Source organism: Nonomuraea mangrovi (assembly GCF_042681425.1).
GTDB classification, from domain to species: domain Bacteria; phylum Actinomycetota; class Actinomycetes; order Streptosporangiales; family Streptosporangiaceae; genus Nonomuraea; species Nonomuraea mangrovi.
This window is the reverse complement of the sequence record NZ_JBHUFV010000003.1, coordinates 584,862-698,841: the sequence shown is the minus strand read 5'-3', so window position 1 is coordinate 698,841 and position 113,980 is coordinate 584,862. Positions and strand designations below refer to the sequence as shown.

Sequence of the window (113,980 nt, the reverse complement as noted above, 5' to 3'; positions counted from 1 at the left end):
GGTCGACGACTGCCGCTGCGTCAGCCTGTCCGCCGACGGCTCGGCGCTGTTCACCGTCGCGCAGGGACGGGCCGAGGTCCGCGAGCACGAGGGCCCTCCGGTCTGGTCGGCGCCCGTCCACGCGCCAGGCGAGCTGCCCGTGGAGGCGGCGTGGACACCCGACTCCGACCAGGTGTTCCTGGTGTGCGGGGCGCGCCTGCTCGCCTTCGCCGCCGACTCGGGCGAGCCCTTCGCGCTGCCGGCCGAGGTGGCCGAACGCGCCGACGTGACGGCGCTGGCGCTCAGCGGCGACGGCATGACCGCCGCCATCGGCACGAGAGAGGGAACGATCCTCCTGCTCGACAGGGGCACCTCGGCCGTCGTCCGCTGGCCTGGCCGCTCCGATCCGGTCAGGGCGCTGGCCTTCGACCCCTCGGGCGCCGAACTGTGCGTGGCCAGGTCGCGGGCGATCCAGTTCTGGCGCAGGGCCGACCGCACGATGGTCGCCTCGGTCGGCGTCGGCGACCTGTTCCCCTCACGCCTGGCCTGGTCGAGGGAGGGCGCGCTGGTCGCCGTCGTGGGCACGCGCGACGTCCGCACGGTCGACGTGCGCACGAGGAAGGAGGCGGCCACCCCGTGGCGGCCGGAGGGCGGTCCCGTCACGCTCGGCTTCAGCAGGGACGGCACCCGCATCCTCGTCGGCACCGGACAGGGCGCCGTCCACCTGCTCGACAGGCAGCTCGCCGAGGACGAACCACCGGCCCCCGCCGTTCCCGCGCAGCTGACCGAGCCCGCCACCATGCACCTCGGCGCGTACGGCCTGCTCGCGGCGCGCACCGACGCCTCGACCGTCACCCTGTGGCGGCTGGCCGACACCCGCCTGCCCACCGACGCCCAGCGCGCCGACGGCTCCCTGCTGCGCTGGGCCGCCAAGAACGCCCGCACCGTCGGCAGGGCGCCGAGGACCACCGCCCGCACCGCGGCCCGGATGACGGTGCTGGCCCCCCGCGACGCCGCCCGCCCCGACCCCGGCTTCTGCTGGACCCCCGACGGCTCAGGCTGGTACGCCGAGACCTCGCCAGGCGTCCTCACCCGGTCGGGCGCCCCCCTCGCGGGGGCCCTGCCCGCGCCCGCGCACGAGATCGACACGGCGGGCCCGCTGGTGGCGGTCGGCGGCACGAACCCCGACCGGGTCACCGTGCTCGACGCGGGCTCCGGCGAGCAGGTCGCCGACCTCGCGGGCGGCACCCCCGCCTGGTCGCCTGCCGCGCCGAGGACGCTCGCCGTCGCCCGCCCCTCCCTGCTGCACGTCCACCGCGACCTCGACGCCCGGCCCCTGACGATCCCGGTCAGAGTCGGCACCGGCAGGCCCGCGTGGTCACCCGACGGGCGGCTGCTGGCCGCCCCCGCGGGAGAGGAGGTCGGCGTCTGGTCACTCGAGGGGACCACCCCCCTCGGCCTGGTACGGCTGGCCGACCCCGCCTTCGGCGGGCTGCGCGTCGGCCCCCTCGCCTGGTCTCCCGACGGCAGGTACCTGGCAGCCACCACGACGGGCGGCAGGGCCCCCGTCACCGTGTGGTCCACCGAGGACTGGCGGCGGCGCTGGCGACTCGGCCGATCGGACGGGGCGGGACGGGGACCCTGCCTCACCTGGTCACCCGACTCGCGCGTGCTGGCCTTCCCCTCGCCCGCCACTCCGGGAGCGGTGGAGCTGTGGGAGCCGGGCGCCGGCCTGGCGCACACCCTCCAGCCCCCCGACCCGTCGGTACGGCACGCGTGGGCCGTCCGCTGGTCGCCCGACGGCCACCGCCTCGCCGTGACCTACGACGCCGGCCAGATCGTGCTGTGGGACCTGCCGGGGGAGGTCCTGCCGAGGCGGGAGCAGGGGCGGCTGCCGTACGAGGCCGAGACCATGGCCAGGCTCGGCGCCGCGGCGGCCGCGGCGGGCGCGCAGGTGCCGCTGTCGACGCTGGCCGACCTGCTCACCCTGGTCGTGAGCAGGGCACCAGAGGCGCTGGAGGCGGTCGACGCCCACCGCGCCGTCGTGGCGCTGCGCGCCCTGCACTGGCCCGTGGCCGCGGCGCTCGGCCTGGCCGTCCTGCTGGCCGCCGATCTGCCGCCCGATCCGGCTCACGCGGCGCCCGCGGCCGTGCCGCCGGAACGGCTGGAGGCCGCGCTGACCCGTGCGCTGACCGGCGTGCCCGTGCCCGCCGCGCCCGCCGCCGTGCCGATGACCGAGCTGGTCGAGGCGCTCAACCGCGTCGACGACGGCGTGCTCACCCTGCTGACCCTGCTTAGCCCCGAAGCCGTGGCGGCCGAGCCCGAACTGCCCGTCAGGCTGCGTAGGCAGGGCATGACGCTGTGGCCGCTGTCCGAGCGGCAGCGCAGGCTGCTCGGCGTGCGGGCCTCGGTGTGGAACGAGGGCGCCACCCAGGGGCGCGGGCTCGGAGAGGCGCGCGCGGGCGTCACCAGGCACGGCGAGCCGAGCGCGCTGCTGCCCTCGCAGTTCGCGCTGCCGCCGCAGGTGCTGACCGCCAGGCACGTCCGCGACGAACTGCTCTACCGCACCAGGCAGGGCGCGGTGCCCGCCGTGAGCGAGTCGATGATCGTGGTCCTGGACGACACCCCCGCCGCGCACGGCGCGGTGGGCGCGACCCTGCGCGTCGTGGCCCACCTGCTGTGCGCCAACGTCCTGGCCAGGCACAGGCGCTGCGCGCTGATCCTGCTCGCGGCACCGGCGAGGGCGCGGCTGCTGTCCACCATGAACGACCTCGTGCACCTGTGGGGGGAGGCGTCGCTCACCCCGCCCGCAGTGGGCGAGGCCGCCCGCATGGTCAGGTCGGCCGCCGCGCAGCTCGGGCAGGGCGCGGCCGAGCCCCGCACGGTCGTGCTCACCCACCCGCACCTGGCCTTCCCCGGCGGCAGGGAGGTCACCATGGTGCGCGCGCACTATCCGGGACACCCGGTCGAGCAGCGCGCCCCCAGGACGTTCTCGCTGTCACCGGGCGCGGGCCCCGACGAGGTCTACGAGGTGATCGCGGGAATCCTCGCGGGTCAGCCGCAGAGCATCTGATCGATCGGGTCCTGGCCGAGAGAGCGGAGCACGCGCTCGATCACCTCGGGCCGCATCGCGTCGCCGAGCACCTCCACGCCATCGTCGGTGACCCTGATGCGGACGCGGACCAGGCGGCCCTCCGGATGGTCCTGGTACTCCTCCGGCTGGATCAGGTCGGGAAGGTTCTCCACGAAGCGGTGAGCCATCACCATCTCCCTCCGATGTTCGTCCCGCAGGCGGGGCAGCCGCCCGCGACGAGACGGCTGGCCTCCAGCGACCATATGCCGCGTTCGATCACGATGTCCCCGCATCCAGGACATCTGGTCGCGCGGCCCTGCGGGCCCAGGGCGCGTTCCACGTACACGTGACGCAGGCCCGCGGCCCGGCCGATCGCCACGGCGGCGGCCAGCGCCTCAGGTCCTGTGGGGTCGGTATCGCCCATGCGGAAGGCGGGGGTGAAGCGCAGCAGGTGCCAGGGGATGCCGGGGTCGATGCCGGCGATCGCCGCGGCGATCTCGCGCAGGTCCTCCTCCGAGCTGCTCACGCCGGGGACGAGCGGTGTGGAGACCTCCACCCACACGCCCGCCTCGTGGAAGGCCCTGATGGCCGCGAGCACGGGCGCGACGGGGGCACCGGTCAGTCTCCTGTGCCGCGCGTCGTCCATGCCCTTGAGGTCGATGTTGACGGCGGCCAGCGCGGGCGCGACGACCTCGATCGCCTCGGCGGTGAGGAATCCGTTGCTCTTCCACACCACCTCGACCTCCTGCTCCCGGCCCCGTTCGGCCAACGCCAGCGTCAGCTCGACGGCGAGCGAGGGTTCGGAGTACGACAGCGCCACGCAGCCGCCGACGGCCGCCGCCCGTGCCACGACGTCGTCCACGTCGACGGGCGTCGCCTCCCACGGCAGGTCAGGCTCGCGGCCGTACTGCGACAGCAGATGGTTGACGCAGTAGTCGCAGCGGAACGAGCAGCCGGGGGCGGCCAGCGTGAGGGCGGGCGTGCCGGGGCGGTAGTGGAAGAACGGCTTGCGCTCGACCGCGTCGGTGTGAGCCACGGACGTGGCGAACGTCGCCGTCTCCAGGCCGCCTTCGGCGCCGCGCCGTACCTTGCAGGCGCCCAGCTGGCCCGGGACGAGCGCGCACCTGTGCGGGCACAGGTCGCATCTGACCCGCTCGCCCGCCGGGGAGTGGAGTATCGCGGGGGTCCACTGCATGCCGAGACAGTAGCCCTAGGACAGGGCGCGGGCGGCGTGGATGAGGGGAACGTGGGAGAAGGCCTGGGGGAAGTTGCCGACCAGGCGGCCGTAGCGGGGGTCGTACTCCTCGGCCAGCAGGCCCACGTCGTTGCGCAGCGTCAGCAGCCGGTCGAACAGCTCGCGAGCCTCCTCGGTCCTGCCCTGCATGGCCATCACCTCCACCAGCCAGAAGCTGCAGGCCAGGAACGCGCCCTCACCGCCCGGCAGGCCGTCGACGTCGTTGTCCTCGGCGACCGGGTAGCGCAGCACGAACCCGTCCGACAGCAACTCCCGCTCGATGGCGGTCACCGTGCCCGTCACCCTGGGGTCGTCGATCGGCAGGAAACCGACGATCGGCAGCAGCAGCAGCGCCGCGTCGACCTCGGAGGAGCCGTAGGACTGGGTGAAGGTGTTGCGGGTCTCGTCGTAGCCCTTCGAACAGATCTCGGCGTGGATCCTGTCGCGCACCTCGGCCCATCTCTCGACGGGCCCCGTACGGCCGAAGTTCTCGACCTGCTTGATGGCGCGGTCCATGGCCACCCAGCACATCACCTTGGAGTGCGTGAAGTGCCTGCGGGGGCCGCGTACCTCCCACAGTCCCTCGTCGGGCTCGTCCCAGTGCTCCTCCACGTAGTCGAGCAGCTCCCGCTGGATCGACCACGCCCTGTCGTCGGGGGCCAGGCCGGAGGTGCGCGACAGGTAGAGGCAGTTGAGCACCTCGCCGTAGACGTCGAGCTGCAGCTGGTTGACCGCGCCGTTGCCGATGCGCACGGGCCGGGAGTCCTCGTAGCCGTCGAGCCAGCCGAGCTCCATCTCGGGCAGGCGGCGCTCGCCTGCCACGCCGTACATGATCTGCAGGTCCTGCGGCCTGCCCGCGATGGCCCGCAGCAGCCACGCGCGCCACGAGGCGGCCTCGTCGAGATATCCGGAGCCGATGAGGGCGTCGAGCGTCATGGTGGCGTCGCGCAGCCAGCAGAAGCGGTAGTCCCAGTTGCGCACGCCGCCCAGGTCCTCGGGCAGCGACGTGGTGGGCGCGGCCACGATGCCGCCGGTGGGGGCGTAGGTGAGCGCCTTCAGCGTGATCAGCGAGCGGACCACCGCGTCCCGCCACGGGCCCTTGTAGGTGCACTGGCCCACCCACTCGGCCCACAGTTCCTCGGTCTGCACGAGGTGGTCCTCGGCGGAGACCAGCCGCGGCATCGGCTCGTGGGAGGGATGCCAGGTGAAGACGAAGGACAGGCGCTCGCCCTCCTTGACGTGGAAGGTGGCGCGGTGGGCGTAGTCACCGCCCTTGAGCGGCACGGGGGAGTGCAACCAGATCGAGTCGGGGCCGCCGACCGCCTGCAGGTTGCCGTCGCTGCGGCGCACCCACGGGACGATCCTCCCGTAGTCGAAGCGGATCCTGATCTGGGTGGACATCTCCACCGTGCCCGACACGCCCTCGACGATGCGCACCACGTCGGGGTTGCGGTCACGGGGCGGCATGAAGTCGATCACCCTGACGGTGCCCGTCGGCGTGTCGTACTCGGTCTCCAGGATCAGCGTCTCGTCCCTGTAGCGGCGCCGGTCGGCGACCGGCCGGCCGGCGGGGCCGAGCCACCAGTGTCCGTTGCTCTCCTTGCCGAGCAGCGCCGCGAAACATGAAGGCGAGTCGAACCGCGGCAGGCAGAGCCAGTCGATCGAACCGTCGCGGGCCACCAGCGCCGCCGACTGCATGTCCCCGATGAGGGCGTAGTCCTCGATCCGCATGGACCTGACGGTACAGGGACCTTGGACGGCAGGCAGGAGGTGTCGTGTGGATTTCGTCGTGTTGGCCGGGCTTGCGCACTCAGGAAGGGAGCGGGAAGCGACGGGCGAACAGCTGCGTGATCGGTCCGATCGCCACGGCGAACAGCAGGGTGCCGATGCCGACGGTCCCACCGAGCAGCCAGCCGACGGCCACGACGGTGATCTCGATGAGGAAGCGGGCCAGCCGCACCGACAACCCGAGCCTGATCAGGCCCGTCATGATGCCGTCCCGCGGCCCTGGGCCCATCCCCGCGCCGATGTACAGCACGGTCGCCAGGGCCACGGCCACGATCGCGGTCAGCAGGTAGACCCAGGCCAGCGCCCAGTGCCCCGGGGTCGGCAGCACGAACATCGCCGCGTCGGCGAACAGGCCGAGGAACACGATGTTGCTGATCGTGCCGATGCCGGGCTTCTGCCGCAGCGGGATCCACAGCACCATGACCAGCGCGCCGACCAGGATGATCCAGGTGCCGATCGACAGGCCGGTCCTGACGGCCAGGCCCTGGTGGAAGGCGTCCCACGGGTCGTTGCCGAGATTCGACTCGACCTGGAGGCCGATGCCGGTGCCGTACAGGGCCAGGCCGCCGTAGAGGCGGACCAGCCGGGAAGGGAGGGAACCAACGGACGGAACAGAAACTTCGCTCATAATGGCCTTAATCATCCAGGCCAATGCCTTGCACCAAAAGGGCCAATCAGCGAAAGTGGCCTTATGCCGGAACGTCACCTGTCCGCTCAGCAGCTCGGCCGCCTCCTCGACGCCGACCGATCGGCCCGGCCGTTCTACCGGGCGCTGGCGCAGGCGGTGCGCGGGCTCGTACGCGACGGCAGGGTGCCCGTGCGCATGCGCATGCCGGCCGAGCGGCATCTGGCCGAGGAGCTCGGCGTCAGCCGTACGACGGTGACGGCCGCCTACGACCTGCTGCGCGAGCAGGGCTACCTGGACAGCCGCCAGGGCGCCGGCAGCTGGACGGCGCTGCCCGACCCCTCGTTGTCCGCCGACAACCCGTGGCTGTCGGTGGACGACGACGGGCTGCTGCAGATGCAGTGCGCCGCGCCTCCGGCCACCGCGATGCTGACCGAGGCGGTCAACGAGGCCACCGGGGATCTGCCCAGGTACGGCATGGGCTCAGGCTACGACCCGATGGGCCTGCCCGAGCTGCGCGAGCGCATCGCCGCCCACTACACCGCCAGGGGCCTGGCCACCCGCCCCGAGCAGATCCTGGTGACCACGGGCTCCCAGCACGCCCTTCAGCTCGTCATGGGCCTGATCGTCAGCCCGGGTGACCCCGTCATCGTCGAGTCGCCCACCTACCCGCACGCCATCGACGCCGCGCGCAACAGGACGGCCCGCATCGTGCCCGTCGGCGTCACGGCCGAGGGCTGGCAGGTGGACCTGCTGGCCAGCGCGATGCGCCAGTCCGCCGCGCGCCTGGCCTACCTGATGCCGGACTTCCACAACCCGACGGGCGCCCTCATGGACGACGCGGACCGGGCCGCCGTCGTCGGCCACGCCAGGCGGCTGGACACCACACTGCTGATCGACGAGACGTGGTCGGAGCTGGCGATCGACGAGGTGCCCAGAGCCGCGCCGATGGCCGCCTTCGACACCGACAGCAGGGTGATCACCATCGGCTCGGCCTCCAAGCTGTGGTGGGGCGGGCTGCGCATCGGCTGGATCCGCACCACCGCGGCGATGGCCCGCGCCCTGGCCGTGCACCGCGCGGCCGTCGACATCGCGAGCCCCGTGCTCGACCAGCTCGTCGTCGCAAGGCTGTTCGACCGCATCGAGGAGACCCGCGCCGAGCGCCGCCGCACCATGTCCGCCTCCCGCTCGGCGCTGGTGACAGCGCTGCGCGAGCGCCTGCCCGAGTGGAGCTTCACCGTGCCGCGCGGCGGCGGCACCCTGTGGGTACGGCTGGCAGGCGAGGGCGCGACCCCGCTCGCGGAGAGCGCCGCCTGCCACGGTGTGCGGCTCGCCCCCGGTCCCTGGTTCGGCGTGAGCGGCACCCTCGAGGGCTACCTGCGCCTGCCCTTCACCCAGCCGCCGCAGGTCATCACCGAGGCGATCGCCAGGCTGGCCATGGCCAGGGACAGGGGGCCCGTCGGCTCCCGTCCAGCCGACCCGCTCATTCGGATGGTTTGACGCCGCTGGCCAGCGGGGCTCGCCAGCCGTACTTCATGGCCAGGATGCGCAGTCCGAAGGCCAGCACGGCGGCGGCGAGCACGGCGGGCCAGCCGTGCAGGTCCAGCTCGAACAGCGCGGCCATCGCGCCCGAGCCGAGCATCGCGGGCACGGCGTAGAGCTGGCGGTCGTAGAGCAGGGTGGGGATCTCCCCCGCCAGCATGTCGCGCAGCACGCCGCCGCCGACCGCGGTGGTGACGCCGAGCAGGGCCGCGTGCAGCGGGGACAGGTCGTAGAGAAGAGCCTTCTCCGTGCCGACAGCGCAGAACAGGCCCAGTCCTGCCGCGTCCAGCACCAGCAGGAGCGGCATGATGCGGGCGACCTGCGGATGCCAGAAGAAGACGATCACGGTCGCGGCGATGGGTACCAGCACGTACCCGAGGCTCTGGAAGGCGGCGGGAGGCACGTTGAGAATCAGGTCGCGCATGATCCCGCCGCCCAGCGCCGTCATCGACGCCAGCACCGCCATGCCGACGACGTCGAGACGCTTGCGAACACCCATGAGGGCGCCGGACAGGGCGAACACGAGGATTCCGGCGAGGTCGAGCAGTTCAGACACGACGATTAGTGTGTCAGGGCCTGACCGGGCGCCACGTCCTCGTCTCCCATGAGCGCCTTGAGCCTGCGCACGAACATCAGCAGGAACAGGCCCGCGACGAGCGCGATCCCCGCCAGCACCAGGTAGTACTGGGTCAGCGAGAGGAAGTGCGTCAGCCGGAAGGTCTGGCCGCCGACGGCGTCGCCGAGCGCCGCGGCCAGGAACCACACGCCCAGGATCTGGCCCTTGAAGGCCGCGGGGGCGAGCTTGGTGGAGACCGACAGGCCCACGGGGCTGAGCGTCAGCTCGCCGATCGTCTGCAGGAGGTACATCACGACCAGCCACAGGATGGACACCTTGACCCCTGCGGAGGCCACGTCGGCGGCCATGGCCAGCACGACGAAGCTCAGGGCCGCCATGAACAGGGCGAAGGTGAACTTCATGGGGCTGCTCACCCTGCTGCCCCACCTGGTCAGCCACAGCGCCGCGAAGATCGGCGAGAAGACGATGACGAACAGCGAGTTGAGGTTCTGGGTCCAGCCCGGCGGGATCGTGAGACCGAAGAAGGTCAGGTCCACGCTCTTGGTGGCGAAGTCCGTCACAGGACCAGGGGCCAGGTCGAAGATCATCCAGAAGATGACGGCGGCGAAGAACAGCCAGATGTAGGCGCCGAACCTGCGTCGCTCCACCGGCGTGATGCCGTGGCCGCCGTGCATGATGTACGACAGGTAGAAGATCGTGATCAGCGCGATGATCGCGGTCACCGTCCAGGTCACGCCGTCCTCGGTGAACAGGCCCGTCACGGCCAGGAGCACGGTGAGGGCGGCGAGCGCGGCCAGACCGGCGAGCACCCATCTGACGGCCACCCGCCGCTCGTGCGGGGTCAGCGGCTGCGGCACCCGCTCGCCCGCGCCGTGCAGGCTCCGCCTGCCCATGACGTACCAGATGAGGCCGAGCGCCATGCCCACCGCCGCCGCGCCGAAGGCCAGGTGCCAGTGGGAGTCGCGGGCGAGCACGGGGGTCACGCTGATGCCGGCGAGGGCGCCGATGTTGATGCCCATGTAGAACAGCGAGAAGCCGGAGTCGCGCCTGGCGTCCTCGTCGTCCCTGTAGAGGTAGCCGACCATGCCGGAGACGTTGGGCTTGAGCAGGCCGGTGCCGCAGACGATGAGCAGCAGGCCGAGATAGACGAACAGGGGACCCCGCACCGGGACGGCCATGCTGATGTGTCCGAACATGATGATGAAGCCGCCCAGCAGGACGGCTCTGCGCGCGCCGAGCAGCCGGTCGGCCACCCAGCCGCCCGGCAGCGCCGTCAGGTAGACCATGCCCTGGTAGACGCCCACGATCGCGAAGGCCGTGGTTCCCGGCAGACCGAGACCGCTGCGGACGGCGGGGGCCATGAGGAAGGCGGCCAGGATCGCACGCATGCCGTAGAAGCTGAAGCGCTCCCACATCTCGGTGCCGAACAGCGTGGCCAAGCCCCACGGATGTCCGAAAAAGGTCTTGTCTGTCGTCCTCACACGGCCCCCCGACGACACTCTTCGCATATGGTCGACAACTGTACGTCATGGCGCGTTCTTGTCCCCTGCCCAGGTCTTGTCCGGGCTTAACGCCTTGTGGTGCGATGCATGCCACTCGTGCAAGTGAGCACTGACCAGGAGGGCGCGCGTCGTGGCCGATGTCCTTGGAGTACAGGCCGAGATCCTGCGGGAGATCGCCGGCCGTACGGTATGTGAGCAGCTCAAGCAGATCGCGGAGCGGTACCCGGACTCGCCCGCCTACTCCGACCCCGTCGACGGCGGCTGGAGCACCCTGACCTACGGCCAGGCGAGGCGGCGCGTCCTGGAGATCGCGGCCGGGTTCCTCGCCCTCGGTATGGAACCGGGCGACGCGGTGGCGCTGATGATGATCAACCGCAGCGAGCACGTGCTGGCCGACCTCGGCGCCGTCCACGCCGGCGGCACGCCCTGCTCGATCTACTCCACCTTCGCCCCCGACCAGATCGCCTTCGTCGCGGGCGACGTGGGCGCCAAGTACGCCGTCCTGGGCGGCCCGGCGGACGTGGCCCGCTGGGACCCGGTGCTCGACCGGCTGCCTGACCTCCGCAAGATCATCCTGCTCGACGGCGCGCCGGCCTCCGACCGCTTCATGAGCTGGGCCGACTTCCTCGAACTCGGCAGGGCCAGGCTCGCCGAGGATCCCGCAGCCGTCGAGGCCCGCTGGCAGGCGGTCACCGCCGACGACGTCCTCACCGTCCTGTACACCTCGGGAACCACCGGAATGCCCAAGGGGGTGCCGCTCACCCACGTCAACGTCTTCTACGAGTGCGCCGCCACCGACCGCATGACCGCCCTGCCCACCCAGGGCACCCAGATCTCCTACCTCACCTACGCCCACATCGCCGAGCGCGTCCTCAGCCTCTACCTGCCGCTGACCAAGGTCTCCCATGTGCACTTCTGCACCGACCTGGCCAACCTCGGCGCCACGCTCGGCCAGGTGCGTCCGATGATGTTCTTCGGCGTCCCGCGCGTGTGGGAGAAGATGATGGCCAAACTCCAGGCGTTACTGGCCGGTCAGCCCGAGGAGCAGCAGGAGAAGGTGCGGCAGGCCATGGCCGCAGGCCGCGCCTACATCGAGGCGGGCCAGTACGGCCACGGCGTGACGCCCGAGATCCAGGCCGCCTACGAGGCGGCCGACGCCGCGCTGCTGTCGGTCGTGCGCGGCATGATCGGCTTCGACCGTGCCGAATGGACCGCCACGGGCGCGGCTCCGCTCCCCGACGAGGTCCAGGGCTTCTTCGCCGGCCTCGGCCTGCGTGTCATCGACGTCTACGGCATGACCGAGACGACCGGCGCCTTCACCGCCAACAGTCCCGCCTGCTACAAGCTCGGCTCGGTCGGCAGGCCCGAGCCCGGCGTCGAGGTGCGCATCGCCGAGGACGGCGAGATCCTCACCCGCAGCCCGCTCAACACCCGCGGCTACCTCGGCAGGGCGGCGGAGGAGCTCATCGACGAGGACGGCTGGCTGCACACCGGCGACATCGGCACCGTCGACGACGACGGCTTCTTCAGGGTCGTCGACCGCAAGAAGGAGCTCATCATCACCGCGGGAGGGGAGAACATCTCACCCGCGGCGATCGAGAACCATCTCAAGGAGCACCCGCTCATCGGCCAGGCCCTCGCCTACGGCGACAACAGGCCCTTCCCCGTGGCCATCCTCACCCTCGACGGCGAGGTCGCCCCCGGCTGGGCGAAGGCGCAGGGCATCGCGTTCACCTCGATGGCCGAACTGGTCGAGCATCCCGACGTCGTCAAGGCCGTCGAAGCGGCCGTCGAGGCGGCCAACGCGAAGCTGGCCAGGGTGCAGCAGGTCAAGAAATGGGCGCTGCTGCCGGTGGAGTGGACGGCCGAGACCACCGAGCTCACTCCGAGCCTGAAGCTCAAGCGCCGGGTCATCCACGCGAAGTACGCCGAAGTGATCGAGGGCCTCTACACCGGGTAACACCTTTGCCAACAGGGGCGTGTGTCGCGACCCTGGTCATTGCCGGATGGTTCCTACCGTCCAAGTCATGACCAAAGCAGTCCTGCTCACATCGCTGGTGGCGGGGGCACTGACCGGTCCCGCGCTGGTCCAGGCACCCGCCACACTCGCGATCAAGGAAATCACGATCCGTCCCGGCGCCCCCGTGGTGGGGGCCCACGGCTCGGTGAAGCTGGTGATCGACGTCGTGGCCAGTGGCGCCGAGGAGAACGGCGTGACCATCAAGGTCGAGCCCGGCTCCCCTCCAGGTCCGGTACTCGGCCGCAAGCCGATCGGAAGCGGCAAGATCCTCGGTCCCGTTCCCGAGGCGCCGCCCGCGAGGGTGGCGCTGGTGCCCGTGGAGGCCGTGCCGCCGCCGGAGGACCTACCTCCCGCGTTCGCTGCGCCCAGGCCCGCCATACCCGCCCCTCCAGACGGCTGGGGTCAGCCCTCCGCGGCGGGCGGCGACGCGATGGTCGAGGACTGGCCCGCGCCCGTCGAACCGTCGTTCCCCGCCGCGCAGCCCCCGCCTCCTGGCTGGCCCGAGGAGACGACCACCCCGGCGCCCGAGCCGACGCCCAGCGCCACGCCCTCGGGCCCGGACGGGCAGCCCATCGGGCGCGACGGCGTGTGGGAGACCTGGCGCTTCCTTCCCGCCCAGGGCCTGAACCGCTTCTATCCAGCCGGCCCCTGGACCATCACGGCCACCGCCAGAGCGGAGGACGGCACCAGCGTCACCGCCTACGCCTCCTTCAACCTGCGCCGCGACACCAAGCTGAGCCCGGTGCTGATCAAGGGGATGCGCGGAGGCAGGGGTGTGCGGCTGTCCGGGTCGCTGCACAGGATCGACCCGAGCGGGACCACCGACTACGCCCCCTTCGCCAAGCAGCGCCTCGAGATCTTCTACCGGCGTGGCACGAACGGCTCGTGGCAGCGGGTGGGGACGGTGACGACCGGCGACAGAGGGCAGTTCGAGCGGCGCCTGGCGGGGAGGACGCAGGGCACGTGGCGGGTCCGCTTCCCCGGAACCGACTCGTACGCCGCCGAGCAGGCCTCAACCCTGCGCCGGGTCGTCCGTAACTAGATCGTTATCTTCTTTACTGCAACTTTTCTTTACCCTTACGCGTCATTGGCGTTGACGCACTCTGTCCCGAGCGCGTCTTCAACGGGGAGAGGAAGTTCCAGATGATGCGACGACTCGCCGCCGGCGCAGTGGCCGCCGCACTCGGCGCCTCGGTGCTCGCCATCGCAGGCCCGGCACTCGCCGATCCCGGCTACGACCGGGACCCCGACTGGGACGGCGGCCACACCAGGCTGTCGCTCGACGTCGGTCCCGAACCCGCGTGGAAGGGCCGTGGCATCTCGATCGAGGGCAAGCTCTCGGTCGAGTGCGAGGAGGACTACATCGACGGCTTCGTCTCGGTCCACCACGCGGACTACTGCAGGACCGAAGGCGGCTGGAAGCGGCTGGGCGGCAAGGGCATCGTGATCCTGTTCAGGCCGGACGGGTCCGGCCGCTGGGAGCACGTCGACACGGTCAGGACCGGCCGTGACGGCTACTTCTCCACGCGTGAGCGCGCCTGGACCTCGGGCACGTGGCGCGCGGTGTTCGAGGGCGCCTGGTACCTCCAGCCGGCCGAGGCCACCGACTGGGTGAAGGTCGTCGGCCACTAACCCGTCATCGATGAAGCCCCGGCCCCCGCATGGGCCGGGGCTCCGTCCTTTTCATCCGGCTCGCCCGGCCGCGCGGTCCCCGCGGGCCGTCAGGCGGTCAACTCGTCCAGGGCCTCCAGCAGACGCTCGACCTCCGCGCGGTCGTTGTAGTGGACCAGGCCCGCCCGCACCGCCGACCCCGTGTCCCTGATGCCCAGCGCCTTCGTGGGCTCCCAGGCGTAGCAGTGCCCGTCCCACACGTTGATCCTCCGCGTGGCCAGGTGCTCGGCGACCCGCCGGGGCGTGTGGCCCTCCACGGTGAAGTAGGCGGTGGCCGTGCGCCGCAGGGGCGAGCCGACCAGCCGTACCGGACCGAGCGCGGCCAGCCCCTTGAGCAGGTGGGCCAGCTCTGCCTGCTCGTATGCGGCGACGGCGGACATCGAGGCAAGGATCCGCGCCCTGCGCGAGCCGGTCGCCTCCGGGTCGAGGGCGGCCAGGTGCTCCACGGCCGCGGCCACGCCCGCGAGGTCGGCGAAGGGCAGTGTGCCGGTCTCGAACCTGTCGGGCACCTCGTCGGGGGAGGAGGCCAGCTTGTCGGGGCGCAGTGAGGCGAGCAGGTCCGGCGCGGCGATCACCGCGCCGATGTGCGGGCCGCTCCACTTGTAGGCGCTGGTGGCGTAGAAGTCGGCGCCGAGCGCTGCCATGTCGACGGGGCCGTGCGGGGTGGCGTGGACGCCGTCCACGTACACGAGCGCGCCCGCCTCGTGGGCGATCGCGGCGATGCCGGCGACGTCGGGGATGGTGCCGAGCACGTTGCTGGCCGCCGTCACCGCCACCAGCCTGGTCCGTTCGGTGACCAGCCGCCGGTACTGCTCGGCGGGCAGCTCGCCCGACGGCACCACGATGTCCGCATATTTCACGACAGCGCCGGCGTGTTCGGCGGCCTGGACCCACGGACGGACATTGGCGTCGTGATCCAGCCTGGACACGACGACCTCGTCACCCTCCGCCCAGGTCCCGGCCAGCGTGGCGGCGAAGCGGTACGTCAGCGTGGTCATGTTCGGGCCGAACACCACGCCCGCCGCCTCGCCGCCCACCAGGTCGGCCACCGCGGCCCGGGCCTCGGCCACGATCGCGTCGGATCGGGCGCTGGCGGCGAACGCGCCGTGCGTGTTGCCGATGCCGTAGCGGTAGGCGCCGGCGATGGCGTCGATCACGGTCTGCGGCACCTGGGTGCCCGCCGCCGCGTCCAGCCAGGCGTGTCCATCGGAGAGAGCGGGGTACAGCGCGCGTACGCGAGTGACATCGAAGCCCATGAACCACCATCTTGCAGTTGCCCTGGAGCGAACTCCAGCCAGGAGGATGTGCCCATGAAGAACCGATCCATCGCCAACGTCACCGTCAGCGCCATCGGCCTCGGCGCCATGCCGATGTCCGTGGCCGAGCACATGCCCGACGAGGCGCAGTCCATCAGGACGATCCACGCCGCCCTCGACGCGGGGATCACCCTGATCGACACCGCCGACGCCTACACGCCCACCAGCGACGAGGTCGGCCACAACGAGCGCCTGGTCGCCAAGGCGCTGGCGCTGTGGGGCGGCGACCGCGACGCCGTCCTCGTGGCCACCAAGGGCGGTCACACCAGGACGCCCGGCGACGGCTGGGGCCTGGACGGCAGCCCCGCCTACCTGCGCGGGGCATGCGAGCGGTCGTTGAAGGCGCTGGGCGTGGAGGCCATCGGGCTCTACCAGCACCACAGGCCCGACCCGGCCGTGCCGTACGAGGAGAGCATCGGGGCGCTGCGCGACCTGCTCGACGAGGGCAAGATCCTGCTGGCGGGCATCTCCAACGCCGACCCCGCGCAGATCAGGCAGGCCCACGACATCCTCGGCGGGCGGCTGGCCGGCGTGCAGAACGAGTACTCGCCCCGCTTCCGCAGCAGCGAGCCCGAGATCGACGTGTGCGCCGAGCTTGGCGTCGCGTTCCTGCCCTGGTCGCCCCTCGGCGGCATCAAGTCGGCCGCCGGGCTCGGTGACGCCCACGCGGCCTTCAACGAGGTCGCCGCCGAACGCGGGGTCTCGCCGCAACGGGTGTGCCTGGCGTGGGAACTGGCCCGCAGCCCCGTCGTCATCCCCATCCCCGGCTCCAGCCGTCCGGAGAGCATCCTCGACTCGGCCGCCGCCGTCGACCTCACCCTCACCGACGCCGAACTCGCCCGCCTGGGCTAGCTCGTCGCTAGGGTTACGTGGTGTGATTCACAGGCGACCCTTAGTGCGGGTGGTCCACGCGGACGTCATGACCTTCCCCACTGACCTGCTGGTCTTGAAGCACGCCCAGGCACTTCACGGCCTCGACAGGCACGTCGTCGAGGCCATGGCGGCCGACCACGTCCGGCTGCCGAAGGAGGGCGCGCACCTGCTGGTGGAGCCGGCGAACGGGCTGCCCGCGCGGGCCGTTCTCCTGCTCGGCGTCGTGCCGTTGTTCGAATTCGAGTACCGAGAGATCCGCCAGTTCGCCCGCAGGGCGCTCGCCGTCGCCGCGCACGTCCGGCCGGAGACCAGCGACCTCGCCCTCACGCTGCACGGGCCCGGCTACGGGCTCGACGAGATCGAGGCGTTCCAGTCGGAACTGCGCGGCCTCGCGGACTCCTTCGCCGAAGGCGCCTTCCCGCCAGGGCTGCGGACCGTGACCTTCGTCGAGCGTGACGGCCGCAGAGCGGACCGCATGAAGGTGCAGCTCGCCACGCCCCGCTCGGAGGACGCCGACAAGGCACGGGTCTTCGTCGCGATGCCATTCGCGGCTGCTTTCGAAGACCTCTTCCACTACGGCATCTCGCGGGCCATCAGGAAGGCCGGCTTCGTCTGCGAGCGCATGGACACGTTGGCCTTCACCGGTGACGTGGTCGCCAAGATGAAGGAGCGGATCGGCCGCGCCAGGCTCGTCGTCGCCGACCTCACCGACGCCAATCCGAATGTGTACCTCGAGGTGGGGTACGCGTGGGGCCAGGGCGTCCCCACCGTGCTGATCTGCCGCAAGGACACCAAACCGGCCTTCGACCTGCAGGGCCACCGCTATCTGGCCTACAACAGCATCCAGCACCTGGAGGAGAGCCTCACCGCGGAGCTGCGGGCACTGGGTGGTGAGCTGCACGCTCCTCAGGCTCACGCGACATGGGCGGGAACCGGCTCACGGTGACCTCAGCCAGGTCGGCGGGAATCCTCAGCACGGACAGGCGGGACGATGGAGCGACCCGACGTGGGAGGATCGCCCTCGCCGCGCCATGGGGGCGAGGGCACCGCCGCATGATCCCGTTCGGGAACGTCAGCCCTTGTAGTTGAAGATCTGGCGCAGCGTGTGCTGCACCTCCACCAGGTCCTTCTGGTCCGCCATCACCTGGTCGATGGACTTGTACGCCTCAGGGTGCTCGTCCACCAGGGCGGCGGCTCGGTCGGCGTTCCAGGTGCGGCCGCTCATCGCCTGGGTCAGGGAGGCCGCGGACAGCTCCCGCTTCGCCCTGGTGCGCGACATGCGGCGGCCCGCCCCATGGGAGCAGGAGTTGTACGACTCGGGGTTCCCACGGCCGCGCACGATGTACGAGCGCGTCCCCATCGAGCCAGGGATCACCCCTTCGTCGCCCGTGTCGGCCTTGATGGCGCCCTTGCGGGTGATCCAGAGCGACTTGCCGTAGTGGGTCTCCTGCTGGGTGAAGTTGTGGTGGCAGTTGATCGTGCGGACCCGCTGTCCCTTGCCGACGACCCGGAACAGGGCGTTGATCAGCACCTTGTCCATCCGGGCGCGCGAGGCCATGGCGTAGCGCTGGGCCCACAGCATGTCCTCGATGTACGCGGTGAACTCCGGGGTGTTCTGGACCAGGTAGGCGAGGTCCGGGTCCTCGAGGCTGACGGCCTGCTTCTTCATCAGATTCTTGGCGTCGACGATGTGCATCGTCGCGAGCTGGTTGCCGACGCCGCGCGAACCGGAGTGCAGCACCGTCCAGACCCGGTCACGCTCGTCGAGGCAGACCTCCACGAAGTGGTTGCCGGAGCCGAGGGTGCCGAACTGGTCGGAGACCTTCTTCGTCAGCCTGGGGTTCAGGTCGGTGTGCGGAAGCCCGAGCTCGCCCAGGGCGCGGTCCATCGACGGGTCGGCGTGGCCCTTGCCGACGCCGGCCGGGATGCGGTGCTCCACCATGGGCATCAACGCGGCCAGGGTGTCGGGCAGGTCGGCGGCGGTGAGGCTGGTCTCGGTCGCGACCATGCCGCAGCCGATGTCGACGCCCACGGCGGCAGGGATGATCGCGCCTTCGGTCGGGATGACGGAGCCCACCGTTGCGCCGATGCCGACATGCGCGTCGGGCATGAGGGCGACGTGGCCGGAGACGAACGGCAGGCGGGCGGCACGGGCGGCCTGCATGATCGCGCCATCGTCGATCTCGCTGGCCCACGACAGCAGGTTCGGTGCGGGCTGGTTCGGCATCAGGTGAATCTCCTCACTGGTTCTTGATCAGTCTGGCGTGACCAGAAAGGAAATCCCACCCATTTTACCGCTCAGGGGGATTGACAGGGCGATTCCCAATTGCCGCGCATTCGCGTCGAGGCCCGTTTCCGCGTCCCCTGCACCGCCTGCGCGCGTGTCATCCGGCCGGGGTGATCCCGTCCGCAGGCCGCCCGGAAGAGTGAAGATCAATCGACCTTCCGAACCAGCATCGTCCCAGCTCACAGCCCTCGCAAAGAAGCCTTCAGCTTCCCCCATGCTCACTGGTCCCACCACTTACGCTGGTCACCGTAATCCCCCGAATCGCGTCCGTGATCTCGGGTCACAGTCTTGTGGACCACCCCCTGCACAGGTTCTGCGGAACCGGCACACGGATGCGCGAAACGAAGCACACAAGGGGAGGCCATGAACACTCAGACAGTTTCCGGGACGGTGACCTGCATGGGGCGGACGGCGGACGCAGAGAATTCGCGAGGCGTCGCCAGGAGGATCGCCGGCCGGGCCATGACGGCCGTGGGGACGGCGGTGGCCGCGGCCGCGGTGCTGACGGTCATGGGCGTGCCCACGCTGCCGGCCGGAGCTGTGGTCCCCGGCGCCCTCACCCACGACCGCGAGCCCGGCGGCGAAGCCGCCCCGCCCATCGCCTGCACGATCACCGGAACCGCGGGGAACGACCTGCTGGTCGGCACTCCCGGCAACGATGTGATCTGTGGCCTGGAGGGCGACGACGTCCTGAACGGCGGCAGCGGCGACGACGTTCTCATCGGTGGTCCAGGCAACGACATCCTGAACGGCGGCAACGGCGACGACACGCTCGACGGCGGCCCGGGATCGGACTCCCTGGTCGGCGGCAACGGAAACGACCGTCTCAGCGGTGGTCTCGGCGACGACATCCTGAACGGCGGCAACGGCGACGACACGCTCGACGGCGGCCCTGGCACCAACATCAACAACGGCGGGATGGGGGTCGACTCCTGCACCGGCCCCACCACCGGCGTCGGTTGCTCCTGACGCCACCGATCGAGGGGCCGCGTGCGCGGACGCCTCGACCTCGTGCCACCGGCATCCGTCTGGGGCACGAGGTCGAGGCGCAACGCCGGGCGAAGGGCGTGATGGCGGGCGATCTCCAGCCCTGCCGTGCAATCCCCTTCGAGGTGGAGGCGCCGGTGTGCAGACCTGATAGGAGGATTATGGTGGGCTCCATCCATCCCGGGGAGATGGAATAGGCTGAACACGTGTTCCCCTCGATGAGCTAGGAGGTGACCGCCCTGTGCTGAAGGACGCGTTCGGCCGGGTGGCGACCGACCTTCGGGTGTCCCTCACGGACAAGTGCAACCTGCGGTGTACCTACTGCATGCCGCCCGAAGGCCTCGACTGGCTGCCCAACGCCCAGTTGCTGACCGCCGACGAGATCGTCCGCCTGGTCACCATCGGCGTCGAACGCCTGGGCATCACCGAGGTGCGCTACACGGGAGGCGAGCCGCTGCTGCGCCGCGAGCTGGTCGACATCGTCGCCCGCACCGCGGAGTTGCGCCCCAGGCCACAGGTCTCCCTCACCACGAACGGCATCGGCCTGGCCAAGCTCGCCACGTCGCTGGCGGGGGCGGGGCTCGACAGGGTCAACGTCTCCCTCGACACCCTCGACCGCGAGACGTTCAAGCGTCTGGCCCACCGCGACAGGTTCGAGGACGTCATCGCGGGCCTGGAGGCCGCCGACCAGGCGGGCCTGCGGCCGGTCAAGGTCAACACCGTGCTCATGCGCGGCGTCAACGAGCACGAGGCGGTGCCGTTGCTGCGCTTCTGCCTGGACCGCGGATACGAGCTGCGCTTCATCGAGCAGATGCCGCTCGACGCCCAGCACGGGTGGAGCCGCGCCGACATGGTGACGGCCGACGAGATCCTCGCCCTGCTCACCGGGGCCTTCGAGCTGTGCCCCGACGACCTGGAGGAGCGCGGCAGCGCCCCCGCCGAGCGTTTCCTCGTCGACGGCGGGCCGTCCAGGGTCGGTGTGATCGGCTCGGTGACGCGCCCGTTCTGCGGGGCCTGCGACAGGGTGCGGCTGACCGCCGACGGGCAGATCCGCAACTGCCTGTTCGCCAGGGAGGAGTCCGACCTCAAGGTCGCGCTGCGCGACGGCGCCACCGACGAGGAACTGGCCGAGCGCTGGATCGCCGCCGTGCGCGGCAAGCGTCCCGGCCACGGCATCGACGACCCGTCGTTCCTGCAGCCCGTCAGGCCGATGTCGGCCATCGGAGGCTGATCAGCCTCCGGTAGGAGTCGAGGCGCCGGTCGAGATCGTAGGTGTTCATCGTCACCAGCACCTCGTCGGCTCCGGTCCTGTGGACGAGGTCGCGCAGCCGGTGGGCGACCTGCTCCTCGGTGCCGTGGATCTGGCCTTTCAGTGCGTCGTCGAGGTGGCCGCGCTCGCGTTCGGTGAGCGTCATCGCCTGGATCTCCGCCACCGGGCGCAGCGGGGGGAAGACGCCGCGCGTGCGGGAGTAGGCGGTCGCCCACGCCTCGGGCAGCTGCAGCAGGTGCGCGTCGTCGCCGACGGCGATGTTGGCCGCCACGATCACGTACGGTGTGCCCTTCACGTTCTCCCTGTAGCGCCTGACACCCTCCTCCACGCGCCCGCCGCCGATCACCAGCGGCAGCCCGAGCTCGGCGGCGACGTCGGCCCCTGACCCGATCGCCAGCACGAACGCGGGCACCTTCCTGCCCTCGGACGGCATGGCGTGCACCCCATGCCTGCCGGAGGTGAAGTAGTCCAGCAGTTCCTCGATCTGGGCGCGGAAGTCGTCGGCGTCCTCCTTGCCGTGGCCGAGAGCCCGCCTGATCCCGCCGGTGAACCCGACCGACCTGCCCAGGCCCATGTCGATCCGCCCGGGGTACAGCGCGTCCAGCACGCCGAACTGCTCGGCGACCACGAGCGGCTGATGGTTGGGCAGCATCACCCCGCCGGTCCCGACCCTGATGCGCGAGGTGGCCGCGGCGACGGCGGAGGCCAGCACGGTCGGCGCCGAGCCCGCGACGCCGGGCACCGCGTGGTGCTCCGAGACCCAGAACCGGTGGTAGCCGAGCTCTTCGGCCTGCCGGGCGAAGGCGACGGTGTCGCGGAGCGCCTGCGCGGGGTCCTGGCCGTGCCGGACGAGGGACCGGTCGAGAATCGACAACTTTGTCACCTTCGGTGAAACACCTCCGGTCCGGGAGGATTCCCGTCTGTACGGCGTACCCGGTTGTGGAGGCCATCCATGCGGACCCGAACGGCCGGTCGAGGCGCCCGAGCAGCCCGCGCAGGGGGACCGGCTGAACGCGCCGCCCCGGCGGAGGGTCAGCCGTCGAGGACCGTGGACAGGGCCGTCACCGCGTGCGCACGGTGCTCGTCGAGTCTGAGCACCGCCGCGTCGGCGTCCCCTGCCCGCAGCGCGTCGAGCACCCCGCGATGCTCGGTCACGACCCGCTCCCTGTTGCCGCCGTCGCCGTAGTACATCGACCGGTAGGCGTCGGTCGCGTCCCACAGCGTCCTGATCAGCCTGACCAGCCGCGGCATCCCCGAGCACTCGAAGAGCGTCAGGTGGAACACCCTGTTGGCGGCCGCCATCTCCTGCACCTCGCCCGCCGTGGCCGCCCGCTCCACCTCCTCCTGCGCCCGCTCGAGCCGCGCCAGGTCCTCCGCCTCCAGGCGCGGTACGGCCTGCCGTACCGCCTCCTCCTCCAGCAGTTCCCTGATCCGGTAGACCTCGCGCAGATCGTCGAGCGACAGGGTCTCCACGAAGTAGCCGCGATGCGCCTGGTAGGTGACCAGGCCCTCGCCGTGGAGCGTCTTCAGCGCCTCCCGCAGCGGCACCCTGCTGACGTCGAACTCCTCGGCCAGCGCGTCCTGCCTGATCGGGCTGCCGGGGCGCAGCCGCCCCGTGGTGATGGCCCTGCGGAGCTCGCCGAGCACGAACTGCTGGGCCGTGGGCGGCCTGCGCCGTTCCTCAAGCGGGCTCATCGCCCCAATATCTCACGGACCCACGCCGAGTCCCGCCCGAGCTCGGGAGGGGCGAGCCGGTAGGAGGCGGGCGTCGAGCCGAGAGCGACGGGGTTGGCCACCTGACCGTCCACGACCGGCTCGAACCCGAGCGAGGAGGCCAGCGCGAAGGCTCCGGCCACGTCGTTGATCGGCCCGCACGGCACGCCCGCCGCGGTGAGCGCCTCGAACCACTCGTCGGCGGTCCGCGCGGCCAGCGCCGACGACAGCTCGGGCACCAGCACCTCCCGCGCGTCCACTCTGGCCGCGTTGGAGGCGTAGCGGGCGTCGGAGGCCAGGTCGTCGCGTCCGAGCACCGCGCACAGCGCGCGGAACTGCCTGTCGTTGCCCGCGGCGATGACGATCGGCCGGTCGGCCGCCTCGAACACCTCGTACGGGACGATGCTGGGGTGCCGGTTGCCCATCGCGCGCGGCACCACCCCCGCCGCGGCGTAGGCGGAGGCGTGGTTGGCCAGCGCCGACAGCAGCGAGGTCAGCAGCGAGACCTCCACGCGCTGTCCTTGCCCCGTCGTGTCCCTGTGGCGCAGCGCGGCCAGCACCCCGAACGCCGCGTGCAGCCCGGTGATCACGTCGACCAGCGCCACGCCTGTCTTGGTGCCCGGACCCTCGGGCTCGCCCGTCACGCTCATCAGCCCGCCGACCGCCTGCACGACCAGGTCGTAGCCTGGCAGGTCCGCTCCCTTGCCGGCGCCGAACCCGGTCACCGAGCAGTAGACGAGGCCGGGGTTGAGCTCGCGGACCGCCTCGTAGCCCAGTCCGAGGCGTTCCATCGTGCCGGGCTTGAAGTTCTCCACCAGCACGTCCGCCCTGGCCGCCAGCGCCCGCGCCACCTCCAGGTCGGCGGGGTCGCGCAGGTCGAGGGCGATCGACCGTTTGTTGCGGTTGACGCCGAGGAAGTAGGTCGCCTGCCCGTCGGCGTACGGCGGGCCCCATGCCCGCGTGTCGTCGCCGCCTTCGGGCCGTTCCACCTTCACCACGTCGGCGCCCAGGTCACCCAGCAGCATCGTGGCGTAGGGGCCGGCCAGCACCCTGCTGAAGTCGGCCACCAGCAGTCCCGACAGCGCTCCTGAAGTCTCCATAGGCAAAGCACCCTATGCTGTGCCATGTTGGATATTCAATATTGGATCCAATTCTTCGGAAGGCTGAACCATGCACCCCACCGCCCTGTTCGCCGTCGACGGCCTGCTGACCGAGGAGGAGCGCGAGATCAGGAGCACCGTCAGGCGCCTGTGCGACCGCGAGCTGCGCCCCAACCTGACCCAGTGGTTCGAGGAGGGCAGGATCCCCGCGCGGGAGCTGGCCCGCACGTTCGGCGAACTCGGCGTCCTCGGCATGCACCTGGAGGGCTACGGCTGCCCCGGCCTCGGCGCGGTCTCCTACGGGCTGGCCTGCCTGGAGCTCGAGGCCGCCGACTCGGGGCTGCGCAGCCTCGTCTCCGTCCAGGGCTCCCTCGCCATGTACGCCATCTGGCGCTACGGCAGCGAGGAGCAGAAGAACGAGTGGCTGCCTGCCATGGCCGCCGGCGAGCGCATCGGCTGCTTCGGCCTCACCGAGCCCGACTTCGGCTCCGACCCCGCCAGGATGCGCGCCAACGCCAAGCGCGACGGCGGCGACTGGGTGCTGAACGGCACCAAGATGTGGATCACCAACGGATCGGTCTCCGACGTGGCCGTCGTGTGGGCGCAGACCGAGGACGGCATCCGCGGCTTCCTCGTCCCCGCGGGCACGCCCGGCTTCACCACCAGGGACCTCAAGCACAAGATCTCCCTGCGCGCGAGCGTCACCAGCGAGCTGGTCCTCGACGGCGTACGGCTGCCGCAGGAGGCCATGCTGCCCGGCGCCAGAGGACTGTCGGGGCCGCTGCGCTGCCTGAACGAGGCCAGGTTCGGCATCGTGTTCGGCGCGATGGGCGCGGCCCTCGACTGCCTGGAGACGGCGATCGCCTACGCGGGCGAGCGCGAGGTGTTCGCCAGGCCGCTGGCCTCCTTCCAGCTCACCCAGGGCAAACTCGCCGACATGGCGCTCGAGCTGGGCAAGGGGCTGCTGCTGGCCGTCCACCTCGGGCGGCTGAAGGAGGCGGGCACGCTCACGCCCGAGCAGGTGAGCGCGGGCAAGCTCAACAACGTGCGCGAGGCGCTGGAGATCGCCAGGACGTGCAGGACCATCCTGGGCGCCAGCGGGATCACCCTGGAGTATCCGGTGATCAGGCACGCGGTGAACCTGGAGTCGGTGCTCACCTACGAGGGCACCTCCGAGATCCACGCCCTGGTGCTCGGCAAGGCGCTGACCGGCCACGCGGCCTTCGCCTGACCGGCGGTCGGTGCCGGGCGGTCCGGACGGCCTTCGCCTGACGGGCGGTCCGTGCCCGAAGGCGCGGGCGGCCGTCGTCGTGCCCGCGCAGCCGTGGTGCACGACGGCGGCCACCTGCGCCGTCGTCGTGCACCACGACGGCGGCCACCCGGCCGGGCAGCTGCCGCCTGCCGAAGCCCGCCCGCACCGGCGGTGCGCCTGCGTCCGGGGACGCCACCGACTCGGCCCGGTGCGGGCGTTCGGCCGACGTCAGGAGCTCGTGAGGATGACCAGTTGCTGGGTCGCTCGGGTCATCGCGACATAGCGGTCGACCGCTCCTTCGATACCCTCGCCGAACGCCTCCGGATCGATGAGGACGACCAGGTCGAACTCGAGCCCCTTCGACAGCTCCGGGGTCAGCGACCGGACGCGGGACGTCCCAGGGAACGTGGGATCGCCGATGACGCAGGCGATCCCGTCGGCGTGCGCGGCGAGCCAGGTGTCGAGGATCGAGTCGAGCTCCGAGGCGGATCCGTGGACGACGGGCACGTCGCCGGCGCGGATGGAGGTCGGCACGTTGGCGTCCGGGAGCACGGCCCTGATGACCGGCTCGGCTTCCGCCATGATCGCTTCCGGCGTGCGGTAGTTGACGCTCAGGGAGGCCAGGTTGATCCGGTCGAGCCCGACCCGCTCCAGCCGTTCCTGCCACGACTCCGTGAACCCGTGCCTGGCCTGGGCACGATCCCCCACGATGGTGAAGCTCCGTGACGGGCACCGCAGCAGCAACATCTGCCACTCCGCGTCGGTCAGCTCCTGGGCCTCGTCCACGACGATGTGCGCGAACGGGCCGGCGAGCAGGTCCGAGTCGATGGTGGGCAGCTCGGACTCGTCGACCAGATTTCGCTGGAAGTCTGCTCGGCGCAGCTGCGTCACGAGGCCTTCGCCGTCGTCGTCGGCCTCGATCAGGTTGTCGACGACCTCGGCCATGCGCTCGCGCTGGGCGGCGAGAGCGGCTTCCTGTCGGCGCTTGCGTCGTGACGCCTCGGGATCGCCGAGCCGTTGCCGCGCCGCGTCCAGCAGCGGCAGGTCGGAGACCGTCCAGGCCTGGGCGTCCTCGCGCTGCAGCTTGCGAATCTCGTCGGGGCTGAGCCAGGGAGCGCACATCCGCAGGTAGGCGGGCACCGACCACAGGTCTCCGACGAGGTCGGCCGCCTCGATCAGCGGCCACGCGCGGTTGAACGTCGTCAGCAGCTCCCTGTTCTGCAGCAGCGACTTGCGCAGCAGGTTCTCCGGCGCGTCGCCGTCGTGCTTGTCCGCCAGGATCGTGAGCAGCTCCTCCCAGATCTGGTCGCGTGCCTCGTTGTGCGGAGTACCGGGTTCCGCTGCTTCGAACGCCTCGGCCCAGTCGTCGGCGCTCAGCCAGATGTCGGACCAGTGGGTCGTGACCGTCATCCCCTTGGTGGGCGGGTTCTCGTAGAACCTGACGGCCGGCTCGATCGCCTTCACCAGGTTCGCGGACGACTTCAGGCGGGCCACGTCCGGGTCGGTCTCGATCGCCGCCGCGGCTCCTTCGGCGACGAGGTCCCGCAGGGTGCAGGTCTGCACCCCCTCCTCCCCGAGGCTGGGCAGGACGTCGGCGACGTAGGCCAGGTACGGCTGGTGCGGGCCGACGAACAGCACGCCGCCCCGGCGGTGACCGAGGCGAGGGTCGGAGTAGAGGAGGTAAGCGGAGCGGTGCAGGGCGACGACGGTCTTGCCCGTTCCAGGACCGCCGTCGACGACGAGAGCGCCGCGGGATCCCGCGCGGATGATGGCGTCCTGGTCGGCCTGGATGGTGCCCAGCACGTCTCGCATCCGGGGTGACCGATGGGTGCCCAGGCTGGCGATGAAGGCGGACTGGTCGTCGAGCGCGGCGTGCCCTTCGAACCCGTCCGAGGTGAACACCTCGTCCCAGTAGTCGCTGATCCGGCCGCGGGTCCAGCGATACCTGCGGCGGCTTGCCAGGCCCATCGGGTTGGCGTGGGTGGCTCCGAAGAACGGCTCGGCAGCGGGGGAGCGCCAGTCGAGCAGCAGCCGACGACCCGTGCTGTCGGTGAGGCCGAGTCGTCCGATGTACACGGGCTCGGGGTCGTCGGCGCTGACGATGTGCCCGAGGCACAGGTCCAAACCGAAGCGACGCAGGGCGCGCAGGCGACCGGTCAGCCGGTGGACCTCCAGGTCCCGGTCCATCGCCTGCCTGCCTTTGCCGCCCGGGGCCCTGCGCTCGGCGTCGAGGCGGTCGGACAGCTCGGCGATCGACTGCTCGAGGCTCGCCGCGATGGCCGCGAAGTGCTGCTCGTCGCCGGCGATCAGCGCCGGGTCGGCCTTGGGCGCGAGGTTGTCGGGAAGGTCGAACGCGCTGGTGGTCAAGGGGTTCACGTCATTGGCTCCGATCTGCGGTCGCTTGCGACCATGACGCGCGCGGCAAGGCGCCTGGACCGGCGTGACGAACCTGGGAGCCATGACGAGACATGGACCCCGTGGCCGTCGCCGGTTCAGGTCGCCAGAGCTTGCACGTACTCGTGTTCTGGGTCCTGGCTCGACTGTCCCGCGTGGTTCACGCGGACACGGGCGGCCTTTCTCGGCTGATCGCGTCGACCAGCAGCGTCGCGGCCACCGTGGCTCCGTCGACGCGGATCGTGCCGGCCACGGCGGCCGCTCGTGCGCGGGTCTCGGGGGTCAGGGCCGTCCTGAGCGCGCCCGACAGGGACTCGGCGCTCGGAGTCGGACCGTCGTGTGCCGCGCCGATGCCCAGTTCGGCCACCCGGCAGGCCCAGTACGGCTGGTCCGCCATCTGGGGGACCACGACCTGCGGCGCGCCGGCCAGGGCGGCCGTCGTCGTGGTGCCCGCGCCGCCGTGGTGGACGACGGCGGCCACCCTGCGGAACAGCGCCTGCTGGTTGACCTCGCCGACGGTGAAGCAGTCGTCCCTGTCGTCGATCAGGGCCAGGTCGGCCCAGCCGCTGGACAGGAGCGCGCGGCGGCCCTGCGCGCGGACCGCCTCGACGGCCGCCCTGGCGACGTCCTGCGAGTCGCGCATGGGCATGCTGCCGAAGCCCACGTACACCGGTGGTTCGCCGGCGTCCAGGAACGCCTCCAGATCGGCAGGGAGCGGGCGATCGTCCGGCCGGACCCACGCGCCGGTCTGCACCACGTCGAGGTCCGCCGGCTGTCGCCACGGGCCCAGGGTCGGGTCCGCCGCCAGCCACGGGTGGTCGGTGAAGACGTGGTCGCGGACGTCGTCCACCGGGGGCAGCCCGATCGACGCCCGGTGGGTGTTGATCGCCTCGCCGTACAGCGCGTTCATGTTCTCGGTGTTCAGCTCCCACAGCACCCGGTTGTCGGTCACGTCCGGTGGGAGCGGCCGGCCCGGCCACGCGAGCGGCGGGTGGTGCGGCGACGGCAGGTAGGTGGGAAAGTAGGCCGCGAACACGTAGGGGATGCCCAGCTTCTCGGCCACCGACCGCGAGGCGGCCGCGGCCGGGATCAAGCCGGTCGCCACCACCGCATCACATCCCTCGGCCACCTCGGCGACCGCTTCGTACGTCGCCGCGACCATCTGGGCCGCCCGCTGGGGCAGGCTCGCCGCCGGCCGCGGCTTCGTCCCGGTCACCGCCCCGGTCGTCATCTCGCGCACCGACCGGCCGAGCGGCGCCAGCGGGAGGCCGAAACCGTCCAACAGCTCCGCGAAGTCAGGCGGCGCGCACATCCGCACCTCCGCGCCCAGCGCCCGCAACCGCATCGCGAGACCCACCATGGGTTCGACGTCCCCGCGCGACCCGTACGACACCAACAACACGCGCACTTCGCATCCCCGTTTCCGCAGCTTCTGGCCTTCGGCCGACGATTCTGCGGCATGACCCGGGTCTTGCCGCAAGCCCCCCGGTGCGCTATACGTTGAGAGTGGAAAGGAGCGGGCACTCCCCTTTCCCTCATCGTCGGCTGTGGACGGCCAGCCCTTCACGAGGCGGCGGCGCGCCACACGCGCCGGTACCGTCGGCGCAACCGCGAAACGAGAAGCTCTCCACCCTCCCCAGCGAGGCCGGCTCGAACGTCGTCGAGAGCGCCGCCACGCCGACGGAGTTCGTCGCCGCGCCGCACGCGCGCTGGGCGGAGCCCGCCGAACGCGTGCACGCTACCGTGCGATCACCAGTCGCCGCCGGCCGGGAGGGTCGGCTCGACCCGCCCCGCCGGGACCCGCCGCCAGGGACGGGCCGCCGTGGACCCGTGTGATCATCCCGGTGAACACCGTACGGTGTGACACATGGGGCATGACGCGATCATTCTCGCGGGCGGCGCGGCCAGCAGGATGGGTGGCAGGGACAAGCCGGGGCTTCGCCTCGGCGGCAGGACTCTTTTGGAGCGGGTCGCCGCCGCCGTGCCGGACGCCGGCCGCCTGGTCGTGGTGGGCCCCCCGCGTGATCTTCCCCGCGCGGTCTTCACCCGTGAGGAACCGGTGGGCGGCGGACCCGTCCCCGCGCTGCGGGCGGGCCTGGCGCTGGTGCGGGCCCCGTGGGTGGCGCTGCTCGCGGGCGACCTGCCGCTCATGGCGCCCGAACACGTGAAGGCCCTGCTGGAGGCCGCCGCCCGGGAGGAACGCGGGCAGCGGGCCGGCGCGGTGCTGCTCGACGACGGCGGGCGTGAGCAGTGGCTGGCCGGGGTCTGGCGCGCCGCCCCGCTGCGCGCGGCGCTCGACGGGTACGAGGGCCGTTCCCTGCACGGCCTGCTCGCCCCCCTCGACCCTGTACGGCTGCGCCTGCCGGGCACTCCCTGGCTCGACTGCGACACTATGGACGATCTCAGAAAGGTGGCACAGATGAACGTGTTGGCCGAGTGGACCGCGCTGGCCTGCAAGGAACTGGGTGTCGACCCCGCCAGGGTCGACAGGGACCTCATCCTGGAGTTGACGAAGGAGGTCGCCCACGGCGTCGCCCGGCCCGCCGCCCCCCTCACCGCCTATCTGCTCGGCCTCGCACAGGGCGCGGGAACGGCGCCCGGCGACGCCGTCGAACGCCTCACAAGACTGGCCCGTAACTGGGAACGTGCCACGACAGAGACCTTGACCGACGACTGAAGATCAGGGTCAAGCTGAAGATTTCCTGTGAACCCGCCGGCAAACGATTTTGGGAAAGCACGCCTATCCGACCGGCGGGCCGGAACGAAATTAAGGGAGAAAAGGGCGATGCCGGGTGGTTACGGGGGCAAACCACCCGGCATCGCTTCATCGGCGTTCCGACGGGGGCCCGGAACGCCGGCACCAGCACTCCGACGGGGGACCGGAGCGCTTGGCTAAAGCGTACACCTACAACCCGTGGGATGCGTCAAGACTTAGTCACGACCCGATCTCGCGTCGGTGATGCGGTATCTCGTCTTGGTCAGGAGCAGGGGTGGAAAAGGTCGGAGGCGGGGCATCTCTTCCTCGCTCATTGGCGCCGATAACGGCTATGTATGGCAAAAAGATCGCGCCCGCGATGAACAGCAGCCGGTACGGCCACGGCACCGGCACCACGACCGCCAGGATCAGGCAGATCGTGCGGATGCCCATCTGGATGAGATAGATCTTCTCCCGGCGGTTGATGTCCGCGCTGAGGGACGGCCGGGCGTCGGTCACCCGGTGCACGTCCTTCTTGCGCCGCCAACCCCTCACGTCTTCCACCGTAGACCTCGGACGGCGCGGGCGCGATGAGCCCCATGGACGGTACGGCCGGTCATGCGATCATGGCTTTCAGGTAAGGGAGGAGCAGCTATGTCGGATCGAACGTACCGGGTGACCGAGATAGTCGGCACTTCGGGGGAGAGCCTCGACCACGCCATCCGCAACGGCATCCGCAGGGCCTCGGAGACGCTGCGTCACCTCGACTGGTTCGAGGTCACGGAGATCCGCGGGCACATCGACCAAGGGGAGATCGCCCACTACCAGGTGGGCATGAAGGTCGGCTTCAGGCTGGAGGACGCCTGATCTCTGTCGCCGTTCCGTGCGGGACGTGACTTCGCCGGGCCCTCGGGGCATACTCCGGTACCAACGGGGCTCGGCGAAGGGATCATGTGATGACACCGCTCCTCGGCGCCCGGCCGCGGGCGTTACGCAGAGCGCTGGCCGCTCTGGCGCTGGCCGTACCGCTGGTGGCCGCGTGTTCAGGCGGGCAGGAGCCGGCCGCGCAGGACCCGGCCGCCAGGGCGGACACCGAGACCGCGCCGGCCGAGCCCGTGCAGGCCGCTTCCAGGCCCGTCCTGCGGCAGACGGCCGACGAGGTCGCCCGCACCAGCGCCGGCATCAGGCAGCTCGACGACCTGCCGATGTACGAGATGACCTTCTACGGCGGCTACGACGCCGAGGCGCCGCTCACCGAGGACGAGCTCGCCCGCAAGGCCGAGGGCTGGGCGTGCTCGCTGTACCACCGCGGCACGGAGTTCGGCCGCAACTTCGACTGGGACCCCGACCCGGCGATCGTCGTGCGCGCCGACCCGCCGGACGGCTACGCGTCGCTGTCGGTCGTCGACGCCGTCTACCTGCTCGGCAAGACGGGTCCCGCGAACCTGAGCGATCCCGGCCAGCGGCGCAGGCTCGGCCACGCCGTGCTCGCCCCCTTCGACGGCATGAACGAGAAGGGGCTGGCGGTCGGCATGGCGTCGACGCCCAACGCCGACCTGCCGGCCCCCATGAAGGGCAAACCCACGCTCTCCAGCGTGCGCATCATGCGGGTGCTGCTCGACAGGGCGGCCACCGTGGACGAGGCGGTGGCGCTGATGCGCGGCTACAACATCGACTTCAGCGGCGGGCCCCAGGTGCACTACCTGATCGCCGACAGGAGCGGCGCCTCCGCCGTGGTCGAGTTCGGCAAGGGCAGGATGAACGTCAGCAAGGACCGCGTGCTGACCAACTGGAGCGTCGTCAGCGGCACGCCCGACGACCGGTACAAGATCCTCTCCAGGACCATCGACTCCCCGGCCGACGGCCTCGACCTGCTGAAGAGCGTCGCCCAGAGCCACACCCGCTGGTCGGTGGTCTACGACCTGAAGGCCGGTACGGCCAGGCTGGTCACGGCCAAGCGCTGGGGGAAGGTGCACACGCTGTCGATCGCCCGCCCGCAGGGCTGAGCCCCGCGGGCGGACCGAAGGCCGGGCGAACGGTCAGTTCGCCTGGCTGACCGTCGACATGTTGAAGTCCGGCACCCTGACCGGCGGCATGATCGTGCGGCTGAAGTAGTCGTTCCACTCACGCGGCAGCGTCTGCCGGCTCTCGCCGACCTCGGTCAGCCGGCCGAGCAGGTCGACGGGGCTCTCGTTGAACCTGAAGTTGTTCACCTCGCCGACCACTTCGCCGTGCTCGACCAGGTAGACGCCGTCACGGGTCAGGCCGGTCAGCAGCAGTGTCTGCGGGTCGACCTCGCGGATGTACCACAGGCAGGTCACCAGCAGCCCACGCTCGGTCGAGGCGATCATCTCCTCCAGCGACCTGCCACCCTCGCCACCCCGCATGATCAGGTTGTCGATCGCGGGGGTCACGGGCAGGCCGCTCAGCTCCGCCGAGTACCGGGTCTGCAGCAGAGCCGACAGCGTGCCGTCCCTCACCCAGTCGGTCGCCGCGAGCGGCAGTCCGTTGTCGAAGACCGAACTGCGGCGGCTGGCCGCGTGCGCGGTCACGAACGGCGCGCACTGCACGCCGGGGGCGGCGGGGTCGCTGCTCAGCGTGATGGGCAGCTGGGACAGCCGCTCGCCGACGCGGGTGCCGCCGCCGGCCTTGGAGAAGACCGTGCGGCCGTCGAGCGCGTCGCGGGCGCCCGCCGACCAGAACATGTAGATCATCAGGTCGGCGACCGCGCTCGGCGGCAGCAACGTCTCGTACCGGCCCGCGGGCAGGTCGATCCGGTTCTTCGCCCACTCGAGGCGCTGGGCGAGCGTGGAGTCGAGCGCGGCCACGTCGACGTCGGAGAAGTCGCGGGTGGCCACGCCCGTCCAGGCCGAGCGCTTGAGGTCGGCCGACTTGGCGTTCAGCTCCAGGCGGCCCGTCGGCTGGTCGTGGCGCAGCCGCAGGCCCTTCGACGAGCCGACGAACGACGTCGTCAGCGTGTGCTCGGCGAAGCCGTACAGCTTCCTGCCGCCCGCCTCGGCCGCGGCGAACGTCTCGCCGAGCGCCGGCGCGAAGTCGCCGAACACGCCGATCGAGGTGGGCAGCACGGGCTCGGCCCAGGCGGCGCTCGACCCCGCGCCCTCGAGCAGCGGCCTGGCGTCCTCGGCCGGCTGGGCCTCGCGCGCCGCCTCGTCGGCCGCGGCGACCACCTCGGCGAGCTGCTCGGGCCGTACCGCGGCGCGGGAGACCACGCCGACGCCCGCGCCCACGATCGAGATCACGGTCAGCTGCGACGACCTGGCGACGCCGTTGGTGGTCAGCGTGTTGCCCGCGAAGCGCAGGTTGGCCGTCGAGCCCTCGTCCGCGATCACGACGCAGTCGTCGGCCTGTGAGAGCTCCAGCGCCCTCTCGACCATTTCCTGAGGAGACGTCACTTTCCACCCTCCTGGACGGTGTTGAGGATCCTGACGCCGCGGAACAGCGCCGAGGGGCAGCCGTGGCTGACCGGGGCGACCTGGCCGGGCTGGCCCTTGCCGCAGTTGAAGGCGCCGCCGAGCACGTAGGTCTGCGGCCCGCCCACGGCCTCCATCGAGCCCCAGAAGTCCGTCGTGGTCGCCTGGTAGGCGAAGTCGCGCACCTGGCCCGCGAGGGCGCCGTTCTCGATGCGGAAGGCCCGCTGCCCGGTGAACTGGAAGTTGTAGCGCTGCATGTCGATCGACCAGCTCTTGTCGCCGACGATGTACAGGCCGCGCTCGACGCGGCCGATCAGCTCCTCGGTCGAGGGGCCCGCGGGATCCGGCTTGAGCGAGACGTTGGCCATGCGCTGGATCGGCATGTGGCCGGGCGCGTCGGCGAAGGCGCAGCCGTTGCTCGCGCCCAGGCCCTTCATCAGCGCCATCCTGCGGTCGAGCTGGTAGCCGACCAGGATGCCGTCCTTGACGATGTCGAACTCTCGCGTGGCCACGCCCTCGTCGTCGTAGCCGATCGTCGACAGGCCGTGCTCGACCGTGCGGTCGCCGGTGACGTTCATGACCGGCGAGCCGTAGACGAGCGAGCCGAGCTGGTCGAAGGTGGCGAAGCTGGTGCCGGCGTAGGCCGCCTCGTAGCCGAGGGCGCGGTCGAGCTCGGTGGCGTGGCCGATCGACTCGTGGATCGTCAGCCACAGGTTGGACGGGTGGATCACCAGATCGTGGTCGCCCGCCTCGACCGAGGGCGCGGCCAGCTTCTCGGCCAGCAGCTCGGGAAGCGCGGCCAGCTCGGACTGCCAGTCGTAGGAGCCGTCGGTGAGGTACTCGTAGCCGCGGCCGACGGGCGGCGCGATCGTCGACATGTCGTCGAACCCGCCCGCGGAGGCCTTCATCGCGTTGAGCTCGGGATGCAGCCGCACGCGCTGCTGGGTGGTGACCGTGCCGGCGGTGTCGGCGTAGAACTTCTGCTCCTTCACCTGCAGGAGCCTGGCGCTGACGTGGTCGGCGCCCTTCAGCAGTCCCGCCGACCAGTCGGCCAGCAGCGCCACCTTCTCCTTCTGCGGCACCGCGAACGGGTCGATCTCGTAGGCGGAGACCCAGGTGATCTCGCCGTGGACCGGCTCGGGCGCCAGCTCGATGGGCTCCCTGTTGATCGGGGCGCTCACCTCCGCGACCTTGACGGCCTGCGCCGCGACGTCCGCGGCCGCCTCGGGGGTGAGAATCAGGCCCGCGGCGAAGCCCCACGTGCCGTTCTTGACCACCCGTACGGCGTAGCCGAGATCGTCGGCGTCCACGGCCCCCTCGAGCCGCGCGTCGTAGAGGGAGAGGGACTCGGCTCGCACGCGCTCCAGCCTGAAGTCGGCGTGGGAGGCGCCGAGGTCGCGGGCGCGCTGAAGTGCGGCGTCCGCGAGCTGCCTGAGCGGCAGGGCGAGGAAATCGGCATCGATCTGGCGCATGTCAACGATCCTAGCCCTGTGATCTTGTGCCTCCCGGACAACGGGATACCGGCCGGTAAGAGATAGCGTCAGGTCTCATGGCACGCTCTGTACTCGTCACCGGAGGCAATCGCGGCATCGGCCTCGCGATCGCCCGCGAACTGGCCGCGGCAGGCGACAACGTCGCCGTCACCTACCGATCAGGGGAGCCGCCCGAGGGGCTGTTCGGCGTCCGCTGCGACGTGACCAGCTCGGAGGACGTCGAGGCCGCCTTCGCCAAGGTGGAGGCCGAGCAGGGCCCCGTCGAGGTGCTCGTCTCGAACGCGGGCATCACCAAGGACACCCTGCTGGCGATGATGAAGGAGGACACCTTCACCGACGTCATCGACGCCAACCTCACCGGCGCCTACCGGGTCGCCAAGCGCGCGATCAGGCCCATGATGAAGCTCAAGCGCGGCCGCATCATCCTCATCTCCTCCGTCGTCGCGATGTCCGGCCAGGCGGGACAGGCCAACTACGCCGCCTCCAAGGCAGGCCTCATCGGCTTCGGCCGCTCCCTGGCCCGCGAGTACGGCTCGCGCGGCATCACGGTCAACGTCGTCGCCCCCGGCTTCGTCGAGACCGACATGACCGCCGACCTCGACCACGAGGCGATCGTCAAGAACATCCCGCTGGGCCGCCAGGCGGCGCCCGCGGAGATCGCGCGCGTCGTCCGCTTCCTGGCCGGCGACGACGCCTCCTACATCACCGGGGCAGTGATCCCCGTCGACGGCGGACTCGGAATGGGGCACTGATCATGGGCATCCTCGAAGGCAAGCGCATCCTCGTCACCGGCGTCCTCACCGACGCCTCCATCGCCTTCTCCGTGGCCAAGCTGGCCCAGGAGCAGGGCGCCACGGTCGTGCTGACCGGGTTCGGCCGCCTGTCGCTGGTCGAGCGCATCGCCAAGCGGCTCCCGCAGACGCCGCCGGTGATCGAGCTCGACGTCCAGAACGACGAGCACCTCGACACCCTGGCGGCCCGCGTCGGCGAGCACGTCGACGGCCTCGACGGCGTCGTCCACTCCATCGGCTTCGCCCCGCAGACCGCGCTCGGCGGCAACTTCCTCAACACCACGTGGGAGGACGTCGCCACCGCGCTGCACATCTCCACCTACTCCTACAAGTCGCTCGCGGTGGCCTGCCTGCCGCTGATGAAGGAGGGCGGCTCCGTCGTCGGCCTCGACTTCGACGCCAGCAAGGCGTGGCCGGTCTACGACTGGATGGGCGTGGCCAAGGCGGGCCTGGAGTCGGCGAACCGCTACCTGGCCCGCGACCTCGGCAAGCAGGGCATCAGGGTGAACCTGGTGGCCGCGGGGCCGCTGCGCACGATGGCCGCCAAGTCCATCCCCGGCTTCAAGGAGTTCGAGGACAGCTGGCCGGAGAAGGCGCCGCTCGGCTGGGACCTGGCCGACACCGAGGTGGCCGCCAAGGCGTGTGTGGCGCTGATGTCCGACTGGTTCCCCGCCACCACCGGCGAGATCGTCCACGTCGACGGCGGCGTCCACGCCATGGGCGTCTAGGTTCCCGCGCGTAGTCTCCGGCGTGTGGTCCCGTCCGTCACGGCGGGCGTGGCGGCCACCGGATCATCGGTGGCCGCCGCCTCGCGCGGTCAGGCCAGGCGGTGGCGGCCGCCGCTCACGCGCACCGGCTCGAACGGGATCGACTCGCCGCGGTCGTCACGGCCGCGGCGCGACTGCATCACCCTGGCCGCCAGCACCGCCGAGGCCAGCAGCACGGCCGTCAGCGCCGTTCCGAGCACGTCGGAGTCGGGCTCGGTCGGCCGTACGACCCGGCCGCCGATGTGGTCGGACAGCTTCTCGGAGAACGGGCCTGGCCACAGCAGTTCCACCCGGGGATCGTCGGGGTCGACGGGCGCGGGCTCGGGCTCGGCCGTGACGACCTCGTCGGTGCTCTGCATGAGCTGGGGCCTGCTCATGGGCGGGGTTGCCGGCTCGACGGGCAGCGTCTTGGAGTCCTTGCGCCGCTTGGCGGGCGGGGCGCTCGGCGAGGGCGAGGGGCCGGAGGTGGCCTTCGGCGCGGCCGAGGGCCGGGGCGCCGGCTCGCCGACCGGGCTCAGCACGCCCTCGCCTTCGCAGGCCAGGGCCGGCAGGCAGACGTCCTCCAGCGTGCTCGACACCAGGCCGCCGTCGCCGGCCGGTGGCCGCTCGTCACGCTGGCCGCCGGGGGAGCGGGTGGAGGCGGGCGCGGGCTTGTCGGTGGGCGCGACCTCGCCCACGGGGGCCAGGACGGTGCCCGCGGCCTTGTCCACGCCCTCGGTCACCGGGCTGAGCGCGTTGCCCGTGACGCCGTCGACCGCGTCGGTGACGCCGTCGACCAGGTCGCACACCCCGTTGGTCACGCCGGACAGCAGCCCGCCGCCGCGCTCGCAGTCGCGCGCCTGCGCCGCGGCGGACCCCGCACTCATCGGGAGCGCGGCCAGCGCCAGCGCGAGGAGGCCGGCCGAGACCGCGGTTCTGCGGCGTCCTACGCCCATCTACCCCTCCTGTGTTGTTCGCCCGATGGATAGCTTTGTGGAGTCGGAGCCGATTTCCACGCAAAGTTACGATTCGATATCGACTAGTGATACGCGAGGGTGACTCTCGTTCTGTCGGCCCCCGATGCGCTATGGAGACGATCAGCCTACTCACGTTGATCGTCTCGGCGCACGCCCGTATTACCGGGCCCGCGCGGCGCTCAGTCGACGGAGGAGACGTCGTCGAGCGCCTCGCGGATCTCGCGCGGCAGCACCACGTCCTCCGACAGCAGGATGCCGCTCAGCTGAGCGTGGGTGCGGGCGCCGACGATCGCCGAGGAGACTCCCGGCTGGTCGCGCACCCACGACAGGGCGACCGACAGCGGGGAGACGCCCAGCCCCTCCGCGGCCGTCGTGACCGACTCCACCACCCTGCGGCAGCGCTCGTCCAGGTAGGGGCGGACGAAGTCGGCGAAGTGCGGCGTGGCCGCTCGAGAGTCGGCCGGGACGCCGGTGCGGTACTTGCCCGTCAGCACGCCCCTGCCGAGCGGCGACCAGGCCAGCACTCCCGCGCCCACGTGGTCGGCCGCGGGCAGCACCTCGCGCTCGGGGTCGCGGGCCAGCAGCGAGTACTCCACCTGCGCCGCGGTGATCGGGATCCGGCCGGGGGTGGCGCGCTGCGTCACGGCGGCGGCGGCCAGCTGCCAGCCGGCGTAGTCGCACACGCCCGCGTAGACCGCCCTGCCGGAGGCGACGATCGCGTCGAGGGCCGCCAGCGTCTCGTCCAGCGGGACCTCGGGGTCGTAGGTGTGCAACTGCCATAGGTCGACGTAGTCGACGCCGAGCCGGGCGAGGGAGGCGTCGATGGCGGCGATGAGATGGCGCCGCGAGGCGTCGCGCGGACGCCGCGCGGCCGGCGTGAGCACGGCCTTGGTGGAGATGACCAGTTCCGAACGCGGCACCGCGTCCCTGAGCAGCCGCCCGAGCAGCCGCTCGGCGTCGCCGCCCGTGTAGACGTCGGCCGTGTCGATCAGGTTGCCGCCGACCTCGGCGAAGGTGCGCAGCTGAGCGGCCGCGTCCTCGGCGTCGGTGTCCCTGCCCCACGTCATCGTGCCGAGGCCGAGACGGGACACCGAAAGGCCGCTCCGACCGACATAGCGTTGTTCCATGAAGCTCTGGCGCTCCCATCTGTCGATCTCGGCCAGGAATTCGGCCAGGCTACCGTCAGCCCAGGCAAAGAAACGTGATCGACGCCTGCAAGACTTGTCTCATGGCGACCGTCCTCCTGGCCAGACACGGCCTCACCGCTCTGACCGGTCCCGTCCTCGCCGGCTGGACCCCTGACGTTCATCTCAGCGACGCCGGAGGCGCGCAGGCCAAGGCGCTGGCCGAGCGGCTGGCCGCGGTACGGTTGGACGCCATCGTCTCGAGCCCGCTCGATCGCTGCCAGGAGACCGCCCAGGCCGTGGCGGACGCGAGGGACCTGGAGATCCAGACCGACGACAGGTTCGGCGAGTGCGGCTACGGCGAATGGACGGGACGCCCGCTGAAGGAGCTGGCCAAGGAGCCCCTGTGGCAGGTCGTCCAGTCCCACCCGAGCGCGGCGGTCTTCCCCGGGGGAGAGGCGCTGGCCGACGTGCAGCACCGCGCGGTGGCCGCGGTGCGTGACTGGAACGAGCGGGTCGGGGAGAAAGGCGTCTACCTGGCCTGCACGCACGGTGACGTCATCAAGGCGATCGTGGCCGACGCTCTCGGGCTCCACCTCGATCAGTTTCAGCGCATAACTGCTGATCCGGCCTCCGTAACGATCATTCGTTATACCCCCTTGCGTCCCTTTGTTCTCAGGCTTAACGATGTGGGGGAATTGCGGCTTCCTGAGGGTTCGGAGGAGAAAGACGGGGGAGAAAACATCACCGGGAGCGATGCCGCCGTCGGCGGCGGACCAGGAACCACGTAAGGTCGGGCTATGCCGGTCTTCGACTACGACCCACCAGAGAGGTTCGTGGCGGGTGCCTTGGGGCAGCCGGGGGCACGGATCTTCTTCCTGCAGGCCAGGGCCGAGGGCAGACTGACCACGGTCGCCCTCGAGAAGCTGCAGGTCGCCGCCCTCGCCGGCAAGCTCGAGGAGCTGCTCGACGAGGTGCTCAGACGCAGTGGGGGCACCGCCCACGTGCCGGCCGTCGCGCCCGCCGATCTCGCCGACAACGCGCCGCTCGACCAGCCGATCACCGAGGACTTCAGGGTCGGCACGATGGCGCTGGCATGGGATCCCGACAGGGACCAGGTCGTGATCGAGGCCCAGGAGATCATCGACGAGGAAGACCTGGAAGCGCCGGAGCCCTGCATGTTGAGGGTCCACATCAGCGCGGGCGCCGCCAGGGCCTTCTCCCAGCGAGCGTTGAAGATCGTGGCGCAGGGCCGCCCGCCCTGCCCGCTGTGTGGTCAGCCACTCGACGCCGAAGGCCACATCTGCGTGCGCCTGAACGGCTACCGCGGAGGTGAGGTCGCTACGTGAGCGTGCCCGAGCGCGAGCTTGAAGATCTCCGCTACGACGAGGAGGCCGCCCTCAGCCTCCTCAGAGAAGGCAGGCTGGAGGTGGCGGGCCGGCTGGTCGAGGCGACCAACATGACGCTCTACTGCGGTATCACGCTCGGGGGACGCTCGGCGGCCTGCGTCTACAAGCCGGTGCGCGGCGAGCGCCCGCTGTGGGACTTTCCCGACGGCACCCTGGCCGCCCGCGAGGTGGCCGCCTACGAGGTGTCCAGGGCGACGGGCTGGCAGATCGTGCCGCCCACGGTCTACCGCGAGGGGCCCTTCGGCCCCGGCATGTGCCAGCTGTGGATCGACACCGACCAGGAGACGGACCTGATGAGCCTGATCCGCAGCCGCCACCCCGCGCTGCGGAAGATGGCCGTCTTCGACGCGGTCGTCAACAACGCCGACCGCAAGGGCGGTCACCTGCTGCCCCTGCCGGACGGCGAGACCATCTACGGCGTCGACCACGGCGTCTGCTTCTCCGCCGAGGACAAGCTCCGCACCGTGCTGTGGCAGTGGCGCGGCAAGACGCTCCCGCGTGAGGTCGTCGGCGTGCTGGCCAAGCTGGAGCGCGACCTCGAGTCCGGCCCGCTGGGCCGCCGCCTGCGCGAGCTGCTCACCCTCGCCGAGGTGGAGGCCACGTGGACCAGGGTCAGGCGGCTGCTCGACACCGGCGTGCACCCCTACCCCTCGGAGGACTGGCCCGCGATTCCCTGGCCGCCCATATAGGTAGTCTGTCCGCGTGTGTACGGTCATCGTGCGGACGGGTGAGCCGCTGACTCTGCTGGGCGTGCGTGACGAGTTCGCCGATCGGCCGTGGGAGGGCCCAGGCGAGCACTGGCCCGAGTATCCGGGCGTCGTCGGCGGGCGCGACCTCAAGGCCGGAGGCACGTGGCTGGCGGCCCTGCCGTCCCGTGACCGCGTCGCCGCGCTGCTCAACGGGCGCGGGCTGCCCGCCGACGAGCGGACCAAGATCTCCAGAGGCGAGCTGCCGCTGCGCGCCGTCGTGGCAGGCGGCATGCCGGAGGTCGACCTGCCCCGCTACGACCCCTTCCACCTGGTGCTCGCCGGCCGGTCAGGCGCCCGCATGTGGTCGTGGGACGGCGAACGCCTGACGGCCGCCGGCCTGCCCGCGGGCACCAGCGTCATCGTCAACAGCGGTCGGGACGACGACCCGAAGGCGGTCGAACTGCGCCCGCTGTTCGCCGCCGCCGCAGACTGGCACGACCTCGTCGAGGCGGCCACCGTACGGCACGAGCTTCCTGACGGCCGCGTCTACGCCTCGCTGTCGGCCACGCTGGTCACCGTGGGCGGCGGAGGGCTCGGCTACGAGTTCTCCGATCTCAGCAGGTGGAATGCGGTGCGGCTGCCTCGCGTTGATCGTGGTGTTTCCCGAGACGGATAAGGTCAAAGCATGCGATCGTGGTCTGCCCCTGATGTTCCCGGCCTGCCCGGCACCGCCGTACCTCTGAGGTTGTATGACACCGCGGCGCGCCAGGTGCGGCTGACCGAGCCGGGCGCCACCGCCAGGATGTACGTGTGCGGCATCACACCCTACGACGCCACGCACCTCGGCCACGCCAACACCTACCTCGCCTTCGACCTGGTGAGCCGGGTGTGGAGGGACGGCGGCCACGAGGTCCACTTCACGCAGAACGCCACCGACGTGGACGACCCGCTGCTGGAGCGGGCCGAGCAGACCGGGCAGGACTGGCGTGAGCTGGCCGAGCGGGAGATCGAGCTGTTCAGGACGGACATGCGGGCGCTGCGCATCCTGCCGCCACGCGAGTACGTCGGCGTGACCGAGGTCGTCGACCAGGTCGCCGACCTGATCGAGCAGCTGGCCGACAAGGGCCTCACCTACACCGTCGACGAAGACGTCTACTTCAGCGTCGCCGACGCCCCCAAGTTCGGCGAGGTGTCGGGCTACGGCCGCGAGGAGATGCTGACGCTGTTCGGCGAGCGCGGCGGCGACCCCGACCGTCAGGGCAAGCGCGACCCGCTCGACTGGCTGCTGTGGCGGGCCGAGCGGCCCGGCGAGCCCTCGTGGCCCTCCCGGTTCGGGCCCGGCCGTCCCGGCTGGCACGTGGAGTGTACGGCGATCGCCCTGGCCAACCTGGGCGCCGGCTTCGACGTCGCGGGCGGAGGGTCCGACCTGATCTTCCCCCACCACGAATGCGGCGCCTCCGAAGGCTACGCCGCCAGCGGCGAGTGGCCGTTCGCCAAGTTCTACACGCACGCGGGCATGGTGGCGCTCGACGGCGAGAAGATGTCGAAGTCGCGTGGCAACCTGGTGTTCGTCTCCAAGCTGAGGGTCGAGCACGACCCGATGGCCGTCAGGCTGGTGCTGCTGGCCCACCACTACCGCGCCGACTGGGAGTACACCGACGACCAGCTGACCGCGGCCGAGACCAGGCTGGAGCGGTGGCGGGCCGCCGTCGCGCTGCCGGCCGCGCCCCCGGCCGACCGGCTGCTGGCCACGGTGCGCGAGCGGATGGCCGACGACCTCGACGCGCCGGGCGCGCTGGCCGCCCTCGACGCGTGGGCCGCCACGGCCCTGGCCGAGGGCGGCACCGACACCGCCGCGCCCCGCCTGGTGCGCGACCTGGCCGACGCGCTGCTCGGCGTGGAGCTCTAAAGGGCCTCGCCCGCCGTCACGAGGGCGGCCGACATGTTGCGCTCCATCATGCGCAGCGCGGCCGCCCCCAGGTCCTCGTGGATGGCGGCCACGCAGTCGGTCGGCACCGTGATGGCGAAGTGCCTGACGTAGGCGTCGAGCGCGCTGTAGAGGACGCACTGCTCGGTCACCTGGCCCGTCAGCACCACCGACCCCACCCCGTGGCGCAGCAGGTAGTACTCCAGCGACGTGCCGTAGAACACGCTGTGCCGCACCTTGGGCAGGAACGCGCAGTCGCGTGGCGGCAACACCGGTTCGACAAGGTCGGGCCGCCGCCCCTTGAGCGCCCGTTCCTCCAGGTCCCCCCGCCCGGCGGTGAAGTCGCCGTAGTTGTCGTTGACGTAGACGAGATCGATGTCGGAGCGGTCGTGCGCGGCGCTCACCAGCCGCGACAGCGGGCGCACGATCGCCTCCACGCCTTGTGCCAGCGGCTCGGCGTCCTCGTGCTCGTAGGGATTGAGCATGTCGATCACGATCACCGCGGTGCCCGCCATCTCAACCTCCTCGCTTCGGCCCCGCCCCTACGGGCGGGCCGCCGTCGGGCCGTTCGAAGGGGCCGAGCCGGGCGAACCACTCGACCGTACGGCGCAGCCCCTCCTCGGTCCCGACCTGAGGCCGCCAGCCCAGCACGGCGGCGGCCAGGCGGGTGTCGGGCCTGCGGACCCTCGGGTCGTCGACGGGCCGGTCGATGAACGCGATCGGCGACGACGAGCCCGCCAGGTCGCGGATCAGCTCGGCCAGCTCGACCATGGTCAGCTCGTCGGGGTTGCCGATGTTCACCGGGCCTGCGAAGTCGCTGCCGGCCATCCGCAGGATGCCCTCCACGGTGTCGTCGACGTAGCAGATGGAACGGGTCTGGCTGCCGTCGCCCGTCACCGTCATCGGCTCGCCCGCCAGCGCCTGCCTGACGAAGGTGGGGATCGCCCTGCCGTCGAAGGGGCGCATGCGGGGGCCGTAGGTGTTGAAGATCCGTACGATGCCCGTGTCGATGCCGTGCGAGTCGCGGTAGGCGGTGGTCAGTGACTCGGCGAAACGCTTGGCCTCGTCGTAGACGCTGCGCGGTCCCACGGGATTGACGTTGCCCCAGTAGGTCTCCCGTTGTGGGTGTTCGAGCGGGTCCCCGTAGACCTCGCTGGTGGAGGCCAGGACGAACCGTGCCGCCTTCTCCTTGGCCAGACCGAGCGCGTGCAGCGTGCCCAGGCTGCCGACCTTGAGCGTCTCGATCGGATGCCTCAGGTAGTCGGCGGGCGAGGCGGCCGAGGCGAAGTGCAGCACCAGGTCCACCCTGCCGGGCACGTGCACGAATCCCGTCAGGTCGCATTCGACGATGTGCAGCTGAGGCCTGTCCAGCAGGTGTTCCAGGTTGCGGGGGGAGCCGGTCAGGAAGCTGTCCATGCAGACGACCTCGCTCCCTCTCTCCAGCAGCTTCTCGCACAGGTAGGAGCCGAGGAACCCGGCCCCTCCCGTCACCACGGCTCTCATCACGACATCGCCTCGATCACTTCGTCGACTTCGATCTCCAGCAGGCCCGGGTCGGGGGAGGATCCGTGCGGATCGCCTGAACGGTTCTTCCACAGAACGGTGTGCGGCCCCCCGGGAGGAGGGCCCCACAGGGCGGGGGAGACGGGGCCGAACAGCAGGACCGAGGGAGTGCGGTAGGCGGTGGCCAGGTGCGCGATCCCCGTGTCGCCGCACACCACCATCCGGGCGTCGCGGACCAGCGCGGCCAGCTCCAGGACGTCCGTCCGCCCGGCCAGCACCCGGGCCCCCGTGCGGCCGGCCACCCGCTCGGCCAGCCCGCGCTCGGCCGCGCTTCCCGTGACGGCCACCTCCTGTCCGCCGGCCCGCAGCGTGGCGACGACCGCGGCGAAGCGGGCGGGAGGCCATCTCCTGGACGGGAAGGCCGCGCCGGGATGGACCACGACGGGGCCGCTCCTGTCGCCCCGCCCGAGGTACAGGTCGGCGGGGTCGGCCCGCACGCCGTACCACTCCAGCAGGTCGCACCAGCGGCACACCTCGTGCACGCCCTCGCGCCACGGTGGGCCGCCGTCTCCGTGGGTCAGCAGCCGCCCCGGGCAGGTCGCCCGCAGCGCCCACGTGCTCTGCGGCCCCCTGCCGTGCAGGTTGACGGCGATCTCCGGCGCCGCGTAGGGCACGGGTCCCGGCCCCTTCACCTCGATCACCTCGTCCACCGGCAGCAGCGGCTCCAGCGCCGAAGGACCGGCCAGCACGAGGCGACGCGCGGGGAAGGCCCGGCGCAGCGCGCGCACAGCCGGTACCGCCGTCAGCAGGTCGCCCAGCCCCAGCCCGCGCAGCACCAGGACCTCTAGGGCCACGAGGTCTCCGTGGAGGGGCAGACCACGAGCTCGCGCACCTCGCACCCGGGCGGCTGCGACAGCGCGAACACCACGGTCCGCGCCACGTCCTCAGGCCGGTTGAGCTTGGCGTCGGGCCCCGGCTTGTACTGCTCGGGCCGGTCGTCGAAGAAGTGCGTCGACATCCCGCCGGGCACCAGCATCGTCACGCCCACCTGGCCCGCCAGCTCCGCGGCCAGCGCCCTGGTGAAGCCGACCACCCCGAACTTGGCCGCGCAGTAGGCCGTCGCGTCGCTGACCGCCCGCAGACCCAGCGTCGAGGCGCAGGTCACCACCCTGCCCGACGACCGCTTCAGGTACGGCAGCGCGGCCCGCACGACCGCCGCCGTCCCCAGGAGATTGACCTTGATCACGCGCTCCCAGTCGTCGGCGGGCACGTCCTCCAGCCGCCCGCACGCGTCGATCCCCGCCGCGGTGACCACCCCGTCGAGGCCCCCGGCCCGTACGGCCAGCTCCCGCACCGCCCGTTCGGCCTGCGCCCGTTCGGCCAGATCGGCGAGCGCCTGCTCGAATCCGTGCGCCGAGCGCACATCCACCACCAGCGGCCTGCCTCCCGCCTTCGCGACCGCCTCGGCGACCGCCAGGCCGAGGCCCGACGCCCCTCCGGTGATCAGGATGTTTCCCAGCATCGCTTCCCCCTCAGGTCTCCTGCACGGCGGCGATGAGCCCGGTCGTGGACCTGCCGGGCACGCTGGCCAGCACGACGGTCTCCGCGCCGATCCGCCGCAGCGATTCGGCCTCGGCAAGCTCGCGCCCTGCGTAGTCGCCGCCCTTGACCCACACGTGCGGCCGCAGCCGCTCGATGACCTGGGCTGGGGTGTCCTCCTCGAACACCATGACGGCGTCCACGCAGGCCAGTGCCCTCAGCACCTCCACGCGGTCGCGCTGTCCCACGACCGGCCTGCCCGGCCCCTTGAGCCGCTTGGCCGAGGCGTCGGAGTTGACGCAGACGATCAGCGCGTCCCCGAGCGCCCTCGCCCTGCGCAGGAGACTCACGTGCCCGGCGTGCAGCAGGTCGAAACACCCTCCGGTGGCGATCAGCCGTCCCCCGCTCGCCCTCACCAGCTCCGCGACCTCCATCGGCGTGCGCGGCCTGTCGCCCATCTCGTGGCTCTGCAACCTGATGGCCGCCGCGCCGCCGCCCTCGACGAACCTGGAGGCCTCGCCGACGCCGACGGCGACCGCGTCCTCCACCGGCAGCCCGTCGCGCAGCGCCAGGGCCGACGCTCCCGCGAACCTGTCACCCGCTCCGCACACGTCGTGGCCGGAGGCGAGCGTGGGAGGCGGAATCCTGCTGTGGTGGCCGCCCGCGTGGGCGAACGCCGCGCCGTGCGAGCCCAGCGTCACGGCGACGGCCTGCGCGTGCAGGGCCTTCGTCAGGTGGCGGGCCGCCAGGTCAGGGCTGGTGTACGGCGGCGGGCACAACCGCCTGGCCTCGAGCTCGCTCGGCGTGACCAGCGCGCATCCCCGCACCGGCATGGAGCCCCTGGGGTGCGGGTCCCACACGATCGGCGCCCTCACCTCGCCGAGCAGTTCGAGGACCGTGCCGGCGACGCCCCTGCCGTAGTCGGAGACGAGCACGGCGCCCGCCCTGCGCACCGCCGCGCGGACGGTGTCGGTCACGCGGGCCAGCGCCCGCCCGTCGCCGGTGTCGATCCGCACCAGCGTCTGCCCCCTGGCCCTGACCCTGGTCTTGCACACGGTCGTGCCGTGCAGCGGCATCCTGACGACCTCCAGATGGCCGTTCAGCAGCGAGCGCAGCGTACGGCCCTGCGGGTCGTCGGCGAGCGCCGTCACCAGCACCACGTCGGCCCCGTCGCGGGCGGTCAGCAGCGCCGCCAGCCCCGCGCCGCCGGGGCGCAGGTGTTCCCCCTCGACGTCGACGACCGGCACGGGGGCGTCGGGCGCGATGCGCTCGGCGGATCCCTCGACGTCGATGTCCAGCAGCGTGTCGCCGATGACGACCAGCGGTCCCTTCTTCACTCGCACGCCTCCTCGATCGAGTCGCAGAGCAGGTGGATCATCGCCAGGTGCACCTCCTGGACGGTCGCCGTGTCGGACGCGGGCACGGCGACGACCTCGTCGCTCAGCTCGGCCAGCGGGTTGGGCGCGATGCCCGTCATGGCCCACGTGACGAGCCCGCAGTCGTGCGCGGCACGCGCCGCGGCCAGCACGTTGCCGCTGCAGCCGCTGGTCGACAGGCAGATCAGCACATCGCCATGGCGGCCGTGGGCGCACACCTGACGGGCGTAGACGACGTCCGAGCCGAAGTCGTTGGCGATCGCCGTCATCGACGAGGTGTCGGCGTGCAGCGCGATCGCCGCGAACGGCCGCCGCTCGCCTTTGAAGCGGCCCACCAGCTCGGCCGTCAGGTGCTGCGCCTCGGCGGCCGAACCGCCGTTGCCGCACACCAGCAGCCTGCCGCCGCCGCCGAGGACCCCCGCGAGTTTGCGGCCCCACGCCTCGACCGTGGGCGCCTGGTCGGCGCTCATCGTCAGCGCGTCGCGCAGCCTGGTCAGGTGCCTGTGCATGTCATCCCCCTCACTCTGTCCCCCAGCACGCTCCGGTAGACCGTCTCCGTCTGCTCGGCCACGTGCGGCCAGCCGTACCGCTCCCTGGCCCTGCGGGCCCCCGCCGCGCCGAGCGCGGCCGCCCTGTCCGGGTGGTCGAGGATGTCGCACAGGGCGCGGGCCAGCGCCTGGGGGCGGCGCGGCGGCACCAGGACGCCGCAGCCCGCGACCGTGTCGAGGTGGCCGCCGACCGCGGAGGCGATCACCGGCACCCCGCACGCCATCGCCTCGAGCGGCACCATGCCGAACGGCTCGTACCAGGGCACCGCGACCACCACGTCCGCCGAGCGCATCAGCGCGGGCACCTCGTCGCGGGGAACGCTGCCGATCACCTTCACCCTGCCGCCCAAACCGTAGGCGGCCGCCAGTTCCGACAGCCTGACCGCCTCCGGGTCGTCGGCCGAGCCGCCCGCGATCACCAGCTCGACCTCGGGCACCTCGCGCAACGCCCGCAGCACGGTGTCGACCCCCTTGCGCGGCACCAGCCTGCCGATGCTCAGCACCCGCTTGACCCCGCCCGTGGGGGTGCGCGGCCCGTCGGGGGTGAAGTGGTGCAGGTCGACCCCGCACGGCACGACCGACACCCGGTGATCGGGGACGCCCATGGCGCGCAGCTCGGTCACCTCGTCGGCGCAGGTCGCCAGGACCGCCGCCGCCCGCCGTCCGATCTGCGTCTCGACCGCGATCCTGCCGGGCGGGCTGGTGTCGGCCCTGCCCTGCCAGCGCCGCTTGACCGTGCCCAGCGCGTGGAAGGTCTGCACCACGGGACGGCCGCGCGCGGCCAGCAGGGCGGCCCTGCCGCTCATCCAGAAGTGAGCGTGCGCCACCTCGGGCGGACGCGCCGCCCACCTCCGCGACAGCGCCTTGGCGAAGTCCGGCATGTACGGCGGCAGCTCGTCCTTGGGCACCGGCGCGGCGGGCCCCGCCGTGACGTACTCGACCCGCACCCCATCCGCCATCGGCACGCTACGCGGCTGGTCGGGAGCGCTTCGCCTGGTGTGCACCGTGACCTCGTGACCGCGTTCCGCCAGCGCGAGGGCCAGAGCGGCGACGTGCACGTTCTGCCCGCCCGCGTCGACGCCGCCCACGCTCGCCAGCGGATCGGCGTGCTCGGAGATGAGATCGATCCTCACGTGACCAGCTCCCTCACTGCTTTGACGACCTGTTCCGCTGTCACTCCCGACAGGCATGGATGGCCTCTGACCGGGCACAGGCGTGCCCTCGTGTCCTTGCACGCCGCTTCCTGGTCGCCCAGCAGCACGGACGGCACGCCGTACGGGGCCCAGCGTTCGGCGGGCACGACAGGAGCGAAGAGGCTGACCACGGGCGTGCCGACGGCGGCGGCGAGATGCGCGGGCCCGGTGTTGCCCGCGACGAGGGCGCAGGCGTCGCCCAGCACCCCCGCCAGCTCGGCCAGGCTTGTCAGGCCGCCCAGGTCGACCCCGTGCCGCCCGGCCACCGCGGCCGTCAGCGCCCGCTCGCCGCCGCCGCCGGTGACCACCACCGTGAAGCCCTCGCAGGCCAGCGCCTCGACCGCCTCCCTGTGCCGTTCGGGCGGCCACGCGCGGGCGGGCGCGTTGGTGCCCGGATGGACGACGACGTAGCCTGGCGGGCCGACGACGCTCGGCGGCGGCGGCCTGACCGCCAGCGCGGCGTCGCCGCCGTCGAAGCCCGCGGCCCTGGCCACGGCGAGCATCCGCTCGGCCTCGGGAAGGTGGCTGCTCTCGTCGACCTGGACCCTGACGTCGAGCAGGGAGCCTGGGTAGTCGTCGCTGATCGCGGTGATCCGCCCCACGCCTCTCAGCCGCAGGAGCAGCGCCAGGGGGAGCGCGGACTGGTGGAAGGAAGTGAGGATGAGCGCCTCGTCGGCGTCGGGCAGCAGCGTCATGAGCCGGTCGACGTGTTCACGGGTGACGGGCGGCGGATCGGCGTCGATCCACGGGGTGCGCCACTCGATCACGCGGTCGACCCCCGGCAGGAGTTCGGCGGCCGCGCGGCCCAGCGGGCCGGCCAGCAGCACCACCCGCCGGCCGTGCGCGCTGACCGCCCGGATGGCGGGGCCGGCGAGCAGGACGTCGCCGGCGCTGTCCGGGCGTGCCACCAGGACGGTCCCCTTCACCGGCGGACCTTCAGCTCGCCGCGCAGGCGGTGCAGGCACGCAGCGGGCGGGATGAAGGCGCTGGTGACCGCCATCCTGGCCACCTCCGCAGGCGTTCTCGGGCCCGGGGCGATGCGCTCCCACGCGAACCTCGCGGTGAGCGCCGCCCATCCGGCCGCTGCGGCCATCGCCCCGCCTCTCCTCCCGGCGAGCGCGAGACCCACGGCACCGAGCCCCAGCGCGGTCGTGGCCGCGTGACGGGGCAGCAGACCGCCCGCCCCGATCCGCGACCGCCAGCCGGGCCCGTGCACCCTGCGCATCAGGGCGTCGTCGGCGTTGCCCCGCTGGAACCGCACGCTGGCCCAGAAACCGTCGTCCCGCACCGGATGCCGGGTCACCCGCTCGCCCTTGACCAGCCGGAAACCGGCCGCCCGCACTCTCAGCGCGAGATCGGCGTCCTCCCTGTAGGCGCGGGGGAAGCGCTCGTCGAACCCGCCGACCTTCTCCAGCGCGGCCCTCCGGTAGGCCATGTCCGCGGTGATCCACTCGGCGCCGGCCAGGCCTGCGGTGTTGCGCTCGGCGTCGGTCGGCCGCCGTCCGGCCGGGAGCGGCACCTCGATCCTGGCCTGGCTGCCGCCGACGTCCTCCGGCAGGTTTGCGAGGTCCCTGGTGACCGCCTCCAGCCACCCCTCGCCCGGGACCACGTCGTCGTCGAGGAACACCACCCACGGCGTCCGCGCCTGCCGCCACCCCCTGTTGCGCGCCGCGGCGGGTCCCCTCCTCCCGGTGTCCTCCACCACGATCACCGGCACCCCCTCGGGGATCGCCCCGGGCAGGGAGGCCCGCCCGATCGTGGGGATGACGACGGTGATCACGCGGCTCTCCGCACGACGAACGGCCCCAGCACGAGCACGTCCACGGGGGAGGAGCCGAAGCACTCCAGCGCGTCCCTCGGCGAGTCGACCATCGGCCTACCCGCCGTGTTCAGGCTGGTGTTGACCACCACGGGCAGCCCCGACAGCCCCTCGAACCGTTCGATCACCTCGGCCATGAGCGGGTCGTGCTCCCGCGACACCGTCTGGATGCGGGCCGTCCCGTCGACGTGCACCACGGCCGGGATCCGTTCCCGCCAGCCGGGTCGCACGTCGTGGACGAACAGCATGTACGGCGAGGGCACCGGCCCCCTGCCGAAGATCTCGTGTGCCCTCGACTCCAGCACCATCGGCGCGATCGGTCGGAACTGCTCGCGACCCTTGACCTCGTTCAGCCGCTCGGCGTTGCGGGCGTGGCCGGGATGGGCCAGCAGGGAGCGGCGGCCGAGCGCGCGCGGGCCGTACTCGCTGCGGCCCTGGAACCAGGCCACGATCCTGTCGTCGGCCAGCGCCCGCGCCACCTCGCCCGCCAGGTTCTCCGGCCGCGTGTACGGCACGCGCGCCACGTCCAGCCACGCGGCCAGCTCGCCCTCCGTCCATCCGCGGCCGAGGTCGGCACCCCGCATGGGCGCCGCGGGCTCGCCGAACTCCTGGGACAGGTGGAGGGCGCCGCCCAGCGCGGTGCCCGAGTCGCCCGCGGCCGGCTGCACCCAGATCTCTTCGAACGGCCCCTCGGCCAGCAGCCTGGTGTTGGCCACGCAGTTGAGCGCCACCCCTCCCGCCATCGCCAGGCAGCGCGCCCCCGTCCTGTCATGCAGCCAGAAGGCCAGCTCCAGCAGGACCTCCTCCAATCGCGTCTGGACGCTGGCGGCCAGGTCGGCGTGGTCGGCGGTCCAGGTCTCGCCCCTGCCGAGCCGCTTGGCGAAGCCGCTCCAGTCGACGCGCTCGACGGTGAAGCCCCCGTCGCCCGTGGTCGTGACGAGCTCGCGCATCGCGTCGAGGTGCCGCGGCGCGCCGTAGGAGGCCAGCGCCATCACCTTGTACTCGTCGCTCGAGCGCATGAAGCCGAGGTGCTCGGTCACCTCCTCGTACATCAGGCCGAGCGAATGCGGCAGCTCCTGCGCGGCCAGCGTGGTCAGCTCGCCGCCGCGGTAGTGTCCCGCCAGGTGCGAGACGGCCTCCCCTCGACCGTCGCACACCAGGACCGCGCAGTCTTCGTACGGCGCGGCCAGCCCCGCCGAGGCGGCGTGCGCCACGTGGTGCGGCACGAACCGCACCTGGGCGGGGTCGAGGCCCGGCAGCGCCGTGGCCAGGAAGCTCGGCGCCCTCGTCGCGTACGTGGTGCGCAGGTCCTCCCACGGAGCCCCCGTCTCCCGCCGGACCAGTGAAGGGTCGTAGGAGTAGGCCACCGCGTCGAGATCCTCGGGCCGCAGCCCCGCCTCGGCGAGACACCACGCGGCGGCCTGCTCGGGCAGCTCCCACGCCGAGAACGGGACGGGGCGCTTGCCGTGCTTGCGGCGGCTGAACCGTTCCTCCTCCGCGGCCGCGACCACCTCGCCGTCGACCACGAGGGCGGCGGCAGGGTCGTGAAAGACCGCGTTGATCCCCAGGAACCTCATGGGAGAAGCGCTACCGAGAGAAGCGCTCGTTAAACACAAGGTAGGCGGGGTAGCCGCCACTCATGTTCACGCGTCGGCCCGCCGCGGCCGTGCTTTTCGACCGCGACGACACCTTGATAAAGGATGTCCCATATAACAACGATCCGGACCTGGTCGAGCCCATGCCGGGCGCGCTGGAGGCGCTGAGGACACTGCGCGCCGCCGGGATCCCTGTGGCGATCGTGACCAACCAGTCCGGCGTGGCCAGAGGGCTCATCACGCCCGACCAGCTCCACCAGGTCAACGAGCGCGTCGAGGAACTGCTCGGGCCGTTCGACGCGTGGGCGATCTGCGTCCACGACGAGGACGACGGCTGCCTCTGCCGTAAGCCGAACCCCGGCCTGGTGCTGAGAGCGGCGGGGACGCTCGGTGTGGAACCGGCGGACTGCGTGGTCATCGGGGACGTCGGCAGGGACATGGAGGCGGCCAGGGCGGCGGGAGCCCGCGCCATCCTGGTGCCCACGCCGAGGACCCGGCCCAGCGAGATCGTCGCCGCTCCCGAGGTCGCCCACGACCTGCGCGAAGCGGTGGACTGGGTGCGTCGATGAACATCCTGCTCTGGCACGTCCACGGATCGTGGACCACCTCGTTCGTCCAGGGCCGCCACTCCTACCTCGTCCCGCTCACGCCGGGACGCGACCCCGACGGGCGGGGGAGGGCGCAGAGCTTCGACTGGCCATCCTCGGTGCGCGAGGTGCCGTGGGACAGGCTCGCGGACGAGCGCGTGGACCTCGTCGTCTACCAGCGCCCCCACGAGATCGAGCTGGCCAGGGACTGGCTCGGCGGGACGGTCCCCGGCGTCTACGTCGAGCACAACACGCCCAGGGGCGACGTGCCCGCCACCCGCCACCCGCTCGCCGGGCAGTCGGCCGTCCCGCTGGTGCACGTCACCCACTTCAACGCGCTCTACTGGGACAACGGCCTCGCCCCGGTCCACGTGATCGAGCACGGCGTGGTCGACCCCGGCCACCTCTATACCGGCGAGCTGCCACGCGCAGGCGTGGTCGTCAACGAGCCGGTCCGAAGAACGCGCGTGGTGGGCACCGACCTGCTGGCCGCCTTCGACGTGCCGCTCGACGTCTTCGGCATGAAGACGTCGGACCTGCCGTACCCGGCCTTCGACCTTCCTCAGGCCCGGCTCCACGCCGCCCTGGCCCGGCGTCGCGCCTACCTGCACCCCTACCGGTGGACCTCGCTCGGCCTCTCGCTCATCGAGGCCATGATGATCGGCCTGCCCGTCGTGGCGCTCGCGGCGACCGAGGCGATCGAGGCCGTCCCGCCCGAGGCCGGCGTCCTGTCCACCAGGCTGCCCGTGCTGGTCGAGGCGCTGTCGGCGTTCGTCGCCGACCCTGCCATGGCGAGCCGGTACGGCAAGGCCGCCCGCACGGCCGCGCTGTCCAGGTATGGGATCGCCAGGTTCCTCGCCGACTGGGACCGTTTGCTCGGCTCATGTCCGGGTAACCGGAATGGGCACATCGCTCGCTGACACGTCTGGAATTCCATGTTCATCCTCGACCGCTCGCGCCGGGCCGCCTGCCTCGACGAGGACCCGGAGACCTTCTTCCCGATCTCGCTCCACGGCGCGGGACACACGCAACTGGAGCGGGCCAAGGCCATCTGCCACGGCTGCCCCGTCAGGCAGCCGTGCCTCGACTACGCGATCGCCACCCGCCAGGCCGACGGCGTCTGGGGCGGCACCGGCCCCGACGAGCGCCGGGCGCTGGTCCTCAGTCCTTGACCAGCCACACTCCGTCGCGCATGAGGTCGCGGTCCTTCAGCTCGTTGACCTCCCTCCACGCCTGCACCCTGTGCGGTGTCACGCGGAAGTAGAGGTAGGGGCTGCGCAGCCGCCGAGGGTCGAAGCCGGTCTTGACGGCGAAGGCGTCGCCGACCTCCTGCGAGATCTCCTCCGAGGCGAGCGTCTCCACGCTGCCCTCGATGAGGACGACGTCCCTGGTGAGCCCGAGGCCGAGCCTGACGGTGCGCGACGCCTCGAGATTGCGCGCGGTCGGGTTGCTCGCGGCCGTCGACAGCAGGAGGCAGGCGCCGTCCCACAGGAACGACAGCGGCATCAGGTACGGGCCGCCCTCCTGGTCGGCGCTCGCCACCCACAGGTCCACATCGTGGTCGAGCCTGTCCAGAGTGTCTTGCTTGCGCTGCTTCGGGGTGCGGGGTTCAGGGAGCATCTCGGGCATCTCCACAGATTGTCACATCGGCGTGGTCGGCGGGCCAGTGGTGTGACAGCCGGTCGAGCGGTGCAGGCCGCGCGCCGCAGGGTGTGCGGGGGCGCCGGAGACACGGCTCCGGCGCCCCCGCCTCACCCGTCCGCCTCAAGCGGGCTCGGACCCGCCCCGGCTCAGGCGAGGGCGATCAGGTCGGCGTACCCGGCGTTCCAGAGGTCCTCCACCCCGTCCGGCAGCAGCAGCACCCTGTCGGGCCGCAGCGCCTCCACCGCGTCCTCGTCGTGCGTGACCATCACCACCGCGCCCTTGTAGGCACCGACGGCGCCGAGCACCTCCGCCCGCGAGGCCGGATCGAGGTTGTTGGTCGGCTCGTCGAGCAGCAGCACGTTCGCTCCCGAGCTGACCAGGCCCGCCAGCGCCAGCCGCGTCTTCTCCCCGCCCGACAGCACCCCCGCCGGCTTGTCGACGTCGTCACCGCCGAACAGGAACGACCCCAGGACGTTGCGCGCCTCACCGTGCGTGAGATGCGGCGCCGCGTCGGCGAGGTTCTGCCCGACCGTGCGGCCGGGATCGAGCGTGTCGTGCTCCTGGGCGAAGTAGCCGAGCCGCAGCCCGTGCCCGTGCACCACCCTGCCCGAGTCGGGCGCCAGCCGTCCCGCCAGGATCTTCAGCAAGGTGGTCTTGCCCGCGCCGTTCAGCCCGAGCACCACCAGCCTGCTGCCACGGTCGACGGCCAGATCCACGCCCGACAGCACCGGCAGCGCGCCGTAGGACTTGGCCAGGCTGACGGCCCCCAGCGGGGTCCGCCCGCTCGGCGCGGGCTCGGGCAGCCTGATCCTGGCCACCTTCTCCGTACGGCGGGCGGGCTCCACCCCCGCCAGCATCCTGTCGGCCCTGCGGGCCATGTCCCTGGCGCGGACGGCCGTCGCCACGTTCGAGCGCATCCTGCCGGCCTGGGCGTGCAGCGCGGCGGCCTTGCGCTCGGCCGCCGCCCGCTGCCTGGCCCTGCGCCGCTCGGCCGCGGCGCTGTCGGCCAGATAGGTGTCCCATCCGGTGTTGTGCGCCTCGATCGAGGCCAGGTCGGCGTCCAGCCGCCACACCCTGTTGACCACCTCTGCCAGCAGCCCGGTGTCATGGCTGATCACCACCAGCCCGCCGGGGTAGCCCGAGAGGAACGACCGCAGCCAGGCGATGGAGTCGCCGTCGAGGTGGTTGGTCGGCTCGTCGAGCAGCAGCGTGCCGCGCTCGGCGAACAGCACCCTGGCCAGTTCCACCCGCCGCCGCTGCCCGCCGGACAGCGTGCCGATCGGCTGGGCCATCACCCTGTCGGGCAGGCCGAGCCCCGCGGCGACCCTGGCGGCCTCCGCCTCGGCCGCGTATCCGCCGCGGGCCTGGAACTCGGCCTCCGCCCGGACGTAACGAGCCATGGCCGCCTCGCCGCCCGCGCCCATGTCGCGCTCGGCGGCGCGCAGCGCGCGCACCGCCTCGTCCAGCCGGCGCGCCGACAGGACGCGGTCGGTGACGGTGAGCTCGGGATCGGCCGCGGCGGGATCCTGCGGGAGGTAGCCGACGGGTCCCGTGCGGGTGACCACGCCTGCCGCGGGGGCGGCCTGGCCCGCGAGGATGCGCATCAGCGTGGTCTTGCCCGCGCCGTTGCGGCCGACCAGGCCGACCCGGTCGCCAGGGCCGACGTGGGCGGTGATGCAGGACAGGAGGAGACGGGCGCCGACGCGCACGTCGACATCGCGAAAAGTAATCATGAGGTAACGCTCCGGATAAGCCAGTGGACACACGGGTGACGCGAAAGCGGGTGTCCTGGCTAAGAGATCCGGGCGGTAGGCATGCGGCCCAGGCTACGCGAGGCACCGGCCGGGCCGCATCGGGTTTTCCACGCCCCCACATCCGCAAATTAACCATCTAAATCAAGTTGACCGGTTAACGGCATTGCGCTAACGTCGTCGACATCAACCGCTGAAACGGCTTTAGCCGGTTAATGGAGACTTGTCATGACCATTCGCCACCACACCGTCCGGATCGACGGGCTCGACGTCTTCTACCGCGAGGCAGGCGACCCCGCCGCCCCCGCGCTCGTCCTGCTCCACGGTTTCCCGACCTCGTCGGTCGCCTACCGCGACCTGATCAAGGAACTCGCCGGTGACTTCCACCTCATCGCCCCCGACTACCCGGGCTTCGGACACAGCTCGGCCCCGTCCGCGGCGGAATGGGACTACACCTTCGACCACCTGGCCGACATCGTCGACCAGTTGCTCGACACGCTCGGGCTGACCACGTACGCGATCTACGTCCACGACTACGGCGCTCCGGTCGGCTTCCGGCTGGCCCTGCGCCACCCCGAGCGGATCACCGGCATCGTCACCCAGAACGGCAACGCCTACGAGGAGGGCCTGACCCCGTTCTGGGACCCGATCCGCGCCTACTGGGCCGACCCGTCCGCCGCCAACGCCGACGCCCTGCGCGGCCTGCTCACCCGCGAGGCGACCCACTGGCAGTACACCCACGGCGTGCCGGACGCCGCCCTCGTCGACCCCGACAACGAGGCCCTCGACCAGGCGCTGCTCGACCGACCCGGCAACCAGGAGATCCAGCTCGCCCTGTTCCTCGACTACGGCGGCAACCTCCCCAGGTACCCCGACTGGCAGGAGTACCTGCGCACCCACCAGCCGCCGCTGCTCGCCGTCTGGGGGAGGAACGACGAGATCTTCGGTCCTGACGGCGCCAGGGCCTACGCCAGGGACCTCAAGGACGCCCGCGTCCACCTTCTCGACGCCGGTCACTTCCCGCTCACCACGCGTCTGAAGCAGAGCGCCGCCCTCATCCGCGACTTCCTGCGCGGACTGTCCGACTGAGGACCGCCAGGCGCGCCGCGCTCCTTGGAACCGGAGCGCGGCCTGACGGGCCTGGCTCGTCCTTCCGAGGATCCGAACCTCGGCCGGACGAGCCCGCTCCACCCGAAGCTTGAACGGAGACATCGATGACCACCTCGACCGGCCGGCCCGTGACCCCGACCGCCCAGCCCGTCACCTCGCCCGCCCGCCCTTCGGCCAGAGCCGTCCTCGTCACCACGACGGCCACCCTGGCGGGGCTGCTCTTACTCGCCATCGTGACCTCGGCGACGCACCTGCCGATCTTCGCCCTCCCGTTCGCGGCGAGCGCGGCCATCGTCGCGGTCGCCCCCGCCGCGCCGTTCGCGCAGCCGCGCAGCATCCTGCTCGGCCACCTCAGCGCCACCGCGCTGGCACTGGTGATCACCGCGCTGGCCGGCCCCTCGATCTGGGCCGCCGCGGTCGCGGCCGGCCTGGCCACCGCCCCCATGCTCGTCCTGCGCGCCCCGCACCCGCCCGCCACGGCCACCGCCGCCCTGATCGGTCTGACCGACCCCGGCCCGATCTTCCTTCTCAACCCCGTCCTGGCCGCGAGCGTCGTCGTGGTCCTGGGCGGCATCGTCCTCGGCCGGGCGCTGCCGGGCCACCGCTACCCGGCCTACTGGCGGTGATCCTCACCCGGCATGTTCCCGACATGCGCGACAGCCCGCCGACACTGTGCCGCCGCGCCGCCTGACGCACGCGCCGGGGCCATCGTGGGAACCCGGAACGAGCGGGCGCCCTGCGGCGGATATTCGGTTGTCCCGTCTGACACCGGTGGGCCACAGTCCTGGCATGCGTGATGTTCTCCTGCTGCCGGGCGCCGGCCGTACCAAGGCGGACTGGCGGCTGGTCCGGCCGATGCTGGAGGCGGCGGGGTTCAGGACCCTCGCGATCGACCTGCCGGAGCTGGGCACGTGGTCGTGGGAGGGGGCGCTCGACGCCGTCGCCGACGCGATCGACGACCACGGCCTGGAGCGGCCGATCGTGGCGGGTCACTCGCTGGGCGGGCTGGTCGCCGCCCTGTGGGCCACCCTCCACCCCGAGTGCCCGCTGGCGGTGAACGTCGACGGGCACACCAACCCGACAGGACCGCTCGACGGCGTCGACCCCCGCGAAGGCGAGCGGATCATGCGCGCGTTCCTGACCGAGCATTCCGCGGACCCCGCGACGGCCCACCTGATCGCCCAGCTCGACGCGCTCGACCTCCCCGCGACCTACCGGGCGGCGCGCTGCCCCCTGCTGGTCATCTCCTCGACCGCCTCGGGGTTCGAGGACCTGCTGCCGCCGGACGTGGCGAAGGTGTTCACCGCCTACGAGCGTGGTTTCGGCCTGGAGCTGGCCTCGATCGCCCGGACGACCCCCCTCGTGTCGATCGCCGACCTGCCGACCGGCCACCACGTTCATCTGGAGGCGCCGCACGAGGTGGCACGCCTGATTCTGGCTCACCTCTGAGGAGCGCGACCCTCAGGGCGGCGGTGCGGGGCGGCGTCGCACGCGAGGTCGCGTTCCAGCGTGCGCGCGTAGGACTCGACACTGGCGACGATGTCGATCGTGCCGGGGTCGAGCAGCCACTGGGTCTGCAGGCCGTCCAGCGTCGCGATGATCTCGGTCGCCTTCGTCACGGGGTCGACGTCCGGCCGGGTGACGCCGGCGGCCTGGGCGGAGCGGATGCTGTCGGCGACGATGGCCCGCATCGCGCGGTACCGCTCGACGAAGTGCCCGTGCCCAGGAGCGTCGGGTTCCAGGCTCTCGGCCACCAGCACGGTGAACAGCTTGGCCAGCCCCGCCCGTTCCCGGTTCCTGCGCGCGAACTCCGGCATGGCCCGCAGCCGTCCCTCGGGTGCCATGCCCAGCAGCTCCATCGCGAACGCCTCGCTGTCCTGGTCCCTGCGCTCGATCACCGCCAGCAGCAGGCCCGCCTTGCTGCCGAAGTGATGCAGCAGCCCCGGCTGGGTGATGCCGGCCGCCGCGGCGACGTCGGCCAGCGAGGTGCCCCGGAAGCCGCCCCGGGCGAACATCTCGCCGGCGACCGCGATGATCTCCTCCCGCCGCCGGAGCGCGCGTTCCTGTCTGCTGGGGGCTTGCCTGTCGCCGGTCACGATGCTAAATCTAACCCATTCACCTACCGAGTACTAGGTAAGTGAAATCGGCTCGACGAGTGGGGAGACGCGACGATGCCACCGAGACGACAGCACGTCCGGCCGTTACTGATCGCCGGGCTCGCCCTGGCGGCCGGGCTGTGCACCGGCCAGCAGGCCCAGGCCGAGCAGCGGGAGCCGGTGATCCTGGTCCACGGCTGGAACGGGACGCCCGCCGTGTTCGACCAGATGAAGGCGGCGCTGGAGCAGGCCGGCCACCCCGCGTACGCCATCGATCTGCCCGGCGAGGAGAACATCGCCAACGCCGAGGCCATCAGGAACCTGGTCGACCAGGTACGGCAGCAGCACAACGGCAGCAAGGTCAGCCTCGTCGGGCACAGCATGGGAGGGCTGTCCGCGCGCCACTACCTGAAGTTCCTCGGCGGCGCGGACAAGACGCTCAGCTACGTCTCGATGGGCACGGCGCAGCTCGGCTACTGGCCCGCCTGCCTTCTGCAGCCCGCGCAGGGTGGGCAGATGTGTCCCACCCGCGCCTTCATCAAGCAGCTCAACAGCGGCGACCCCACGCCGGACCCGGTCCGGTACACGACGCTGGCGAGCTCGCTCGACGAGACCCGCAACGACGTGATCGCGGGCACTTGGTGCAGGGCCGAGTTCCCCGGCGTGCCGCACGCCGACGAACCGAGGACGCAGGTGTTCATCGACGCCGTCCTCGGCGCCCTGGCCGGCCGGTGCCCCTCCTGACCGGGCCCCGCCCCTCCCCGGCCGCGAACCGGTGGACGTCATCAGCCTCTGGAAGTCCCCGCGAGGGCCGGTCAGGAGGAGGCGGCTGATTCGGTGAAGCGGTCGCGGTCGTCGTCGCCCAGACGGTCGACGAACAGCACGCCGTCCAGATGGTCGGCCTCGTGCTGGAGCACCCTGGCCAGCATGCCGATCGCCCGCACCGTCACGGGCTTGCCGTACATGTCCCTGCCCCGCGCGGTCACCCCGAAGGAACGCTCCAGCGGCCACCACGCTCCGGGCGCCGACAGGCATGCCTCGTCGGCCACGATCGTCCGCTCCGACAGCTCGAGGCGCGGGTTGACCAGGTGCCCGGCCTTGCCGTCGTAGTCGAAGACGACCACCCGGGCGCTGACCCCGATCTGCGGTGCGGCCAGCCCCGCTCGCCCTTGGCCCTGGCGCATCGTGAGGGTCAGCGCCTTCACCAGCCCCCGCAGCTCCTTGTCGAACTCCGTCACCGGCTGCGCCACCTCGCGCAGCACGGGATCGTCGAAAGCGCGGATGCGCTGTACGGCCACGGCAACTCCCCGAGAACGTTGTCGTCGTCCAGGAGACGATTCCCTCAGCGGTGCGCGGCGAATCGTCAAATGTCTCCCACGAAGGGGGCCCACCCGTCCACGGTGACCGGCGGAGAGTCCCGGCCCGCACCTCGTCGGTCACCGAGCGGACCCAGTCCAGTTCGGCGGCCGTCATCGCGCGCACCTCCGGCTCGACGGCCGGGGAGTGCACGATCTGTTCCACGACTCTTTCGTCCTGCTCACCGGCAGGCAGGGGGAGGAGTGGGAGCGGCCGCCCGGAACGTGGAGGGCGTGCGCGCCCACCGCGTCCAGCACGACCTCTGACGCGAGCGCTACGACCTGGGAGAGGACGGCGCCGTGCTCGTCAGGCCCGACGGCTACGTGGCCCGGCGGGCGGAGGAGCCGCCCTCCGATCCGGCGGCCGCCCTCCGACACGCCGTTAACGCCGTGTTGCGGCCGTGAAACACATGCATTGCTTGTTACAGCGGTGAGTTACCCGTAACCGGCGCACGGTCACAGAACGTCAAGGTGCGTAACCGGCTCCTCCTACGGTCGAGATCCCCGAACCACAGGAGGAACGATGGCGCGTTGGATCACCGACTGGCACCCGGACGACCCCGCCTTCTGGGAACGCGACGGCAGGCACGTGGCCAGGCGCAACCTGGCCTTCTCCATCCTGGCCGAGCACCTGGGCTTCACCGTCTGGACGCTGTGGAGCATCGTCGCGGCCAAGATGGGCGCCTACGACTTCACCACCGACCAGCTGTTCTGGCTGGTCGCCCTGCCCAACCTGATCGGCTCGGCGCTGCGCGTCCCCTACACGTTCGGCCCCGCCAGGTTCGGCGGGCGCACCTTCACCGTGGCCAGCGCGCTGCTCCTGCTGATCCCCGCGATCCTGCTCGGCGTCGCGGTGAGCGACCCGGGCACGCCGTACTGGCTGTTCCTGGTGATCGCGGCGACGGCGGGCTTCGGCGGCGGCAACTTCGCCTCCAGCATGGCCAACATCACCTACTTCTACCCCCAGCACAAGCAGGGGTCGGCGCTCGGCCTCAACGCCGCCGGCGGCAACATCGGCGTCAGCTCGGTACAGCTGGTCATGCCGCTGGTGATCGGCGCGTTCGGGCTGGCCGCGGCGGGCTGGTTCTGGGTGCCGTTCATCGTCGTCGCCGCGGCCTGCGCCTGGTTCTTCATGGACAACCTGTCCAGCGCCAAGGCCAGGCCGCGCGAGCAGTGGGCGGTCGCCGGCAAGGCGCACACCTGGGTGATGTCCTTCCTCTACATCGGCACGTTCGGCTCGTTCATCGGCTACTCCACGGCCTTTCCGCTGCTGGCCAAGAGCCTGTTCCCCGGCTCGGCGTGGGCCGCGGTCGCCTTCGTGGGGCCGCTGGCCGGCTCGCTGATCAGGCCGGTGGGCGGCTGGCTGTCGGACCGGCTCGGCGGCGCGCCCGTCACCCTCTGGAACTTCGCCGCCATGGGCGCGGGCGTCGTCCTGGTCTGGCTGGCCAGCGCCTCCGGCAGCTTCTGGCTGTTCTTCCTCGCCTTCCAGACGCTGTTCGTCACGGCGGGCATCGGCAACGGCTCCACCTACCGGATGATCCCCGCCATCTTCCAGGCCAAGGCCGCCGAGGAACTCGGCACCGGTGAGCAGGCACTGCTGCACGGCAAGCGCCAGGCCTCCGCCGCGATCGGCATCATCTCGGCGATCGGCGCGTTCGGCGGATTCCTCATCAACCGCGGCTTCGGCATGTCCTTCGCCCAGACCGGCAGCCCCGCCGCGGCCTTCGTCGCCTTCGGCCTCTTCTACGCCGCCTGCTTCGCCCTCACCTGGTGGTGCTACATCCGCACGGTCGGCGTGACCAGGGTGCCCAGCCTCGCTCACGCGCGGGTGTGAGCACCCTCACTTCGGCGGTGAGCCGCTGTTAGCACGCTAGTAACAGAAGGGACCCAGGTGTGAAACGGCCCAAAAGCACCATCGATCACGTGACCGCCCCCACCCTGACCCACTGCCCGTACTGCGCGCTGCAGTGCGGCATGACGCTGACCCCGGGAGAGAGCGTCACCGTCGAGGCCACCGACGCCTTGTGCCAGAAGGGCTGGACCGCGGCCGAACTCCTCTCCAGCCCCGACCGGCTGACCACCCCGCTGCTGTACGGCAGGCCCGCCACGTGGGCGCAGGCGCTCGACCACGTGGCCGCTCGCCTGGAGGAGGTGCGCGCCGCCCACGGCCCCGACGGAGTGGCGGTGTTCGGCGGGGGAGGGCTCACCAACGAGAAGGCCTACCAGCTGGGCAAGTTCGCCCGCGTCGCGCTCGGCACCAGCCAGATCGACTACAACGGCCGATTCTGCATGTCGTCGGCCGCCGCCGCCTCGATCAGGGCGTTCGGCGCGGACAGGGGCATGCCGTTCCCCGTCACCGACCTGGCCGAGGCCGACGTCGTGCTGGTGGCGGGCGGCAACCCCGCCGAGACGATGCCGCCGCTGGTCAGGCAGTTCGCCGCGCCGGCGCTGATCGTCATCGACCCCCGGCGTACGGCGACGGCGAGGCTGGCCGCGCTGCACCTGCAGCCCACGCCCGGCACCGACCTGGCGCTCGCGCTCGGCCTGCTGCACCTGGCGATCGCCGAGGACGCGGTCGACACGGCCTACATCGGGCGCCGGACGACCGGGTTCGACGCGGTTCGAACGTCCGTCTCCTCCTGGTGGCCCGAGAGGGTCGAACGCCTGACGGGGGTGCCGGTCGCCGCCATGCGTCAAGCCGTACAGATGCTGAAAAATGCGGATAAAGCGGTGGTGTTGACGGGGCGCGGGGCCGAGCAGCACGCCAAGGGCACCGACACCGTGACCGCGTTCATCAACCTGGCCCTCGCCTTCGGACTCCCCGGCACCCCCGGCTCCGGCTACGGCTGCGTGACCGGGCAGGGCAACGGGCAGGGCGGCAGGGAACACGGCCAGAAGGCCGACCAGCTTCCCGGCTACCGCAAGATCGACGACCCGGCCGCCCGCGCGCACGTCGCGTCCGTGTGGGGCGTCGACCCGGACTCGCTGCCGGGGCCCGGCCGCTCGGCCTACGAGCTGCTCGACGCGCTCGGCACCGAGGAGGGCCCCAAGGCCATGCTGCTGTTCGGGTCCAACCCCGTCGTCTCCGCCCCCGCCTCCGCGCGCGTCACCGAGCGGCTGAAGGCCCTCGACCTGCTCGTCGTCGTCGACTTCGTGCCGAGCGAGACCGCGCGCATCGCCCACGTCGTGCTGCCGAGCACCCAGTGGGCCGAGGAGAACGGCACCATGACGAACCTGGAGGGCAGGGTCCAGCTGCGCCGCCAGGCCATCGACCCGCCCGAGGGCGTCAAGACCGACCTGGAGATCATTCAGGAGCTCGCGCGGCGGCTCGGCCATGACTGGCCGGCCGAGCCGCGCGAGGTCTTCGACGAGCTGCGCCTCGCCTCGCAGGGCGGCACCGCCGACTACGCGGGCATCACCTACGAGCGTGACGGCGTGTTCTGGCCGTGCCCCGCTCCAGACCACCCCGGCACGCCGCGCATGTTCCTCGACCGCTTCCACACTCCTGACGGGCTCGCCCGCTTCGTCCCCGTCGAGCACAGGGCCGCCGACGAGGAGGCCGACGTCGACTACCCCGTCTACTTCACCACCGGAAGGGTCCTGGCCCACTACCAGTCGGGCGCCCAGACCCGCAGGATCGCGCCGCTCGTCGAAGCCTCGCCCGAGCCGTACGTCGAACTCCACCCCGACCTGGCCGAGCAGCTCGCGATCGCCGCGGGCGACCTGGTGCGGGTCAGCAGCAGGCGCGGCACCGTCGAGGGCGTGGCCAGGATCAGCGACGCGATCAGATCCGACACCGTGTTCATGCCCTTCCACTGGGAGGGGGCCAACCGCCTCACCAACCCCGCGCTCGACCCGACGTCGAGGATGCCCGAGTTCAAGGTGTGCGCAGTGAAGCTGGAGAAGGTGGCATGAGACTCCTGGTCATCGGCAACGGCATGGCGGGCGCCCGCTTGGTCGGCGAGGTGCGGGCCCGCGACAAGGACATCAAGATCACGGTGTTCGGGGCCGAGACCTGGCAGCCCTACAACAGGGTGCTGCTGTCGAACGTCCTGGCCGGGAGCTCGGGGCCCGACCAGGTGCGCCTGCTCGACCCCACCTGGTACGGCGAGCACGACGTCGAGGCCTTCCTCGGCACCCGCGCCGTCCAGATCGACAGGGAGACCAGGACGGTCATCTCCGAGGACGGGCGGCGCACACCGTACGACGTGCTCGTGCTGGCCACCGGCAGCCAGGCCATCGTGCCGCCGATCCCGGGTGTCGACAGGGCGGTGCCGTTCCGCACGCTCGACGACTGCCAGGCGATCCTGGCGGCCAGCCGTACCAGCGCGAGGGCGGTCGTGATCGGCGGAGGGCTGCTCGGCATCGAGGCCGCCCGCGGCCTCGCGGGCCGCGGCCTGCCGGTCACGCTGCTGCACCTGGCCGACCACCTGATGGAGCGTCAACTCGACGCCGAGGCGGGGCTCGTGCTCGGCGAGACGCTCGCGGGCCTCGGCGTGGAGATCCGCACCGGCGTCAGCGCGGCCGAGATCCTGCCCGAGGGCGTACGGCTGGCCGACGGCACCCTCGCCGAGGGCGACCTGGTCGTGCTGGCCTGCGGCGTCAGGCCCGAGACCGAACTGGCCGAGCAGGCGGGCCTGGAGGTGCGGCGCGGCGTCGTCGTCGACGACGAGCTGCGCACCGACGACCCGGCCGTCTTCGCGATCGGCGAGTGCGCCGAGCACGACGGCGTCGTCTACGGCCTGGTCGCGCCGGCGTGGGAGCAGGCCTCCGTCGTGGCGGACGTGATCACCGGCGCCGCCAAGGACGCCCGCTACCGCGGCTCCCGCCTGGTCACCCGATTGAAGGCCAAGAGCGTGGAGCTGGCCGCGATGGGCGAGACGCACCTGACCGAGGAGCACGCCGAGGTGGTGCGCTTCAGCCACAGGGCGAAGGGGACCTACCGCAAGCTCGTCATCCGCGACGGGCGGCTGGTCGGCGCGATCCTGCTGGGCGAGAGCGCCGCCGTCGGCACCCTCACCCAGCTCTTCGACAGGGGAGGCCCGCTGCCCGGCGACCGGGCGGGGCTGCTGTTCCCCGGCCTGTCAGGGGCTCCGGTGGCCGACAGCCCCGTCAGGATGCCCGACTCGGCCAAAGTCTGCCAGTGCAACAACGTGACGAAGGGCCAGATCAGAGCGTGCTGGGAGTCCGGCGCGCGGGACGTGACAGCGGTGGCGGCCGCGACGAGGGCCACGACCGGCTGCGGCACCTGCCGCGACGCCGTCGAGGGCATCGTCGGCTGGCTGTGCGAGCAAGAGGGGGTTTCCGCATGAACAGGGTTGTCGTGGCCGGCTACGGTCCCGCCGCGCACAGGCTCGTCGAGACCCTGCTGAGCAGGGGCTTCGACGGGTCTGTCACGATCTTCGGCGAGGAGTCCCTGCCCGCCTACGACCGGGTCGCGCTCACCTCCTACCTGACGGACACCGACTTCGCCGACCTCAGGCTTCCCGACCTTCCGGGCGTCGTGACGCGACTGTCGGCGCGCGTCACGGGCATCGACAGGGCCGCCAAGGTCGTCACGACCGCGGAGGGGCACGCCGAGCCGTATGACACGCTGGTGCTGGCCACGGGCTCCGCGCCGTTCGTGCCGCCGGTGCCCGGCGCCTCGCACGCCTTCGTCTACCGCACGATCGACGACCTGGAACTGATCAGGGCGGCCGCCTCCCACGCCACCCGCGGCGTGGTCGTCGGCGGCGGGCTGCTCGGCCTCGAGGCGGCCGACGCGCTGCGCGGGCTCGGCCTCGAGACCCACATCGTCGAGCTGAGCCCCTGGCTGATGCCGCGCCAGGTCGACGAGGGCGGCGGCGCGGTGCTCAAGGGCCACATCTCCAGGCTCGGCCTGTCGGTCCACGCGGGCGTCTCGCTGGCCTCCATCGAGCCCGACAGGGTCGTCCTCAGCGACGGCCGGACCATCGACGCCTCCGTGGTCGTCTTCTCCGCCGGCATCAAGCCGCGCGACGAGCTGGCCCGCGACTGCGGCCTCGAGGTGGGCGAGCGCGGCGGCGTCGCCGTCGACGAGGGCATGCGGACCAGCGACCCCTCCATCTACGCGGTGGGGGAGTGCGCCCTGGTCGGCGGCATGGTCTACGGGCTGGTCGGACCCTGTTTCACCCAGGCCGAGGTGGCCGCCGACCGCATGCTCGGCGGTGCCTCCCGCTTCGACGGCGCCGACCTGTCGACCAAGCTGAAGCTTCTCGGCGTCGAGGTGGCCCAGTTCGGCGCGATGGAGGGGGCGCTCGACGTCACCTACATGGACCCCGTCGGCGGCGTCTACAAGCGGCTCTTCGTCTCCGACGACGCCCAGACGCTGCTCGGCGGCATCTGCGTGGGCGACGCGGGGCCGTACACGACGCTGAAGCCGTTCGTCGGCAAGCCGCTGCCGGCGGCGCCCTCCGACCTGCTGTTCACCGGCTCGGCGGTCAGCCTCGACCTGCCCGACGACGCCCAGGTCTGCTCCTGCAACAACGTCACGGCAGGACACCTGCGCACCGCGATCTGCGACGGCGTGACCGACGTGCCCGGGCTGAAGGCGTGCACCAGGGCGGGGACCACCTGCGGGTCGTGCGTGCCGCTGATGAAGCAGCTGCTGGAGAAGTCCGGCGTCGAGCTGTCCAAGGCGCTGTGCGAGCACTTCGACCACAGCAGGGCCGAGCTGTTCGACATCGTCCGCGTGCGGGAGATCACCACCTTCTCCGAGCTGATCGGCCTGTACGGCAGAGGCAGGGGCTGCGACATCTGCAAGCCCGCCGTCGCCTCGATCCTCGCCTCCCTGCACAACGGGCACGTCCTGGACGGCGAGCGGGCCGCGCTGCAGGACACCAACGACCACTTCCTGGCCAACATCCAGAAGAACGGCACCTACTCGGTCGTGCCGCGCATCCCCGGCGGCGAGATCACCCCGGAGAAGCTCATCGTCGTCGGCGAGGTCGCCCGCGACTTCGGCCTCTACACCAAGATCACCGGCGGTCAGCGGATCGACCTGTTCGGCGCCCGCGTCGAGCAGCTTCCGCAGATCTGGAAGCGCCTGGTCGACGCCGGCTTCGAGTCCGGCCACGCCTACGGCAAGGCGCTGCGCACGGTGAAGTCCTGCGTGGGCTCCACCTGGTGCAGGTACGGCGTGCAGGACTCGGTCGGCCTCGCGATCGCCCTCGAGCTGCGCTACCGGGGCCTGCGCTCCCCGCACAAGCTGAAGTCGGCGGTGTCCGGCTGCGCGAGGGAGTGCGCCGAGGCCAGGTCGAAGGACTTCGGGATCATCGCCACCGAGAAGGGCTGGAACCTCTACGTCGGAGGGAACGGCGGCTTCAAGCCCCGCCACGCCGACCTGCTGATCTCCGACGTGTCCACCGAGGAGCTGATCACGGTCATCGACAGGTTCCTGATGTTCTACATCCGCACCGCCGACCGGCTCCAGCGCACGGCGGCGTGGGTGGAATCGCTGGAAGGCGGCCTCGACTACCTGCGGGCGGTGATCGTGGACGACTCGCTCGGGATCTGCGACTCGCTCGACGCGCAGATGGAACGGCACGTGGCGACCTATGTCGACGAGTGGCGGACCACGATCGAGGACCCGGACAAGCTCAGCAGGTTCGTCAGCTTCGTCAACGCCCCGGGAACGCCCGACCCGTCGATCGTCTTCGAGACCGAGCGCGACCAGATCAAGCCCGTCCTCATCCCGCTGGAGCGCCTGAGCTCCTCCCTCGCCACCTGACCGCCCCCACCAAACCGCCGCCCACCCGCCCTGCGTCGCCCACCCGCAACCGACCAGACCCGATCAGGCCACCCGCAACCTCGTCGCCCCCCGAAACGACCGGAAAGGAGCACCACAGTTGACCTCCTCCCCACGGCTGAAGCCGGGGGACTCCAACCCTCGCGGGTCGGGTTTCCTGCTTCACCGCCGGCCGCCCGCCCAGCTTGCGCTGCTCGGGTCTCACGCCGGCTCCACAGGCGTTTCACCTCTCGGCCGGCCCGGCCGCGAGGATGTTCCTGGCCGCGTTCACATCCCGGTCATGGGACGCGCCGCACACGCATTCCCGGCTCCGGACGTTCAGCGGCATCGTGTCGTGCAGAAGGCCGCACGTCGAGCACAGCTTGGAGCAGGGAAACCAGCGGTCGATCACGACCAGCTTCCGCCCACCAGGGTTGACGACCTTCTCTCCGGTCGACAGCGTCACCAGGGCGGTGATACCCGCGTCCACGCCGACCGACCGCGCCACGGGATCGAGCGGCCGGATCGCGTCCTTGCAGAGGACGGACACGAACCAGCGTCCGGCCACGTCCTTCGACACCGTCACCGTGGACGGCTCGACGCCCTCGGGAAGCGGACGCGACCACACGATGTCCAGCGGCCCGTCCATCTTGGCCAGGGTGAGCCGCCCATCACGGAAGGTGAACGCCGAGCGGGTGTACTCCGCCGACAGCCGCGACTTCTTGCGGGACTTGAACGCCGGGTACCTGGCCCGCTTGGCGAAGAAGTCGGCGAAAGCGGCCTGCAGGTGACGCAGCGCCTGCTGGAGCGGGACCGAGGACACCGCGTTCAGGAACGCGAGCTCGTCGGTGCGTTTCCACTCGGTCAGCGCGGCCGACGACTCCACGTAGGAGATACGGCGCCCTTGCGTGTAGGCGCGGGTGCGCTCCTCCGGCGCCTTGTTGTAGACGAGGCGGGCGCAGCCGAACGTCCGGGCGAGCTCAGAGGCTTGCTCGGGCGTCGGGTAGAAGCGGTACTTGAACGCCCGCTTCACGCTCTGCGCCACGACACACGTTCTACCGCACGATCAGCTAAGTATCGCGTGTTTGTTCGAACGGAAGGTGTGGCACCGTGCCGCGTTTCCTCCCCAGGGCTGAAGCCCGGGGTCTCCACGCTTCAGGAGTTCCGATGACCGTCGCCGAACTCCCCACGCGCGTTTGGGTCCCCGTCTGTGCCTACGCCGTCCTGCTGCCGGAGCGGGGGGTGTGCGCCCTCGTCGACGGCCGGCAGGTGGCGCTGTTCCGCACCCACAACGGCCACGTCCACGCCATCGGCAACCTCGACCCCTTCACCGGCGCACACGTTCTGTCCCGCGGCATCGTGGGCTCGAGAGGCGAGGAGCCCACGGTCGCCTCACCCATGCACAAGCAGGTCTTCTCCCTGGTCACAGGGCAGTGCCTGGACGACCCCTCGGTCGCCGTGCCGACCTATCCGACCCGAGTGAACGACGGCAGAGTGGAGGTGGGGCTTTGAGCGCCCTGACCGTGGAAGAGCCGAGATCGCCCGAGACCGCACCCGACGCGCTGGCGGGCTTCACGATCGGCGTGACCGCGACCAGGCGGCGCGAGGAGTTCTGCGCCCTGCTCGAAAGGCGCGGCGCCCGCGTGGTCAGCGCCCCCGCGATCAGGCTCGTCCCGCTCGCCGAGGACACCGACCTGCTCGCGGCCACCCGCCACAGCCTGGAGGCCCCGCTCGACGACGTCGTCGTCACCACCGGCGTCGGATTCCGCGGCTGGATGGCCGCCGCCGAAGGCTGGGGCCTGTCGGCCGAGCTGTCGCGGCACCTCACCCGCGCCAGGCTGCTCACCCGCGGACCCAAGGCCAGGGGAGCGGTGCGCGCCGCGGGACTCAACGACCACTGGACACCCGCCACCGAATCCTGCGAGGAGGTCAAGCAGCACCTGCTCGCCCACGACCTGCGCGGCCGCCGCATCGCCGTCCAGCTCCACGGGGAACCTCTGACGGAGTTCGTCGCCGAACTGCGCGCCGCGGGCGCCGAGGTCATCGAGGTGCCCGTCTACCGCTGGCTGCCCTACCGGGACATCTCGCCGCTGCGCCGCCTGGTCAGCCAGGCCATCTCCGGCGGCGTCGACGCGGTCGCCTTCACCAGCGCGCCCGCCGTCCTGGCGATGCTCGGCTCCGCCCGCGCCGACGGCCTCGACGACGCGCTGCTGTCGGCGTTCAGCGGGAGGGTCGTCGCCGCCTGCGTCGGCCCCGTGACCGCCCAGCCGCTGGTGTCCAAGGGCGTGCCGGTGATCCAGCCGGAGCGCTCCAGGCTCGGCGCGCTCGCCAGGGCCCTGGCCAGGCACCTGCCCGAGCACGGCGTCACCAGGCTGATGGCAGGCGGCCACGGCCTCGAGATCCGCGGCCACGCCGTCGCCGTGGACGGCGAGCTCAAGCCGCTGCCGCCCGCGCCCATGGCCGTGCTCAAGCGGCTGGCCGACAAGCCCGGTCACGTCGTACCCCGCTCAGAGCTGCGCACGGTACTGCCGGGCGGAGCGTCCCGCGACTCGGCCGAGCACGCGGTCGAGATGGCCGTCACGCGGCTGCGCAGAGCCCTCGGACCAGGTGGCATCGTCGAGACGGTGGTCAAGCGCGGCTACCGGCTGGCCACGCACCGCGAGGACGGCCTGTGACCTTCGCCCGGCCGTACGGGAGACGGCAGGGCACGCTCGTCATCGCCGCCCACGGCACGCGCAGCGCGGCGGGAGAGCGGACGCTGGCCAGACTCGCGGACGCCGTGCGCCACCTGCGCGAGGGCAGCCGGGTCGAGCTCGCCTACCTGGAGATCAGCCAGCCGCTCCTCGCGGACGTCCTGCCGGACCTGCCAGGGCCTGTCACCGTCGTCCCGCTGCTGCTCGCGGGCGGCTACCACGTCCACATCGACCTGCCGAACGTCGTCGCCGCGACCAGGCCGGACGCCACCGTCACCGCGCCGCTCGGCCCGCATCCGCTGCTCACCCGCGCGCTGGTCCGCAGGCTCACCAGGGCGGGACTGCGCGCCACCGACGCGGTCGTCCTCGCCGCGGCAGGCTCCTCCGACCCCGCGGCCCTGTCCGACGTCAGATCCGCCGCCCGGCTGCTCGCCGTACGGCTCTCGCGCCCGGTCACCGCCGCCTTCGCGGCCGGAGGCAGCCCCGCAGTGAACGAGGGGCTGGACCGCATGCGGCGCGGCCCCGCCCCTCGCGTCGTCCTCGCCTCTTACCTGATCGCGCCAGGCTTCTTCCACGACAAGCTGGTCAGCGCCGGCGCCGACGTGGTCACCGAACCGATCGGCGCGGACCCCGACCTGGCCGCCCTGGTGTGGGCACGCCACGATCAGGCGGCGGGTTCCAGCCTCAGCTCCTTCACGATCTCCTCGGCGCTGGCGTCCCGCGAGGGGCCCGCGTCCGCGCCGACGAACATCTCGTAGTAGGCGTGCTGGAAGCACCCGGCCAGCAGCAGCCTGGCGCTGCCCACCGGATCGACCGACGGCGCCACCCTGCCGAGCCGCTGCTCGGCCTCCAGGTAGTCGGCCAGCGGCACGATCTCGGCCATCGGGCCCAGGCCGTTGTCGCGGACGGCCTCGCGGAAGCGGACCGTCACCGAAGGCGAGGTGAAGGCGGGCAGCGCCGCCGACTGGACTTCCAGGTAGTAGTCGATGCCCGCTCTCGCGATGGGGAGCAGGTTGTCGCTCACCTGTCCTTTCCCCACGAGGTGGGACAGGTCGTGCAAGATCCGCAGCCAGAGCGGGAGCCGGTCCTGAAGCAGGGCGAGGAAGAGGTCGACAGGGCCTCCGCCCCGCTCCTCCCTCAGCGACAGTGCCATCTCCAGCACGCGGCGCCTGGTGTCCTGACTTCTCTGGTGCGAATCGACATGGGAAGTAGCCATGGTTGCCCTAACGTGCGCAGTCACATGGGTAGGTTCAACGTGGCCGTGCCGGAATGGGGGGACGTTGCAGAGCGTGTTTCTCCTGGTTATTCAATCGTTGCGGGTTGGCGTTCCAACTCCACGCATTCCGGGTCGAAACGCGCGGGGCACCGATTATTGCCCGAAACGGCTGAGAATATCGGTGATTGAATCCTGAAACTTCCCTGGCAGTGTCGTCGCGGCCCGCCCGTTCTGAAGGGTTCGCAGGTGCGCGGACCTGCTGCAAGGCGGATATTTCATGATCTGTCGCTTAACGGCCACCGCGAAAGCCCCTTTGCGGACGGGGACTTCCCGCACTCCACCGAGTTGTCGAATCCCGTTCGGGAGAGCGAAAAGATCAGTCGAAATCGCCCGCCGAACTTCCTCTCGCACCCGACCTCTCCACCGGCCCCCGCGCACCCCGCTCCGTGCGGGCGACAGCATGCGCCCGGGTCAGCCCCAAGCGAGTAAGTGGCGGCAACCAGCACGTGTGACGACGAAGCGCCCCCTCCGCGACACACCGGCACTTGTCGCCCACGCAGGCACCGCGCACCCCCCGGTCTGCCACCACTAACGCGCCCCTCGGCTTAGGGTGGGTGGCCTGGTGTGCGTCTCTCGATTTGGGGTGGGCCACCGCTACGCGTCCCTCGGCTTAGGGTGGGTGGCCTGGTGTCCGTCTCTCGGTTTGGGGCGGGCCGCCTGGCGCGCGTCTCTCGATTTGGGGTGGGCCACCGCTACGCGTCCCTCGGCTTAGGGTGGGTGGCCTGGTGTGCGTCTCTCGATTTGGGGTGGGCCACCGCTACGCGTCCCTCGGCTTAGGGTGGGTGGCCTGGTGTGCGTCTCTCGGTTTGGGGCGGGCCGCCTCTCGTGCGTCTCTCGATTTGGGGTGGGCCACCGCTACGCGTCCCTCGGCTTAGGGCGGGCCGCCTCTCGTGCGTCCCTCGGTTTGGGGCGGGCCGCCTCTCGTGCGTCCCTCGGTTTGGGGCACCCCGCCTCTCACGCACCATCGGTCTGGGGCACGCCACGGCTGGTCGCCCGCCACTCACACCCGTACTGGGTCGAGGCGATGCGGCCGGCTTACAGGGCGTACAAGGCTCACCGCCGCCGCGAGGACGCGTGGACGGCGATCGAGATTCCGCCCATGGGTGACGCCTGGGCCATCAGGACGGCGTGCGCCCGCTGGGCTACTGGTCGCCGGGGTCGGTGTCTCTGCGGCGGAGGTAACGCTCGAACTCGGCCGCGATCGCGTCACCCGACGCCTCGGGCAGTTCGGCCGCGTCCTTGCGCTCCTCCAACTCCTTGACGTACTCCGCCACCTCGCTGTCCTGCGAGGCGAGTTCGTCCACGCCGTTCTCCCAGGCGCGGGCCTCCTCCACGAGGTCGCCCAGCGGCACGGGGATCTCCAGCACGTCCTCCACCCTGCGCAGCAGCGCGAGTGTCGCCTTCGGGTTGGGCGGCTGAGCGACGTAGTGCGGCACCGACGCCCACAGTGAGATGGCCCGCAGCCCCGCAGCGCCGAACGCGTGCTGCAGCACCCCCACGATGCCGGTCGGTCCCTCGTAGCGGCTCAGCTCCAGGTTGACCGAGCGGGCGAGACCCTCCTCGGTCGCCGACCCCACGATCGGCACGGGACGCGTGTGCGGGGAGTCGTTGAGCAGCGCGCCCAGCATGACCGTCATCTCGATGCCCAGCTCGTGGCAGACGCCCACGATCTCGTCGCAGAAGCCGCGCCACCGCATGTTCGGCTCGATGCCGCGCAGCAGCACCACGTCACGCTCCACGCCCGGTGGGCGGGCCAGGGACAACCTGGTCGTCGGCCAGACGATCGAGCGGGTCAGCCCGTCACCCATCTCCACGATGGGGCGCGTGACCTGGAAGTCGTAATAGTCTTCCGGGTCCAGCGCGATCAGCGGCTCGGCCTTCCATTCGCTCTCCAGGTGCGCGATGACGCCACTGGAGGCCTCACCTGCGTCGTTCCACCCTTCGAACGCGGCGATGAGCACCGGATCGACGAGCTCGGGGAGCCCTTCGAGCTCGATCACGCGCCGCCTCCTCTCGCTGTTCTCAACGCCTAAGCCTATGCGGTGAGTGGCGCTTTACGTCACTGATCTCCACCGGCGTAATTCTCGGCGCCTCGGACGGGCGTGAAAGGAGTGCGAAAGGCCCTTGAACGCGGGGGTCGCGACGTCTGGAAGATCGGCCGGAGTCCTGCTGGAGCGGGCGTGAAAGACGGGCGGTCACCGGTGACCGGGGTGGCCTCGACCCTGCTTGCCGTACGGATGGATCGGCGACCTGAGGTGCCGCGGACGTGCGAAGGGATCGGTGGCCCGAGGCGGCGCGGACGTGCGAAGGGATCGGTGGCACGAGGTGGTGGGGACGTGCGGGAGGGGGCGGTGGTCCGAGGCGGGGCTGATGTGCGAGGAGATGTCGGCCGAAGTGGCGCGGACGTGCAGGGGTCAGCGGCCCGAGGTGGTGTGGACGATCAGGACGTCGCACGAGGCGCGGTGGGAGACGTTGGAAGGGACCGAGCCGAGCAGCCGCCCTGCCAGGCTGTTGAGGCCGCGGTTGCCGACCACGAGCAGGTCCGCGCGGTGCCGGTCGGCCATCTTGACCAGCACGTCCACCGCGTCGCCCTCCTCGGCGGCCAGCACGATGTCGGTGGCCCCCGCCGCAACGGCGTGTTCGCGGGCCGCGCGCAGGGCGTCGTCGGCGGGGGTGGATCCGCTGACCTTGTAGGCCAGGTCGCCGAGCGTGTCGGCCGCGGCCGCGCGGGAGCTTTCACGCATGGGCAGGTACGCGCAGGTCAGGACGAGCGTGGCGCGGGTGGCGGCGGCCAGCGAGGCGGCGGCGGACACGGCGCGGAAGGAGGAGGTGGACCCGTCGGTGCCGACGAGCACGGTGCGGTAGGTCATGAGGGCGACCCCCAATTGGACGCAGCGTCAATTGTCGACAGGGTAGCGCCCGTTAAGCTTGACCGCATGAACGTCTCCCCATCTTTCCGCGAAGTCCTCTCCCAGCGCGTGATGGTCGCCGACGGGGCGATGGGGACGATGCTGCAGTCCTACGACCCCACCCTTGACGACTTCGAGGGCTACGAGGGCTGCAACGAGGTGCTCAACGTCACCAGGCCCGACATCGTCAGCGGTGTTCACGACGCGTACTTCGCCGTCGGGGTCGACTGCGTCGAGACCAACACCTTCGGCGCGAACCTCGCGGCGCTGGGTGAGTACGACATCCCCGAGAAGGTCTTCGAGTACTCGGAGGCCGGCGCCCGCCTGGCCCGCGAGCGGGCCGACCACTGGTCGACGCCAGAGCAGCCGCGGTTCGTGCTCGGCTCGATGGGGCCGGGCACCAAGCTGCCCACGCTCGGCCACCTGCCCTTCGCCACCCTGCGCGACGCCTACCGCGACAACGCGGCGGGCCTGATCGCCGGCGGCGCCGACGCGCTGATCATCGAGACCTGCCAGGACCTCCTCCAGGTCAAGGCGGCCATCGTCGGCGCCAAGCGGGCGATCGAGTCCGCGGGCCGCGATGTGCCGATCATCGCCCAGGTCACCATCGAGACCAACGGCGCCATGCTCCTCGGCTCTGAGATCGGCGCCGCGCTGACGGCGATCGAGCCCCTCGGCGTCGACCTGGTCGGCCTCAACTGCGCCACGGGTCCCGCCGAGATGAGCGAGCACCTGCGTTACCTCGCCCGCCACTCGCGGCTGCGCCTTTCCTGCATGCCCAACGCCGGCCTGCCCGTCCTCACCTCCGACGGCGCCTACTACCCGCTGAGCCCCGGTGAGCTGGCCGACGCCCACGAGACCTTCGCCCGCGACTACGGCCTGTCCCTGGTCGGCGGCTGCTGCGGCACCACACCCGAGCACCTGCGCCAGGTCGTCGAGCGGGTCCGCGGCCAGCGGCCCGCCGCGCGCAGGCCGCACCCCGAGCCCGGAGCCTCCTCGCTGTACCAGACCGTCCCGTTCCGGCAGGACACCTCCTACCTGGCCATCGGCGAGCGCTGCAACACCAACGGCTCCAAGGCCTTCCGCGAGGCCATGCTCGAAGGCCGCTGGGACGACTGCGTCGAGACGGCCCGCGACCAGGCCCGCGACGGCGCCCACATGCTCGACCTGTGTGTCGACTACGTCGGCCGCGACGGCGTCGCCGACATGAAGGAGCTGGCCTTCCGCTTCGCCACCGCCTCCACCCTGCCGATCATGCTCGACTCGACCGAGTCCGAGGTGCTCAAGGCCGGTCTGGAGATGCTCGGCGGCCGCGCGGTCGTCAACTCCGTCAACTACGAGGACGGGCGCGGGCCCGAGTCCCGCTTCCACAAGACCATGACCGCTGTACGCGAGCACGGCGCGGCCGTCGTCGTCATGTGCATCGACGAGAACGGCCAGGCCCGCACCGCCGAGGAGAAGGTCCGCATCGCCTCCGAGACGATCGACGACCTGGTCGCCAACTGGGGCATGCAGGTCTCCGACATCATCGTCGACTGCCTGACCTTCACCATCGCCACCGGCATGGAGGAGTCGCGCAAGGACGGCCTGGAGACCATCGAGGGCATCCGCCGGCTGAAGCAGCGCTACCCCGAGGTGCAGACGACCCTGGGCCTGTCGAACATCTCCTTCGGCATCAACCCGGCTGCCCGCATGGTGCTCAACTCGGTCTTCCTCAACGAGTGCGTCAACGCCGGCCTCGACTCGGCCATCGTGCACGCATCCAAGATCCTGCCGATGTCGCGCATCCCCGACGAGCAGCGCCAGGTCGCGCTCGACATGGTCTACGACCGCCGCCGCGAGGGCTACGACCCGCTGCAGCGGTTCATCGCGCTGTTCGAGGGCGTCGACGTCGCCGCGCTGCGCGCGGGCAAGGCCGAGGAGCTGGCCGCGCTGCCGCTGTGGGAGCGGCTCAAGCGGCGCATCATCGACGGCGAGCGCAAGGGCCTCGAGGCCGACCTCGACGAGGCGCTCGCGCAGCGTCCCGCTTTGGAGATCATCAACGACGTCCTGCTCGACGGCATGAAGACGGTCGGCGAGCTGTTCGGCTCAGGCCAGATGCAGCTGCCGTTCGTGCTGCAGTCGGCCGAGGTCATGAAGAACGCCGTCGCCTACCTCGAGCCCCACATGGACAGGGTCGAGGGCGAGACCAAGGGCCGCATCGTGCTGGCCACGGTCAAGGGCGACGTCCACGACATCGGCAAGAACCTCGTCGACATCATCCTGTCGAACAACGGCTACGAGGTCGTGAACCTCGGCATCAAGCAGCCGGTCAGCAGCATTCTGGAGACCGCCGAGCAGAAGAACGCCGACGTCATCGGCATGTCCGGACTTCTGGTGAAATCGACGGTCGTCATGAAGGAGAACCTCGAGGAGATGAACTCCCGGGGGATCTCCCAGCGCTACCCCGTGCTCCTCGGCGGCGCCGCCCTCACCCGCGCCTACGTGGAGCAGGACCTGGCCGAGCTGTTCAACGGCGAGGTCCGCTACGCCCGTGACGCGTTCGAGGGCCTGCGGCTGATGGACGCCTTCATGGCCCACAAGAGGGAGGGCTCGCCGCTGCCCGCGCTGCGTGAGCGCCGCGTCAAGTCGGGCGCCACGCTCACCCGCACCGCCGTCGAGGACCTGCCGGCTCGGTCCGATGTGGCCGCCGACAACCCCGTCCCCGTCGCGCCGTTCCACGGCGACCGCATCGTCAAGGGCATCTCGCTCGGCGACTACGCCTCCTTCCTCGACGAGCGGGCGCTGTTCCTCGGCCAGTGGGGCCTCAAGCCCACCAGGGGCGGCGACGGTCCCGGCTACGAGGAGCTCGTCGAGACCGAGGGCAGGCCCAGGCTGCGGATGTGGCTCGACCGCATCCAGACCGAGGGGTTGCTCGAGGCGGCCGTCGTCTACGGCTACTTCCCGTGCGTCAGCGACGGCGACTCGCTGATCATCCTCGACGACGCGGGCAACGAGCGCACCCGCTTCACCTTCCCGCGCCAGCGCCGCGACAGGCACCTGTGCCTGTCGGACTTCTTCCGCTCGAAGGACTCCGGCGAGGTCGACGTCGTCGGCTTCCAGATCGCGACCATGGGCGGCAAGATCTCCGAGGCGACGGCCGAGCTGTTCGCCAAGGACGCCTACCGCGACTATCTGGAGCTCCACGGTCTGTCGGTGCAGCTCACGGAGGCCCTCGCCGAGTACTGGCACGCCAGGGTCCGCTCGGAGTGGCGCATCGGCGGCGAGGAGTCCCTCGACGACATGCTCAAGGTCAACATCCAGGGCTGCCGCTACTCCTTCGGCTACCCGGCCTGCCCCAACCTGGAGGACCAGGTTCAGCTGTTCGAACTGCTCGACCCGGAAAGGATCGGCGTGACGCTGTCGGAGGAGTTCCAGCTCCACCCGGAGCAGGCCACCTCCGCCCTCGTCGCCCACCACCCCGAGGCCAAGTACTTCAACGTCTGACCCGCAGGCTCGCCCGACCAGGCAGGAGACCGCCCTCCCCGGGGGCGGACCCTGCCTCCGGCGCGTCCCATGCGAGCCTGTGGCCCGGTCCGCGAGTGCACAGCCGCTCACACGAGGTGGGCTGGGCTGCTGGGCGATGCCCGGCCCCCCTCGCGTGGTTCCCGATGCGCGTCAGCGGGCGGCACCTGGCCCCCTGAGGTGCAGTATCGGGCGGCGCCCGACCCCCGAGGTGCTGTGGTGAGCGGCGGCGCCCGACCTCTGAGGTGCTGTGGGCGGGGTGTGGTGGCGGGTGGCGCACAGTGCCCGGATGCGGTGGTGGGCGATGCGCGTCCCCCGGAGGTGGTGCTGGCGGTTCCCGGGTGGTGCCCGGGTGCGGTGGCGGGCGGCGCCCATACCTCCCCGTACGGCAAGCGGGCCCGGCCGCCGCCCAGGGCACGTGGCCGGCGCCCGTCCAGGGACACGCTCCCCGAGCTCACCCGGCCGGCCGCCGTCACGGCGCCCCCAATGGCACCATGAGCCGACCCGCGCAACGCCCAGTTCCGGACACGCCCTAACGTAGAAGTCCGTATCGATTGCTCCGGGGGGAAAGTGGACGCCGCATTCTTCGACATGGACGGCTTGCTGGTCGACACCGAGAAGGTATGGCTCAAGATCGAAATCGAGGTGATGTCCCGCCTCGGCGGGATCTGGACCCCTGAACACCAGACGCACCTGGTCGGCGGCTCCATGGAACGCACCGTCGACTACATGCTCGCCGTCTCCGGCTCGTCGGTCGCGCCCGAGACGCTGCGCGAATGGATGATCGAGGGGATGGTCTCCCAGCTGGCAGGGGGTGTCCAGGCCATGCCGGGCGCGCTCGAGCTCCTGGAGAGCCTCCGCGCCGAGGGGGTGCCGGTCGGGCTGGTCACCTCGTCGCTCAAGGAGATCGCCGAGGCGGTGCTCGTCTCGGTGGGTCGTGACCGGTTCGACGTGATCGTGACGGCCGACGACGTGACCCGCACCAAGCCCGACCCCGAGCCGTACCTGACCGCGGCCCGCCTGCTGGACGTCGAGCCGGCCCGCTGCGTCGTCCTGGAGGACTCGCCCAACGGGGTGGCGGCGGGCACGGCCGCCGGGTGTGCCGTGGTGGCCGTCCCCAGCCTGCTGCCGATCCCGCCCGCGCCCGGCCGGCTCGTGGTGTCGTCCCTCACCGAGGTCACACCCGACCATCTCCGCGCCCTCGTGCCTCCCATCACCGGCCCCTGACCCCCCTTCACCCCCCGCCCCCCAACTCCCACCCCCTGACCAGATCGCGGTACCTCGCCGCCCGGCTCTCTGGTCCTGGCGGACTGTCGACCGCAGCTCTCCTCTCGGGCCTTCGCACCTGCGCCTGCGGTTCTCGGCTCTCCGCCACCCGCTCGCGCCGTCTGACCGGACCCGCGATACCTCGCCGCCCGGATCTCTGGTCCTGGCGGACTGTCGACCGTGGCTCTCCTCTCGGGCCTTCACGCCTGCGCCTGCGGTTCTCGGCTCTCCACGCGCCATCGCACGGCGTCGACCTCGCCCCATGCGCTCAAGCCCCGCGCCAAGTCCTGCGGTCCCCGCTCTCCGGCTCGCGTGCCTCCGACCTCGGACCATCGATCGCGTCGACCGTCGGCCCCGCCCTCGCAGAGTGCCGGGGGCGCGACCAGCGCCGGGCCGGGGTGCATGCCGTACCGAAGGCGGAAAACCTTCCCCTAAGGGAAAGATCCCTCCTCAGGGAGGAGCGGCGACCGGCACCTCGCGTGCCAGGATGGAGAAAGTCAGCCAACACGAGGGGTGGCCAATATGGGCGGATTCAATAACATCGCGTGGTTGCCGTTGTGCGTCGGCGCCACCGGTGTGGGACTGGTGTTCAGCTTCCTGCTGCTGCGCCGCAGGGGAGCGGTGGCCGCCACGCGGATGGTGGCGTGGTCGCTCCTGCCGATGGCCGCCTACCTCACCGGTGCTCTCAGCTCACTCTGGACCATCGGCACGACCGCCGTCACCTTTGTCACCAGCCTGGTGTTCAACCCGCTCACCTGGGCCGGGGTGGCGCTGGCGGGGTTGTCCGTGGTGCTGTTCATGGTGTCGGGCGTGCTCAGGGCGAGGAAGCTGTCGGCCGCGGACGGCAGGGCGTCCGGCGAGGCGGCGGAGAAGAAGCAGGCGCGGAAGGCGCCGCAGCAGCCCGACGCGCAGGCTCCCGCGGGAAAGCCTGCCATCGCCCAGCAGAAGCCCAGGACGAACGACGATGATTTCTCCGATATCGAGGACATTCTCAAGCGGCGCGGGATCAGCTAGATCCGGCGTCAGTGCAATGTCACAGTTCCGAGACCCAACCGGAACGGGCTGTAGACATTCTGTCCAAGATCGATACGAATGCGTTTCGCCCGAATCACAGTTGAGCTACATAGACCGCGTGGGGGCTAGTCAGCGCAGCTCAGGGCATACATTCTGCCTCCTGGGACCGTGACGGACGGTCCTGGCAAGCACGGGCGTGAGTCCAGACCGGGCCAGTGCCCGTAAGAGACGACGCCGTCTAACCCAGGGGGCAAGAGCAGTATGCGCACAACCCCGGTCGTGCCAGCCTCCTGGAGGGTCAGGACAGAGGAGGGCGCATGACCGCACCGCTCGACGTGCCGGAGTCGGCCAGCTCGGCAGTTCCCGAAGCGGTGGTGGCAGGAGCTGACGCCAAGGCCATCGAGGGCCGTTCGCTCGGCCAGATCGCCTGGCGGCGACTCAAGCGCGACCGTGTCGCGATGGCGGGCGCCATCGTGATCATCTTTCTCATGCTGGTGGCCGTGTTCGCGCCACTGATCGTGGGATGGCTCGGACACGACCCGCTGCAGTACCACGAGGACCTCGTCGACAGCGGCACGCTCGCGCCGAAGGGCGCCTTCGGCGGGGTGAGCGGCGAGTACCTGTTCGGTGTCGAGCCGGTCAACGGCCGGGACATCTTCAGCAGGGTCGTCTACGGTGCGCGGATCTCGCTGCTGATCGCCTTCCTCGCCACGCTGCTGTCGGTGATCATCGGCACGACGCTCGGCGTCATCGCGGGCTTCTTCGGCGGCTGGATCGACACCCTGATCGGCAGGGCGATGGACGTCTTCCTCGCCTTCCCGCTCCTGGTCTTCGCGCTCGCGCTGGCCGGCGTGGTGCCCGACCAGGCGTTCGGGCTGTCCGGTGACACGCTCCGCGTCACCCTGCTGATCTTCATCATCGGCTTCTTCAACTGGCCGTACCTGGGCCGCATCATCCGGGGCCAGACCCTGTCGCTGCGTGAACGCGAGTTCGTCGACGCCGCCAAGAGCCTGGGGGCCCGCGGGCCTTACATCATCTTCCGCGAGCTGCTGCCCAACCTGATCGCGCCGATCCTGATCTACGCGACCCTGCTGATCCCCTCGAACATCCTGTTCGAGGCGGCACTGTCGTTCCTCGGAGTGGGTGTGCGCCCGCCGACCCCGACCTGGGGCGGCATGCTCTCCGATGCGGCCAGGTTCTACACGATCCCGCACTTCATGATCTTCCCCGGTCTGGCGATCTTCATCACAGTGCTTGCGTTCAACCTGTTCGGCGACGGCCTGCGAGACGCGCTCGACCCGCGTGGCAGCCGCTGACCCCTCTCGGACTCCCTTAACCCTGCTTCCAACCCAAAGGGGTGCGACACCTTGATGAGAAGAAAAGCACTGACGACTGCCGCGGCCGGGCTCACGCTCGCCATGGCTCTGGCGGCCTGTGCCGGCACGCCGACCCAGACGCCGGGTCAGGGCCAGACCGCCGCCGCGACCTCGGGCGCGTCGGGAGCCGCGGAAGCGGCCGACGCCGCGATCGGCAAGATCTTCAACCCTTCTGACAAGAAGGGCGGCACTCTCAAGATGGCCAACTCGGCCGACTGGGACAGCCTCGACCCCGGCAACACCTACTACGGCTACTCGCTGAACTTCGCCCGCCTGTACGGCCGCGCGCTGCTGATGTTCAAGTCCGCGCCCGGCCCCGACGGCAACACCCTCGTGCCCGACCTGGCAGAGAGCCTCGGCAAGTCCAGCGACGACGCCAAGACGTGGACCTACAAGATCCGCACGGGTGTCAAGTTCGAGGACGGCACCCCGGTCACGTCCAAGGACATCGCGTACTCGGTGGCCCGCCAGTTCGACAAGGAGATCCACCCGAACGGGCCGACCTACCTCAACGCGCTGCTCGACTGGCCGAAGGGCTACAAGGGCGCCTACAAGTCGAAGGACGGCGACTTCTCCTCGGCCGTCGAGACGCCCGACGACCAGACGATCGTGTTCCACCTGAAGGAGCCGTTCGGTCTGTTCGACTACATCATGCAGATGCCGATGACCATGCCCGTTCCCAAGGACAAGGACACCGGCACCAAGTACCAGGAGCACGTCATCTCGACGGGCCCCTACAAGTTCGAGAAGAACGAGATCGGCAAGGGCTTCACCCTGGTCCGCAACGACCAGTGGGACCCGGCCACCGACCCGAACCGTCCGGCCCTGCCCGACCGCATCGAGGTGCAGACCGGCGTCAACGCCGACGACCTCGACAACCGGCTGATCTCGGGCGACGTCCAGATCGCCGTCGACGGCCTGGGCATCGGCAACGCGGCCCTGCCGAAGGTCCTGCCGGACCCGGCGCTCAAGGCCCGTACCGACAACCCGATCCAGCAGCGCACCTGGTACACCTCGATCATTCCCGACGTCGCGCCGCTGGACAACGTCGAGTGCCGCAGGGCCATCGCCTTCGCCGCGGACCGCAGCAGCCTCTTCCGCGCCTACGGCGGCGAGACCGGCGGCATCACGGCGACGGCGATGATCCCGAAGACCCTCCCCGGTCACAAGGAGATCGACCTCTACAAGTCGCCCGAAGACAAGGGTGACGTGGAGAAGGCCAAGGCGGCGCTCGCCAAGTGCGGCCAGCCGAACGGCTTCGAGACCAACATCTCCTACCGCACCGAGCGGACCAAGGAGAAGGCCGCGGCCGAGTCGCTGCAGCAGTCGCTCGCCCGGGTCGGCATCAAGCTCACGCTCAAGCCGTACCCGCAGGACGACTACTTCGCCCTGTACGCGGGCAAGCCGTCCTACGTCAAGGAGAACAAGATCGGCCTGGCCATCAACGGCTGGGGCTCCGACTACCCCGACACCTACGGCTTCATGCAGGCCATCATGGACAGCCGGGACATCCGCGACGCCGGTAACTACAACCTGTCGGTCAAGATCCCCGAGATCGACAAGTTGATCGACCAGATCAAGGCCGAGCCGGACGCCGCCAAGCGCGCCGACATGTGGTCGCAGATCGACCAGATGGTCATCGACCAGGCCGTCGTCATGCCCAGCGTGTACGGCAAGGCCCTGTACATGCGCGGCAAGAACCTGACGAACGTCTTCATCAGCGACTCTCAGCAGATGTACGACTACGTCGGTCTCGGCGTCCAGCAGTAGAACGAACCACACCTAGATAGGCGGGTGAAGGCAGCAGGTCCCCGGCCGGCACAACCGGCCGGGGACCGGAGCCGGGCACTGTGGTCACATACATCATCAGGCGCGTGATCGGCGCTGTGGCGATGCTGCTCATCGTGAGCATCGTCACCTTCGGGATCTTCTTCTTGGTGCCGCGCCTGGCCGGAGCGACACCGGAGGCGTTCGCCGCCCGGTACGTGGGTCGCGGGGCCAGCATGGACACCATCAAGCTGGTCGCCGAGCGGCTCGGGTTCTACGATCCCGTGGCGGTGCAGTACGGCCGGTTCCTGAAGGGAATCGTGCTGGGAACGGAGTACGACACCGGTGCGGGCGTCGAACACTGCCCCGCGCCCTGCTTCGGCTACTCCTTCATCAACCAGCAGCCCGTCTGGCCCAGCCTGATGGACCGCTCGCGCGTGACGCTGTCACTCGGCATCGGCGCCGCCGTGCTGTGGCTCGTCGGCGGCGTGGCGACCGGTGTGCTGTCGGCGCTGCGGCGCGGCAGCTTCTTCGACAGGTCGGCCATGGGCATCGCCCTGGCCGGAGTGTCGCTGCCGATCTTCTTCACCGGCATGATCTCCCTGTCCGTCTTCAGCTACGGCCTGGGCTGGACCGCCCCCGGCGGCGCGTGGGTGGACGTCACCATCGATCCGCTGCAGTGGGCCTACAACCTGCTGCTGCCATGGATCACCCTGGCCCTGCTGTTCGCCGCCACCTACGCCAGGCTCACCAGGGCGGGCATGCTGGAGACGATGGGCGAGGACTACATCCGCACCGCACGGGCCAAGGGCCTGGTCGAGCGCAGGGTCGTGGTCAAGCACGGGCTGCGCGCCGCGTTGACGCCCATCGTCACCGTGTTCGGCCTGGACTTCGGCCTGCTGCTGGGCGGCGCCGTCCTGACCGAGACGACGTTCTCGCTCAACGGCCTCGGAAAGTTCTCCGTGGACGCCATCAAGAACAACGACCTGCCCGCGGTCATGGGTGTCACGCTGCTGGCCGCCCTGTTCGTCGTGGTGGCCAATCTGGTCGTGGACCTCCTCTACGCTGTGGTCGACCCGAGAGTGAGGCTTTCGTGACCGCGTTCCTCGACGTCAAGGACCTGCGCATCCACTTCCCGACCGACGACGGTCTGGTCAAGTCCGTCGACGGGCTGTCGTTCTCGATCGAGCGCGGCAAGACGCTCGGCATCGTCGGCGAGTCGGGTTCGGGCAAGAGCGTGACCAGCCTCGGCATCCTCGGCCTGCACAAGGGCGGAAGGGCCCGCGTCTCGGGCGAGATCTGGCTCGACGGCGAGGAGCTCGTCGGCACGACGGCCGACCACGTGCGGGGCCTGCGTGGCAAGAAGATGGCGATGATCTTCCAGGATCCGCTGTCGGCCATGCACCCCTACTACACGGTCGGCGACCAGATCGTCGAGGCCTACCGGATCCACAACGACGTCACCAAGAAGGTCGCGCGCAAGCACGCGATCGACATGCTCGGAAGGGTCGGAATCCCCGAGCCGTCCAGCCGCGTCGACGACTACCCCCACCAGTTCTCCGGCGGTATGCGCCAGCGCGCCATGATCGCCATGGCGCTGTCGTGCGACCCCGAGCTGCTCATCGCCGACGAGCCCACGACGGCGCTCGACGTCACCGTGCAGGCGCAGATCCTCGACCTGATGCGCGACCTGCAGCGCGAGTTCAACTCAGCGCTGATCATCATCACTCACGACCTCGGCGTGGTGGCCGAGCTGTCGGACGACATCCTGGTGATGTACGGCGGCAAGTGCGTCGAGTACGGCAGCGCCGAAACCGTGTTCTACCGGCCCGAACACCCCTACACCTGGGGCCTGCTCGGCTCGATGCCGCGCCTGGACAGGGAGCGCACCGAACGGCTCATGCCGATCAAGGGATCACCCCCCTCCCTCATCAACGTCCCTCCTGGCTGCGCCTTCCACCCGCGCTGCCCGCACGCTGCCCGCACCGAGGGACGCGCGGAGACCGAGGTGCCCGAGCTGCTGAAGACGAGCCCAGGCCACCTCGTCAGGTGTCACATGGCGCCTGAGGAGCGCAGGCAGCTGTGGGAGAGCGAGATCAAGCCGATGCTGGAGACCACATGAGCGAGACGCTGCTGTCCGTGCAGGACCTGCGCATGCACTTCCCCATCACCAAGGGGCTGCTGAAGCGGCAGGTCGGCGCGGTCAAGGCGGTCGACGGGATCGACTTCGAGGTCGTCAAGGGCGAGACCCTCGGCCTGGTCGGCGAGTCCGGCTGCGGCAAGTCCACGACCGGGCGCCTGGTGACCAGGCTCCTCGAGCCCACCGGCGGCAAGATCGTCTTCGAGGGCGAGGACATCACCCACATGCCGCAGGGACGGCTGCGCCCGCTCCGCCGCGACATGCAGATGATCTTCCAGGACCCCTACTCCTCGCTCAACCCCCGCCACACGGTCGGTGCCATCGTCGGCGCGCCGTTCCGCATCCAGGGGATCAAGACCGAGCAGGGCATCAAGAAGGCGGTCCAGGACATCCTGGAGCTGGTCGGCCTCAACCCCGAGCACTACAACCGCTACCCGCACGAGTTCTCCGGCGGCCAGCGCCAGCGCATCGGCATCGCCCGCACGCTCGCGCTCAAGCCGAAGCTCATCATCGCCGACGAGCCCGTCTCCGCCCTGGACGTCTCCATCCAGGCGCAGGTCGTCAACCTGCTCGAGGACCTGCAGAACGAGCTCGACCTCACCTACGTGGTGATCGCGCACGACCTGTCGGTGGTGCGGCACATCAGCGACAGGGTCGCGGTCATGTACCTCGGCAAGATCGTCGAGATCGCCGACCGCAAGTCGCTGTACACCTCGCCGATGCACCCCTACACCAACGCGCTGCTGTCGGCCGTACCGGTCCCCGACCCCAAGGCGGGCACCGAACGCGAGCGGATCCGCCTGCAGGGCGACGTGCCCAGCCCGATCAACCCGCCGCCGGCCTGCCGCTTCCACACGCGCTGCTGGAAGGCGCAGGAGATCTGCAAGAAGGTCGAACCTCCCCTGGAGGAGCTGGCCAGCGGCCACCGCGTCGCCTGCCACTTCCCGGAGAACGCCCCCGTGGCCCCCGCCTCGGAGACCGTGACGGCCTGACCTTCCTGCCTCTCCGCTCCGGCCACGTGACCTTCCCCGGTCACGTGGCCGGGCCGTTGCATCCGTCGCGCCACCATCAGGTGCTCGCCGCTGCATCCGTCGCCGCGCCATCCGGGGCCCGCGGTTCCATCCGGCGCCCGCCTTTCCGGTGCCCGCTCCACCCGGTACGGCAAGCCCGGTCAGGCCCACCCCGGTCACGGGCGGGCGTCCCTCCAGGGAGACGCTCCTCCAGCGCACGTGGCCGGCCGCCGTCACGCGGCGCGCGAGCCGCGCCGCGAAGCCGCGGTGCGCGAAGGGAAGCTCAGGACAGGGCGCCGGGCGTGGTCAGACCCGTCTCGTAGGCCAGGACGACCGCCTGGACCCGGTCGCGCAGCCCCAGCTTCGTCAGCACGTTGCCCACATGCGTCTTGACCGTCGTCTCGCTCACCACGAGTTTGGCGGCGATCTCCGCGTTGGACATGCCCTTGGCGATCAGCCTGAGCACCTCCAGCTCCCGCTCCGTCAGCCGGTCGAGCCGCGCGGGAGTCGTCTGCTGGTAGGCCGAAGGCAACTTCGCCGCGAACCTGTCGAGCAGCCGCCTGGTGACGCTCGGCGCCACGATCGCGTCGCCCGCCGCCACCACCCTGATCGCCTGCACGAGCTCGTCGGGCGGCACGTCCTTCAGCAGGAACCCGGACGCCCCCGACCGCAGCGCCTCCACGATGTACTCGTCCAGGTCGAACGTGGTCAGCACCAGCACCTTCGGCACGTGCGCGTTGGCCGCCGCGTCGCGCACGATCCTGCGCGTCGCCTCGATCCCGTCGACGCCGGGCATCCTGATGTCCATCAGCACCACGTCGGGCAGCAGCGCCCTCGCCTGGTCGAGGGCGTCCTTGCCGTCGCCTGCCTGCCCGACCACCGCGATGTCCGGCTCGGCCTCGAGGATCAGGCGGAACCCCGTGCGCAGCAGTGGCTGGTCGTCCACCAGCAGCACTCTGATCGTCATCATCCGTCCTTCAGCGGGAAAATCGCCCGCACCTCGAAACCGCCCCCCGTGCGCGGACCGATCCTGAGGATTCCACCATAGAGGGCGACCCTCTCGCGAATCCCTACCAGTCCGTGCCCTGTTCTATCGCCTGCCGGTGCGCCAGGGCCCCTGCCGTCGTCCTCCACGACCAGGCTCAGCTCGCGCGGCGCCTGCCGTACGGAGACTCTGGCGTGGGCGCCTGGGCCCGCGTGGCGCAGGCTGTTGGTCAGCCCCTCCTGGACCAGCCGGTAGGCGGCCAGGTCGACGCCCGCGGGCACGGAGCCCTCGCCCTCGACCTCCAGCTCGGTCGACAGTCCCGCCTCGCGCATCTGCTCGACCAGCGCGGGCAGGTCCCGCAGCCCCGGCTGCGGGCCGCGCTCGGGCGGTCCTGAGGCGGCGTCGGTGCGCAGCACGCCGACGATGTTGCGCATCTCGTTCATCGCCAGCCTGCCGGTCTCCTCGATCGCCGACAGCGCCTCACCGGCCACCTCAGGGTTGGCGGTCAGCACCTTCCTCGCCGCGGCCGCCTGCACGGTCATCACGCTGACGTGGTGGGCGACCACGTCGTGCAGCTCCCTGGCGATGCGCGATCGTTCCTCCGCCCTGGCGGCGCGGGTGTCGGCCTCCCTCGCCCGCTCCAGTCTGGTCGCGCGGTCCTTCAGCTCCTCCAGGTAGGCGCGCCGCAGCCGCACGCTGCGGCCCGTTCCCCACACCGCGATGCCGACGAGCACGGCCATGGCGTGGTCGGGCCAGGCCAGGGGCGAGGGCGACAGCGACACCGAGGTGACGTAGCCGACCGCGGCCACGGCGAGCCCGGACAGCGCGATCGCCAGCCCCCGGTGCGCGGCCACCGAGTAGAGCAGGATCAGCCCCGTCAGCCCGGCCAGGCCTGGATCGCCGTCGAGCCCGGCGAGCACCAGGATCGGCAGCTGGGCCGCGCACAGGGCCGCCAACGGCCAGCGCCTGCGCGCGGCCACCGGCGCGTAGGTGAGGGCGAGCAGCGCCGCCCCTGCCACACCGCCGTCGCGGCTCACGACGAACAGCGCCACCGCGGCCGTGGCCAGGGCCGCGGCGAGAAGCGAGTCGTGGAGCAAGGCTCGATCGGTGCGCACCGCTTCAATGTAAGACCAGGTGAAAGCGGGAATCCTCCTCCTTTGGGAGGACTTCAGAGCTCGTCCGTCGCCGTCCGCCTGCTGCTCCTGACCGTGTCACCGGGCTGCCTGGCGGGCACCGGCGGGGGAGTGCCGCCGAACTCGGGGCACAACGCCTGATGATCGCACCAGTCGCACAGCCGCGACGGCCTCGACCGCCACTCGCCCGTCTCCAGCGCCCGCTCGATCGCCGCCCACAGCGCCTGCACCTTGCGCTCGGTCGCCAGCAGGTCGGCCTCGTCGGGCGCGTAACGCAGCACCTCGCCGCCGCCGCCCAGGTAGACCAGCTGCAGCAGCCGCGGAATCGCCCCCCGCAGCCGCCACAGCACCAGGGCGTAGAACTTCATCTGGAACAGCGCCTTGGCCTCGAAGTCGGGACCTGGAGCGCTGCCCGTCTTGTAGTCGACCACCCTGACCTCGCCGCTGGGCGCCACGTCGAGCCGGTCGATGTAGCCGCGCAGCATCAGGCCGCTGTCGAGCACCGCCTCCACGTACAGCTCCCGCTCGGCGGGCTCCAGCCGCGTCGGATCCTCCAGCGTGAAGTACCGTTCCAGCATCGAACGCGCCTGGCCCAGCCACTCGCGCTGCTCGGCCTCGTCGGCGAACATCTCCGCGTAGGCGGGATCGTCGCCGAGCAGCCTGGCCCACTGCGGCTCCAGCAGCTCCACGGCGGCCTGCACCGAACGGCGCGGCGCGGGCAGGTCGTACAGCCGCTCCAGCACCGCGTGGACCACCGTGCCGCGCACCGCCGCCGCCGATGGCTTCTCGGGAAGCTGATCGATGACCCTGAAGCGGTACAGCAGGGGGCAGGTCATGAAGTCACCCGCCCGCGAAGGGGAGAGGGCCCCGATGATCACGGGTTCGGTCAACGTCATGTTCCGCACTGTAGGTCAAGACGCCGACAGAATGGGCACGCCGAGTAGCATCAAGGCAGTCATTGGACGAAGGAGTGATAGGTGAGCGCCGAGAGTCCCCGCCAGGAGTTCTCCGGCATCCGGATGGGCAGGCCCTTCGGCATCCCGGTCTACGTGTCATGGACCTGGTTCATCGTCGCGGCGTTCATCACCTGGAGCTTCGGCCGCGTCATGCTCAGGATGATGCCGGGTGTCAGCGAGCCGCTCGCCTACGCGGTGGCCTTCGTCTTCGCCGTGCTGCTGTACGTGTCGGTGCTGTTGCACGAGCTGGCCCACTGCGTCGTGGCCAGGATGTACGGCCTGCCGGTGCGCCGCATCACCCTCTACCTCCTCGGCGGCGTCTCGGAGATCGAGAAGGAACCCCAGACGCCCGGCCGCGAGTTCATGGTCGCCTTCGCGGGGCCGCTGCTGTCGCTCGGCCTGGCCGGCGGCGGCTACCTCTTCTACGAGTTCGTGATCCCGCAGGGCGGCGTGCCGGGCGCGCTGGCCTGGCAGCTGTGGGTGGCCAACCTCATCGTCGGCGTCTTCAACCTGCTGCCCGGGCTGCCGCTCGACGGCGGCAGGATGCTGCGCGCCGGCGTGTGGAAGGTGACCCGCAACGCCATCTCCGGCACCCTCGCCGCCGCGTGGGTCGGCAGGGCGCTGGCCGTCGCCATCGTCGCCGCCGCGTTCGCCATGTCGCTGATGAGCGGCCAGTCGCTGCTCGACACCTACGTCATCTGGTCGGTGCTGCTGGCCAGCTTCATCTGGTTCGGCGCCACCCAGTCGCTGCGCGTGGCCAGGGTCCGCGCCAGGCTCCCGCAGGCCAACGCCCGCGCCCTCGCCCGCCGCGCCATCCCCGTCACCGCCGAGACCCCCCTGTCGGAGGCCCTGCGCAAGGCGGCCGAGGCCTCCGCGGGCGCCATGGTCATCGTCGGCCACGACGGCAAGCCGCTGGCCATCGTCAACGAGGCGGCCGTCCAGGCCACGCCCGAACACCGCAGGCCGTGGGTGAACGTCGGATCCCTCTCCCGCACGATCGAGCCGTCCATGGTGCTGCCCGCCGACCTCACGGGTGAGTCACTGATCGACGCCATGCGCGACGCCCCCGCGGGCGAGTACCTCTTGGTCGAACGCGGAGGCGAGGTCTACGGCGTGCTGGCCACCGCGGACGTCAACAAGGTGTTCAGCGGGGTGTGACCTCTCGTCTGAACGGCCAGGTAGGACTAGTGTTCTGACAAACTGATCACGTACTGCGGATTCGGGGCGAGCAGCTCGGGCCGATACTGTTCCTCCTCGTCTGGGTATGCGTATGGCTGGCGGTTGACCGGCGATTTCCGTGGAGGGAGAGTTCTGTGGCAGAGCAGGGCTTCGGGGTGGTGCGCCCACTGCCGGGCAGCGGGCTGGTCGCCCACATGGGCGGTTTGTTGCTGGTCTGTGACGCGGCTGAGGGAGCGAGCGGCGAGCTGCTCGAGGCACTCCGTGAGAGCGCGGCATCGGGGGCGGACGGTCTCGCGCTGGCCCGCCGTGCCGCACAGGTGTTGTTCAGGACGATGTCGGGCGACCCGGTGACGTGCGCGGTCGCCGGACCCTCGGGCGGCGGCATGGCCGTGCTGGTCAGCGGGGCCGCCTCCGCCGTGGTCGTCACCGACGACGGCGAGAGCAGGCTGTCCGGGCGTGACTCCCTCACCTGGACCGACCGGCTGATCCCCGGACCGGTGCAGCGGGTGGAGCTGTTGCTGCCGGGCACGGGCGAGGCCCACCCCGCGGTCCGCCTCGACGCCGGCGTCGTTCTCGGCGCCGGGCTGCGCGGCGAGGTCGGTCGGCCGGGCGAGGCCCCCGCCAAGCCGAAGGTCAAGCCGCTGGAGACGAGCGAGCTGCCCGCGACGGGCCTGCACTTCGAGCCCGACCTGCTGCCCCCGCCGCCCAGGCAGGAGCCGCCGCAGCCCGAAGAGCCGCCGCAGGTCCAGCCGCCGTCCCAGCCCATGGCCCCCTACCCGATGGGCGCTCCTTCGGGACCGCAGGCCCCCTACGGCCCGCCGCCGCTGCAGGAACCCCACCCGATGCCCGAGCCGCAGCAGCCGGGCCCGCCCATGCAGGGCCCTCCCTCCGGCCCGATGCCGCCGGTCGGCCCGCCCATGCCGCAGGGCCCGCCGCAGGGGCCGGGACCGATGCCCTACGAGGACGTTCCCCACGGCGGGCCCGCCGCGCCCGAACACCACGATCAGCCCCCCTACGGCCCGCCGCAGGAGCCGCAGGGCGAGCAGGAGCCGGCCGACGGCAGGCCCATGGTGTTCGGCGTCGACTGCAAGAACGACCACTTCAACGATCCGCGCTCGCCGTACTGCGTGATCTGCGGGATCGAGCTGGTGCAGCGGACGCTCGTGCCGTACAAGGGGCCGCGGCCGCCGCTCGGCGTGCTGATGCTCGACGACGGCACCTCGCTGCCGCTCGACAGCGACTACCTGCTGGGCCGCGACCCCGAGCGGGCGCCCGAGGTCGCCGGCGGCACCGCCAGGCCCGCCAAGGTCACCAGCCCCGACGGCTCGGTCTCCCGCCGCCACCTGCGGGTCGCGCTCGACGGCTGGGACGTCAACCTGGTCGACCTCGGCTCGGTCAACGGCACCCAGATCCAGCCGCCCGGCGACCCCAACTTCTACGACATCCCGCCGAACGAGCCCGTCACCATCGCCCCGGGGACGACCGTCCGCATCGGCGTCTCCCGCACGATGCGCTACGAATCCCACCGCGGCTGACCACCGGGGCGAGCCACCGGCTCGCCCCGCAGCCCTCTCAGCGCGCGACCCCGGCCCGTCTTCCTCCGGTACGGCAAGCCAGGCGAAGCCCACCGCGGTCACCGGTGACCGCCCGTCCGTCACGCCACTCCAGGCGACTCCGGCCGCCGCCGTCACGTCGTCCCCGAGTTGAGTAGCGCGCTACTCAGGCGCACCGGCCGCCCGGGACGGATCATCGAGGGCGTGGACAGCCCGGAACGATACGCGCGAGCCGCCGAAGCGATGGACGCCGGACGGCTGGACGAGGCGCGCAGACTGCTCGAAGCGTGCCTCATGGAGGCGCCCGACCACCTGCCGAGCCGGTTCGACCTGGGGGTGTGCTACCTGCGGATGGAGCTGACCGCCCGCGCGGAGGGCATGCTGCGCAGCGTCACCGCCCTCGACCCGCTGCACGTCGGGGCCCGCCTGTGCCTCGCGGACCTGCTCGTCGCGCAGGGACGCTCCGATGAGGCGCTGACCGAGTATCGCGCCGTTCTCACCCACGATCCCGCCAACCCCAGAGCCCGCCGCGGCCTCCTGGGCCCCTCCTGACCCCGCCCCTCCCGACCTGTCCTCCCCGATCCCGTTCTTCGCGGATCCCCGCCTTCTCCTGACTCCTCCGGAATCCTGCCGCTCCGGGATTCCGCCGCTCCGGATCTCGCCCTCTCAGGATTCCGCCCCCGCAGCTCGCCGATCTCCGGAGCTTCAACCCCGATCCTGCGGAGCCCACGGACCCCGGTCCCCGTGAGCGTCGGCCGGGGTGGCGTGGGTGGTGGTCGGTTGGGGTCCGTCGAACGCCTGCCTCGTGAGCGTCGGCCCGGGCTGGCGTGGGTGGTGGTCGGTTGGGGTCCACCGAACACCCGCCCGTGAGCGTCGGCCGGGGTCTCACGGGAGACGTCGGCCGGGGTCCACCGAACGCCCGCCCGTGAACGTCGGCCGGGGTGGCGTGGGTGGACGTCGGCCGGAATCCACTGAACGCCCCCGCGGACGCGGCATGTGACGAACCTCAATCCACCCGATGCCCCGCCCCACCGACGCGTTCAGCCGAAATCCCTCCGATCCGAGGGAGGGGACCGGGCGGGCGGGTCAGCGGAAGCGGTTCAGGGCCTTCGCCAGTTCGGCGGGCGAGTTCACGCCCAGCTTCCAGTACGCCTGGTTCCTGTGGTTCATGGCCGTGCGCATCGCGATCCCCAGCTCCAGGGCGATCTGCCGGTGCGACAGGCCCGCCGCCGTCAGCTGCGCGACCTGGAGCTCCCTGTCGGTCAGGTCGGGCGCTGCCAGCCCTCGTAACGCGGGTGTGTCGGGGCCCTGGCACGCTCCAGCCATCGACCATGCCTCCGTGGCGGCCGCGCGTGCCGCCTTCTCACCACGGGAGCGGCGCAGCCGTGCCGCGGCCTGCGCCGCCGCCTCCGCCGCGTGCAGGCGCAGCCCGAGCGCGTCGAAGCCCGCCGCCACGGCCAGCAGCCCGTCCGCGTCTCCCTCCGCCAGCGCCGCCGCGTGCCTGGCGGCCAGCTTCACGCGCGGCCCCTCGTGCACCTCGGCCAGCTCGGCCAGCCGGCGGACGACGGAGGAGGGCGCGCCGAGCCGCACCGCGTCGTGGAGGGCGACCGCCTCGAACGCGGCGAGCCCGCTCTCCCTGCAGTCGGCGGCGGCCGCCAGCGCCAGCTCGACCGCGCGCGCGTTCTCGCCGCCGGCGGCGGCGATCCACACGCGGGTGAGCGCCACCCAGCGCATGAACGCGGTCCACGTGGCGCGGTTGCGGTCCGTGGCCGCCTGGAGGGTGTCGCGGGCGGCGGCGGACTCGCCGCGCAGCGCCTGGGCGGCGGCGTAGGCGGCCATGCAGCCGCCCACGGTCAGCGCCGTCTCGTGGTTGGCGGGCGCGTGCAGGATCAGCAGGGCCGCGCCGAGCTGCCCGCGCAGGGTGGCGGCGTTGCCGCGGGCGAGCGCCAGGCTGCCCTCGCCGCGTGACCAGCCGCGCTGGCCCGCGAGGGCGGCGCGCATGGAGGCGATGGCCTGGTCCATCACGGCCAGGTCGCCGGAGAAGTAGCCGCACATCGACCAGGTGGAGTGCAGCGGAGAGACAAGGGCGGGGATCTCGTCGCGCCAGGCCGCCGACTCGTCGAGCGCCTCGCGGACCAGCGCCGCCGCCTCGGTGGTGCGTCCGGCGTAGCAGAGGGCGAGGGCGCGTGAGTTGAGCACCTGGGCGCGCTGGGCGGGCCCGAGTTCCCCCGCGAGCAGGTCAGCGCTGAGCCGTAGCGCGTCGCCTGTGCGGGCGGCCGACGCGGTCAGCCCGAGGCGCTGGACGGCCACCTGGCGGCGCCGCGCCGTCCCCGTCAGGTCCTTCTCGGTGGCGGCGAGCAGGTCGAGGGCGTCGCCGAGCCGGTCCATGCCCCATGCCAGGTTGCTCGCCCTGGCCAGCACGAGGCGGGCCATGGACGGCTCGTCGTCCGGCCGGCGCGTGGCGTCGAGCACGGCCCTGGCCCTGTCGGGCTGCTGGGCGTAGTCGAGGAGCGTGGCCAGCTGGATCGCCGCGGTGGTGCCGCCGCCCGCGTCGAGGGCCGCCTCGCCGAGCCTGATGGCCAGCGGGTAGTCGTGCGCCGACCATGCCAGGCGGGAGGCGTCGAGCAGCGGTCCCGGCGCGGCGCCCAGCCCGCCCGCCAGCCGCCACACCGTCACCCGCAGCGGATCCTCCCTGCGGTGCAGGCCGGTCGACTCCAGCGCGGCGACCAGGTCGGCGTGCCTGCGGCGGCGGCGCAGTTCGGGGCAGCGTTCGCGGGCGACCTCGCCGTAGAGCGGGTGGCCGAGGCGGGCGATCTCCCGCCGCCGGTCGACGCGCACCCTGATCAGCCCGCGCTCCTCGGCCTCCAGCAACGCCCGCTCGCTGGTGAGCGCGCTCAGCATGCGGGCGCCGATCGGCTCGGCCAGCGCCGTGTACTCCAGCACGTCCTTCAGCTCCGGCGACAGCGCGCCGATCCGCTCGTGGATCAGGTCGACCAGCCGGGGCGCGAGCGGCGGGTCGCCGGTCAGCTTCCACATCCCGTGGATCTCCGACAGCGCGCCCGAGGCGATGGCCGCGCCCACCACTTCGTAGAGGAACAGCGCGTTGCCCTCGGTCACCTCGCCCAGCCTGCGCACGGTGGCGTCGTCGGGCGGGCCGCCGAGCGCGGCGGTCAGCACGGCGGTGACGTCGTCGTCGCTGAGCGGGTCGGTGTCGTAGCGCCGCACGTGACCGTCGCGCCACAGCAGCGTCACCGGATCGGGCGCGGGCTCGCCCGTGCGGAGTGTGGCCACCAGCCGCGCCTGCCCGCCCCTGACCAGCGAGGCGATCACTTCGGCCGAGTGGCTGTCGAGCAGGTGCGCGTCGTCGACCGACAGCACCAGCACCCTGCCCCTGGCGTGGGCGAGCAGTTCGTCGGCCGCCCAGCGCAGCGTGTTGACCAGGTGCGGAGGGTGCTGGCGCGGGATGAGGTCGGCGAGCGCGCCGTTCGGGATCGCGCTGGCCGCCTTGGTCGCCCTGACGCGCAGCAGGGTCACCTTGGCCGCGTGGAAGTGCGTCAGGACCTCGCCGGCCAGGCGTGACTTCCCGACCCCTGCGGGTCCGGCGATGATGACGCCCTGCGCGGTCGGGTCGCGGGCGAGGCGGACCAGGTCGGCGAGTTCGTGTCTGCGGCCCGCGAATGGCCAGCGTTTCATGTTGGCCCCTCGATACCTTATTGTCCTTTTGTGGCGCGATGGGGAGCGAAATTCGACGTCGATTGCCCGGGTTGTGCCCGACCTACTGTCGCACGCGAAGCCGACGGATTACACAGGGTTTTTCTGCCGGAACAGTTGCGGCCCTATTGGCTGGCGGTCTGCCAGAGTTGCGGGCAGGCATTGCTGCTGGAGAACCGCGCCGACGTCGACGACCGTGATCCCGACGAACTGCCCGCCAGGCCCGCGCAGGTGCTGTGGCCGCCGTCGGGACGGCCGATCGGCGCCGAGGTGCCGCCGGTGGTGCGCCAGGAGCTCACGTACGCTCGCGCGGGCCTGCGCTCGGGCTCGCCCGCCTCGGCCGTCCTGCACGTGCGGCGGCTGTTGGAGGCGGTCTGCGCCGACCACGGGGTGAGCGGGCGCACGCTCTTCCACGCCCTGCGGGAGCTGCGCGGAGGCGGCCTGATCGACGGCTGGCTGCTGGGCTGGGCCGAGGAACTGCGCGAGCTGGGAAACGAGGCCGCCCACCTCGGCGACCACCCGCTGGCGAAGGCCGAGGCGGAGGACGCGGTGCAACTGGCCGAGGCGTTCGTCGACTACCTTTACGTCTTCTCCCGAAAATACCGGTCCTTTCGGGTACGGCGCGGCGCCACCAAAACGCCAAATAACCGAAATGTCCTACGAGACACCCCAGTGATGCGGATTCTTCGTAAATCACAGGTGTCGTTCAGGGTCCATCCCTATCCGCACGATCCGGCCAGAACGAAATCGAGGACGGCGGTCGCGGAGGAGCTCGGCATCCCGCCCATGCGGCTGCTCAAAGCCGTCATCCTCTACCTCGGCGAACACGCCGTCGTCGCCATCGCCCCCAGCGAGGGCGTCATCGACGAGCGGGCGCTGGCCCGCGCCTTCGGGGCCGCCGACGCCAGAGTGGCGGGACTGGCCGACGTCATGCGCATTGGCGAGACGATCGCCGCCGAGATCCTCAGCCCGCTGGCGCTGCCGTACCTGCCGTCGGTGCTGGAGGAGACCTCGGCCGCCGCGGCCTCCGTCTACGTCTCCAGTGGCCGCCACGGCCTCGAACTCGAACTCGACCCCGCCGACCTGGTCCGCCTCACCAGGGCCAGGACCGCCCCGATCGTGAGGTGACAGCGTGCCCGACGTCGTCTTCGAGGGATCCTTCGACGAGCTGGGCTCGCTGGAGGACTGGCTGCGCGACGCCGACGCCCTGCGCGGAAGGACGCGCCTGGAGCACGGCACGCCGGGTGCAGGGCGGATGGGCGGCGAACCGCCCGCGCTGGTGGTGGACGTCGCCTCGCAGGGACAGGCGACGGCGCTGGCCAGGACGGTCGAGTTCTGGCTGCGGTCGCGCGGCAGGCACGTGGCGCTCAGGCTGCGGGTCGGCTCGGAGATCACCGTGGACCTCGACCTGCGGGCCAAGCTGGACACCGAGGCCCTGGTCGCCCAGGTGGCCGCCATCCTGCGTGACGCGCTCGGGACCGCCGCCGACTGACCCCGGCTCCGCCTGGGCCGCCGCGAGCCCCGCTCGCCGTACGGGGGAGGAGCCCGTCAGGCCGTGAAGGCGTGCACCGAGCGCAGCATGCGCGCGGCCACCTCCAGGCCGCGCGACGCCTCGATCGCGCGGCCCGCGGCCATCGCGAGCCTGCCGAGCAGGTGCTCCTCACGGTTGGTGAACCGCCGGCCCGCCACCCACAGGTACGCCTGGTCACGCGTGGCCAGCGGTACCGGCACCGCCAGGAATCCCGGCCCGCCCACCGACCAGTCCTGCGGCAGCAGCACCGGATCCGAGGCGATCGCCAGCTCCTTCAGCACCCCGGACTCCAGCAGCCAGCGGCTCACGCCCAGCGGGTCGCCTGGCGCGATCAGGGCATGAGAGGGGTAGGCGATCTCCTGCAGCGGGTCCACGTCCACGAACCCCGCGTACGGCGTGCCGCCCACCGCGGCCGCGCACAGGACCACCCGGTCCAGCAGCGCGCCCGACTCCACATGGGAGAACGAATCGATGAGCTCCTTCACGCAGTCGCTGCTCATGCCTCATCCCCTGACGCCAGGCTCGCCGAGAACGGCGGAGTGTTAACGGGTGGCGACTCGGAGTATTACCGTCAAAACCGCCCGTGGCCACCCCCACATCAGGTAATAGATATTTTCAGCTTCGCCCCGGCCGTAGCAGGAGCCATTCCACGTCGTCTCCGCGGGTCCCGTCGGCGCGCGGGAACAGCTGGCGCTGGACGCCCTCCCTGCTGAACCCCGCCCGCCGCAGCACCTGCTGCGAGGCCTCGTTGTCGACGTCCGTACCCGCCACGAGCCTGTGCAGCGCCGTGTGGGAGAACGCCCAGTCGGCCAGCAGCCGCACCGACCGCGTCATGAACCCTCTGCCCCTGTAGGCGCGCCGCAGCGAGTAGCCGACCATCGCCTGCCCGATGGAGGGCAGCACCTGCACGAGCTGGATATGGCCGGCGAACGCGTCCGTCTCCGCGTCGCGGATCGCCAGCTCGGCGCGCTGCCCCGACAGCCACCAGTAGCCGGTGTAGCGGCAGCGCCGCTCGGCGGCGTCGGCCGTCGGCGGAGGCCCGAGCATCCAGTGCGAGACGCTCGGCTCGCCCACCATGGCGTGGAAGGCGCCGGAGTCGCTCGGCGCCAGCTGCGTCAGCCGCACCACCCCGTCCGACAGCTCGCCGCCCTCCAGGAACGGCAGATACTGCGCGGCCGCCTCGCCGGGATCGCCCGCCAGCCTGGCGAAGGCCACGAAGTCGGCGGCCCTGCCGTCCCGTGTGCGCGCCCGTTCCCTCTCGACGCCCTCCTGCAGGTAGCCGGCCGCGTAGGCGACGCGGAGGCTGGCCAGGTTCTCCACCTCGGCGCGCAGCTCGATGCGCCGCACCCCCTTGTCGAAGGCCCACTCGGTGACCGCCCGCGTCGCCGCGCTCGCCACACCCTTGCCCCTGGCCCACTCGGCCACCCGGTAGCCGATGGACAGGGCCCCGTGAGAGTCCGGCGGACGCAACCCGACCGCGCCCAGGTACTGCCCGCTGCCGGCGTCGGCGATCGTGAACTCGGCGCCGCCCTCCGTCCACCGCTGCGCGGCGACCGCGAGATAGGCCTCGGCGTCCTCGATCGTGTACGGCATGGGCAGCCGGTACAGGAACCTGGCGGTGTCGGCGTCGGACGTGGCCCGCACGATCGCGGGCAGATCGTCACGGGAGGGGGGACGCAGGATCAGCGAACCCGTCGAGATCACTTCACGCGGCAACATGGTCCATTGCTATCAATCTCCGTCCCATGGCGGCGAATCGACGTCCAGCAGCGCCGCCAGCTCCGTCCTGCCGTTCACGCCGAGCTTGCCGTAGACCGACTGCAGGTGGTTGTCGACCGTCCTGATCGACAGCACCAGCGACGCGGCGATGTCCTTGCTGGCCAGCCCGGAGGCCGCCAGTCCGGCGATCTCCCTCTCGCGCGGCGTCAGCACCGGCCCCGCCAGGCGGGCCAGCGCAGGCGAGCGGGCGCCCTGGCACGAGGCCGCGTAGGCCGCCGCCCTCGCCGCCGTGACCCTGCCCTGCTGTGGCCGCCCCCTGGCCCGGTGCGCGGCCGAGGCCTGCGCGCAGGCCTCGGCGGCGTGCAGCAGCATGCCGAGCCCGGTGAACGAGGCCGCCACCCGCTCCAACCCCTCCGCGTCGCCGGCGGCCGCGGCCACCCCGTGCGCGGCGTAGATCGCCGACAGCCTCCCGTCGTGCCGCCGGGCCACCTCGGACAGGCGCGCCTCGACCTTCGCCGCCGCGCCGAACCGCACCGCGTCGTGCAGGGCGACGAGCTCGATGCCGTACAGCTCCTGCGTGCGGGCACGGGCGGCGTGGGCCAGCGCCAGCTCCACCGCGCGCGGCACCTGCCCGCCCGTCGCCGCCACCCAGCGCTGCGCCGAGTCGATCGAGGTCTGCAGCAGGTACAGCACGTCGGTGCGGTTCCGCTCCGCCTCCGCCAGCAGCGCCCTGGCCCTGCTCTGGTCGCCCAGCAGGGCGGTGCAGTGCGCCAGCTCGGCCACGGCCAGCGCGGTGAAGTGGCCCGCGCCCGCCAGCGTCGTCGCCTCCCTGGTGATCCGCGCCGCCTCGCCGACCCTGCCGCGCATCCTGGCGATCTCGCCGTGCCACTGCAGGAACATCCGCCGGAACAGGCGCACCTCGCTGTCCTCGCCCAGCAGCTCCTGGCCGTGCTCGACCACCTGCTCGGCCGCGGCCAGATCGCCGGTGAACAGGTCGGCCAGGTAGCGGCCGGCCACCAGCTTGAGCACCTCCGTGGGCGCGGCGTCGTGCCAGGACTCCTCCACCGCCCTGGCCCGGTCGAACATCCGCCGAGCGTCGGCGCACCTGCCCGCGTACGGCAGGCCGTAGGTGGTGATCCCCAGCGCCATCGCCGTGCCCACGACCGAGCCCGTGCCCTCGGCCAGCATCCGCTCGGCCGCCTCGGCGCACTGGTGGACCTCGCCGCGCAGGATGCGCAGGTTCAGCCGCATGGCCTGCACCATCATCCGCAGCGCAGGGTCCTCCAGCCTCGCCTCGGCGTCGTCGAGCACCGCGTCGGCCTCGGCGGGCCTGCGCAGCCCGAAGTTCAGGTTCCACGCCCGCTGCATCGCCAGCTGTGCCCGCAGCCGGGGGTCACACGGCTCCTCCCACACCGAGGTGAGCGCCGCCTCGGAGTCGGCGAACGACTCCGAGAACGACAGCACGTCCGACAGCGTGATCGCCGCCTCCGCCCCGCCGCCGGCGTTCAGCGCCGCCCAGCCCAGCCTCGCGGCCAGCGTGGCGTCGTGCGCCGCCCACGCGATCCTGCAGCCCGACAGCAGCGGCCCCGGGTCCTTCGCGGTGCCGCTCGCCAGCCGCCACATGGCCGTCCTGACCACGTCGTCGCGCCGCCTGGCGCCCGTGGCCTCCAGCGCCTCGGCCAGCTGCCGGTAGCGGCGGCGGGTGCGCAGCAGCGGGCAGCGCGCCCTGATCGCCTCGCCGTACAGGGGGTGGGCCAGGCGCACCAGCGTCCGCCTGCCGTCGACGAGCACTCTCACGAGGTCCTTGGCCTCCAGGGACTCGACCGCCGCCGCGGGCACCAGACCGGCCAGCAGCTGCGCTCCCAGCGGCTCGCCGAGCGCGATGTACTCCAGAGCCTCCTCCTCGGCCGCCTCCAGCGTGCCGATGCGGGCGGCCACCAGCTCGGCCAGCGGGGGAGCGACGGGCGGGGCCGACTCCAGCCGCCACAGCCCCTGCACCCGCACCAGCGCCCCGAGGTCCAGCGCGCCCGCCACCAGCTCGCGCAGGAACAGGGCGTTGCCCTCGGTGAGCCGGTGCAGCCTGGCCACGCTCTGGGACTCCACGGGATCGCCCAGCACCCCCGCCAGGATGCGGCCCACGTCGGGCAGGCTCAGCGGCGCCAGCTCCATCCTGGCCAAACCCAGGTCCTTCCACAGCGTCACCACCGCCTCGGGCACCGGCTCGCCGCTGCGCAGCGTCAGCAGCAGCTGCGCGGCGGCGTCCTGGGCCATGTGGTGCAGGACCGCCGCCGAGCCGGAATCCAGCAGGTGGGCGTCGTCGACGAGCATCAGCGGCCGCCGCTCGGTCCCCACCAGCGTGTCGGAGATCCACTTCAGCGGGTTGGCGCCCTGGGGGAGCGCCGCCGGCAGCAGGTGGGCGAGCGCGCCGAACGGCAGCTCGCGGGCCGCCATCGAGGCGATGGCGTGCACCGCCGTGCGGCCGCGCGAGCGCAGCGAGGTCACCACCTCAAGGGCGAGTCTGCTCTTGCCCGCACCCGCCGGGCCGAAGATGGCGACACCGCAGGTCGCGGGGTCGTTCATCAGCGCCAGCAACCGGTCGGTCTCCTCGATCCGGCCGGCGAAGGGCCACCGTGTCGACACGTGAGGATGTTACGGTCAAGAAGGAGGCAAATACAGGGGGTTGCCATCGGCCGACCGACCCTGTGATTCGCCCTATCCTCATCCCCATGGGTTTTCGCAGGCACGGGCCGTTCCAGGTGGGGGATCAGGTGCAGCTCACCGACCCCAAGAACAAGCGTCACACGATCACGCTCAAGCAGGACGGGGTCTTCCACACGCACAAGGGGGCGATCCCGCACAGCGACCTGATCGGCCAGCCTGAAGGCTCGGTGGTCCGCTCGTCCGGCGGCACGCAGTACCTGGCCTTCCGCCACCTGCTTCAGGACTACACGCTGTCGATGCCGCGCGGCGCGGCCGTGATCTACCCCAAGGACGCCGCCCAGATCGTCGGCATGGCCGACATCTTCCCCGGAGCCCGCGTCATCGAGGCGGGCGTCGGATCCGGCGCGCTGACCTGCTTCCTGCTGCGCGCCGTCGGCGCCGAGGGCAAGGTCATCTCCTACGAGCGGCGCCAGGAGTTCGCCGACGTCGCCCGCAAGAACGTCGAGAAGTTCTTCGGCGGTGAGATGGACAGCTGGCGCCTGGTCGTCGGCGACCTCAACGAGTCCATCGACGAAGGCGACGTCGACCGCGTCATCCTCGACATGCTCGCCCCGTGGGAGTGCGTCGACGCCGTGTCCAAGGCCCTGACGCCGGGCGGCGTGATCTGCGTTTACGTGGCCACGACCACCCAGATGTCGAAGACCGTCGAAACCCTTCGAGAGCACGGGAGTTTCACCGAGCCCCACGCGTGGGAGACCCTGGTTCGCGACTGGCATGTCGAGGGACTGGCCGTACGCCCAGATCACCGGATGATCGGGCACACCGGCTTCCTCGTCACCGCCCGCCGCATGGCGGACGGCGTCACGCCCCCGCCACGGCGCCGACGACCGAAGGGGACCACCGAAGAACTATGACGATTTGGCCACGGCGGTGCCTTGGTGCGTGACACGGGAACAGATGACCGTGTTCATATGCTGGAAGTACTAAACACGCCAATAGGGATTATTCACCGAATACCGAATGTCACTCTACGAACACTTTCCGGGCAGGTAGCGGAAAGCCGGGAGATGGGTAAGGTCCTTAGTAGTCGCTCTCGACTGGGAAGGAGGTGACGGGGCGTGGCAGCTCGCGATGATGCAGAGGCTCGAGCCGCGCAGCGCGAACGGGAGGTCGCTGATCTTTCAACACAGGTCTCCTTCCTGCAGGAGGAGATCACAGCGCTGCGGAGGAAGCTGGCCGAGTCACCCCGTCAGGCCAGGGTCCTCGAGGAGCGTCTCCACGAGGCGCAGGCCAACCTTGCCGCGGTCACCAGCCAGAACGAACGGCTGGTCGCCACACTCAAGGAGGCCAGGGATCAGATCGTCGCCCTCAAGGAGGAAGTCGACCGGCTGGCCCAGCCGCCGTCCGGCTTCGGCGTCTTCCTCGAGGCAAGAGAAGACGGCACGGTGGAAGTCTTCACCGGCGGCCGCAAACTGCGGGTCAACGTCAGTCCCGCAGTCGATGTCGATGTGCTCAAGCGTGGCCAGGAGGTCATGCTGAACGAGGCGCTCAACGTGGTCGAGGCACTCGGCTACGAAGAGGTCGGCGAGATCGTGATGCTCAAGGAACTGCTCGAAGACGGCGAGCGCGCCCTGGTCATCTCCCACGCCGACGAGGAGCGCGTCGTGCGCCTGGCCGAGTCGCTGCTCGGACAGCCCGTCCGCGCGGGCGACTCGCTGCTGCTGGAGCCCCGCTCCGGCTACGTCTACGAGCGCATCCCCAAGTCCGAAGTGGAAGAGCTCGTCCTCGAAGAAGTCCCCGACATCTCCTACGAGGAGATCGGCGGCCTCATGCGGCAGATCGAGCAGATCAGGGACGCCATCGAGCTGCCCTACCTGCACGCCGACCTGTTCCGCGAGCACAAGCTCCGCCCGCCCAAGGGCGTGCTGCTGTACGGCCCGCCCGGATGCGGCAAGACGCTCATCGCCAAGGCCGTCGCCAACTCCCTGGCCAAGCAGGTCGCGGAGAAGACGGGACAGTCGGGCAAGAGCTTCTTCCTCAACATCAAGGGCCCCGAACTCCTCAACAAGTACGTCGGCGAGACCGAGCGGCACATCCGCCTGGTCTTCCAGCGCGCGAGGGAGAAGGCCTCCGAGGGCACCCCGGTGATCGTGTTCTTCGACGAGATGGACTCGATCTTCAGGACCCGAGGCTCGGGCGTCTCCTCCGACGTCGAGAACACCATCGTCCCTCAGCTGCTGTCGGAGATCGACGGCGTCGAGGGCCTGGAGAACGTCATCGTCATCGGCGCCTCCAACCGCGAAGACATGATCGACCCGGCGATCCTGCGGCCCGGCCGCCTGGACGTCAAGATCAAGATCGAGCGGCCGGACGCCGAGGCGGCCAAGGACATCTTCTCCAAGTACCTCATCGCCGACCTCCCGCTGCACCCGGACGACCTGGCCGAACACTCCGACTCTCGCGAGTCCACGATCGCGGGAATGATCCAGAGCGTCGTCGAGCGCATGTACACCGAGAGCGAAGAGAACCGCTTCCTCGAGGTCACCTACGCCAACGGCGACAAGGAAGTCCTGTACTTCAAGGACTTCAACTCCGGTGCGATGATCCAGAACATCGTCGACCGTGGCAAGAAGATGGCCATCAAGCAGTTCCTCGAGACCGGGCAGAAGGGTCTGCGGGTGCAGCACCTGCTGGCCGCCTGCGTGGACGAGTTCTCCGAGAACGAGGACCTGCCCAACACCACCAACCCCGACGACTGGGCCCGCATCTCCGGCAAGAAGGGCGAGCGGATCGTGTACATCCGCACGCTGGTCTCCGGCAAGCAGGGCACCGAGGCCGGCCGGTCGATCGACACGGTCGCCAACACCGGCCAGTACCTGTAGTTCTCTGGTCGAAAGGGCCGTTCCCCACCGGCGGGAGCGGCCCTTTCGGCATCCCTGGCCGCCCCGCTGACCGCCCCACGCCGCCTCCCCGGCGCGCCCGACCACGAAAGGGGGCCGCTCGGCCCCGATCGGCCCGAGCGGCCCCTCATCGTGATCCTTCCGGCCGGACGCACCGCGCGCCGGGCCGTACCGCTAGCCGACCTCGACGCTCTCCAGCAGCCCCAGCGCGTCAGGGACCAGGACGGCCGCCGAATGGTAGGCGGTGACCAGGTAGGAGGCGATCGCCTGGTCGGAGATCCCGGCGAAGCGTACAGAAAGGCCGGGCTCCCGCTCGTCCGGCAGCCCCGTGCGGCGCAACCCGATCACACCCTGGTCGTCCTGCCCCAGGCGCATCGCCATGATCGAGGTCAGGCCCCGGTCCGAGACCGGGATCTTGTCGCACGGCAGCAGCGGCACACCCCGCCACGCGATCACCTTCCCGCCCGGGACGTCGGTCGTCGACGGATACACCCCTCGGGCGTTGCACTGCCTCCCGAACGCGGCGATCGCCCTCGGATGGGCCAGGAAGCAGTGCGTCTTCCTCCGCCTGGCCAGCAGATCGTCCAGGTCGTCCGGCGTCGGAGGACCGTCCCTGGTGTGGACGCGCTGCTTCAGATCGGCGTTGTGCAACAGCCCGAACTCCCTGTTGTTGAGCAGCTCGAACTCCTGTCGCTCCCGCAACGCCTCCACGGTCAGCCGCAGCTGCTGCTCGACCTGATCCATCGGGTCGCTGTACAGGTCGGCCACCCTGGTGTGCACGCGCAGGATCGTCTGGGCCACGCTCAGCTCGTAGACCCTGGGCGCCAGGTCGTAGTCGACGAACGTGCCGGGCAGGCGCGCCTCGCCCACGTGCCCTGCCGCCAGCGCCACCTCCGCCTCGCCGTACCTGTTCTGCGGCCTGACCACGCCCGAAGGCGTCAGATGGGCTCGCAGGGCAGGGGAGCGGCCGAGCAGGCCCCGCAACGCGGGGCCCGGCAACGCCAGCACCGTGCAGGCGGTGATCGCCCGCACCGTGAACGGCCAGCTGGGCGCGCCGCCCGTCAGCAGCGCATCGCCCAGATGGTCACCGTCCGCCAGCCGCCCCAGCTCGGCCGAACCGTCGTAGGCGCCGTGCGCCGACTTGGCCAGCTTGCCGTGAGCGACCAGCAACAGCTCCTCGACAGGAGCGCCCTCCTCGGCGATCACCTGCTCGGGCTCGTACTCCCGCTGCTCGAACAGCCCGGCCAGCTCCGCCAGCGCCTCGGCGTCGGAAAAGCCCCGCAGCGCGGGCAGCTCGCACAGCTCGCCGGGCACCACCCGCACGTCGGCGCCCGTCGAGGTGAAGCTCACCCTGCCGTCGCCGACCTGGTAGGAAAGGCGCCGGTTGAGCCGGTAGGAGCCACCCGTCACCTCCACCCACGGCAGCACCCGCAGCAGATGCCGCGGCGAGATCTCCTGCATGAACGGCACGGACTTGGTGGTGGTCGCCAGGTTCCTGGCCGCCGCCGTGCTCAGACTCAACGCGGTCATGACGCGACCCTCCCCAGCAGCGTCCCGATCCTCGTGCCTGCCGTGCCGAGCCCCGTCGGCCCAGGCACCCACCGGGTGCCCTTCAACGTCGACTCGTCATAGCGCCTGCACTCCCTGTGCCAGCGCAGGATGGCGGCCATCCAGTCGCCCAGCTCGCCCACGTAGTCGGCCACCGACGCCCGCAACGCGGCGTCGGCGTCGATGTCGTCGAGCAGCGCCGGCAGGTCGACCTCGGCCACCTTCTGGAACTGGCGCATCCTCGCCGCCATCAGCGAGCCGACCAGCTCCGCCGCCCTGGGCAGGTCGCAGTCGAAGAACGTCTGCATGACCAGCACCATGTTGTGCAGCTCGCCCTCGAACTCGATCTCCTTCTGGTAGGAGAACAGGTCGTTCATCATGCAGGCGTAGTCGGAGGCCGCGGCGGTCATCGCCGTCATCGGCCGCGACCCCCACACCTCGGCGGGAATCGACCTCCCGGGCGCCAGCCGCGCCAGCGCCATCGTCATGTCGGAGCCGAACGTCCTGCGCCGCATCTCGACGTAGTCGACGGGATCGGGGACCCGGTTCTGGATGTGGTTGGACAGCTCCCACAACCAGCTCTCCGTCATGGCCTCCACCGCCGCCCTGAACGCCGCCCGCCCCTCTGGCGACATCGGCTCGGCCGTACGGGCCCACAGGTCCGCCAGGCCGCGCTCGATCGGGTTGGCCGCCACCGCGGTCACCACCAGATCCAGCGGCATGAACTCCGACAGGCGCCGGTTGAACGCCTTCGCCCCCGTGAAGTCGCGGGAACGGCCGAACACCACCGGCAGGTAGTCGTCGCCGTAGGTGCCCCAGCTCAGCCAGTCGGAGGCCAGGATCAGCCCCTCCAGGCTCGCGTCGGGATCGATCCCCGCCGCGCACAGGGCCAGATCGTAACCGTCGTGACGGGCCCTGTCCCACACCATCGTGTAGAAGCCCATCGCCTCCGCGTAGTCGAGCGTCGCCTCGCGGGCCGCACCCAGATGCGGGTTCTCCCGCGCCTGGAACGGCATGTGGATGTCCGGCAGCGGCAGATGGCCCACCTTCCGGTACGGGACGTGGGCGTGGTTCCTGAGCCCGCCGGGCCCCAGGACGTGCCGGGGCGAGACGTGGAACCCGGTGCGCCCTCCGCCGTTCATGTAGCGGTTGGAGCGCATGTGCCACTCGTGCCCGCCCGACTGCCAGTCCTGAAGGCCCCGCGCGTACAGCAGCACCGCCTCCTGCTCGTGCGGCAGCAGCGCCTGCTCGGCGAACAGGACCGGCAGCTCGGTGAACGTCGTGTGCTCGAACACGTGCAGCCGCGAGGTCAGCAGATCATTGGTGATCTCCGCCGCCTTCTGCGTGTCGCAGCCGAGGAAACGCTCCACGACCAGCACGCAGTTGGACAGCTCGCCCTCCTCCTCCACCTCCCGCTGGTAGGAGAACAGGTCGTTGCGCAGGTGCACCGCGTCGGCGAACGTCTCCGTGAGCACCCTGATCGGACGGCTGCCCGCCACCCGCTCGGGCACCTCCGCGCCCACCGCGTGCTCGACCAGGCACGCCGACCACGGAGCACCGCCCACCTTGCGGCGCTCCTCGATGTACTCGATCGGATTGGACACCTGGCCGTCCTCGATGTGGAACAGCTCCCACATCGACTCCTGCATCAGCTCGTGGTTGGCCCTGGTGAAGCGCTCCCGCCACAGGTCCGACATGCCGGGCACCGTACGGGCCCACAGATCCCGCAGCCCCCTCTCCGCCGGATTCTCCGGTTCGGGCGGATCGTCGGTCATGAACAGATCGAGCCGATCCAGGTACGCCTGGGCACCGGCCACGTCCCGAGTCCGCTTGAAGATCTCGAGGAAGTGGTCGTCGAAGAAGAACACCCACACGTACCAGTCGGTGATCAGATCCAGCTCGACGGCGTCGCACTCCGGATGGGTGTACGCGCACAGCAGGCCGTAGTCCATGCCGTCGAACCGGCGTTCCTCCCAGATCTCCGGATCGTCCAGCATGCCCATCTCCCGCGCCCACTCCTTGGTGTGGACGCGGGCCGACTCGACATGCGGATTCAGCCTGGCTGGGTAGGGACAGTAGAAGTCGGGCAGCTCGAAGGGGCCCATCAGCCGACTTCGACGCTTTCCAGGATGCCCAGCGCGTCGGGCACCAGCACCGCCGCCGAGTAGTACGTCGTCACGAGGTAGGAGATGACCGCCTGGTCGTTGATGCCCATGAACCGCACCGAGAGCCCCGGCTGGTACTCATCCGGCAGGCCCGTCCTGTGCAGGCCGATCACGCCCTGGTTCGCCTCGCCCAGCCGCATCGCCATGATCGAGGTGACGCCCCTGTCGCTGACCGGGATCTTGTTGCACGGCAGCACGGGAATGCCCCGCCAGGCCGGCACGCTCTGCCCGCCGTGGTCGGTGTTCGACGGGTACAGGCCGCGGGCGTTGCACTCCCTGGCGAAGGCCGCGATCGCCCTCGGGTGGGCGAGGAACACCGCGGGGTCCTTCCACACCTTGGACAGCAGCTCGTCCATGTCGTCCGGCGTCGGCGGCCCGCTGCGGGTGTGGACGCGCTGCTTGAGGTCGGCGTTGTGCAGCAGGCCGAACTCCTTGTTGTTGACCAGTTCGTCCTCCTGCCGCTCCCGCAACGCCTCGATCGTCAGCCGCAACTGCTGCTCGGTCTGGTTCATCGGCTCGTTGTAGAGATCGGCCACCCGCGAGTGCACCCGCAGGATCGTCTGCGCGACGCTCAGCTCGTACTGCCTCGGCGCCAGCTCGTAGTCGACGAACGTGCCCGGCAGCCGCGCCTCGCCCACATGCCCCGCCGCCAGCGCGATCGCCGCCTCGCCGAAGGCGTTCTGCGCGTGGCCGTCCCAGTTCGCCGCGTTCTCCAGCCGCGCGTGCAGGGCATCGGAGTTGCCGCGCACCTCGGCCAGCGCCTGCGCCGACAGCGTCAGCACCGTGCACGCCGTCACCGCCGTCGCCGTGAACTCCCACTGGCCGTCCACGCCCACCAGGATCTGCTCGCCCAGGTAGTCGCCGTCGGCCAGTACTCCCAGTACGGTCTCGTTGTCGTAGGCGCCCTGCGCCACCTTGCGCACCTTGCCGTGCGCGATCAGCACCACCGAATCGCGCGGGGTGCCGGACTCCACGATCGTCTCGCCCGGTTGCACCTCCCGCTGGGTGAACCGGCCCGCGAGCGCCGCGAGCGCCTCCTGGTCGTCGAAGCCGCGCAGTGCCGGCAGCTCGGCCAGCTCTCCGGGGATGACGCGGACCTCCGCTCCGGTCGAGGTGAACGTGACGCGCCCGTCGCCCACCGCGTACGTCAGCCGCCTGTTGACCCGGTAGACACCGCCGATCGCCTGCACCCACGGCAGCACCCGCAGCAGGTGCCGCGAGGTGATCTCCTGCATCTGGGGAACGGACTTGGTCGTCGTCGCCAGATTGCGTGCCGCCGCTGTACTGAGGCTGAGCTGGTCGTCGGTCATTCCCTCACCTTGTTCGCTCGGAGATGTGCGCCACGTAAAGTTATCCACTGATCACGCAAAGTAAAACCTCTGTAGCGGCAAAGTCTCAGGGGCCACATGGAACCCAACTGTCACAACCCGCCGTCAAAGGGGCGTGCGCAGACGACGGATCACCGCCAGGCCCGCCCAGGCGAGCGGGAGGCTCGCGGAACTCGACCTTCTCCGCTTCATCGCGGCCATGGCCGTCCTCGCCTTCCACTTCTTCGTCGCCTTCGCCTCCGTCTGGGGTCAGCGGCCCTCGGCGCTCTTCCCGTGGCTCGCCCCCGTCGCAGGACTGGGCATCCTCGGCGTCGAACTGTTCTTCGTCATCAGCGGGTTCGTCATCCTCATGACCGTGTGGGGCAGAGGGCTCGGCGCGTTCGCCTGGTCCAGGTTCGTCCGCCTGTACCCGGCCTACTGGCTGAGCCTGGCCGCCGTCGTGATCGTGTACGGCGTGCTCGCCGCCAAGCCGCTCGACCCCAAGTTGTCGGTGGCCGGCTACCTGGCCAACGCCACGATGCTGCAGCGCCTGTTCGACGTCACCGAGATCATGAATGTCCACGACGCGATGGGGGTGTACTGGTCGCTCTGGGCCGAGCTGCGCTTCTACCTGCTCATCTCCATCGTGGTGATCATCGGCGTCACCTACCGGCGCGTCCTGGTCTTCATGGGCGTCTGGCTCGCGGCCGCCTTGGCCGTCGTGGCCCCCGGCTGGTTCGGCTACGAGGTGGCCCTGCTCCGCCACGAGATCGTCACCGAGATCGTCATGCCCGCCTACGCCGGCTATTTCATCGCCGGCATGGCCCTCTATCTCATCCACCGGCACGGCTCGGCGTGGCTGCCGTGGCTGCTGTTCGCCCTCTCGTGGGTCCTGGCCGTCGACTCGGCGATCGACCGTGTGGCCAGGCGCATCAAGGCGGCCGGCTTCGCGGCCATGCCCGTCACGGAGACCGGCGTCGTCTTCACCATCACCCTCATCTTCGCCGTCATGGCCATGGTCGCCCTCGGCTACTTGCGCATGCCGTCCTCGCCCGTCCTCACCGCGCTCGGCGGCACCACCTACCCGCTGTACCTCTTCCACAGCATCGTGGCCGTCGCCCTCATCCCGCCCCTGGTCGGCGCCATGCCCGCCTGGGCCGTCGGCGTGATCGCCACGCTCGTCACCCTGCTCTTGTCGTATCTTGTCTATTCCTGTGCCGAACGGCCCATCCAGCGGCTTCTACGGCCCCGTCGCACCCCGCAAAGCACGCCAATGCCCGCCGTACGGGTGGAAAAGGCGTCGGTGCCATAACTCTGTGACCCTCAGGGACTGTGAAGGGCATAGGCTCGGGCATATAAACGGCGGATAGACAGACCGGACTCTGTAGGCCGGACTACGAGAGGTGCGCATGACGGTGCGTCGGGTGATGGGCATCGAGACCGAGTACGGGATCTCCGTACCCGGCCAGCCAGGCGCCAACGCGATGGTGACCTCCTCCCAGGTCGTGAACGCCTACCTGGCCGCCTCGGCCGCCAGGGCGCGCCGGGCGCGCTGGGACTTCGAGGAGGAGAACCCCCTGCGCGACGCCAGAGGCTTCGACCTCGCCCGCGAGGTCGCCGACCCCAGCCAGCTGACCGACGAGGACCTCGGCCTGGCCAACGTCATCCTCACCAACGGCGCCCGCCTCTACGTCGACCATGCCCACCCCGAGTACTCCACGCCCGAGGTCACCAATCCGCGCGCCGCCGTCATCTGGGACAAGGCGGGCGAGCGGGTCATGTACGACGCCGCCGTGCGCGCCTCCGCCGTCCCCACGAACGCGCCCATCCAGCTCTACAAGAACAACACCGACGCCAAGGGCGCCTCCTACGGCTGCCACGAGAACTACCTCATGCGGCGCGCCACGCCCTTCGCCGACATCGTCCGGCACCTGACGCCGTTCTTCGTCTCGCGGCAGGTCGTCGTCGGCGCGGGCAAGGTCGGCATCGGGCAGGACTCGCGCGGCGAGGGTTTCCAGATCAGCCAGCGCGCCGACTTCTTCGAGGTCGAGGTCGGGCTGGAGACGACGCTCAAGCGGCCCATCATCAACACCCGCGACGAGCCCCACGCCGACCCGGAGAAGTACCGCAGGCTCCACGTCATCATCGGCGACGCCAACATGTCGGAAATATCGACATACCTGAAGCTGGGGACGACGGCCCTCGTGCTCGCGATGATCGAGGACAACTTCCTCACCCGCGACCTCGCCGTCGAGAACCCCGTCCAGGCCCTGCGCGCGGTCTCGCACGACCCCACCTGCCGCTACGAGATCCCCATGCGCGACGGGCGCAGGCTCACCGCCATCCAGCTGCAGATGGAATACCTCGAGCAGGCCCGCAAGTACGTCGAGGAACGCGGCACCGCCACCGAGGAAATGAACAAGGACGTCCTCGACCGCTGGGAATCCGTCCTCACCCGCCTCGCCGAGGACCCCATGCAGCTGTCGCGCGAACTCGACTGGGTCGCCAAGCTCGAGCTCCTCGAGGGCTACCGCACTCGCGACGGCCTCGCCTGGTCGCACCCCAGGCTCCAGCTCGTCGACCTCCAGTACTCCGACATCAGGCCCGACCGAGGGCTCTACAACCGGCTCGTCGCCCGCGGGCGCATGCAGCGCCTGGTCAGCGAGGAGCAGGTCCAGCGCGCCGTCGAGAACCCGCCCACCGACACCCGTGCCTACTTCCGCGGCCGCTGCCTGCGCCAATACAGCGAATCGGTCGCCGCGGCCTCGTGGGACTCCGTCATCTTCGACATCCCCGGCCGCGAATCGCTCCAGCGCGTGCCCACCCTGGAGCCCCTACGCGGCACCAAGGCCCACGTCGGCGAGCTCTTCGACCGCTGTCGTACCGCGGCCGACCTCGTCGCCGCCCTCACCGGCGGCGAGTAGCCGGGGCTCCTGGAATCGGCCTGACACGATCGCCTTCCGCGGCGACGGGCGCCTTCCCCGGTGACGGTGGCCCGCCTCTTTCCGCGCCTGCGGCGACGGTCGCCTTCGCTGGTGACGGTGGCCCGCCTCATTCCGCGCCTGCGGCGACGGTCGCCTTCGCTGGTGCCGGGTGTCCTGCCGTGCCCGTGTCGGCGGTGAAGCGCTCTTGCGCGCCCGTGCGGCTACAGCAGGGAGATGCCCAGGATCAGCGTGCCCGCGGCCAGCGACAGGCCGCCGGCGAACGTGAGCCAGATCAGCCGGCTCGGCTTCGTGTCGCTCGGCCGGATCACCGACAGGAAGAACCCCAGCGGCATCAGGATCGGCGCGGCCACGATCAGCGCGCGCACGAGCGAGCGCATGCCGTCCGAC

General features: G+C 71.1%; 99 protein-coding genes (2 of these 99 only partly in view). 52 read left to right on the top strand and 47 right to left on the bottom strand.

What is annotated here, in order from left to right; genetic code table 11:
- A protein-coding gene (locus tag ACFSKW_RS03425) for a WD40 repeat domain-containing protein (RefSeq protein WP_379568976.1) crosses the window boundary here: on the top strand, positions 1–3,052 show its 3' portion. The gene continues 32 nt to the left of window position 1, outside the view; only the last 3,052 of its 3,084 coding nucleotides appear in the window; its start codon lies beyond the left edge, outside the window; it ends in the stop codon at positions 3,050–3,052.
- Here the strand turns inward: ACFSKW_RS03425 and ACFSKW_RS03420 are convergent.
- The 4 genes from ACFSKW_RS03420 to yczE all read right to left on the bottom strand — a co-directional run bounded on the left by ACFSKW_RS03420 (position 3,034) and on the right by yczE (position 6,702).
- A complete protein-coding gene (locus ACFSKW_RS03420) occupies positions 3,034–3,240 on the bottom strand; it encodes a radical SAM-modified peptide, FtsH ternary system-associated (RefSeq protein ID WP_379568975.1) in 207 nt (68 codons plus the stop codon). The genes ACFSKW_RS03425 and ACFSKW_RS03420 overlap by 19 nt on opposite strands.
- Positions 3,240–4,247 (bottom strand): radical SAM protein, encoded by a 1,008-nt coding sequence (locus ACFSKW_RS03415; protein WP_379568973.1) that lies wholly within the window; start codon positions 4,245–4,247, stop codon positions 3,240–3,242. Before ACFSKW_RS03415 ends, ACFSKW_RS03420 begins: the two co-directional genes overlap by 1 nt.
- A 15-nt stretch (positions 4,248–4,262) precedes the next feature.
- Entirely contained in the window at positions 4,263–6,017 is a 1,755-nt protein-coding gene (locus ACFSKW_RS03410; RefSeq protein ID WP_379568971.1) for a glycoside hydrolase family 15 protein, read from the bottom strand.
- A gap of 79 nt (positions 6,018–6,096) precedes the next feature.
- On the bottom strand, positions 6,097–6,702 hold the full coding sequence (gene yczE / locus ACFSKW_RS03405; RefSeq protein WP_379568970.1) for a membrane protein YczE: 606 nt from the start codon (positions 6,700–6,702) through the stop codon (positions 6,097–6,099).
- A gap of 63 nt (positions 6,703–6,765) precedes the next feature.
- Between yczE and yczR the strand changes: the two genes are divergently transcribed.
- A complete protein-coding gene (gene yczR, locus ACFSKW_RS03400; RefSeq protein ID WP_379568968.1) occupies positions 6,766–8,199 on the top strand; it encodes a MocR-like transcription factor YczR in 1,434 nt (477 codons plus the stop codon).
- Here the strand turns inward: yczR and ACFSKW_RS03395 are convergent.
- Entirely contained in the window at positions 8,183–8,797 is a 615-nt protein-coding gene (locus ACFSKW_RS03395) for a trimeric intracellular cation channel family protein (protein WP_379568966.1), read from the bottom strand. The two genes, yczR and ACFSKW_RS03395, sit on opposite strands and share 17 nt — an antisense overlap.
- A gap of 5 nt (positions 8,798–8,802) precedes the next feature.
- Positions 8,803–10,326, bottom strand: coding sequence for a peptide MFS transporter (locus ACFSKW_RS03390; protein WP_379568964.1), 1,524 nt, complete (start codon positions 10,324–10,326; stop codon positions 8,803–8,805).
- 124 nt (positions 10,327–10,450) lie between these two features.
- Here ACFSKW_RS03390 and ACFSKW_RS03385 point away from each other — a divergent pair, with 124 nt between their 5' ends.
- From ACFSKW_RS03385 to ACFSKW_RS03375, 3 genes are all read left to right on the top strand, one after another.
- Positions 10,451–12,280: an AMP-dependent synthetase/ligase gene (locus ACFSKW_RS03385; protein ID WP_379568962.1), complete on the top strand. Its 1,830-nt coding sequence runs from the start codon at positions 10,451–10,453 to the stop codon at positions 12,278–12,280.
- 67 nt (positions 12,281–12,347) lie between these two features.
- On the top strand, positions 12,348–13,382 hold the full coding sequence (locus ACFSKW_RS03380; RefSeq protein ID WP_379568960.1) for a hypothetical protein: 1,035 nt from the start codon (positions 12,348–12,350) through the stop codon (positions 13,380–13,382).
- Positions 13,383–13,483: 101 nt separating this feature from the next.
- Entirely contained in the window at positions 13,484–13,972 is a 489-nt protein-coding gene (locus ACFSKW_RS03375) for a hypothetical protein (RefSeq protein ID WP_379568958.1), read from the top strand.
- Positions 13,973–14,061: 89 nt separating this feature from the next.
- On the opposite strand, the gene ACFSKW_RS03370 is transcribed toward ACFSKW_RS03375, so the two are convergent.
- Entirely contained in the window at positions 14,062–15,267 is a 1,206-nt protein-coding gene (locus ACFSKW_RS03370; protein WP_379568956.1) for a cysteine desulfurase-like protein, read from the bottom strand.
- 54 nt (positions 15,268–15,321) lie between these two features.
- Here ACFSKW_RS03370 and ACFSKW_RS03365 point away from each other — a divergent pair, with 54 nt between their 5' ends.
- Together ACFSKW_RS03365 and ACFSKW_RS03360 are read left to right on the top strand one after the other, a co-directional pair.
- The gene (locus ACFSKW_RS03365) at positions 15,322–16,179 is read left to right on the top strand and encodes an aldo/keto reductase (protein WP_379568954.1); all 858 of its coding nucleotides are present in this window, start codon (positions 15,322–15,324) and stop codon (positions 16,177–16,179) included.
- Between the two features lie 67 nt (positions 16,180–16,246).
- Positions 16,247–17,146 carry a hypothetical protein gene (locus ACFSKW_RS03360; RefSeq protein ID WP_379568952.1) on the top strand — a complete coding sequence of 300 codons (900 nt, stop codon included), beginning with the start codon at positions 16,247–16,249 and terminating at the stop codon, positions 17,144–17,146.
- A 126-nt stretch (positions 17,147–17,272) separates the two neighbouring features.
- Here the strand turns inward: ACFSKW_RS03360 and ACFSKW_RS03355 are convergent, their stop codons facing one another.
- Positions 17,273–18,427 (bottom strand): RtcB family protein, encoded by a 1,155-nt coding sequence (locus ACFSKW_RS03355; protein ID WP_379568950.1) that lies wholly within the window; start codon positions 18,425–18,427, stop codon positions 17,273–17,275.
- Positions 18,428–18,949: 522 nt separating this feature from the next.
- Between ACFSKW_RS03355 and ACFSKW_RS03350 the strand changes: the two genes are divergently transcribed.
- A complete protein-coding gene (locus tag ACFSKW_RS03350; RefSeq protein WP_379568948.1) occupies positions 18,950–19,456 on the top strand; it encodes a calcium-binding protein in 507 nt (168 codons plus the stop codon).
- Positions 19,457–19,715: 259 nt separating this feature from the next.
- Positions 19,716–20,705, top strand: a complete 990-nt coding sequence (gene moaA, locus ACFSKW_RS03345; protein ID WP_379568946.1) for a GTP 3',8-cyclase MoaA — start codon at positions 19,716–19,718, stop codon at positions 20,703–20,705.
- Here the strand turns inward: moaA and ACFSKW_RS03340 are convergent.
- From ACFSKW_RS03340 to ACFSKW_RS03330, 3 genes are all read right to left on the bottom strand, one after another.
- Positions 20,677–21,627: an LLM class flavin-dependent oxidoreductase gene (locus ACFSKW_RS03340; protein WP_379568944.1), complete on the bottom strand. Its 951-nt coding sequence runs from the start codon at positions 21,625–21,627 to the stop codon at positions 20,677–20,679. The two genes, moaA and ACFSKW_RS03340, sit on opposite strands and share 29 nt — an antisense overlap.
- A 149-nt stretch (positions 21,628–21,776) precedes the next feature.
- A complete protein-coding gene (locus tag ACFSKW_RS03335) occupies positions 21,777–22,439 on the bottom strand; it encodes a GntR family transcriptional regulator (protein ID WP_379568942.1) in 663 nt (220 codons plus the stop codon).
- Complete coding sequence (locus ACFSKW_RS03330) at positions 22,436–23,557, bottom strand: CaiB/BaiF CoA transferase family protein (protein ID WP_379568940.1); 1,122 nt, start codon at positions 23,555–23,557, stop codon at positions 22,436–22,438. Before ACFSKW_RS03330 ends, ACFSKW_RS03335 begins: the two co-directional genes overlap by 4 nt.
- 70 nt (positions 23,558–23,627) lie before the next feature.
- Between ACFSKW_RS03330 and ACFSKW_RS03325 the strand changes: the two genes are divergently transcribed.
- The gene (locus ACFSKW_RS03325) at positions 23,628–24,788 is read left to right on the top strand and encodes an acyl-CoA dehydrogenase family protein (RefSeq protein WP_379568938.1); all 1,161 of its coding nucleotides are present in this window, start codon (positions 23,628–23,630) and stop codon (positions 24,786–24,788) included.
- 249 nt (positions 24,789–25,037) lie between these two features.
- Here the strand turns inward: ACFSKW_RS03325 and helR are convergent, their stop codons facing one another.
- Both helR and ACFSKW_RS03315 read right to left on the bottom strand, forming a co-directional pair.
- Entirely contained in the window at positions 25,038–27,185 is a 2,148-nt protein-coding gene (gene helR, locus ACFSKW_RS03320) for an RNA polymerase recycling motor ATPase HelR (RefSeq protein ID WP_379568936.1), read from the bottom strand.
- Between the two features lie 178 nt (positions 27,186–27,363).
- The gene (locus ACFSKW_RS03315) at positions 27,364–28,611 is read right to left on the bottom strand and encodes a glycosyltransferase (RefSeq protein WP_379568934.1); all 1,248 of its coding nucleotides are present in this window, start codon (positions 28,609–28,611) and stop codon (positions 27,364–27,366) included.
- A gap of 459 nt (positions 28,612–29,070) precedes the next feature.
- On the opposite strand from ACFSKW_RS03315, the gene ACFSKW_RS03310 reads away from it, so the two are divergent.
- Entirely contained in the window at positions 29,071–29,880 is an 810-nt protein-coding gene (locus tag ACFSKW_RS03310) for an NTP transferase domain-containing protein (RefSeq protein ID WP_379568932.1), read from the top strand.
- Between the two features lie 258 nt (positions 29,881–30,138).
- Here the strand turns inward: ACFSKW_RS03310 and ACFSKW_RS03305 are convergent, their stop codons facing one another.
- Complete coding sequence (locus tag ACFSKW_RS03305) at positions 30,139–30,462, bottom strand: DUF3099 domain-containing protein (RefSeq protein WP_379568930.1); 324 nt, start codon at positions 30,460–30,462, stop codon at positions 30,139–30,141.
- Between the two features lie 90 nt (positions 30,463–30,552).
- Here ACFSKW_RS03305 and ACFSKW_RS03300 point away from each other — a divergent pair, with 90 nt between their 5' ends.
- Both ACFSKW_RS03300 and ACFSKW_RS03295 read left to right on the top strand, forming a co-directional pair.
- Positions 30,553–30,765: a dodecin gene (locus tag ACFSKW_RS03300; RefSeq protein ID WP_379568928.1), complete on the top strand. Its 213-nt coding sequence runs from the start codon at positions 30,553–30,555 to the stop codon at positions 30,763–30,765.
- Between the two features lie 89 nt (positions 30,766–30,854).
- The gene (locus ACFSKW_RS03295) at positions 30,855–31,904 is read left to right on the top strand and encodes a linear amide C-N hydrolase (protein WP_379568926.1); all 1,050 of its coding nucleotides are present in this window, start codon (positions 30,855–30,857) and stop codon (positions 31,902–31,904) included.
- A gap of 33 nt (positions 31,905–31,937) precedes the next feature.
- Here ACFSKW_RS03295 and ACFSKW_RS03290 read toward each other — a convergent pair whose 3' ends face one another.
- Together ACFSKW_RS03290 and ACFSKW_RS03285 are read right to left on the bottom strand one after the other, a co-directional pair.
- The gene (locus tag ACFSKW_RS03290; protein ID WP_379568924.1) at positions 31,938–33,293 is read right to left on the bottom strand and encodes a metallopeptidase TldD-related protein; all 1,356 of its coding nucleotides are present in this window, start codon (positions 33,291–33,293) and stop codon (positions 31,938–31,940) included.
- Between the two features lie 14 nt (positions 33,294–33,307).
- On the bottom strand, positions 33,308–34,801 hold the full coding sequence (locus ACFSKW_RS03285) for a TldD/PmbA family protein (RefSeq protein WP_379568922.1): 1,494 nt from the start codon (positions 34,799–34,801) through the stop codon (positions 33,308–33,310).
- 77 nt (positions 34,802–34,878) lie between these two features.
- Between ACFSKW_RS03285 and ACFSKW_RS03280 the strand changes: the two genes are divergently transcribed.
- Both ACFSKW_RS03280 and fabI read left to right on the top strand, forming a co-directional pair.
- Complete coding sequence (locus ACFSKW_RS03280; RefSeq protein WP_379568920.1) at positions 34,879–35,574, top strand: beta-ketoacyl-ACP reductase; 696 nt, start codon at positions 34,879–34,881, stop codon at positions 35,572–35,574.
- Between the two features lie 2 nt (positions 35,575–35,576).
- Positions 35,577–36,341 carry an enoyl-ACP reductase FabI gene (fabI, locus tag ACFSKW_RS03275; RefSeq protein ID WP_379568918.1) on the top strand — a complete coding sequence of 255 codons (765 nt, stop codon included), beginning with the start codon at positions 35,577–35,579 and terminating at the stop codon, positions 36,339–36,341.
- A gap of 89 nt (positions 36,342–36,430) precedes the next feature.
- Here the strand turns inward: fabI and ACFSKW_RS03270 are convergent, their stop codons facing one another.
- Both ACFSKW_RS03270 and ACFSKW_RS03265 read right to left on the bottom strand, forming a co-directional pair.
- On the bottom strand, positions 36,431–37,315 hold the full coding sequence (locus ACFSKW_RS03270; protein ID WP_379568916.1) for a hypothetical protein: 885 nt from the start codon (positions 37,313–37,315) through the stop codon (positions 36,431–36,433).
- 200 nt (positions 37,316–37,515) lie between these two features.
- Positions 37,516–38,463, bottom strand: a complete 948-nt coding sequence (locus ACFSKW_RS03265; protein ID WP_379568914.1) for an aldo/keto reductase — start codon at positions 38,461–38,463, stop codon at positions 37,516–37,518.
- A gap of 101 nt (positions 38,464–38,564) precedes the next feature.
- On the opposite strand from ACFSKW_RS03265, the gene ACFSKW_RS03260 reads away from it, so the two are divergent.
- From ACFSKW_RS03260 to mshC, 5 genes are read left to right on the top strand one after another with little or no spacing between them, the layout of a single operon-like run.
- Entirely contained in the window at positions 38,565–39,251 is a 687-nt protein-coding gene (locus tag ACFSKW_RS03260) for a histidine phosphatase family protein (protein ID WP_379568912.1), read from the top strand.
- A 9-nt stretch (positions 39,252–39,260) separates the two neighbouring features.
- The gene (locus ACFSKW_RS03255; protein ID WP_379568910.1) at positions 39,261–39,809 is read left to right on the top strand and encodes a DUF3090 domain-containing protein; all 549 of its coding nucleotides are present in this window, start codon (positions 39,261–39,263) and stop codon (positions 39,807–39,809) included.
- Positions 39,806–40,558, top strand: coding sequence for an SCO1664 family protein (locus ACFSKW_RS03250; protein WP_379568908.1), 753 nt, complete (start codon positions 39,806–39,808; stop codon positions 40,556–40,558). Before ACFSKW_RS03255 ends, ACFSKW_RS03250 begins: the two co-directional genes overlap by 4 nt.
- A 13-nt stretch (positions 40,559–40,571) precedes the next feature.
- Positions 40,572–41,234 carry an NRDE family protein gene (locus ACFSKW_RS03245; RefSeq protein WP_379568906.1) on the top strand — a complete coding sequence of 221 codons (663 nt, stop codon included), beginning with the start codon at positions 40,572–40,574 and terminating at the stop codon, positions 41,232–41,234.
- A gap of 9 nt (positions 41,235–41,243) precedes the next feature.
- Positions 41,244–42,467 (top strand): cysteine--1-D-myo-inosityl 2-amino-2-deoxy-alpha-D-glucopyranoside ligase, encoded by a 1,224-nt coding sequence (gene mshC, locus ACFSKW_RS03240; protein WP_379568904.1) that lies wholly within the window; start codon positions 41,244–41,246, stop codon positions 42,465–42,467.
- On the opposite strand, the gene ACFSKW_RS03235 is transcribed toward mshC, so the two are convergent.
- From ACFSKW_RS03235 to ACFSKW_RS03190, 10 genes are read right to left on the bottom strand one after another with little or no spacing between them, the layout of a single operon-like run.
- On the bottom strand, positions 42,464–43,000 hold the full coding sequence (locus ACFSKW_RS03235; protein WP_379568902.1) for a cysteine hydrolase family protein: 537 nt from the start codon (positions 42,998–43,000) through the stop codon (positions 42,464–42,466). The genes mshC and ACFSKW_RS03235 overlap by 4 nt on opposite strands.
- A 1-nt stretch (position 43,001) precedes the next feature.
- Positions 43,002–43,988 (bottom strand): UDP-glucuronic acid decarboxylase family protein, encoded by a 987-nt coding sequence (locus tag ACFSKW_RS03230; protein WP_379568900.1) that lies wholly within the window; start codon positions 43,986–43,988, stop codon positions 43,002–43,004.
- Positions 43,988–44,842 (bottom strand): glycosyltransferase family 9 protein, encoded by an 855-nt coding sequence (locus ACFSKW_RS03225; RefSeq protein WP_379568899.1) that lies wholly within the window; start codon positions 44,840–44,842, stop codon positions 43,988–43,990. The genes ACFSKW_RS03230 and ACFSKW_RS03225 overlap by 1 nt, the downstream gene beginning before the upstream one ends.
- Entirely contained in the window at positions 44,833–45,510 is a 678-nt protein-coding gene (locus ACFSKW_RS03220; protein WP_379568897.1) for an SDR family oxidoreductase, read from the bottom strand. The genes ACFSKW_RS03225 and ACFSKW_RS03220 overlap by 10 nt, the downstream gene beginning before the upstream one ends.
- A gap of 10 nt (positions 45,511–45,520) precedes the next feature.
- Entirely contained in the window at positions 45,521–46,864 is a 1,344-nt protein-coding gene (locus ACFSKW_RS03215) for a PfkB family carbohydrate kinase (protein ID WP_379568895.1), read from the bottom strand.
- Positions 46,861–47,412, bottom strand: coding sequence for a D-sedoheptulose-7-phosphate isomerase (locus tag ACFSKW_RS03210; RefSeq protein ID WP_379568893.1), 552 nt, complete (start codon positions 47,410–47,412; stop codon positions 46,861–46,863). The genes ACFSKW_RS03215 and ACFSKW_RS03210 overlap by 4 nt, the downstream gene beginning before the upstream one ends.
- Complete coding sequence (locus ACFSKW_RS03205; RefSeq protein WP_379568891.1) at positions 47,397–48,584, bottom strand: glycosyltransferase; 1,188 nt, start codon at positions 48,582–48,584, stop codon at positions 47,397–47,399. The genes ACFSKW_RS03210 and ACFSKW_RS03205 overlap by 16 nt, the downstream gene beginning before the upstream one ends.
- Entirely contained in the window at positions 48,581–49,570 is a 990-nt protein-coding gene (locus ACFSKW_RS03200) for a glycosyltransferase family 9 protein (protein ID WP_379568889.1), read from the bottom strand. Before ACFSKW_RS03200 ends, ACFSKW_RS03205 begins: the two co-directional genes overlap by 4 nt.
- Positions 49,567–50,424 carry a glycosyltransferase family 2 protein gene (locus ACFSKW_RS03195; RefSeq protein WP_379568887.1) on the bottom strand — a complete coding sequence of 286 codons (858 nt, stop codon included), beginning with the start codon at positions 50,422–50,424 and terminating at the stop codon, positions 49,567–49,569. The genes ACFSKW_RS03200 and ACFSKW_RS03195 overlap by 4 nt, the downstream gene beginning before the upstream one ends.
- Positions 50,421–52,040, bottom strand: a complete 1,620-nt coding sequence (locus ACFSKW_RS03190; RefSeq protein ID WP_379568885.1) for a carbamoyltransferase family protein — start codon at positions 52,038–52,040, stop codon at positions 50,421–50,423. Before ACFSKW_RS03190 ends, ACFSKW_RS03195 begins: the two co-directional genes overlap by 4 nt.
- Before the next feature lie 62 nt (positions 52,041–52,102).
- On the opposite strand from ACFSKW_RS03190, the gene ACFSKW_RS03185 reads away from it, so the two are divergent.
- Genes ACFSKW_RS03185 through ACFSKW_RS03175 form a run of 3 tightly spaced genes read left to right on the top strand, consistent with a single transcriptional unit; the run spans position 52,103 to position 53,817 of the window.
- Positions 52,103–52,627 carry a D-glycero-alpha-D-manno-heptose-1,7-bisphosphate 7-phosphatase gene (locus tag ACFSKW_RS03185; RefSeq protein WP_379568883.1) on the top strand — a complete coding sequence of 175 codons (525 nt, stop codon included), beginning with the start codon at positions 52,103–52,105 and terminating at the stop codon, positions 52,625–52,627.
- Positions 52,624–53,565: a glycosyltransferase gene (locus ACFSKW_RS03180; protein ID WP_379568881.1), complete on the top strand. Its 942-nt coding sequence runs from the start codon at positions 52,624–52,626 to the stop codon at positions 53,563–53,565. Before ACFSKW_RS03185 ends, ACFSKW_RS03180 begins: the two co-directional genes overlap by 4 nt.
- 15 nt (positions 53,566–53,580) lie before the next feature.
- Positions 53,581–53,817 (top strand): WhiB family transcriptional regulator, encoded by a 237-nt coding sequence (locus ACFSKW_RS03175; RefSeq protein WP_379568879.1) that lies wholly within the window; start codon positions 53,581–53,583, stop codon positions 53,815–53,817.
- Here ACFSKW_RS03175 and ACFSKW_RS03170 read toward each other — a convergent pair.
- Both ACFSKW_RS03170 and ACFSKW_RS03165 read right to left on the bottom strand, forming a co-directional pair.
- The gene (locus ACFSKW_RS03170) at positions 53,807–54,274 is read right to left on the bottom strand and encodes a pyridoxamine 5'-phosphate oxidase family protein (RefSeq protein WP_379568877.1); all 468 of its coding nucleotides are present in this window, start codon (positions 54,272–54,274) and stop codon (positions 53,807–53,809) included. The genes ACFSKW_RS03175 and ACFSKW_RS03170 overlap by 11 nt on opposite strands.
- A 161-nt stretch (positions 54,275–54,435) precedes the next feature.
- Complete coding sequence (locus ACFSKW_RS03165) at positions 54,436–56,022, bottom strand: ABC-F family ATP-binding cassette domain-containing protein (RefSeq protein ID WP_379568875.1); 1,587 nt, start codon at positions 56,020–56,022, stop codon at positions 54,436–54,438.
- Positions 56,023–56,268: 246 nt separating this feature from the next.
- Between ACFSKW_RS03165 and ACFSKW_RS03160 the strand changes: the two genes are divergently transcribed.
- The 3 genes from ACFSKW_RS03160 (at position 56,269) to ACFSKW_RS03150 (ending at position 58,599) form a co-directional block, all read left to right on the top strand.
- Positions 56,269–57,129, top strand: a complete 861-nt coding sequence (locus ACFSKW_RS03160; RefSeq protein WP_379568873.1) for an alpha/beta fold hydrolase — start codon at positions 56,269–56,271, stop codon at positions 57,127–57,129.
- 125 nt (positions 57,130–57,254) lie between these two features.
- Complete coding sequence (locus ACFSKW_RS03155; protein ID WP_379568871.1) at positions 57,255–57,776, top strand: HPP family protein; 522 nt, start codon at positions 57,255–57,257, stop codon at positions 57,774–57,776.
- A gap of 163 nt (positions 57,777–57,939) precedes the next feature.
- On the top strand, positions 57,940–58,599 hold the full coding sequence (locus ACFSKW_RS03150; RefSeq protein WP_379568869.1) for an alpha/beta fold hydrolase: 660 nt from the start codon (positions 57,940–57,942) through the stop codon (positions 58,597–58,599).
- Here the strand turns inward: ACFSKW_RS03150 and ACFSKW_RS03145 are convergent.
- Complete coding sequence (locus ACFSKW_RS03145) at positions 58,590–59,246, bottom strand: TetR/AcrR family transcriptional regulator (protein WP_379568867.1); 657 nt, start codon at positions 59,244–59,246, stop codon at positions 58,590–58,592. The genes ACFSKW_RS03150 and ACFSKW_RS03145 overlap by 10 nt on opposite strands.
- A gap of 75 nt (positions 59,247–59,321) precedes the next feature.
- On the opposite strand from ACFSKW_RS03145, the gene ACFSKW_RS03140 reads away from it, so the two are divergent.
- Positions 59,322–59,990 (top strand): esterase/lipase family protein, encoded by a 669-nt coding sequence (locus tag ACFSKW_RS03140; protein WP_379568865.1) that lies wholly within the window; start codon positions 59,322–59,324, stop codon positions 59,988–59,990.
- Between the two features lie 71 nt (positions 59,991–60,061).
- On the opposite strand, the gene def is transcribed toward ACFSKW_RS03140, so the two are convergent.
- On the bottom strand, positions 60,062–60,544 hold the full coding sequence (gene def / locus ACFSKW_RS03135) for a peptide deformylase (RefSeq protein WP_379568863.1): 483 nt from the start codon (positions 60,542–60,544) through the stop codon (positions 60,062–60,064).
- Between the two features lie 339 nt (positions 60,545–60,883).
- Here def and ACFSKW_RS03130 point away from each other — a divergent pair, with 339 nt between their 5' ends.
- The 5 genes from ACFSKW_RS03130 (at position 60,884) to nirB (ending at position 68,348) form a co-directional block, all read left to right on the top strand.
- Entirely contained in the window at positions 60,884–61,006 is a 123-nt protein-coding gene (locus ACFSKW_RS03130; RefSeq protein WP_379569193.1) for an aromatic-ring hydroxylase C-terminal domain-containing protein, read from the top strand.
- Positions 61,007–61,124: 118 nt separating this feature from the next.
- On the top strand, positions 61,125–62,435 hold the full coding sequence (locus tag ACFSKW_RS03125; RefSeq protein ID WP_379568861.1) for an MFS transporter: 1,311 nt from the start codon (positions 61,125–61,127) through the stop codon (positions 62,433–62,435).
- Positions 62,436–62,575: 140 nt separating this feature from the next.
- Positions 62,576–64,516, top strand: a complete 1,941-nt coding sequence (locus ACFSKW_RS03120; protein ID WP_379569191.1) for a molybdopterin oxidoreductase family protein — start codon at positions 62,576–62,578, stop codon at positions 64,514–64,516.
- Positions 64,513–65,913: an FAD-dependent oxidoreductase gene (locus ACFSKW_RS03115; RefSeq protein ID WP_379568859.1), complete on the top strand. Its 1,401-nt coding sequence runs from the start codon at positions 64,513–64,515 to the stop codon at positions 65,911–65,913. Before ACFSKW_RS03120 ends, ACFSKW_RS03115 begins: the two co-directional genes overlap by 4 nt.
- The gene (nirB, locus tag ACFSKW_RS03110) at positions 65,910–68,348 is read left to right on the top strand and encodes a nitrite reductase large subunit NirB (protein WP_379568857.1); all 2,439 of its coding nucleotides are present in this window, start codon (positions 65,910–65,912) and stop codon (positions 68,346–68,348) included. The genes ACFSKW_RS03115 and nirB overlap by 4 nt, the downstream gene beginning before the upstream one ends.
- Positions 68,349–68,589: 241 nt before the next feature.
- Here the strand turns inward: nirB and ACFSKW_RS03105 are convergent, their stop codons facing one another.
- Positions 68,590–69,390 carry an RNA-guided endonuclease InsQ/TnpB family protein gene (locus ACFSKW_RS03105; RefSeq protein ID WP_379568855.1) on the bottom strand — a complete coding sequence of 267 codons (801 nt, stop codon included), beginning with the start codon at positions 69,388–69,390 and terminating at the stop codon, positions 68,590–68,592.
- A 122-nt stretch (positions 69,391–69,512) separates the two neighbouring features.
- Between ACFSKW_RS03105 and nirD the strand changes: the two genes are divergently transcribed.
- From nirD to ACFSKW_RS03090, 3 genes are read left to right on the top strand one after another with little or no spacing between them, the layout of a single operon-like run.
- Positions 69,513–69,857 (top strand): nitrite reductase small subunit NirD, encoded by a 345-nt coding sequence (gene nirD, locus ACFSKW_RS03100; RefSeq protein WP_379568854.1) that lies wholly within the window; start codon positions 69,513–69,515, stop codon positions 69,855–69,857.
- Positions 69,854–71,020, top strand: coding sequence for a uroporphyrinogen-III synthase (locus tag ACFSKW_RS03095; RefSeq protein ID WP_379568852.1), 1,167 nt, complete (start codon positions 69,854–69,856; stop codon positions 71,018–71,020). Before nirD ends, ACFSKW_RS03095 begins: the two co-directional genes overlap by 4 nt.
- On the top strand, positions 71,017–71,796 hold the full coding sequence (locus ACFSKW_RS03090) for a sirohydrochlorin chelatase (protein WP_379568850.1): 780 nt from the start codon (positions 71,017–71,019) through the stop codon (positions 71,794–71,796). The genes ACFSKW_RS03095 and ACFSKW_RS03090 overlap by 4 nt, the downstream gene beginning before the upstream one ends.
- Here the strand turns inward: ACFSKW_RS03090 and ACFSKW_RS03085 are convergent.
- From ACFSKW_RS03085 to ACFSKW_RS03075, 3 genes are all read right to left on the bottom strand, one after another.
- Positions 71,703–72,200: a hypothetical protein gene (locus tag ACFSKW_RS03085; protein WP_379568848.1), complete on the bottom strand. Its 498-nt coding sequence runs from the start codon at positions 72,198–72,200 to the stop codon at positions 71,703–71,705. The two genes, ACFSKW_RS03090 and ACFSKW_RS03085, sit on opposite strands and share 94 nt — an antisense overlap.
- A 1,256-nt stretch (positions 72,201–73,456) precedes the next feature.
- A complete protein-coding gene (locus tag ACFSKW_RS03080; protein WP_379568846.1) occupies positions 73,457–74,314 on the bottom strand; it encodes a PAC2 family protein in 858 nt (285 codons plus the stop codon).
- A 414-nt stretch (positions 74,315–74,728) separates the two neighbouring features.
- Positions 74,729–75,184 carry a universal stress protein gene (locus ACFSKW_RS03075; RefSeq protein ID WP_379568844.1) on the bottom strand — a complete coding sequence of 152 codons (456 nt, stop codon included), beginning with the start codon at positions 75,182–75,184 and terminating at the stop codon, positions 74,729–74,731.
- Positions 75,185–75,250: 66 nt separating this feature from the next.
- Here ACFSKW_RS03075 and metH point away from each other — a divergent pair, with 66 nt between their 5' ends.
- The 8 genes from metH (at position 75,251) to ACFSKW_RS03035 (ending at position 87,282) form a co-directional block, all read left to right on the top strand.
- Entirely contained in the window at positions 75,251–78,709 is a 3,459-nt protein-coding gene (metH, locus tag ACFSKW_RS03070) for a methionine synthase (RefSeq protein ID WP_379568842.1), read from the top strand.
- Positions 78,710–79,297: 588 nt separating this feature from the next.
- Positions 79,298–79,954 (top strand): HAD family hydrolase, encoded by a 657-nt coding sequence (locus ACFSKW_RS03065; protein WP_379568840.1) that lies wholly within the window; start codon positions 79,298–79,300, stop codon positions 79,952–79,954.
- A 561-nt stretch (positions 79,955–80,515) separates the two neighbouring features.
- Positions 80,516–81,007 (top strand): cellulose synthase, encoded by a 492-nt coding sequence (locus tag ACFSKW_RS03060; RefSeq protein ID WP_379568838.1) that lies wholly within the window; start codon positions 80,516–80,518, stop codon positions 81,005–81,007.
- Between the two features lie 317 nt (positions 81,008–81,324).
- Positions 81,325–82,323 (top strand): ABC transporter permease, encoded by a 999-nt coding sequence (locus ACFSKW_RS03055; RefSeq protein WP_379568836.1) that lies wholly within the window; start codon positions 81,325–81,327, stop codon positions 82,321–82,323.
- A 54-nt stretch (positions 82,324–82,377) separates the two neighbouring features.
- Positions 82,378–84,153, top strand: coding sequence for an ABC transporter substrate-binding protein (locus ACFSKW_RS03050; RefSeq protein ID WP_379568834.1), 1,776 nt, complete (start codon positions 82,378–82,380; stop codon positions 84,151–84,153).
- An 80-nt stretch (positions 84,154–84,233) separates the two neighbouring features.
- Positions 84,234–85,247: an ABC transporter permease gene (locus ACFSKW_RS03045; RefSeq protein WP_379568832.1), complete on the top strand. Its 1,014-nt coding sequence runs from the start codon at positions 84,234–84,236 to the stop codon at positions 85,245–85,247.
- The gene (locus ACFSKW_RS03040; protein ID WP_379568830.1) at positions 85,244–86,272 is read left to right on the top strand and encodes an ABC transporter ATP-binding protein; all 1,029 of its coding nucleotides are present in this window, start codon (positions 85,244–85,246) and stop codon (positions 86,270–86,272) included. The genes ACFSKW_RS03045 and ACFSKW_RS03040 overlap by 4 nt, the downstream gene beginning before the upstream one ends.
- Positions 86,269–87,282: an ABC transporter ATP-binding protein gene (locus tag ACFSKW_RS03035; RefSeq protein WP_379568828.1), complete on the top strand. Its 1,014-nt coding sequence runs from the start codon at positions 86,269–86,271 to the stop codon at positions 87,280–87,282. Before ACFSKW_RS03040 ends, ACFSKW_RS03035 begins: the two co-directional genes overlap by 4 nt.
- 301 nt (positions 87,283–87,583) lie before the next feature.
- On the opposite strand, the gene ACFSKW_RS03030 is transcribed toward ACFSKW_RS03035, so the two are convergent.
- Genes ACFSKW_RS03030 through ACFSKW_RS03020 form a run of 3 tightly spaced genes read right to left on the bottom strand, consistent with a single transcriptional unit; the run spans position 87,584 to position 90,314 of the window.
- Complete coding sequence (locus tag ACFSKW_RS03030; RefSeq protein WP_379568826.1) at positions 87,584–88,267, bottom strand: response regulator; 684 nt, start codon at positions 88,265–88,267, stop codon at positions 87,584–87,586.
- Positions 88,267–89,400, bottom strand: a complete 1,134-nt coding sequence (locus ACFSKW_RS03025) for a sensor histidine kinase (protein ID WP_379568824.1) — start codon at positions 89,398–89,400, stop codon at positions 88,267–88,269. The genes ACFSKW_RS03030 and ACFSKW_RS03025 overlap by 1 nt, the downstream gene beginning before the upstream one ends.
- 53 nt (positions 89,401–89,453) lie before the next feature.
- A complete protein-coding gene (locus tag ACFSKW_RS03020; protein WP_379568822.1) occupies positions 89,454–90,314 on the bottom strand; it encodes a RecB family exonuclease in 861 nt (286 codons plus the stop codon).
- Positions 90,315–90,437: 123 nt separating this feature from the next.
- Between ACFSKW_RS03020 and ACFSKW_RS03015 the strand changes: the two genes are divergently transcribed.
- From ACFSKW_RS03015 to ACFSKW_RS03005, 3 genes are all read left to right on the top strand, one after another.
- Positions 90,438–91,532: a site-2 protease family protein gene (locus ACFSKW_RS03015; protein WP_379569189.1), complete on the top strand. Its 1,095-nt coding sequence runs from the start codon at positions 90,438–90,440 to the stop codon at positions 91,530–91,532.
- Positions 91,533–91,687: 155 nt separating this feature from the next.
- A complete protein-coding gene (locus ACFSKW_RS03010) occupies positions 91,688–93,088 on the top strand; it encodes an FHA domain-containing protein (RefSeq protein WP_379568820.1) in 1,401 nt (466 codons plus the stop codon).
- 222 nt (positions 93,089–93,310) lie between these two features.
- A complete protein-coding gene (locus ACFSKW_RS03005) occupies positions 93,311–93,658 on the top strand; it encodes a tetratricopeptide repeat protein (protein WP_379568818.1) in 348 nt (115 codons plus the stop codon).
- Positions 93,659–94,192: 534 nt separating this feature from the next.
- Here ACFSKW_RS03005 and ACFSKW_RS03000 read toward each other — a convergent pair.
- A complete protein-coding gene (locus ACFSKW_RS03000; RefSeq protein ID WP_379568816.1) occupies positions 94,193–96,799 on the bottom strand; it encodes an AAA family ATPase in 2,607 nt (868 codons plus the stop codon).
- A 135-nt stretch (positions 96,800–96,934) separates the two neighbouring features.
- Between ACFSKW_RS03000 and ACFSKW_RS02995 the strand changes: the two genes are divergently transcribed.
- Positions 96,935–97,945 carry a DUF4145 domain-containing protein gene (locus ACFSKW_RS02995; RefSeq protein ID WP_379568814.1) on the top strand — a complete coding sequence of 337 codons (1,011 nt, stop codon included), beginning with the start codon at positions 96,935–96,937 and terminating at the stop codon, positions 97,943–97,945.
- 4 nt (positions 97,946–97,949) lie between these two features.
- Positions 97,950–98,309 carry an effector-associated constant component EACC1 gene (locus ACFSKW_RS02990; RefSeq protein ID WP_379568812.1) on the top strand — a complete coding sequence of 120 codons (360 nt, stop codon included), beginning with the start codon at positions 97,950–97,952 and terminating at the stop codon, positions 98,307–98,309.
- Between the two features lie 56 nt (positions 98,310–98,365).
- Here ACFSKW_RS02990 and ACFSKW_RS02985 read toward each other — a convergent pair whose 3' ends face one another.
- The 3 genes from ACFSKW_RS02985 to ACFSKW_RS02975 form a co-directional block, all read right to left on the bottom strand.
- Entirely contained in the window at positions 98,366–98,848 is a 483-nt protein-coding gene (locus ACFSKW_RS02985; protein ID WP_379568810.1) for a hypothetical protein, read from the bottom strand.
- Between the two features lie 115 nt (positions 98,849–98,963).
- Complete coding sequence (locus ACFSKW_RS02980; RefSeq protein WP_379568808.1) at positions 98,964–100,067, bottom strand: GNAT family N-acetyltransferase; 1,104 nt, start codon at positions 100,065–100,067, stop codon at positions 98,964–98,966.
- Positions 100,068–100,079: 12 nt separating this feature from the next.
- Positions 100,080–102,707 (bottom strand): helix-turn-helix transcriptional regulator, encoded by a 2,628-nt coding sequence (locus ACFSKW_RS02975; protein WP_379568806.1) that lies wholly within the window; start codon positions 102,705–102,707, stop codon positions 100,080–100,082.
- Between the two features lie 86 nt (positions 102,708–102,793).
- On the opposite strand from ACFSKW_RS02975, the gene ACFSKW_RS02970 reads away from it, so the two are divergent.
- On the top strand, positions 102,794–103,642 hold the full coding sequence (locus tag ACFSKW_RS02970; RefSeq protein WP_379568804.1) for a tRNA (adenine-N1)-methyltransferase: 849 nt from the start codon (positions 102,794–102,796) through the stop codon (positions 103,640–103,642).
- 204 nt (positions 103,643–103,846) lie between these two features.
- Positions 103,847–105,610: a proteasome ATPase gene (arc, locus tag ACFSKW_RS02965; protein ID WP_379568802.1), complete on the top strand. Its 1,764-nt coding sequence runs from the start codon at positions 103,847–103,849 to the stop codon at positions 105,608–105,610.
- Positions 105,611–105,802: 192 nt separating this feature from the next.
- On the opposite strand, the gene ACFSKW_RS02960 is transcribed toward arc, so the two are convergent.
- Genes ACFSKW_RS02960 through ACFSKW_RS02950 form a run of 3 tightly spaced genes read right to left on the bottom strand, consistent with a single transcriptional unit; the run spans position 105,803 to position 110,651 of the window.
- Positions 105,803–107,158, bottom strand: a complete 1,356-nt coding sequence (locus tag ACFSKW_RS02960; protein WP_379568800.1) for a family 2B encapsulin nanocompartment shell protein — start codon at positions 107,156–107,158, stop codon at positions 105,803–105,805.
- Entirely contained in the window at positions 107,155–109,281 is a 2,127-nt protein-coding gene (locus tag ACFSKW_RS02955; protein ID WP_379568798.1) for a terpene synthase family protein, read from the bottom strand. The genes ACFSKW_RS02960 and ACFSKW_RS02955 overlap by 4 nt, the downstream gene beginning before the upstream one ends.
- Positions 109,281–110,651 (bottom strand): family 2B encapsulin nanocompartment shell protein, encoded by a 1,371-nt coding sequence (locus ACFSKW_RS02950; protein WP_379568796.1) that lies wholly within the window; start codon positions 110,649–110,651, stop codon positions 109,281–109,283. Before ACFSKW_RS02950 ends, ACFSKW_RS02955 begins: the two co-directional genes overlap by 1 nt.
- A 133-nt stretch (positions 110,652–110,784) precedes the next feature.
- Here ACFSKW_RS02950 and ACFSKW_RS02945 point away from each other — a divergent pair, with 133 nt between their 5' ends.
- Positions 110,785–111,960, top strand: coding sequence for an acyltransferase family protein (locus tag ACFSKW_RS02945; RefSeq protein WP_379568794.1), 1,176 nt, complete (start codon positions 110,785–110,787; stop codon positions 111,958–111,960).
- Positions 111,961–112,057: 97 nt separating this feature from the next.
- Positions 112,058–113,572, top strand: a complete 1,515-nt coding sequence (gene dop, locus ACFSKW_RS02940) for a depupylase/deamidase Dop (RefSeq protein ID WP_379568792.1) — start codon at positions 112,058–112,060, stop codon at positions 113,570–113,572.
- Between the two features lie 221 nt (positions 113,573–113,793).
- Here the strand turns inward: dop and ACFSKW_RS02935 are convergent, their stop codons facing one another.
- Positions 113,794–113,980, bottom strand: partial view of a hypothetical protein gene (locus ACFSKW_RS02935; RefSeq protein ID WP_379568790.1) — the 3' portion only. It continues 218 nt past the right edge of the window; only the last 187 of its 405 coding nucleotides appear in the window; the start codon falls outside the window, past its right edge; it ends in the stop codon at positions 113,794–113,796.

Bases quoted from the DNA above. Each gene is read 5' to 3' on its own strand.
- fabI (WP_379568918.1), top strand. From the start codon at position 35,577: ATGGGCATCCTCGAAGGCAAGCGCATCCTCGTCACCGGCGTCCTCACC.
- ACFSKW_RS02960 (WP_379568800.1), bottom strand. From the start codon at position 107,158: ATGACCGCGTTGAGTCTGAGCACGGCGGCGGCCAGGAACCTGGCGACC.
- ACFSKW_RS03360 (WP_379568952.1), top strand. From the start codon at position 16,247: ATGACCTTCCCCACTGACCTGCTGGTCTTGAAGCACGCCCAGGCACTT.
- ACFSKW_RS03170 (WP_379568877.1), bottom strand. From the start codon at position 54,274: ATGCCCGAGATGCTCCCTGAACCCCGCACCCCGAAGCAGCGCAAGCAA.
- ACFSKW_RS03270 (WP_379568916.1), bottom strand. From the start codon at position 37,315: ATGGGCGTAGGACGCCGCAGAACCGCGGTCTCGGCCGGCCTCCTCGCG.
- ACFSKW_RS02985 (WP_379568810.1), bottom strand. From the start codon at position 98,848: ATGAGCAGCGACTGCGTGAAGGAGCTCATCGATTCGTTCTCCCATGTG.
- nirD (WP_379568854.1), top strand. From the start codon at position 69,513: ATGACCGTCGCCGAACTCCCCACGCGCGTTTGGGTCCCCGTCTGTGCC.
- ACFSKW_RS03335 (WP_379568942.1), bottom strand. From the start codon at position 22,439: ATGAGCCCGCTTGAGGAACGGCGCAGGCCGCCCACGGCCCAGCAGTTC.
- ACFSKW_RS03115 (WP_379568859.1), top strand. From the start codon at position 64,513: ATGAGACTCCTGGTCATCGGCAACGGCATGGCGGGCGCCCGCTTGGTC.
- ACFSKW_RS03380 (WP_379568960.1), top strand. From the start codon at position 12,348: ATGACCAAAGCAGTCCTGCTCACATCGCTGGTGGCGGGGGCACTGACC.
- ACFSKW_RS03255 (WP_379568910.1), top strand. From the start codon at position 39,261: ATGCCGGTCTTCGACTACGACCCACCAGAGAGGTTCGTGGCGGGTGCC.
- yczR (WP_379568968.1), top strand. From the start codon at position 6,766: ATGCCGGAACGTCACCTGTCCGCTCAGCAGCTCGGCCGCCTCCTCGAC.
- ACFSKW_RS03165 (WP_379568875.1), bottom strand. From the start codon at position 56,022: ATGATTACTTTTCGCGATGTCGACGTGCGCGTCGGCGCCCGTCTCCTC.
- ACFSKW_RS03210 (WP_379568893.1), bottom strand. From the start codon at position 47,412: ATGCACAGGCACCTGACCAGGCTGCGCGACGCGCTGACGATGAGCGCC.
- ACFSKW_RS03185 (WP_379568883.1), top strand. From the start codon at position 52,103: ATGTTCACGCGTCGGCCCGCCGCGGCCGTGCTTTTCGACCGCGACGAC.
- ACFSKW_RS03150 (WP_379568869.1), top strand. From the start codon at position 57,940: ATGCGTGATGTTCTCCTGCTGCCGGGCGCCGGCCGTACCAAGGCGGAC.
- ACFSKW_RS03375 (WP_379568958.1), top strand. From the start codon at position 13,484: ATGATGCGACGACTCGCCGCCGGCGCAGTGGCCGCCGCACTCGGCGCC.
- ACFSKW_RS03180 (WP_379568881.1), top strand. From the start codon at position 52,624: ATGAACATCCTGCTCTGGCACGTCCACGGATCGTGGACCACCTCGTTC.
- ACFSKW_RS03310 (WP_379568932.1), top strand. From the start codon at position 29,071: ATGGGGCATGACGCGATCATTCTCGCGGGCGGCGCGGCCAGCAGGATG.
- ACFSKW_RS02980 (WP_379568808.1), bottom strand. From the start codon at position 100,067: ATGTTGCCGCGTGAAGTGATCTCGACGGGTTCGCTGATCCTGCGTCCC.
- ACFSKW_RS03140 (WP_379568865.1), top strand. From the start codon at position 59,322: ATGCCACCGAGACGACAGCACGTCCGGCCGTTACTGATCGCCGGGCTC.
- ACFSKW_RS03000 (WP_379568816.1), bottom strand. From the start codon at position 96,799: ATGAAACGCTGGCCATTCGCGGGCCGCAGACACGAACTCGCCGACCTG.
- ACFSKW_RS03280 (WP_379568920.1), top strand. From the start codon at position 34,879: ATGGCACGCTCTGTACTCGTCACCGGAGGCAATCGCGGCATCGGCCTC.
- ACFSKW_RS02970 (WP_379568804.1), top strand. From the start codon at position 102,794: ATGGGTTTTCGCAGGCACGGGCCGTTCCAGGTGGGGGATCAGGTGCAG.
- ACFSKW_RS03330 (WP_379568940.1), bottom strand. From the start codon at position 23,557: ATGGAGACTTCAGGAGCGCTGTCGGGACTGCTGGTGGCCGACTTCAGC.
- ACFSKW_RS03410 (WP_379568971.1), bottom strand. From the start codon at position 6,017: ATGCGGATCGAGGACTACGCCCTCATCGGGGACATGCAGTCGGCGGCG.
- ACFSKW_RS03370 (WP_379568956.1), bottom strand. From the start codon at position 15,267: ATGGGCTTCGATGTCACTCGCGTACGCGCGCTGTACCCCGCTCTCTCC.
- ACFSKW_RS03420 (WP_379568975.1), bottom strand. From the start codon at position 3,240: ATGGCTCACCGCTTCGTGGAGAACCTTCCCGACCTGATCCAGCCGGAG.
- ACFSKW_RS03300 (WP_379568928.1), top strand. From the start codon at position 30,553: ATGTCGGATCGAACGTACCGGGTGACCGAGATAGTCGGCACTTCGGGG.
- ACFSKW_RS03325 (WP_379568938.1), top strand. From the start codon at position 23,628: ATGCACCCCACCGCCCTGTTCGCCGTCGACGGCCTGCTGACCGAGGAG.
- ACFSKW_RS02955 (WP_379568798.1), bottom strand. From the start codon at position 109,281: ATGGGCCCCTTCGAGCTGCCCGACTTCTACTGTCCCTACCCAGCCAGG.
- ACFSKW_RS02950 (WP_379568796.1), bottom strand. From the start codon at position 110,651: ATGACCGACGACCAGCTCAGCCTCAGTACAGCGGCGGCACGCAATCTG.
- ACFSKW_RS03235 (WP_379568902.1), bottom strand. From the start codon at position 43,000: ATGGCGGGCACCGCGGTGATCGTGATCGACATGCTCAATCCCTACGAG.
- ACFSKW_RS03035 (WP_379568828.1), top strand. From the start codon at position 86,269: ATGAGCGAGACGCTGCTGTCCGTGCAGGACCTGCGCATGCACTTCCCC.
- ACFSKW_RS03365 (WP_379568954.1), top strand. From the start codon at position 15,322: ATGAAGAACCGATCCATCGCCAACGTCACCGTCAGCGCCATCGGCCTC.
- ACFSKW_RS03390 (WP_379568964.1), bottom strand. From the start codon at position 10,326: ATGCGAAGAGTGTCGTCGGGGGGCCGTGTGAGGACGACAGACAAGACC.
- ACFSKW_RS03260 (WP_379568912.1), top strand. From the start codon at position 38,565: ATGGCGACCGTCCTCCTGGCCAGACACGGCCTCACCGCTCTGACCGGT.
- ACFSKW_RS03015 (WP_379569189.1), top strand. From the start codon at position 90,438: ATGGGCAGGCCCTTCGGCATCCCGGTCTACGTGTCATGGACCTGGTTC.
- ACFSKW_RS03220 (WP_379568897.1), bottom strand. From the start codon at position 45,510: ATGCTGGGAAACATCCTGATCACCGGAGGGGCGTCGGGCCTCGGCCTG.
- ACFSKW_RS03120 (WP_379569191.1), top strand. From the start codon at position 62,576: ATGACGCTGACCCCGGGAGAGAGCGTCACCGTCGAGGCCACCGACGCC.
- ACFSKW_RS03050 (WP_379568834.1), top strand. From the start codon at position 82,378: ATGAGAAGAAAAGCACTGACGACTGCCGCGGCCGGGCTCACGCTCGCC.
- ACFSKW_RS03060 (WP_379568838.1), top strand. From the start codon at position 80,516: ATGGGCGGATTCAATAACATCGCGTGGTTGCCGTTGTGCGTCGGCGCC.
- ACFSKW_RS03055 (WP_379568836.1), top strand. From the start codon at position 81,325: ATGACCGCACCGCTCGACGTGCCGGAGTCGGCCAGCTCGGCAGTTCCC.
- ACFSKW_RS03175 (WP_379568879.1), top strand. From the start codon at position 53,581: ATGTTCATCCTCGACCGCTCGCGCCGGGCCGCCTGCCTCGACGAGGAC.
- ACFSKW_RS03350 (WP_379568948.1), top strand. From the start codon at position 18,950: ATGACGGCCGTGGGGACGGCGGTGGCCGCGGCCGCGGTGCTGACGGTC.
- ACFSKW_RS03290 (WP_379568924.1), bottom strand. From the start codon at position 33,293: ATGGTCGAGAGGGCGCTGGAGCTCTCACAGGCCGACGACTGCGTCGTG.
- ACFSKW_RS03230 (WP_379568900.1), bottom strand. From the start codon at position 43,988: ATGAGAGCCGTGGTGACGGGAGGGGCCGGGTTCCTCGGCTCCTACCTG.
- ACFSKW_RS03125 (WP_379568861.1), top strand. From the start codon at position 61,125: ATGGCGCGTTGGATCACCGACTGGCACCCGGACGACCCCGCCTTCTGG.
- ACFSKW_RS03415 (WP_379568973.1), bottom strand. From the start codon at position 4,247: ATGCAGTGGACCCCCGCGATACTCCACTCCCCGGCGGGCGAGCGGGTC.
- nirB (WP_379568857.1), top strand. From the start codon at position 65,910: ATGAACAGGGTTGTCGTGGCCGGCTACGGTCCCGCCGCGCACAGGCTC.
- metH (WP_379568842.1), top strand. From the start codon at position 75,251: ATGAACGTCTCCCCATCTTTCCGCGAAGTCCTCTCCCAGCGCGTGATG.
- ACFSKW_RS03155 (WP_379568871.1), top strand. From the start codon at position 57,255: ATGACCACCTCGACCGGCCGGCCCGTGACCCCGACCGCCCAGCCCGTC.
- ACFSKW_RS03285 (WP_379568922.1), bottom strand. From the start codon at position 34,801: ATGCGCCAGATCGATGCCGATTTCCTCGCCCTGCCGCTCAGGCAGCTC.
- ACFSKW_RS03355 (WP_379568950.1), bottom strand. From the start codon at position 18,427: ATGCCGAACCAGCCCGCACCGAACCTGCTGTCGTGGGCCAGCGAGATC.
- yczE (WP_379568970.1), bottom strand. From the start codon at position 6,702: ATGAGCGAAGTTTCTGTTCCGTCCGTTGGTTCCCTCCCTTCCCGGCTG.
- ACFSKW_RS03020 (WP_379568822.1), bottom strand. From the start codon at position 90,314: ATGACGTTGACCGAACCCGTGATCATCGGGGCCCTCTCCCCTTCGCGG.
- dop (WP_379568792.1), top strand. From the start codon at position 112,058: ATGACGGTGCGTCGGGTGATGGGCATCGAGACCGAGTACGGGATCTCC.
- ACFSKW_RS03265 (WP_379568914.1), bottom strand. From the start codon at position 38,463: ATGGAACAACGCTATGTCGGTCGGAGCGGCCTTTCGGTGTCCCGTCTC.
- ACFSKW_RS03190 (WP_379568885.1), bottom strand. From the start codon at position 52,040: ATGAGGTTCCTGGGGATCAACGCGGTCTTTCACGACCCTGCCGCCGCC.
- ACFSKW_RS03295 (WP_379568926.1), top strand. From the start codon at position 30,855: ATGACACCGCTCCTCGGCGCCCGGCCGCGGGCGTTACGCAGAGCGCTG.
- ACFSKW_RS03075 (WP_379568844.1), bottom strand. From the start codon at position 75,184: ATGACCTACCGCACCGTGCTCGTCGGCACCGACGGGTCCACCTCCTCC.
- mshC (WP_379568904.1), top strand. From the start codon at position 41,244: ATGCGATCGTGGTCTGCCCCTGATGTTCCCGGCCTGCCCGGCACCGCC.
- ACFSKW_RS03030 (WP_379568826.1), bottom strand. From the start codon at position 88,267: ATGACGATCAGAGTGCTGCTGGTGGACGACCAGCCACTGCTGCGCACG.
- ACFSKW_RS03160 (WP_379568873.1), top strand. From the start codon at position 56,269: ATGACCATTCGCCACCACACCGTCCGGATCGACGGGCTCGACGTCTTC.